At 62.8% G+C, this 112,958-nt stretch carries 102 protein-coding genes (1 of these 102 running past the window's edge); 56 read left to right on the top strand and 46 right to left on the bottom strand.

Annotation, left to right across the window (positions count from 1 at the left end; genetic code table 11):
* A protein-coding gene (locus AC5PZ0_RS16670; protein WP_027595611.1) for a KpsF/GutQ family sugar-phosphate isomerase crosses the window boundary here: on the bottom strand, nt 1-606 show its 5' portion. The gene continues 369 nt to the left of window position 1, outside the view; only the first 606 of its 975 coding nucleotides appear in the window; its start codon is at nt 604-606; its stop codon lies off the left edge, out of view.
* A 246-nt stretch (nt 607-852) separates the two neighbouring features.
* Between AC5PZ0_RS16670 and AC5PZ0_RS16665 the strand changes: the two genes are divergently transcribed.
* From AC5PZ0_RS16665 to hisC, 10 genes are all read left to right on the top strand, one after another.
* Nucleotides 853-1,662: an ATP-binding cassette domain-containing protein gene (locus AC5PZ0_RS16665; RefSeq protein WP_016501329.1), complete on the top strand. Its 810-nt coding sequence runs from the start codon at nt 853-855 to the stop codon at nt 1,660-1,662.
* The gene (gene mlaE / locus AC5PZ0_RS16660) at nt 1,662-2,459 is read left to right on the top strand and encodes a lipid asymmetry maintenance ABC transporter permease subunit MlaE (RefSeq protein WP_027595612.1); all 798 of its coding nucleotides are present in this window, start codon (nt 1,662-1,664) and stop codon (nt 2,457-2,459) included. The genes AC5PZ0_RS16665 and mlaE overlap by 1 nt, the downstream gene beginning before the upstream one ends.
* On the top strand, nt 2,459-2,944 hold the full coding sequence (gene mlaD, locus AC5PZ0_RS16655; protein ID WP_027595613.1) for an outer membrane lipid asymmetry maintenance protein MlaD: 486 nt from the start codon (nt 2,459-2,461) through the stop codon (nt 2,942-2,944). Before mlaE ends, mlaD begins: the two co-directional genes overlap by 1 nt.
* A 9-nt stretch (nt 2,945-2,953) precedes the next feature.
* Complete coding sequence (locus tag AC5PZ0_RS16650; protein WP_186675639.1) at nt 2,954-3,601, top strand: MlaC/ttg2D family ABC transporter substrate-binding protein; 648 nt, start codon at nt 2,954-2,956, stop codon at nt 3,599-3,601.
* Entirely contained in the window at nt 3,598-3,900 is a 303-nt protein-coding gene (locus AC5PZ0_RS16645) for an STAS domain-containing protein (RefSeq protein WP_027595615.1), read from the top strand. The genes AC5PZ0_RS16650 and AC5PZ0_RS16645 overlap by 4 nt, the downstream gene beginning before the upstream one ends.
* Nucleotides 3,901-4,019: 119 nt before the next feature.
* Nucleotides 4,020-4,259 (top strand): BolA family protein, encoded by a 240-nt coding sequence (locus AC5PZ0_RS16640; RefSeq protein ID WP_003255121.1) that lies wholly within the window; start codon nt 4,020-4,022, stop codon nt 4,257-4,259.
* A 23-nt stretch (nt 4,260-4,282) separates the two neighbouring features.
* Entirely contained in the window at nt 4,283-5,548 is a 1,266-nt protein-coding gene (gene murA / locus AC5PZ0_RS16635; protein WP_493855352.1) for a UDP-N-acetylglucosamine 1-carboxyvinyltransferase, read from the top strand.
* A 170-nt stretch (nt 5,549-5,718) separates the two neighbouring features.
* Nucleotides 5,719-6,354, top strand: coding sequence for an ATP phosphoribosyltransferase (gene hisG, locus AC5PZ0_RS16630; protein WP_033701084.1), 636 nt, complete (start codon nt 5,719-5,721; stop codon nt 6,352-6,354).
* Nucleotides 6,355-6,480: 126 nt separating this feature from the next.
* Nucleotides 6,481-7,806, top strand: coding sequence for a histidinol dehydrogenase (gene hisD / locus AC5PZ0_RS16625; protein WP_027595618.1), 1,326 nt, complete (start codon nt 6,481-6,483; stop codon nt 7,804-7,806).
* A gap of 2 nt (nt 7,807-7,808) precedes the next feature.
* On the top strand, nt 7,809-8,855 hold the full coding sequence (hisC, locus tag AC5PZ0_RS16620) for a histidinol-phosphate transaminase (RefSeq protein ID WP_027595619.1): 1,047 nt from the start codon (nt 7,809-7,811) through the stop codon (nt 8,853-8,855).
* A gap of 94 nt (nt 8,856-8,949) precedes the next feature.
* On the opposite strand, the gene AC5PZ0_RS16615 is transcribed toward hisC, so the two are convergent.
* Complete coding sequence (locus AC5PZ0_RS16615; protein WP_493855351.1) at nt 8,950-10,131, bottom strand: alkaline phosphatase family protein; 1,182 nt, start codon at nt 10,129-10,131, stop codon at nt 8,950-8,952.
* Nucleotides 10,132-10,269: 138 nt separating this feature from the next.
* On the opposite strand from AC5PZ0_RS16615, the gene AC5PZ0_RS16610 reads away from it, so the two are divergent.
* From AC5PZ0_RS16610 to AC5PZ0_RS16595, 4 genes are all read left to right on the top strand, one after another.
* On the top strand, nt 10,270-10,920 hold the full coding sequence (locus AC5PZ0_RS16610) for a FadR/GntR family transcriptional regulator (RefSeq protein ID WP_099453009.1): 651 nt from the start codon (nt 10,270-10,272) through the stop codon (nt 10,918-10,920).
* A 13-nt stretch (nt 10,921-10,933) separates the two neighbouring features.
* On the top strand, nt 10,934-12,214 hold the full coding sequence (locus tag AC5PZ0_RS16605) for a CynX/NimT family MFS transporter (protein WP_493855350.1): 1,281 nt from the start codon (nt 10,934-10,936) through the stop codon (nt 12,212-12,214).
* A gap of 178 nt (nt 12,215-12,392) precedes the next feature.
* A complete protein-coding gene (locus AC5PZ0_RS16600) occupies nt 12,393-12,869 on the top strand; it encodes a nuclear transport factor 2 family protein (RefSeq protein WP_027595623.1) in 477 nt (158 codons plus the stop codon).
* 17 nt (nt 12,870-12,886) lie between these two features.
* Complete coding sequence (locus AC5PZ0_RS16595; RefSeq protein ID WP_027595624.1) at nt 12,887-13,171, top strand: GIY-YIG nuclease family protein; 285 nt, start codon at nt 12,887-12,889, stop codon at nt 13,169-13,171.
* A 25-nt stretch (nt 13,172-13,196) separates the two neighbouring features.
* Here AC5PZ0_RS16595 and yejK read toward each other — a convergent pair whose 3' ends face one another.
* Nucleotides 13,197-14,204, bottom strand: coding sequence for a nucleoid-associated protein YejK (gene yejK / locus AC5PZ0_RS16590; RefSeq protein ID WP_027595625.1), 1,008 nt, complete (start codon nt 14,202-14,204; stop codon nt 13,197-13,199).
* Between the two features lie 395 nt (nt 14,205-14,599).
* Here yejK and AC5PZ0_RS16585 point away from each other — a divergent pair, with 395 nt between their 5' ends.
* On the top strand, nt 14,600-14,881 hold the full coding sequence (locus AC5PZ0_RS16585) for an HU family DNA-binding protein (RefSeq protein WP_003255106.1): 282 nt from the start codon (nt 14,600-14,602) through the stop codon (nt 14,879-14,881).
* Nucleotides 14,882-14,933: 52 nt separating this feature from the next.
* On the opposite strand, the gene rlmF is transcribed toward AC5PZ0_RS16585, so the two are convergent.
* From rlmF to AC5PZ0_RS16560, 5 genes are all read right to left on the bottom strand, one after another.
* Nucleotides 14,934-15,884 (bottom strand): 23S rRNA (adenine(1618)-N(6))-methyltransferase RlmF, encoded by a 951-nt coding sequence (gene rlmF / locus AC5PZ0_RS16580; protein WP_493855349.1) that lies wholly within the window; start codon nt 15,882-15,884, stop codon nt 14,934-14,936.
* A 174-nt stretch (nt 15,885-16,058) separates the two neighbouring features.
* Nucleotides 16,059-18,905 carry a valine--tRNA ligase gene (locus AC5PZ0_RS16575; protein WP_027595627.1) on the bottom strand — a complete coding sequence of 949 codons (2,847 nt, stop codon included), beginning with the start codon at nt 18,903-18,905 and terminating at the stop codon, nt 16,059-16,061.
* Nucleotides 18,906-19,089: 184 nt separating this feature from the next.
* Entirely contained in the window at nt 19,090-19,455 is a 366-nt protein-coding gene (locus AC5PZ0_RS16570) for a DNA polymerase III subunit chi (protein WP_265969910.1), read from the bottom strand.
* Nucleotides 19,456-19,460: 5 nt separating this feature from the next.
* Nucleotides 19,461-19,889, bottom strand: a complete 429-nt coding sequence (locus tag AC5PZ0_RS16565) for a DNA polymerase III subunit chi (protein ID WP_099428403.1) — start codon at nt 19,887-19,889, stop codon at nt 19,461-19,463.
* Nucleotides 19,890-19,939: 50 nt separating this feature from the next.
* A complete protein-coding gene (locus AC5PZ0_RS16560) occupies nt 19,940-21,433 on the bottom strand; it encodes a leucyl aminopeptidase (protein ID WP_493855348.1) in 1,494 nt (497 codons plus the stop codon).
* A 301-nt stretch (nt 21,434-21,734) separates the two neighbouring features.
* Here AC5PZ0_RS16560 and lptF point away from each other — a divergent pair, with 301 nt between their 5' ends.
* Together lptF and lptG are read left to right on the top strand one after the other, a co-directional pair.
* Nucleotides 21,735-22,850, top strand: coding sequence for an LPS export ABC transporter permease LptF (gene lptF / locus AC5PZ0_RS16555; protein ID WP_027595632.1), 1,116 nt, complete (start codon nt 21,735-21,737; stop codon nt 22,848-22,850).
* A complete protein-coding gene (lptG, locus tag AC5PZ0_RS16550; protein ID WP_027595633.1) occupies nt 22,843-23,904 on the top strand; it encodes an LPS export ABC transporter permease LptG in 1,062 nt (353 codons plus the stop codon). Before lptF ends, lptG begins: the two co-directional genes overlap by 8 nt.
* 222 nt (nt 23,905-24,126) lie before the next feature.
* Here lptG and AC5PZ0_RS16545 read toward each other — a convergent pair whose 3' ends face one another.
* From AC5PZ0_RS16545 to AC5PZ0_RS16490, 12 genes are all read right to left on the bottom strand, one after another.
* Nucleotides 24,127-24,615: an RDD family protein gene (locus tag AC5PZ0_RS16545; RefSeq protein ID WP_027595634.1), complete on the bottom strand. Its 489-nt coding sequence runs from the start codon at nt 24,613-24,615 to the stop codon at nt 24,127-24,129.
* Between the two features lie 96 nt (nt 24,616-24,711).
* Nucleotides 24,712-24,924 (bottom strand): cold-shock protein, encoded by a 213-nt coding sequence (locus tag AC5PZ0_RS16540; protein WP_265969914.1) that lies wholly within the window; start codon nt 24,922-24,924, stop codon nt 24,712-24,714.
* Nucleotides 24,925-25,280: 356 nt separating this feature from the next.
* Nucleotides 25,281-26,405: a glycine cleavage system aminomethyltransferase GcvT gene (gene gcvT / locus AC5PZ0_RS16535; RefSeq protein ID WP_493855386.1), complete on the bottom strand. Its 1,125-nt coding sequence runs from the start codon at nt 26,403-26,405 to the stop codon at nt 25,281-25,283.
* A 24-nt stretch (nt 26,406-26,429) separates the two neighbouring features.
* Nucleotides 26,430-27,806 carry an L-serine ammonia-lyase gene (locus AC5PZ0_RS16530; RefSeq protein ID WP_493855347.1) on the bottom strand — a complete coding sequence of 459 codons (1,377 nt, stop codon included), beginning with the start codon at nt 27,804-27,806 and terminating at the stop codon, nt 26,430-26,432.
* Between the two features lie 138 nt (nt 27,807-27,944).
* Complete coding sequence (gene gcvP / locus AC5PZ0_RS16525) at nt 27,945-30,800, bottom strand: aminomethyl-transferring glycine dehydrogenase (RefSeq protein WP_493855346.1); 2,856 nt, start codon at nt 30,798-30,800, stop codon at nt 27,945-27,947.
* An 11-nt stretch (nt 30,801-30,811) separates the two neighbouring features.
* Complete coding sequence (gene gcvH / locus AC5PZ0_RS16520; protein ID WP_016501301.1) at nt 30,812-31,195, bottom strand: glycine cleavage system protein GcvH; 384 nt, start codon at nt 31,193-31,195, stop codon at nt 30,812-30,814.
* A 294-nt stretch (nt 31,196-31,489) separates the two neighbouring features.
* A complete protein-coding gene (locus AC5PZ0_RS16515) occupies nt 31,490-32,683 on the bottom strand; it encodes a multidrug effflux MFS transporter (protein WP_186675671.1) in 1,194 nt (397 codons plus the stop codon).
* Nucleotides 32,684-32,731: 48 nt separating this feature from the next.
* Nucleotides 32,732-33,331, bottom strand: coding sequence for a thermostable hemolysin (locus tag AC5PZ0_RS16510; protein ID WP_099453024.1), 600 nt, complete (start codon nt 33,329-33,331; stop codon nt 32,732-32,734).
* Nucleotides 33,332-33,341: 10 nt separating this feature from the next.
* Nucleotides 33,342-34,823, bottom strand: coding sequence for an AMP-binding protein (locus AC5PZ0_RS16505; RefSeq protein ID WP_275749338.1), 1,482 nt, complete (start codon nt 34,821-34,823; stop codon nt 33,342-33,344).
* On the bottom strand, nt 34,820-35,752 hold the full coding sequence (locus tag AC5PZ0_RS16500; protein ID WP_265969922.1) for a TauD/TfdA family dioxygenase: 933 nt from the start codon (nt 35,750-35,752) through the stop codon (nt 34,820-34,822). The genes AC5PZ0_RS16505 and AC5PZ0_RS16500 overlap by 4 nt, the downstream gene beginning before the upstream one ends.
* Before the next feature lie 126 nt (nt 35,753-35,878).
* A complete protein-coding gene (locus AC5PZ0_RS16495) occupies nt 35,879-36,817 on the bottom strand; it encodes a LysR family transcriptional regulator (RefSeq protein WP_099453027.1) in 939 nt (312 codons plus the stop codon).
* Between the two features lie 25 nt (nt 36,818-36,842).
* Nucleotides 36,843-37,349, bottom strand: a complete 507-nt coding sequence (locus AC5PZ0_RS16490; RefSeq protein ID WP_099428413.1) for a MarR family winged helix-turn-helix transcriptional regulator — start codon at nt 37,347-37,349, stop codon at nt 36,843-36,845.
* A 122-nt stretch (nt 37,350-37,471) separates the two neighbouring features.
* Here AC5PZ0_RS16490 and AC5PZ0_RS16485 point away from each other — a divergent pair, with 122 nt between their 5' ends.
* Together AC5PZ0_RS16485 and AC5PZ0_RS16480 are read left to right on the top strand one after the other, a co-directional pair.
* Complete coding sequence (locus AC5PZ0_RS16485; RefSeq protein ID WP_493855345.1) at nt 37,472-38,284, top strand: alpha/beta fold hydrolase; 813 nt, start codon at nt 37,472-37,474, stop codon at nt 38,282-38,284.
* Entirely contained in the window at nt 38,277-39,446 is a 1,170-nt protein-coding gene (locus tag AC5PZ0_RS16480; RefSeq protein ID WP_274887933.1) for an MFS transporter, read from the top strand. The genes AC5PZ0_RS16485 and AC5PZ0_RS16480 overlap by 8 nt, the downstream gene beginning before the upstream one ends.
* Here the strand turns inward: AC5PZ0_RS16480 and gcsR are convergent.
* The 6 genes from gcsR to arcD (AC5PZ0_RS16450) form a co-directional block, all read right to left on the bottom strand.
* Entirely contained in the window at nt 39,441-40,949 is a 1,509-nt protein-coding gene (gcsR, locus tag AC5PZ0_RS16475) for a transcriptional regulator GcsR (protein ID WP_027595647.1), read from the bottom strand. The genes AC5PZ0_RS16480 and gcsR overlap by 6 nt on opposite strands.
* Nucleotides 40,950-41,098: 149 nt before the next feature.
* Complete coding sequence (locus AC5PZ0_RS16470) at nt 41,099-41,467, bottom strand: DUF5064 family protein (protein ID WP_265969929.1); 369 nt, start codon at nt 41,465-41,467, stop codon at nt 41,099-41,101.
* A 56-nt stretch (nt 41,468-41,523) separates the two neighbouring features.
* Nucleotides 41,524-42,453 carry a carbamate kinase gene (gene arcC, locus AC5PZ0_RS16465; protein ID WP_085272675.1) on the bottom strand — a complete coding sequence of 310 codons (930 nt, stop codon included), beginning with the start codon at nt 42,451-42,453 and terminating at the stop codon, nt 41,524-41,526.
* Between the two features lie 147 nt (nt 42,454-42,600).
* On the bottom strand, nt 42,601-43,611 hold the full coding sequence (locus AC5PZ0_RS16460) for an ornithine carbamoyltransferase (protein WP_099453034.1): 1,011 nt from the start codon (nt 43,609-43,611) through the stop codon (nt 42,601-42,603).
* Between the two features lie 69 nt (nt 43,612-43,680).
* Complete coding sequence (arcA, locus tag AC5PZ0_RS16455; protein ID WP_019471749.1) at nt 43,681-44,943, bottom strand: arginine deiminase; 1,263 nt, start codon at nt 44,941-44,943, stop codon at nt 43,681-43,683.
* A 32-nt stretch (nt 44,944-44,975) separates the two neighbouring features.
* Nucleotides 44,976-46,403, bottom strand: a complete 1,428-nt coding sequence (arcD, locus tag AC5PZ0_RS16450) for an arginine-ornithine antiporter (protein WP_027595652.1) — start codon at nt 46,401-46,403, stop codon at nt 44,976-44,978.
* A gap of 432 nt (nt 46,404-46,835) precedes the next feature.
* On the opposite strand from arcD (AC5PZ0_RS16450), the gene arcD (AC5PZ0_RS16445) reads away from it, so the two are divergent.
* Nucleotides 46,836-48,263 carry an arginine-ornithine antiporter gene (gene arcD, locus AC5PZ0_RS16445; protein WP_099428416.1) on the top strand — a complete coding sequence of 476 codons (1,428 nt, stop codon included), beginning with the start codon at nt 46,836-46,838 and terminating at the stop codon, nt 48,261-48,263.
* On the opposite strand, the gene AC5PZ0_RS16440 is transcribed toward arcD (AC5PZ0_RS16445), so the two are convergent.
* The 6 genes from AC5PZ0_RS16440 to gap all read right to left on the bottom strand — a co-directional run bounded on the left by AC5PZ0_RS16440 (nt 48,243) and on the right by gap (nt 55,135).
* A complete protein-coding gene (locus AC5PZ0_RS16440) occupies nt 48,243-48,656 on the bottom strand; it encodes a YbaN family protein (protein ID WP_027595654.1) in 414 nt (137 codons plus the stop codon). The two genes, arcD (AC5PZ0_RS16445) and AC5PZ0_RS16440, sit on opposite strands and share 21 nt — an antisense overlap.
* Nucleotides 48,657-48,710: 54 nt before the next feature.
* Nucleotides 48,711-49,304 (bottom strand): biliverdin-producing heme oxygenase, encoded by a 594-nt coding sequence (locus tag AC5PZ0_RS16435; RefSeq protein WP_493855344.1) that lies wholly within the window; start codon nt 49,302-49,304, stop codon nt 48,711-48,713.
* 293 nt (nt 49,305-49,597) lie between these two features.
* On the bottom strand, nt 49,598-52,186 hold the full coding sequence (locus AC5PZ0_RS16430; protein WP_493855343.1) for a TonB-dependent receptor: 2,589 nt from the start codon (nt 52,184-52,186) through the stop codon (nt 49,598-49,600).
* A gap of 150 nt (nt 52,187-52,336) precedes the next feature.
* Nucleotides 52,337-53,299, bottom strand: a complete 963-nt coding sequence (locus AC5PZ0_RS16425; protein ID WP_099453039.1) for a FecR family protein — start codon at nt 53,297-53,299, stop codon at nt 52,337-52,339.
* Nucleotides 53,300-53,390: 91 nt separating this feature from the next.
* On the bottom strand, nt 53,391-53,903 hold the full coding sequence (locus AC5PZ0_RS16420) for an RNA polymerase sigma factor (RefSeq protein ID WP_027595658.1): 513 nt from the start codon (nt 53,901-53,903) through the stop codon (nt 53,391-53,393).
* A gap of 230 nt (nt 53,904-54,133) precedes the next feature.
* Complete coding sequence (gap, locus tag AC5PZ0_RS16415; protein ID WP_027595659.1) at nt 54,134-55,135, bottom strand: type I glyceraldehyde-3-phosphate dehydrogenase; 1,002 nt, start codon at nt 55,133-55,135, stop codon at nt 54,134-54,136.
* Nucleotides 55,136-55,398: 263 nt separating this feature from the next.
* On the opposite strand from gap, the gene edd reads away from it, so the two are divergent.
* From edd to AC5PZ0_RS16365, 10 genes are all read left to right on the top strand, one after another.
* Nucleotides 55,399-57,225 carry a phosphogluconate dehydratase gene (gene edd, locus AC5PZ0_RS16410; protein WP_099428419.1) on the top strand — a complete coding sequence of 609 codons (1,827 nt, stop codon included), beginning with the start codon at nt 55,399-55,401 and terminating at the stop codon, nt 57,223-57,225.
* On the top strand, nt 57,222-58,181 hold the full coding sequence (locus AC5PZ0_RS16405) for a glucokinase (RefSeq protein WP_265970119.1): 960 nt from the start codon (nt 57,222-57,224) through the stop codon (nt 58,179-58,181). Before edd ends, AC5PZ0_RS16405 begins: the two co-directional genes overlap by 4 nt.
* A gap of 223 nt (nt 58,182-58,404) precedes the next feature.
* Nucleotides 58,405-59,130 carry a two-component system response regulator GltR gene (gltR, locus tag AC5PZ0_RS16400; RefSeq protein ID WP_258703671.1) on the top strand — a complete coding sequence of 242 codons (726 nt, stop codon included), beginning with the start codon at nt 58,405-58,407 and terminating at the stop codon, nt 59,128-59,130.
* Entirely contained in the window at nt 59,111-60,565 is a 1,455-nt protein-coding gene (locus AC5PZ0_RS16395) for an ATP-binding protein (RefSeq protein ID WP_027595663.1), read from the top strand. Before gltR ends, AC5PZ0_RS16395 begins: the two co-directional genes overlap by 20 nt.
* Nucleotides 60,566-60,710: 145 nt before the next feature.
* The gene (locus AC5PZ0_RS16390) at nt 60,711-61,997 is read left to right on the top strand and encodes an ABC transporter substrate-binding protein (RefSeq protein WP_493855342.1); all 1,287 of its coding nucleotides are present in this window, start codon (nt 60,711-60,713) and stop codon (nt 61,995-61,997) included.
* 135 nt (nt 61,998-62,132) lie between these two features.
* Entirely contained in the window at nt 62,133-63,041 is a 909-nt protein-coding gene (locus tag AC5PZ0_RS16385; protein ID WP_027595665.1) for a carbohydrate ABC transporter permease, read from the top strand.
* Entirely contained in the window at nt 63,034-63,879 is an 846-nt protein-coding gene (locus AC5PZ0_RS16380) for a carbohydrate ABC transporter permease (protein WP_099428424.1), read from the top strand. The genes AC5PZ0_RS16385 and AC5PZ0_RS16380 overlap by 8 nt, the downstream gene beginning before the upstream one ends.
* 3 nt (nt 63,880-63,882) lie before the next feature.
* On the top strand, nt 63,883-65,037 hold the full coding sequence (locus tag AC5PZ0_RS16375) for an ABC transporter ATP-binding protein (RefSeq protein ID WP_186675708.1): 1,155 nt from the start codon (nt 63,883-63,885) through the stop codon (nt 65,035-65,037).
* A 41-nt stretch (nt 65,038-65,078) separates the two neighbouring features.
* Complete coding sequence (locus AC5PZ0_RS16370) at nt 65,079-66,422, top strand: carbohydrate porin (RefSeq protein ID WP_275749379.1); 1,344 nt, start codon at nt 65,079-65,081, stop codon at nt 66,420-66,422.
* 117 nt (nt 66,423-66,539) lie between these two features.
* The gene (locus AC5PZ0_RS16365) at nt 66,540-67,394 is read left to right on the top strand and encodes a D-hexose-6-phosphate mutarotase (RefSeq protein WP_027595669.1); all 855 of its coding nucleotides are present in this window, start codon (nt 66,540-66,542) and stop codon (nt 67,392-67,394) included.
* On the opposite strand, the gene hexR is transcribed toward AC5PZ0_RS16365, so the two are convergent.
* Nucleotides 67,387-68,250, bottom strand: a complete 864-nt coding sequence (hexR, locus tag AC5PZ0_RS16360) for a DNA-binding transcriptional regulator HexR (protein WP_172960401.1) — start codon at nt 68,248-68,250, stop codon at nt 67,387-67,389. The genes AC5PZ0_RS16365 and hexR overlap by 8 nt on opposite strands.
* Nucleotides 68,251-68,461: 211 nt before the next feature.
* Between hexR and zwf the strand changes: the two genes are divergently transcribed.
* The 5 genes from zwf (at nt 68,462) to AC5PZ0_RS16335 (ending at nt 73,324) form a co-directional block, all read left to right on the top strand.
* Nucleotides 68,462-69,931, top strand: a complete 1,470-nt coding sequence (gene zwf / locus AC5PZ0_RS16355) for a glucose-6-phosphate dehydrogenase (protein WP_027595671.1) — start codon at nt 68,462-68,464, stop codon at nt 69,929-69,931.
* Nucleotides 69,918-70,631, top strand: a complete 714-nt coding sequence (pgl, locus tag AC5PZ0_RS16350) for a 6-phosphogluconolactonase (RefSeq protein ID WP_493855341.1) — start codon at nt 69,918-69,920, stop codon at nt 70,629-70,631. Before zwf ends, pgl begins: the two co-directional genes overlap by 14 nt.
* 17 nt (nt 70,632-70,648) lie before the next feature.
* Complete coding sequence (locus AC5PZ0_RS16345; RefSeq protein WP_027595673.1) at nt 70,649-71,329, top strand: bifunctional 4-hydroxy-2-oxoglutarate aldolase/2-dehydro-3-deoxy-phosphogluconate aldolase; 681 nt, start codon at nt 70,649-70,651, stop codon at nt 71,327-71,329.
* Between the two features lie 539 nt (nt 71,330-71,868).
* On the top strand, nt 71,869-72,564 hold the full coding sequence (locus tag AC5PZ0_RS16340) for a monalysin family beta-barrel pore-forming toxin (RefSeq protein ID WP_493855340.1): 696 nt from the start codon (nt 71,869-71,871) through the stop codon (nt 72,562-72,564).
* A gap of 22 nt (nt 72,565-72,586) precedes the next feature.
* The gene (locus AC5PZ0_RS16335; RefSeq protein WP_099428430.1) at nt 72,587-73,324 is read left to right on the top strand and encodes a monalysin family beta-barrel pore-forming toxin; all 738 of its coding nucleotides are present in this window, start codon (nt 72,587-72,589) and stop codon (nt 73,322-73,324) included.
* Nucleotides 73,325-73,382: 58 nt separating this feature from the next.
* Here the strand turns inward: AC5PZ0_RS16335 and leuA are convergent, their stop codons facing one another.
* From leuA to AC5PZ0_RS16315, 4 genes are all read right to left on the bottom strand, one after another.
* On the bottom strand, nt 73,383-75,056 hold the full coding sequence (gene leuA, locus AC5PZ0_RS16330; protein ID WP_085272692.1) for a 2-isopropylmalate synthase: 1,674 nt from the start codon (nt 75,054-75,056) through the stop codon (nt 73,383-73,385).
* 413 nt (nt 75,057-75,469) lie between these two features.
* Nucleotides 75,470-76,297 (bottom strand): peptidoglycan DD-metalloendopeptidase family protein, encoded by an 828-nt coding sequence (locus AC5PZ0_RS16325; RefSeq protein ID WP_493855339.1) that lies wholly within the window; start codon nt 76,295-76,297, stop codon nt 75,470-75,472.
* A gap of 3 nt (nt 76,298-76,300) precedes the next feature.
* Complete coding sequence (gene xseA, locus AC5PZ0_RS16320) at nt 76,301-77,680, bottom strand: exodeoxyribonuclease VII large subunit (RefSeq protein WP_099428432.1); 1,380 nt, start codon at nt 77,678-77,680, stop codon at nt 76,301-76,303.
* A gap of 376 nt (nt 77,681-78,056) precedes the next feature.
* Entirely contained in the window at nt 78,057-78,938 is an 882-nt protein-coding gene (locus AC5PZ0_RS16315) for a LysR family transcriptional regulator (RefSeq protein ID WP_274887944.1), read from the bottom strand.
* Between the two features lie 97 nt (nt 78,939-79,035).
* Here AC5PZ0_RS16315 and AC5PZ0_RS16310 point away from each other — a divergent pair, with 97 nt between their 5' ends.
* The 4 genes from AC5PZ0_RS16310 to guaA all read left to right on the top strand — a co-directional run bounded on the left by AC5PZ0_RS16310 (nt 79,036) and on the right by guaA (nt 83,607).
* A complete protein-coding gene (locus tag AC5PZ0_RS16310; protein WP_099428434.1) occupies nt 79,036-79,791 on the top strand; it encodes a sulfite exporter TauE/SafE family protein in 756 nt (251 codons plus the stop codon).
* A 46-nt stretch (nt 79,792-79,837) separates the two neighbouring features.
* Nucleotides 79,838-80,395 carry a hypothetical protein gene (locus AC5PZ0_RS16305; RefSeq protein WP_027595679.1) on the top strand — a complete coding sequence of 186 codons (558 nt, stop codon included), beginning with the start codon at nt 79,838-79,840 and terminating at the stop codon, nt 80,393-80,395.
* 86 nt (nt 80,396-80,481) lie between these two features.
* A complete protein-coding gene (guaB, locus tag AC5PZ0_RS16300) occupies nt 80,482-81,951 on the top strand; it encodes an IMP dehydrogenase (protein WP_027595680.1) in 1,470 nt (489 codons plus the stop codon).
* A 78-nt stretch (nt 81,952-82,029) separates the two neighbouring features.
* Nucleotides 82,030-83,607, top strand: coding sequence for a glutamine-hydrolyzing GMP synthase (guaA, locus tag AC5PZ0_RS16295; RefSeq protein WP_027595681.1), 1,578 nt, complete (start codon nt 82,030-82,032; stop codon nt 83,605-83,607).
* A gap of 275 nt (nt 83,608-83,882) precedes the next feature.
* Here guaA and AC5PZ0_RS16290 read toward each other — a convergent pair whose 3' ends face one another.
* Together AC5PZ0_RS16290 and AC5PZ0_RS16285 are read right to left on the bottom strand one after the other, a co-directional pair.
* A complete protein-coding gene (locus AC5PZ0_RS16290; RefSeq protein ID WP_493855338.1) occupies nt 83,883-84,350 on the bottom strand; it encodes a GNAT family N-acetyltransferase in 468 nt (155 codons plus the stop codon).
* 74 nt (nt 84,351-84,424) lie between these two features.
* Nucleotides 84,425-87,385 carry a dermonecrotic toxin domain-containing protein gene (locus AC5PZ0_RS16285; RefSeq protein ID WP_493855337.1) on the bottom strand — a complete coding sequence of 987 codons (2,961 nt, stop codon included), beginning with the start codon at nt 87,383-87,385 and terminating at the stop codon, nt 84,425-84,427.
* A gap of 197 nt (nt 87,386-87,582) precedes the next feature.
* Here AC5PZ0_RS16285 and AC5PZ0_RS16280 point away from each other — a divergent pair, with 197 nt between their 5' ends.
* Together AC5PZ0_RS16280 and tadA are read left to right on the top strand one after the other, a co-directional pair.
* Entirely contained in the window at nt 87,583-88,965 is a 1,383-nt protein-coding gene (locus AC5PZ0_RS16280; protein ID WP_027595684.1) for a multicopper oxidase family protein, read from the top strand.
* Nucleotides 88,965-89,450, top strand: coding sequence for a tRNA adenosine(34) deaminase TadA (gene tadA, locus AC5PZ0_RS16275; protein ID WP_493855336.1), 486 nt, complete (start codon nt 88,965-88,967; stop codon nt 89,448-89,450). The genes AC5PZ0_RS16280 and tadA overlap by 1 nt, the downstream gene beginning before the upstream one ends.
* A gap of 25 nt (nt 89,451-89,475) precedes the next feature.
* Here tadA and AC5PZ0_RS16270 read toward each other — a convergent pair whose 3' ends face one another.
* Nucleotides 89,476-90,009, bottom strand: coding sequence for a hypothetical protein (locus AC5PZ0_RS16270; protein WP_493855335.1), 534 nt, complete (start codon nt 90,007-90,009; stop codon nt 89,476-89,478).
* A gap of 235 nt (nt 90,010-90,244) precedes the next feature.
* Nucleotides 90,245-91,702: a membrane-bound lytic murein transglycosylase MltF gene (mltF, locus tag AC5PZ0_RS16265; RefSeq protein ID WP_027595687.1), complete on the bottom strand. Its 1,458-nt coding sequence runs from the start codon at nt 91,700-91,702 to the stop codon at nt 90,245-90,247.
* Between the two features lie 496 nt (nt 91,703-92,198).
* Between mltF and purL the strand changes: the two genes are divergently transcribed.
* Both purL and AC5PZ0_RS16255 read left to right on the top strand, forming a co-directional pair.
* Nucleotides 92,199-96,098: a phosphoribosylformylglycinamidine synthase gene (purL, locus tag AC5PZ0_RS16260; RefSeq protein WP_493855334.1), complete on the top strand. Its 3,900-nt coding sequence runs from the start codon at nt 92,199-92,201 to the stop codon at nt 96,096-96,098.
* A gap of 3 nt (nt 96,099-96,101) precedes the next feature.
* Nucleotides 96,102-96,413 carry a YqfO family protein gene (locus AC5PZ0_RS16255; RefSeq protein ID WP_027595689.1) on the top strand — a complete coding sequence of 104 codons (312 nt, stop codon included), beginning with the start codon at nt 96,102-96,104 and terminating at the stop codon, nt 96,411-96,413.
* A gap of 103 nt (nt 96,414-96,516) precedes the next feature.
* Here AC5PZ0_RS16255 and tatC read toward each other — a convergent pair whose 3' ends face one another.
* From tatC to tatA, 3 genes are read right to left on the bottom strand one after another with little or no spacing between them, the layout of a single operon-like run.
* Nucleotides 96,517-97,278 carry a twin-arginine translocase subunit TatC gene (gene tatC / locus AC5PZ0_RS16250; protein ID WP_027595690.1) on the bottom strand — a complete coding sequence of 254 codons (762 nt, stop codon included), beginning with the start codon at nt 97,276-97,278 and terminating at the stop codon, nt 96,517-96,519.
* Nucleotides 97,275-97,565, bottom strand: a complete 291-nt coding sequence (tatB, locus tag AC5PZ0_RS16245) for a Sec-independent protein translocase protein TatB (protein WP_186675777.1) — start codon at nt 97,563-97,565, stop codon at nt 97,275-97,277. Before tatB ends, tatC begins: the two co-directional genes overlap by 4 nt.
* Nucleotides 97,565-97,798, bottom strand: a complete 234-nt coding sequence (gene tatA, locus AC5PZ0_RS16240) for a twin-arginine translocase TatA/TatE family subunit (protein ID WP_099428441.1) — start codon at nt 97,796-97,798, stop codon at nt 97,565-97,567. Before tatA ends, tatB begins: the two co-directional genes overlap by 1 nt.
* A gap of 147 nt (nt 97,799-97,945) precedes the next feature.
* Between tatA and gspK the strand changes: the two genes are divergently transcribed.
* A complete protein-coding gene (gene gspK / locus AC5PZ0_RS16235) occupies nt 97,946-98,911 on the top strand; it encodes a type II secretion system minor pseudopilin GspK (protein WP_265969755.1) in 966 nt (321 codons plus the stop codon).
* Between the two features lie 35 nt (nt 98,912-98,946).
* On the opposite strand, the gene AC5PZ0_RS16230 is transcribed toward gspK, so the two are convergent.
* Together AC5PZ0_RS16230 and AC5PZ0_RS16225 are read right to left on the bottom strand one after the other, a co-directional pair.
* Entirely contained in the window at nt 98,947-99,672 is a 726-nt protein-coding gene (locus AC5PZ0_RS16230) for an RHS repeat-associated core domain-containing protein (RefSeq protein WP_493855333.1), read from the bottom strand.
* Nucleotides 99,673-100,022: 350 nt separating this feature from the next.
* Nucleotides 100,023-102,101 carry a PhoX family protein gene (locus tag AC5PZ0_RS16225; RefSeq protein ID WP_274884250.1) on the bottom strand — a complete coding sequence of 693 codons (2,079 nt, stop codon included), beginning with the start codon at nt 102,099-102,101 and terminating at the stop codon, nt 100,023-100,025.
* Between the two features lie 224 nt (nt 102,102-102,325).
* On the opposite strand from AC5PZ0_RS16225, the gene AC5PZ0_RS16220 reads away from it, so the two are divergent.
* The 12 genes from AC5PZ0_RS16220 (at nt 102,326) to gspN (ending at nt 112,913) form a co-directional block, all read left to right on the top strand.
* Nucleotides 102,326-103,966 carry a bifunctional UDP-sugar hydrolase/5'-nucleotidase gene (locus tag AC5PZ0_RS16220; protein WP_493855332.1) on the top strand — a complete coding sequence of 547 codons (1,641 nt, stop codon included), beginning with the start codon at nt 102,326-102,328 and terminating at the stop codon, nt 103,964-103,966.
* Nucleotides 103,963-104,388, top strand: a complete 426-nt coding sequence (locus tag AC5PZ0_RS16215) for a pilus assembly protein PilZ (RefSeq protein WP_186675786.1) — start codon at nt 103,963-103,965, stop codon at nt 104,386-104,388. The genes AC5PZ0_RS16220 and AC5PZ0_RS16215 overlap by 4 nt, the downstream gene beginning before the upstream one ends.
* A 3-nt stretch (nt 104,389-104,391) precedes the next feature.
* Nucleotides 104,392-106,167, top strand: coding sequence for a type II secretion system secretin GspD (gspD, locus tag AC5PZ0_RS16210; protein ID WP_172960341.1), 1,776 nt, complete (start codon nt 104,392-104,394; stop codon nt 106,165-106,167).
* On the top strand, nt 106,167-107,615 hold the full coding sequence (locus tag AC5PZ0_RS16205; RefSeq protein WP_493855385.1) for a GspE/PulE family protein: 1,449 nt from the start codon (nt 106,167-106,169) through the stop codon (nt 107,613-107,615). The genes gspD and AC5PZ0_RS16205 overlap by 1 nt, the downstream gene beginning before the upstream one ends.
* A gap of 3 nt (nt 107,616-107,618) precedes the next feature.
* A complete protein-coding gene (gene gspF, locus AC5PZ0_RS16200; protein ID WP_099428446.1) occupies nt 107,619-108,821 on the top strand; it encodes a type II secretion system inner membrane protein GspF in 1,203 nt (400 codons plus the stop codon).
* Nucleotides 108,822-108,838: 17 nt separating this feature from the next.
* On the top strand, nt 108,839-109,273 hold the full coding sequence (gene gspG, locus AC5PZ0_RS16195; RefSeq protein WP_027595700.1) for a type II secretion system major pseudopilin GspG: 435 nt from the start codon (nt 108,839-108,841) through the stop codon (nt 109,271-109,273).
* A 99-nt stretch (nt 109,274-109,372) separates the two neighbouring features.
* Nucleotides 109,373-109,840, top strand: a complete 468-nt coding sequence (gspH, locus tag AC5PZ0_RS16190) for a type II secretion system minor pseudopilin GspH (protein WP_493855331.1) — start codon at nt 109,373-109,375, stop codon at nt 109,838-109,840.
* Nucleotides 109,837-110,205, top strand: coding sequence for a type II secretion system protein GspI (locus AC5PZ0_RS16185; RefSeq protein ID WP_265969749.1), 369 nt, complete (start codon nt 109,837-109,839; stop codon nt 110,203-110,205). Before gspH ends, AC5PZ0_RS16185 begins: the two co-directional genes overlap by 4 nt.
* Entirely contained in the window at nt 110,202-110,792 is a 591-nt protein-coding gene (locus AC5PZ0_RS16180; protein WP_258703685.1) for a PulJ/GspJ family protein, read from the top strand. The genes AC5PZ0_RS16185 and AC5PZ0_RS16180 overlap by 4 nt, the downstream gene beginning before the upstream one ends.
* Nucleotides 110,789-111,874: a type II secretion system protein GspL gene (gspL, locus tag AC5PZ0_RS16175; RefSeq protein WP_493855330.1), complete on the top strand. Its 1,086-nt coding sequence runs from the start codon at nt 110,789-110,791 to the stop codon at nt 111,872-111,874. The genes AC5PZ0_RS16180 and gspL overlap by 4 nt, the downstream gene beginning before the upstream one ends.
* Nucleotides 111,871-112,257 carry a type II secretion system protein GspM gene (gene gspM / locus AC5PZ0_RS16170; protein ID WP_493855329.1) on the top strand — a complete coding sequence of 129 codons (387 nt, stop codon included), beginning with the start codon at nt 111,871-111,873 and terminating at the stop codon, nt 112,255-112,257. The genes gspL and gspM overlap by 4 nt, the downstream gene beginning before the upstream one ends.
* Nucleotides 112,254-112,913: a type II secretion system protein N gene (gene gspN, locus AC5PZ0_RS16165; protein WP_493855328.1), complete on the top strand. Its 660-nt coding sequence runs from the start codon at nt 112,254-112,256 to the stop codon at nt 112,911-112,913. Before gspM ends, gspN begins: the two co-directional genes overlap by 4 nt.
* Nucleotides 112,914-112,958 lie beyond the last annotated feature (45 nt).

Raw genomic sequence — 112,958 nt, 5'->3', positions numbered from 1 at the left:
CTCGACCTTGAGCAGCAGGCGGCGGCCGAGGGCGCCACCGGGGTGCGAAAAGGCGAAGTCTTCGGCAGTGAAACCACGGGCTTCGAGCAGGGCGATGGCCAGGGCGTCGCCCAACACCAGCGCTGCGGTGGTCGAAGAGGTGGGGGCCAGGTTCAGCGGGCAGGCCTCCTGGGTGACGCGGGCGTCGAGGTTGACCTCGGCGGCCTGGGCCAGGGGCGAATCGGCATTGCCGGTCAGGCTGATCAGTTGGATGCCGAGGCGCTTGATCAGCGGCAGCAAGGTGATGATTTCTGCAGTGCTGCCGGAATTGGACAGGGCCAGGATGACATCGTCCCGGGTGATCATGCCCATGTCGCCATGGCTGGCTTCGGCCGGGTGCACGAAGAACGCAGGCGTACCGGTGCTGGCCAGGGTGGCGGCGATCTTGTTGCCGATATGCCCCGACTTGCCCATGCCGACCACCACAACCCGGCCCTTGCTGGCCAGAATCAGCTCGCAGGCCTTGACGAAGTTGGCGTCGATACGCGGCGCCAGGCTTTCCACGGCCTCGACTTCGAGGCGCAAGGTGCGCAGGGCGGACTGGATCAGCTCACTGGATTGGCTCATGTCGTCAAACAATGCCTGATGAAAAGGCGGCGATTATAGCCGCAATGGAAGAAAGCCTCATCCTTTCGATTGCCCGGCAAATGCCATGGAAGTCTGTCGTTGTGCTGAACGACACGTTCCATGGCCTTGGGGCCGCCCTGTCAGCGGTGCTATAGTTCGCCGCTATTCGGCCTGTCAGGGGCACGTGTGCCTTCACGATGAGGGCAAGCGTCCACTAGGACGAGGCTGCACTAGCAAGGAGTCTAGATGAGTGTGGATAGCGCCTACGCGGTCGAGTTGAAGGGAGTGACCTTCAAGCGCGGTTCGCGCAGCATTTTCAGCAATGTCGACATACGCATCCCGCGCGGCAAGGTCACCGGCATCATGGGGCCATCGGGTTGCGGCAAGACCACATTGCTACGCCTGATGGGTGCGCAACTGCGTCCGTCCAGCGGCGAGGTATGGGTTGCCGGGCAGAACCTGCCGACGCTGTCGCGCAGCGACCTGTTCGACGCGCGCAAGCAGATGGGCGTGCTGTTCCAGAGTGGCGCGCTGTTCACTGACCTCGATGTATTCGAGAACGTGGCCTTCCCGCTGCGCGTGCACACCCAGCTGTCGGAAGAGATGATTCGCGACATCGTGTTGATGAAACTGCAGGCTGTCGGCCTGCGCGGTGCCATCGACCTGATGCCTGACGAACTGTCCGGTGGCATGAAGCGCCGGGTGGCGTTGGCGCGTGCGATCGCTCTGGACCCGCAGATCCTCATGTACGACGAACCGTTCGTCGGCCAGGACCCGATCGCCATGGGGGTACTGGTGCGCCTGATCCGCCTGCTCAACGATGCCTTGGGCATCACCAGCATCGTGGTTTCCCACGACCTGGCCGAAACCGCCAGCATTGCCGACTACATCTACGTGGTAGGGGATGGCCAGGTGCTGGGGCAGGGCACGCCCGACGAGCTGATGGGCTCGGACAACCCGCGTATTCGCCAGTTCATGAAAGGCGACCCGGATGGCCCGGTACCCTTCCACTTTCCCGCGCCTGATTACCGCGCCGACCTGCTGGGGGCGCGTTGATGCGCAGAAAATCCTTACTCGAACGTGTTCGCCTGTTCGGTCGCTCGGCGATCGACGTGCTGGCCGTGCTCGGGCGTTCCTGTCTGTTTCTGTTCCATGCGCTGATCGGGCGTGGCGGTATTGGCGGTGGCTTCCAGCTGCTGACCAAGCAGCTGTACTCGGTGGGCGTGCTGTCGCTGGCGATCATCGTCGTGTCCGGTGTGTTCATCGGCATGGTGCTGGCGCTGCAGGGGTACAGCATCCTGACCAAGTACGGCTCTGAACAGGCGGTCGGGCAGATGGTGGCCCTGACCCTGTTGCGTGAGCTCGGGCCGGTGGTGACCGCACTGTTGTTCGCCGGCCGCGCAGGTTCTGCGCTGACCGCCGAAATTGGCAACATGAAGTCCACCGAGCAGCTGTCGAGCCTGGAAATGATCGGCGTCGACCCGCTCAAGTACATCGTTGCGCCACGCCTGTGGGCCGGTTTCATCTCGCTGCCGCTGCTGGCGCTGATCTTCAGCGTGGTCGGCATCTGGGGTGGGTCGTGGGTCGCCGTGGATTGGCTGGGCGTTTACGAGGGCTCGTTCTGGGCCAACATGCAGAACAGCGTTTCCTTCACCGACGACGTGCTGAACGGCTTGATCAAGAGCCTGGTGTTCGCCTTCGTCACCACCTGGATCGCCGTATTCCAGGGGTACGACTGTGAGCCCACCTCAGAAGGGATCAGCCGTGCCACCACCAAGACCGTGGTCTATGCCTCGTTGGCTGTCCTGGGTCTGGACTTTATTCTGACCGCCTTGATGTTTGGAGATTTCTGATGCAAAACCGCACCCTGGAAATCGGTGTCGGCCTGTTCCTCCTGGCCGGGATCCTGGCGCTGCTGCTGCTGGCCCTGCGAGTCAGCGGGCTGTCGGCCAGCCCGAGCAGCGATACCTATAAAGTTTATGCGTACTTCGACAATATCGCCGGTTTGACGGTCAGAGCTAAAGTGACCATGGCCGGTGTGACGATCGGCAAGGTCACCGCCATCGATCTGGACCGTGATTCCTACACCGGTCGGGTGACGTTGCAGCTGGACAAGACCGTCGACAACCTGCCGACCGATTCCACTGCTTCGATCCTGACCGCCGGGTTGCTGGGCGAGAAGTACATCGGCATCAGCGTGGGCGGCGAAGACGACGTGCTCAAGGATGGCGCGACCATCCACGACACCCAGTCGGCACTGGTGCTGGAAGATCTGATTGGCAAGTTCCTGCTCAACTCCGTTGGCAAGGAACCGAAAGAAGCGCAACCGGCTAATTAAGGAGTTTCCATGATTTCGATCCTGCGACGTGGCCTGCTGGTCCTGCTGGCGGCCTTCCCTTTGCTGACCGTGGCGGCGCAGACGCCTCACGATGTGGTGCAAGGCACGACCAACGAATTGCTTGGCGACCTCAAGGCCAACAAGGATCAGTACAAGTCCAACCCCAACGCCTTCTACGATGCGCTCAACCGCATCCTCGGGCCGGTGGTGGACGCTGACGGCATTTCCCGCAGCATCATGACCGTGAAGTATTCGCGCAAGGCCACGCCTGAGCAGATGCAGCGCTTCCAGGAGAACTTCAAGCGCAGCCTGATGCAGTTCTATGGCAACGCCCTGCTGGAATACAACAACCAGGGCATCGTCGTTGACCCGGCCAAGGCTGATGACGGCAAGCGTGCCAGCGTCGGCATGAAGGTGACCGGCAACAACGGCGCCGTGTACCCGGTGCAGTACACCCTGGAGAACATTGCCGGCGAGTGGAAGGTGCGTAACGTCATCGTCAACGGCATCAACATCGGCAAACTGTTCCGCGACCAGTTCGCCGATGCCATGCAGCGCAACGGCAACAACCTGGACAAGACCATCGACGGTTGGGCCGGTGAAGTGGCCAAGGCCAAGGAAACCGCCGATAAGTCGCCCGAGAAGGCAGTGCAATGAGTGAGGCTGGCGTAAGCATGGCAGAGCCGGGCGTACTGCGTTTGACCGGCGTGCTGGACTATCGCAGCGGCCCGGCCTTGCGCAAGCAAGGCAAGGCATTGATCGACGCCTCGCGCGAGCCGCACATGGTGCTGGATTGCTCGGCCGTGGCGAAATCGTCCAGCGTCGGCCTGTCGCTGCTGCTGGCGTTTATCCGCGATGCCCAGGCGGCCGGCAAGGCCTTCGAAGTACGCGGTATGCCCGACGACATGCGGGAAATTGCCGGGGTCTATGACCTCGATGAAGTGCTGGCTACTTGATGGCAATGCACTGAAGGATGGCCCCTCGGTCAGCGCACGCCCTCAGTGGGCTTCGCAGGCGAGGGGCTTTTTTGTATGATGGCCGACCCGTGCGCATCGGGCGCCGATTGAGGTTGAGCATGCAGGCCGTAGAAGTTAAAAGCTTCCTTGAAGAAAAATTGCCGGGATCCCGGGTCGAAGTTGAAGGCGAAGGCTGCAACTTCCAATTGAACGTGATCAGCGACGAGTTGGCTGGCCTGAGCCCGGTCAAGCGTCAGCAGGCGATCTATGCTCACCTTAATCCCTGGATCGCCAATGGCAGCATCCATGCGGTAACCATGAAATTTTTCAGCAGCGCAGCCTGGGCTGAGCGCACCTGAGCCAACTTGGCGGCGAGACTCCAATGGACAAACTGATTATTACTGGCGGCGCTCGCCTTGACGGCGAGATCCGCATTTCGGGCGCGAAGAACGCGGCATTGCCGATTCTGGCGGCGACCCTGCTGGCTGACGGCCCGGTCACCGTGGCCAACCTGCCGCACCTGCACGACATCACCACCATGATCGAGCTGTTCGGGCGCATGGGCATCGAGCCTGTGATCGACGAGAAGCTGTCTGTGGAAATCGACCCATGCACCATCAAGACGCTGGTCGCGCCGTACGAGCTGGTCAAGACCATGCGCGCCTCGATCCTGGTGCTGGGCCCGATGGTTGCACGTTTCGGCGAGGCTGAAGTAGCCCTGCCTGGCGGTTGCGCCATCGGTTCGCGCCCTGTCGACCTGCACATCCGTGGCCTTGAAGCCATGGGTGCGAAGATCGAAGTCGAAGCTGGCTACATCAAGGCCAAGGCGCCTGAGGGTGGCCTGCGCGGTGCGCACTTCTTCTTCGACACCGTCAGCGTGACCGGTACCGAGAACATCATGATGGCCGCTGCCCTGGCCAAAGGCCGCAGCGTGCTGCAAAACGCTGCCCGTGAACCTGAAGTGGTCGACCTGGCCAACTTCATCAACGCCATGGGCGGCAATGTTCAGGGCGCTGGCACCGACACCATCACCATCGAAGGCGTCGAGCGTCTGCACTCGGCCACTTACCGCGTCATGCCCGACCGTATCGAAACCGGTACCTACCTGGTCGCCGCAGCCGTCACCGGCGGCCGCGTCAAGGTCAAGGACACCGACCCGACCATCCTTGAAGCGGTACTGGAAAAACTCAAGGAAGCGGGCGCAGACATCACCACCGGCGAAGACTGGATCGAGCTGGACATGCACGGCAAGCGGCCCAAGGCTGTCAACCTGCGTACCGCGCCGTACCCAGCGTTCCCGACCGACATGCAGGCGCAGTTCATCTCGCTCAACGCCATCGCCGAAGGCACTGGCGCGGTGATCGAGACGATCTTCGAAAACCGCTTCATGCACGTCTACGAAATGCACCGCATGGGCGCGCAGATCCAGGTCGAAGGCAACACCGCCATCGTCACCGGCGTCAAGACGCTGAAGGGCGCGCCAGTCATGGCCACCGACCTGCGTGCTTCCGCCAGCCTGGTACTGTCGGCGCTGGTGGCTGAAGGCGATACGCTGATCGATCGCATCTACCACATCGACCGTGGTTACGAGTGCATCGAGGAAAAACTGCAGATGCTGGGCGCCAAGATCCGCCGCGTACCGGGTTAATAGCCCGCAGGCGCACGATGTGGGAGCGGGCTTATCCCGCGAAGGAGGCACTGCGGTGTATGGCACCGGCGTTGCCGGTGTTCGCGGGGCTAGCCCGCTCCCACACACGAATTGAATAAGGTCGGGCCCAGGCCCGGCCGGCAGTAGCCGCTTAAGGACCGACGTTTCCCATGTTGACCATCGCGCTATCCAAAGGCCGAATTCTCGACGATACCCTGCCATTGCTGGCCGAGGCCGGTATCGTGCCGACCGAGAACCCGGACAAGAGCCGTAAACTGATCATCCCCACCACGCAGGACGACGTGCGCCTGCTGATCGTGCGTGCCACTGACGTGCCGACCTACGTCGAGCATGGCGCCGCCGACCTCGGTGTGGCTGGCAAGGACGTGCTGATGGAGTACGGCGGCCAGGGCCTGTACGAGCCGCTGGACCTGCAGATTGCCTGCTGCAAGCTGATGACCGCTGGCGTGGTCGGCGCACCTGAACCCAAGGGCCGTCTGCGCGTGGCCACCAAGTTCGTCAACGTCGCCAAGCGTTATTACGCCGAGCAGGGCCGTCAGGTCGACATCATCAAGCTGTATGGCTCGATGGAGCTGGCACCCCTGATCAACCTCGCCGACAAGATCATCGACGTGGTCGACACTGGCAACACCCTGCGCGCCAATGGCCTGGAACCCCAGGAAATGATCGCCACGATCAGCTCCCGCCTGGTGGTCAACAAAGCATCGATGAAGATGCAGCACGCCCGTATCCAGAGCCTGATCGACACCCTGCGCAAGGCCGTCGAATCGCGACACCGCGGCTGACTCCTGCGCGCGACCTCCGCTGTCGCGCCCGTCTATCCGCGTCATAGCCACTTTTCTCGGGTGCCCGCGCGGATGGACTGGTAGCCTAGGGCGCCTGAGCATTCGCTAATAATCGAGGCCCTCGCCATGACCGTGTCCACTGCAATTGCCCGTCTCAACGCCGCTGATCCGGATTTCGCCCGACATCTGGATCATCTGCTGAGCTGGGAAAGTGTGTCCGATGACGCGGTCAACCAGCGCGTGCTCGACATCATCAAGGCCGTTCGCGAACGCGGCGATGCGGCGCTGGTGGAATTCACCCAGCGCTTCGATGGTGTCGATGCTAAGTCCATCGATGACCTGATTCTTGGCCGTGAACGCCTTGAACTTGCCCTGACGCGCATTACCGACACCCAGCGTGCAGCCCTGGAAAAAGCCGCCGAGCGCGTGCGCATCTACCACGAGCGGCAAAAGCAGGATTCCTGGCAGTACACCGAAGCTGACGGCACCGTGCTGGGCCAGAAGGTCACGCCGTTGGACCGCGCTGGCCTGTACGTACCGGGTGGCAAGGCGTCGTACCCGTCCTCGGTACTGATGAACGCCATTCCGGCCAAGGTTGCAGGCGTGACCGAAGTGGTCATGGTGGTGCCGACCCCGCGTGGCGAGGTCAACGAACTGGTGCTGGCCGCTGCCTGCATCGCCGGTGTCGACCGTGTGTTCACCGTGGGTGGCGCACAGGCCGTCGCCGCGCTGGCCTATGGCACCGAGAGCGTGCCGCAGGTGGACAAGATCGTCGGCCCGGGCAACATCTATGTCGCCACCGCCAAGCGCCACGTGTTCGGCCAGGTCGGCATCGACATGATCGCCGGCCCGTCGGAAATTCTCGTGGTGTGTGACGGCCAGACCGACCCGGACTGGATCGCCATGGACCTGTTCTCCCAGGCCGAGCACGACGAAGACGCCCAGGCCATCCTGGTCAGCCCGGACGCTGAGTTCCTCGACCGCGTTGCCGCCAGCATCGACAAGCTGCTGCCGACCATGGAACGCGCCGAGATCATCGAGAAATCGGTCAATGGCCGCGGCGCGCTGATCCAGGTGCGTGACATGCAGCAGGCCATCGACGTGGCCAACCGCATCGCTCCTGAGCACTTGGAGCTGTCGGTCGCCGACCCGCAGGCCTGGTTGCCGCAGATTCGCCACGCCGGTGCGATCTTCATGGGCCGCCACACCAGTGAAGCACTGGGTGACTACTGCGCAGGCCCCAACCACGTGTTGCCTACCTCCGGCACCGCGCGTTTTTCGTCGCCACTGGGGGTGTATGACTTCCAGAAGCGTTCGTCGATCATCTTCTGCTCCGAGCAGGGCGCGTCCGAGCTGGGCCACACCGCGTCGGTCCTGGCCCGTGGCGAGTCGCTGACCGCCCACGCCCGCAGTGCTGAATACCGTATCCTGACCCAAGAGAAGGGGAACTGAGCATGAGTCGATTCTGGAGCCCCTTCGTCAAGGACCTGGTGCCTTACGTGCCGGGCGAGCAACCCAAGCTGGCCCGCCTGGTCAAGCTCAACACCAACGAGAACCCCTATGGCCCGTCGCCCAAGGCGCTGGAAGCCATGCGCGGCGAGCTGAACGACAACCTGCGCCTGTACCCGGACCCGAACGGTGACCGGCTCAAGCAGGCGGTGGCCGAGTATTACGGCGTCACCCCGGGGCAGGTGTTTGTCGGCAACGGTTCTGACGAGGTGCTGGCGCACATCTTCCACGGCCTGTTCCAGCACGATGCACCGCTGCTGTTCCCGGACATCAGCTACAGCTTCTATCCGGTGTACTGCGGCCTGTACGGCATTGCCTACGAGCAAGTGGCGCTGGACGAGCAGTTCCAGATCCGCGTCGAGGACTACAAAAAGCCGAATGCCGGGATCATCTTCCCCAACCCGAATGCGCCGACCGGCTGCCTGATGCCGCTGCAAGCGGTCGAGCAGCTGCTGCAGGGCAACCCGGATTCGGTGGTGGTGGTGGATGAGGCCTACATCGACTTTGGTGGCGAGACGGCCATCAGCCTGGTAGACCGCTACGACAACCTGCTGGTGACCCAGACGTTGTCCAAGTCCCGTTCGCTGGCTGGCCTGCGCGTTGGCTTGGCAGTGGGCCACCCGGACCTGATCGAAGCGCTGGAGCGGATCAAGAACAGCTTCAACTCCTACCCGCTGGACCGTGCGGCGATCGTCGGTGCAGCCGTGGCGTTCGAAGACCGTGCCTACTTCGAAGAAACCTGCCGCAAGGTGATCGACAGCCGTGAAGTGCTGGTCGAGCAACTGACGGCCAAGGGCTTCGAGGTGCTGCCGTCGGCGGCCAACTTCATCTTCGCCCGTCACCCGCAGCAGGATGCGGCCGAGTTGGCGGCTCGCTTGCGTGAGCAAGGCGTGATCGTGCGGCACTTCAAGCAGGCGCGGATTGCCCAGTTCCTGCGGATTACCATTGGTACGCCGGAAATGAACCAGGCGTTGCTTGATGCGCTGAACTGATCAAGGCGGGCTCACGTAGCCGCCTGCTTCGATCTGACCCCGCCTGGCACTGATTGCCAGGCGGGGTTTTTGCTTTCAGGGCTGAACCTGGCTCTCAATAGGCGATTTCCTCGATGCTGTACGGCATGCCGGCAGGCCTGTTGCGTACGGCTGCCGGGGTGCCATCGAGTAGCAGCACATAGTCGTTGACGTCATCCATACCGTCCGGGTCGGTCCACTGCTCGGCCCCAGCCGGTACTTGTGCAACCACATGCCCGTTCTTGAGGATGGTCAAGTAGCCCTTGGCGGTACTGTGCCAGCGCAGGCGGGCAGTGGCTTCATCGGCCCTTGCTTTGCGAGCGCCCGTGTTACCCAGCAGGGGTGTGCCGTCGAGCAGCCATTGCGGCTCGAGTGTCAGCCCCATGTGGCGCAGGACGGTGGGTGCCACTGAGGTCTGCGCAGGCAGACGGTACAGGTTGTTTGGCCCTGGGTTTTCTTTCGGAATGCTGGGCTGGGTCAGTTCTTTGTTCAGCGGTTTATTGCTGGCGATGAAGATGGTCTTTTCCTGTTCTGTGACGCCGCCATGGCCTTTGCCCCAATAGTCGCGGCCATGGTCCGTGCTGACAATCACCAGCCAGTCTTCACGCAGATGGCGGCGGCTGCGCAGATCGACCGCGTCCAGCAGTTCCCCCACTTGGTTGTCGGCCTTTCGCAGTGCCAGCTGGTAGCGGTTGTCGAAGCCACCGTTGTGGCCGGCTTCATCAGGTTCGCCCAGCTGGATGAAGGTGAAGTCGGCGGGCGTGGTGTCGAGTATCTGCAGCGCCCGCGCGATGACGTTATCGTCGGATAGGCCACTCTCGCGTACGTCGTTGCCGTGGGCGTCCTCGAGCAGGAACGCGGTGTTGATCGGCGACCAGTTCACCACACTGGACAGGTAGGCGGTGGGCAGCGCCTGGCGCAGCCGTTTGAACAGGCTAGGGAAGGCCGGGGAGACCCGCAGCGACTCGGCATTCGAGCCAACGCCATGCTTGTTGCTCCAGACCCCGGTGAGCAGGCTTACCCAGCCAGGGCCGCTGAGCGTTGGTTGTTCGCTGGCCTTGCCGGTGATGCCGCCGGTGTAGGCGCTGCCGTAATACAGGCGTTGCTGCAGATTGCTGGCGTCGCCCAATGCTTCGTAACGGTCGAGTTGCACGCCTTCGATACCGATGATCAGGGTTTTCGGTTGGCGCGCAGGCTGCGCCGGGTCGCAAGCTGCCAGCAGCGTCAGTGTCATCAGAAGCAGGGCTGATAATCGCATGAAGGGGCATCCGGGAACGGTACAGCGAGCGTTGCAATAAAGCGTGGTGCTCACAACTGGCAGAAATACCAGGTGGTTTGCTGTTCAGAGGGCTTTCCATTAGGCTGCAGCAATTCATCGGATGATTGGTTGAATGTAATGAGCGTAGAGCTGACCAAGCGTTCCCTTGTCGAACTTGCCGTGGAGCGCATGCGTGAGCGCATCCTCAACGGCGACTGGCAGGTAGGGCAGCGCCTGCCGACCGAGCCGGAGCTGGCCCAGGAATTGGGCATCAGCCGCAATACCGTGCGTGAGGCCATGCGCGTGCTGGCGTTCAGCGGCCTGGTGGAAATACGGCAGGGCGATGGCAGTTACCTGCGCACGGCCCAGGACCCGCTGATGGCGGTGCAGGCGATGTCCCGCTGCACCCCCGAGCAGGCGCGGGAGACCCGCCATATCCTCGAAGCCGAGGCCATCGGCCTGGCGGCGCTGCGCCGCACCGACGCCGACCTGCACGGGTTGCGTGAAGCCCTTGCGGGCAGCGCCGGGCATTTTCACGGTGACATCGATGCGTATGTGAGCTGCGACCTGGTGTTTCACCAGCGCTTGGTGGATGCCGCCCACAACCCGGCATTGAGTGAGTTGTACCGGTACTTTTCCGGTGTGGTGGCCGCTGCGCTGCAGCACAACATGACCACTGTTCCGCGCTGCCAGTCCACGTTCGATCTGCACGGGGAAATCCTCGACGCCATCGAGCAACGTGATTCGGAGCGGGCCAAGCGCCTGAGCCGGACCCTCATCGAATCCTGACCACGAGAAGCCCATGGCTGAATCAATCACCCGTAGCAACCCGCCCGGCGAGCGGGAACTCGACGAACTGCTGATCGACGCCGAAGCCGATGACGAGCAGGTGCAGCAACAGCCTGTGCTGCTGCGCCGGCCCTGGCTGTTGCTGCTGGGCCTGGTATTGGTGGCGCTGAACCTGCGGCCGGCCTTGTCGAGCATGGCGCCGGTGCTGGGCCTGGTGTCCGAAGGCCTGGGCTTGAGTGCCTCGCAGGCCGGTTTGCTGACCACCTTGCCGGTACTGTGCCTGGGCCTGTTCGCGCCACTGGCGCCGGTGCTGGCGCGGCGTTTTGGCAGTGAGCGGGTGATCCTCGGCATTCTCCTGACCTTGGCCTTGGGCATTGTAGTGCGCAGTGCCTTTGGGGTGGCCGGGGTGTTCCTGGGCAGCCTCATGGCCGGCGCCAGCATTGGCATTATCGGCGTGCTGTTGCCGGGCATCGTCAAGCGCGACTTCCCACAGCATGCCGGCACCTTGACCGGGGTCTACACCATGGCGCTGTGCCTGGGGGCGGCCATGGCGGCCGGCGCCACGGTGCCCCTGGCCCAGCACTACGAAGGCAACTGGGCGCTGGGGCTGGGCTTCTGGGCCGTGCCGGCACTGTTGGCCATGTTGGTCTGGCTGCCGCAGGCGCGCCAGGGGCACGGCCTGCACAAGGTTGCCTATCGAGTGCGTGGCCTGTGGCGTGACCCACTGGCCTGGCAGGTGACCTTGTACATGGGCCTGCAATCGTCGCTGGCCTATATCGTTTTCGGTTGGTTGCCTTCGATTCTGATGGGTCGTGGTCTGAGCCCAACCGAGGCGGGGCTGGTGCTGTCGGGCTCGGTGATCGTGCAATTGATCAGCTCGCTCAGTGCGCCCTGGCTGGCCACGCGCGGGAAGGACCAGCGCTTGGCCATCGTAATTGTCATGCTGGTGACCCTGGCCGGGCTGTTTGGCTGCCTGTATGCGCCTATTTCCGGGCTGTGGGGGTGGGCGGTGCTGCTGGGCCTGGGGCAGGGCGGGACGTTTGCCCTGGCATTGACGTTGATCGTGCTGCGCTCCAAAGACGCCCATGTGGCGGCGAACCTGTCGAGCATGGCGCAAGGGGTGGGTTACACACTGGCGTCGATGGGGCCGTTTGCGGTGGGGGTGGTGCATGACCTGACCGGTGGCTGGGCGGCACTGGGGTGGATCTTTGCCGTGCTAGGCCTGGGCGCCATTGTTTTCGGGCTTGGGGCTGGGCGGGCGTTGCATGTGCAGGTGACCAGCGAAAAAGTCTGAGACTGATTGTGCCAGTGCTGGCCCATTCGCGGGGCAAGCCCGCTCCCACAGGAGCCCGCAGTGCCTGAAAGCCCTGCCATCCTGTGGGAGCGGGCTTGTCCCGCGAATGGGCCGGCACTGGCGTAAGCGCATCGAGCAGATTATCGTGCACCTTTCGATCCCAGGATGGACCTGCCCCATGAGCGACGCCAACCGCGACCTGATCACCCGCTTCTACCAGGCCTTCCAGCGGCTGGATGCCGAGGCCATGGTGGCCTGTTACAGCGACGATATCGTCTTCAGCGACCCGGTCTTCGGTACCCTGCGCGGCAAGGATGCGGGCGACATGTGGCGGATGCTCACCACCCGCGCCAAGGACTTCACCCTGACCTTCGACAACGTCCGTGCGGACGAGCGCGGTGGCAGTGCGCACTGGGTCGCGACCTACCTGTTCAGCCAGACCGGCCGTACCGTGGTCAACGCTATCCAGGCACGTTTCGTCATTCGCGATGGCTTGATTTGCCAGCATGACGACAGCTTCGACCTCTGGCGCTGGTCGCGTCAGGCACTGGGTGCGCCTGGGGTGCTGCTCGGCTGGTCGCCGCTGATTCAGAACAAGGTGCGCCAGCAGGCGTTCAAAGGCCTGCGGGCGTTTCAGCACAGCCAAGGCAACTAACGGAAAGAGCAGGCGTCGTGAGTGAAGCAGTGCCGGATCAGGCAGTAAAACCTTGGTATGTTTACCTGGTGCGGGCGGCCAATGGGTCACTGTATTGCGGGATCAGTGATGACCCGCAGCGGCGCTTTCTGGCGCATCAGAAAGGGCAGGGGGCGCGATACTTCAAGACCAGCCCGGCGCAGGCGCTGGTGTATGTCGAGCAGTGGCCCGACAAAGGCGAAGCGCTGCGCCAGGAGCGGCTGGTGAAGCGGCTGCGTAAATCGGCCAAGGAGGCGCTGGTAGCCTCGTTCAGCAACGCCTAGGGCGCGCTACGCGCCCCAGGTGGTATCAGTCCTTGCGCCGCTTCAGCTGATCGATCAGCTGCGTCGGCAGCCCCTTGATGATCAAGGTCCCCGCCACCTCGTCATACTCCACCTTGTCGCCCAGCAGGTGCGCCTCGAAGCTGATCGACAGCCCCTCGGCACGGCCAGTGAAGCGGCGGAACTGGTTGAGGGTGCGTTTGTCTGCAGGGATCTCCGGCGACAGGCCGTAGTCTTTGTTGCGGATGTGGTCGTAAAACGCCTTCGGGCGGTCTTCGTCGATCAGGCTGGACAGTTCTTCAAGGGTCACCGGCTCGCCCAGCTTGGTTTGGGTGGTAGCGTAGTCGACCAGGGTCTGGGTCTTCTCGCGGGCCGACGCCTCGGGCAAGTCTTCGCTCTCGACGAAGTCGCTGAAGGCCTTGAGCAGGGTACGGGTTTCACCTGGGCCGTCGACGCCCTCCTGGCAGCCGATGAAGTCACGGAAGTAGTCGGAGACTTTCTTGCCGTTCTTGCCTTTGATGAACGAGATGTACTGCTTGGAATTCTGGTTGTTCTTCCACTCGGACAGGTTGATGCGCGCCGCCAGGTGCAGTTGGCCGAGGTCTAGGTGGCGCGATGGCGTCACATCGAGGTCCGCGTTCACCGCCACGCCTTCGCTGTGGTGCAGCAGGGCGATCGCCAGGTAATCGGTCATGCCTTGCTGGTAGTGGGCGAACAGGATGTGCCCGCCGGTGGACAGGTTGGACTCTTCCATCAGCTTTTGCAGGTGTTCGACGGCGATGCGGCTGAACGCGGCGAAGTCCTTTTCTGCTTCCAGGTACTGTTTCAACCAGCCACTGAGCGGGTAGGCACCCGATTCGCCGTGGAAGAAGCCCCACGCCTTGCCTTGCTTGGCGTTGTAGCTGTCGTTGAGGTCGGCCAGCAGGTTTTCGATGGCATCGGAGGCGCCCAGTTCGGTATCGCGTGCGTGCAGCACGGCGGGGCTGCCATCGGGCTTCTTGTCGATCAGGTGAACGATACAATGACGGATTGGCATGAAGTCCTCGGCGAGTCTGGGGGGCGGTGCACGGCCGCGCTGCAAAAGTCGTCCAGTTTACCCCAGAGACAAGGTGATGCAGTGGCCGGATGTTGGCAGAAATGCCGGTTGTTCGTTTTTTGTTCAGTTTTGTGCGTTTTAAGCTAAAACCCCCGAAAAACCTGCATTAAATCGAAGTGCGCAGCGGATATTTATCCATTCCTGTGGTAGCTTTGCGCGGTCTTGCGCCCCTCGCGTGGCGCATTGCTGGCAGCACGCTAGCGTCGTGTCGAACCAAACGCCGATTTACGTATCTACATACGCGATTGGCGCGGCCCTCCAGAATTCAGGGGCTGGCCCGATAACGTCGTAGCTCGCTGCTTAACTACTGAATTTGATAGGGAAGGAACATCACCATGGCATTGACCAAAGACCAACTGATTGCCGACATCGCCGAATCGATCGCCGCGCCAAAAGCCACCGCCAAAAACGCACTGGAGCAACTGGGCCAGATCGTTGCTGACCAACTGGAAAACGGCGCTGAAATCACCCTGCCAGGCATCGGCAAGCTGAAAGTCTCCGAGCGTCCTGCCCGTACCGGCCGCAACCCTTCGACTGGCGCTGCCATCGAAATCGCTGCCAAGAAAGTCGTCAAGTTCGTGCCAGCCAAAGTGCTGACCGACGCCATCAACAAGTAATTGTTGACGCTGTGACGAAACCGCGCCCGGGCTTGCCCGGGCGCGGTTTTTTTCAGCCTTGTGTTTTACGCCGTGCGTGCCAGGCCAGGCGCGCGTTGTCGTCCTGGAAGCTCCAGGCGACCATGCGGCTCTGCTTCTGCCCTTGGCCCATCTCGATGATGCGCACGGCCTTGGCGCCTGCTTTTTTCAGCGCAGCCTCGATGCCTGGCAGGTTGCTGGCCTTGGACACCAGGCTGGTGAACCACAGCACGCTTTCGGCGTACTGCGCGCTTTCCCCGACCAGTTGCGTCACGAAGCGGATCTCGCCGCCCTCACACCACAGTTCGTTGTTCTGGCCGCCGAAATTGAGCACGGGCAGTTTGCGCTTGGGGTCCTGCTTGCCCAGGTTTTTCCACTTGCGCTGGCTGCCGCGGGTGGCTTCCTCGCGTGAGGCATGGAAGGGCGGGTTGCACAGGGTCAGGTCGAAGCGCTCGTCCGCCTGCAGCAGGCCACTGAGAATGTGCGTGCGGTTGGCCTGCTGGCGCAGAGTGATGGCCTTGCTCAGGCCATTGGCCTGGACGATGGCCTTGGCCGACGCCAGTGCCACAGGGTCGATATCCGAGCCCAGGAAGCGCCAGCGGTAGTCGCTGTGGCCGATCAGCGGGTAGATGCAGTTGGCACCCACGCCGATGTCCAGCGCGCGCATTTGGGCGCCTTTGGGGATCTCGCCGGCATTGTCTTCGCCCAGCAGGTCGGCGAGCACATGGATGTAGTCGGCGCGACCGGGGATGGGCGGACACAGGTAGTCGGCGGGGATGTCCCAGTGCTGGATGCCGTACTGGGCCTTGAGCAAGGCGCGGTTGAACACCCGTACCGCCTCGGGGTTGGCGAAGTCGATGCTGGGTTTGCCGTGCGGGTTGGTGATGGTGAAGCGGGCCAGGTCAGGGTGGGCCTTGATCAGGCTGGGGAAGTCGTAGCGACCCTGGTGGCGGTTGCGCGGGTGCAGGGTGGGTTTCTGGTTCATGGTCAGGTCCGGTGCTGCAGGTGCTGGCCAGGGGGCCGCTGTGCGGCCCCTTCGCGGCACAAGGCCGCTCCCACAGGATAGTGAGGCTCCTTGAAGGCAGCGCAATTCCTGTGGGAGCGGCCTTGTGCCGCGAACGAGGGCGAAGCCCTCGCTGGTCAGGTCAGCATTGTCAGGTTACAGCGCTGCAATCCGCGCATGCTGCTCGGTGAAGTTGGCCAGGGCCTGTTCGGACTCGGCCAGCTTGGCGCGTTCCTTCTCGATCACCGCAGGCGGTGCCTTGTCGACGAAGGCAGCGTTGGACAGCTTGCCGCCCACGCGCTGGACTTCACCCTGCAGACGCTGGATCTCCTTGTTCAGGCGAGCCAGTTCGGCGTCCTTGTCGATCAGGCCGGCCATCGGCACCAGTACCTGCAGATCGCCCACCAGAGCGGTGGCCGACAGTGGCGCTTCGTCGGCATCGCCAAGCACGGTGAACGACTCGACCTTGGCCAGTTTCTTCAGCAGGGCTTCGTTTTCCTGCAGGCGGCGCTGGTCGTCGGCATTGGCGTTTTTCAGGAACAGAGGCAGCGGCTTGCCCGGGCCGATGTTCATTTCGGCGCGGATGTTGCGCAGGCCGACCATCAGCTCCTTGAGCCACTCGATGTCACCTTCGGCAGCGGCATCGATGCGGCTTTCATTGGCCACCGGCCACGGCTGCAGCATGATGGTCTTGCCCTGAATGCCAGCCAGCGGCGCGATGCGCTGCCAGATTTCTTCAGTGATGAACGGCATGAACGGGTGCGCCAGGCGCAGGGCCACTTCCAGCACGCGCACCAGGGTGCGACGGGTGCCACGGGCGCGCTCGACCGGGGCGTTCTCGTCCCACAGCACAGGCTTGGAGAGTTCCAGGTACCAGTCGCAATACTGGTTCCAGATGAACTCGTACAGGGCCTGGCTGGCCAGGTCGAAGCGGAACTGCTCCAGCTGGCGGGTCACTTCGGCTTCGGTACGCTGCAGTTGCGAGATGATCCAGCGGTCGGCCAGCGACAGCTCGTAGGCTTCGCCGTTCTGGCCGCAGTCCTCGCCCTTGTCCAGCACGTAGCGGGCGGCGTTCCAGATTTTGTTGCAGAAGTTGCGGTAGCCTTCGACGCGGCCCATGTCGAACTTGATGTCGCGGCCGGTCGAGGCCAGCGAGCAGAACGTGAAGCGCAGGGCGTCGGTGCCGTAGCTGGCGATGCCGTCCGGGAACTCGGCCTTGGTCTGCTTGGCGATCTTCTCGGCAAGCTTGGGCTGCATCATGCCGCTGGTGCGTTTTTCCAGCAGGGCGTCGAGGGTGATGCCGTCGACGATGTCCAGCGGGTCCAGGACGTTGCCCTTGGACTTGGACATCTTCTGGCCCTGGCCATCGCGCACCAGGCCGTGCACGTACACGGTCTTGAACGGAACCTGAGGGGTGCCGTCCTCGTTCTTGATCAGGTGCATGGTCAGCATGATCATGCGCGCAACCCAGAAGAAGATGATGTCGAAGCCGGTGACCAGCACATCGGTGGAGTGGAACTTCTTGAGGAACTCGGTCTGTTCTGGCCAGCCCAGCGTCGAGAAGGTCCACAGGCCCGAGCTGAACCAGGTGTCGAGTACGTCGTCGTCCTGGCGCAGGGCAACATCGGCGCCCAGGTTGTGCTTGGCGCGGACTTCAGCCTCGTCACGGCCGACATAGACCTGGCCGGCCTCGTCGTACCATGCCGGGATGCGGTGGCCCCACCACAGCTGGCGGCTGATGCACCAGTCCTGGATGTCGCGCATCCAGGAGAAATACATGTTCTCATACTGCTTGGGCACGAACTGGATGCGGCCATCTTCCACGGCGGCGATGGCAGGCTCTGCCAGCGGCTTGGTGGAGACGTACCACTGGTCGGTCAGCCACGGTTCGATGACAGTGCCCGAGCGGTCGCCTTTCGGCACTTTCAAGGCGTGGTCGTCGATGCTGACCAGCAGGCCCTGGGCGTCCAGGTCGGCGACGATCTGCTTACGCGCGACAAAGCGGTCGAGGGTGGCGTACTGGGCGGGCAGGGTGGTGTCGACCTGCTCGTTGACGCTGCCGTCGAGGTTGAAGGCCTGGGCATTGGCCAGGACCATCGCGTTCTTGTCGAAGATGTTCAGCAGCGGCAGGTTGTGGCGCTTGCCGACTTCGTAGTCGTTGAAGTCGTGTGCCGGGGTGATCTTCACGCAGCCGGTGCCGAATTCTGGGTCGCAGTAGTCGTCGGCGATGATCGGGATGCGGCGGCCGACCAGTGGCAGCTCGACGAACTTGCCGATCAGGGCCTGGTAGCGCTCGTCGTTCGGGTTGACCGCGACGGCAGCGTCACCCAGCAGGGTTTCCGGACGCGTGGTGGCAACCACCAGGTAATCCTTGCCTTCGGCGGTCTTGGCGCCGTCGGCCAGCGGGTAGCGCAGGTTCCACAGGTGGCCCTTCTCGTCGTGGTTTTCCACTTCGAGGTCAGAGATGGCCGTGTGCAGCTTGGTGTCCCAGTTGACCAGGCGCTTGCCGCGGTAGATCAGGCCATCTTCGTGCAGGCGCACGAAGGCTTCCTTGACGGCTTCGGACAGGCCGTCGTCCATGGTGAAGCGCTCACGGCTCCAGTCGACCGACGAGCCCAGGCGGCGGATCTGACGGCTGATGTTGCCGCCGGACTGGTCCTTCCACTCCCAGACTTTTTCCAGGAACTGTTCGCGACCCAGGTCATGACGGTTCTGGCCTTTGGCCTCGAGCTGGCGCTCGACCAGCATCTGCGTGGCGATACCGGCGTGGTCGGTGCCCGGCTGCCACAGGGTGTCGCGACCCTGCATGCGGCGGAAACGGATCAGGGCGTCCATGATCGCGTTGTTGAACCCATGGCCCATGTGCAGGCTGCCGGTGACGTTCGGCGGCGGGATCATGATGGTGTAGGACTCACCTGCACCTTGTGGAGCGAAATAGTTCTCGGACTCCCAGGTGTTGTACCAGGAAGTTTCGATGGCGTGCGGCTGGTAGGTCTTATCCATGCGCGGCGGGACCCTGTGCATTTATTCGGGAAAGCCGAAAAGTATAACGAAGGCACAGGGTTTAGGCGACAGGCCGGGGGCTGCTTTGCAGCCCTTTCGCGACACAAGGCCGCTCCTGCAGGCACCGCGATCCCTGTAGGAGCGGCCTTGTGCCGCGAATGGGCCGCAAAGCGGCCCCGGAATATCACTCAGAACGCTTGATCAAACGCTCAATACGCGCATCCAGCCGGCGCTTGATTTCGTTCTCGATATGCGGGGTAAAGTCATTGATCACGTCTTGCATGATCGCCTGCGCTGCGGCGCGCAGCTCGCTTTCCAGGTGCAGCAAGGTGTCCTGGCGGCGGGTTTGCGAGTCTTCCTCGGGGGCTGTGGCGATCGGCTCGACGGCCGACACGGGGTTGCCGGCGGGTTCGTCCAGCAACAGTGGAATCTGCTCCACCGTCTCGGTCAGCAGCGGCGGTTGCAGGTCGGCGTCGCCAAGTAACTGGCGGATCGACTCGAGGTCATCGAGCAGATGGGCGGAGTCGGGCAAAGGGGAGGGCTTGTCCATCGTCGTCAAAGTCGCTGTAAGCGGTGGTCTTGCAGAGCATAGCCCTGTTCGCGGTAGAAACGGAACCGCTCACGGGCCGATTGGCGGATGCCTGGCTCCTCGACGACGATCTCGGCCACCCGTTCGAACTGGCCGACGAACGCAGGCACGCCAGCGCCCAGGTTGATCAGCAGGTCGCTGTGTTGCCCGGCATCCTCGGCAATCCCTAAGGCTACCGTGGCATCCGCGTGCAATTCCGCGAGGTCGTGGGGCACGAACGCTTCGCCCTTGAAGTGCCAGAGGCGTTGGTCCAGTTCGCTGCGCTGTTCGGCATCCTGGCAATGCAGGTAGACCCGGTGGCCGAGGCGCCAGGCTTTTTCGCACAGCTTGCAGGCGAAATCGAGCCGCGCCGACAAGGCGTCGGTGGGCAGGATATAGAAATCGACTTTGCTCATGGTGGTCTCTGCCGGCCGGTGGCGCGCAAGGCGCCACCGGCCTCACGGCATCAGGCGCCAGCGCGGTCCAGCAGGTACTGGGTCAGCAGCGGGACCGGGCGGCCAGTGGCGCCCTTGTCCTTGCCGCCGCTGATCCAGGCCGTGCCGGCGATGTCCATGTGCGCCCAGTTGTAGGCCTTGGCGAAGCGCGACAGGAAGCAGCCTGCGGTGATGGTGCCGGCCTTCGGCCCACCGATGTTGCCCATGTCGGCGAACGGGCTGTCCAGTTGTTCCTGGTACTCGTCGAACAGCGGCAGCTGCCAGGCACGGTCGTCGGCGCGCTTGCCGGCATCCAGCAGTTGGCCGACCAGGTCGTCGTTGTTGCCCATCAGGCCCGAGGTGTGGCTACCCAGGGCAACGATGCAGGCGCCGGTCAGGGTGGCGATGTCGATCACCGCCTGGGGCTTGAAGCGTTCGGCGTAGGTCAGGGCGTCGCACAGCACCAGGCGGCCTTCGGCGTCGGTGTTGAGAATTTCGACGGTCTGGCCGCTCATGGTGGTGACGATGTCGCCCGGGCGGGTAGCGCCGCCGCTCGGCATGTTTTCAGCGCAGGCCAGCAGGCACACCAGGTTGATCGGCAGCTGCAGTTCGAGCACCGCACGCAGGGTGCCGAACACGCTGGCGGCGCCACACATGTCGTACTTCATCTCGTCCATGCCGGCGCCTGGCTTGAGGCTAATGCCACCGGTGTCGAAGGTGATGCCCTTGCCCACCAGCACGAACGGCTTGTCTGCTTTCTTGCCGCCTTGGTAATTGAGGACGATCAGGCGTGGCGGCTGGTCGCTGCCCTGGCCCACGGCGTAGAACGCGCCCATGCCCAGGTCCTTGATCTTCTTCTCGTCGAGCACTTCGACCTTGAGCCCTTTGTGCGCCTTGCCCAGCTCCTTGGCCTGTTCGGCGAGGAAGCTTGGGTGGCACAGGTTGGGCGGCAGGTTGCCCAGGTCGCGGGTGAAGGCCATGCCGGTGGCAATCGCCGTGGCGTGCTTGACGGCACGCTCGACCTCGGCCAGGCCGGCCTTGTCGGCCAGCAGGGTGACCTTTTTCAGGGCGCGCGGCTCGGCTTTCTGGCTTTTGAAACGGTCGAACACGTATTCGCCGTCTTGCAGGGTCTCGGCCAGCAGGCGGTACTTGCCGTAGTGGGCGTCGCGGTTGCTGACGGCGATATCATCCAGGGCGAGCACGGCGTCAGTGCCGTTGAGGCCTTTCAAGACGCCGGCGACGCTGGCCACCAGTTTGCGCCAGGCGCGGTCGCCCAGGGCTTCGTCCTTGCCGCTGCCAACCAGCAGCACGCGTTCGGCCTTCAGGCCTGGCAGGCTGTGCAGCAGCAGGGTCTGCCCCGGTTTACCGGCCAGGTCGCCACGTTTGAGCACGGCGCTGATGGCACCTTCGCAGGCGTGGTCGACGGCCTTGGCAACAGCGCCGAGCTTGCGGCCTTCACCTACCGGTACAACCAGCGTGGCGGTTTTTACGGATGCAGCAGCTACGCTTTTTACAACCAGTTCCATGTCAGGGTCCCCGAATGATCGATACAGTTGGCGCTTTGCATTCAAGCGCTCTGGGCGGGCCAGGCCGCGTGGTCGCGTACCCGTGGAAAAGCTGCCAGTTTGAGCCTGCGGCCAGCGTGCTGACAACCCTGTTTTGCGGCTTCATGCGCGGCCAAGTGACAGGGGCGGTCAATCACAGGATAATGCGCGCACTTTACATGGAGGTTCGCCTGTGGCGAACCGACATTGGTCTTGGCTGTACTAAGTCATTGTTTGGCGCCAATGTTTGGCAGTCCGCCCTGACAACCCAGGAGTGTCTGGTTTGATCGTCTTTCGTTATCTGTCCCGCGAGGTCCTGGTGACCTTGAGCGCCGTCAGCGCCGTGCTGCTGGTGATCATCATGAGTGGGCGTTTCATCAAGTACCTGGCCCAGGCGGCGCAGGGCGTGCTCGACCCGAGCGTGCTGTTCCTGATCATGGGCTTCCGTCTGCCGGGTTTCTTGCAACTGATCCTGCCTTTGGGGCTGTTCCTCGGCATTTTGCTGGCCTACGGCCGTTTGTACCTGGAAAGCGAAATGACCGTGCTGTCGGCCACGGGCATGAGCCAGCAGCGCCTGCTGGGCCTGACCATGGCGCCCGCCGCCCTGGTGGCCTTGCTGGTTGCCTGGCTGAGCCTGAGCCTGGCGCCCCTGGGCGTGGCCCAGGTGCAGCAGATCATCAGCCAGCAGGACGCTCTGACCGAGTTCGACACCCTGGTGCCTGGGCGTTTCCAGACCCTGCGTGATGGCTCGCGGGTGACCTACACCGAGCAGCTGTCGGACGACCGCATCAACCTTGGTGGCGTGTTCATCTCCGAAAAACGCTTCAACCAGGACAAGACCAAGGACCGCGCCCCGTCTGTACTGGTCGCCGAAAAAGGCCACCAGGAAGTGCAGGCCGATGGCAACCGCTACCTGGTGCTGGAAAACGGCTACCGCTACGACGGCAACCCTGGCCAGGCCGATTACCGTGCCATCAAGTACGACACCTATGGCGTACTGCTGCCCAAGCCTGAAGTCAGCGAGGAAGTGACCGAGCGCGAAGCTATTCCAACTTCGCAATTGTTCGGCCAGGAGGGCTTGCGCGAACGCGCCGAGCTGCAATGGCGGTTGTCGTTGCCGATCCTGGTCTTCGTCGTGACCCTGTTGGCAGTGCCGCTGTCGCGGGTCAACCCACGCCAGGGCCGCTTCCTCAAGTTGCTGCCGGCGATTCTTCTGTACATGGCCTACCTGACAATGCTGATTTCCGTACGCGGCGCCCTCGAGAAGGGCAAATTGCCGATCGCCCTGGGCATGTGGTGGGTGCACGGCCTGTTCCTGCTGATCGGGCTTGGGCTGATGTACTGGGAACCGCTGAGCCTCAAACGCGCTGCCCGTCGTGCGGAGGTGGCCCGTGGTTAAACTGGATCGCTACATCGGCATGAGCGTGCTCATGGCCATTTTGGCCGTGCTGGGGATCATCCTCGGCCTGGCCTCGCTGTTCGCCTTCATCGATGAGATGAGCGACCTGAGCGACACCTACACGGTGATGGATGCCGGCTGGTTCACGCTGCTGACCGCACCGCGCCGTTTGTATGACATGTTGCCTATGGCGGCATTGATTGGCTGCCTGATCGGCCTGGGCAGCCTGGCCAGCAGCAGCGAACTGACCATCATGCGCGCTGCCGGTGTTTCCATCGGCCGCATCGTCTGGGCGGTCATGAAGCCGATGCTGGTGCTGATGCTGGTGGGCGTGTTGATTGGCGAGTACGTGGCGCCGGTCACCGAAAACAAGGCCCAGGCCGACCGTTCCCTGGCCCAGGGTGGCGGTGAGGCGCAGAGCTCCAAGCGGGGTATGTGGCACCGTCAGGGCGAAGAGTTCGTGCACATCAACGCCGTGCAGCCCAATGGTTTGCTGCTGGGTGTGACCCGCTACCGTTTCGACAGTGAGCGCAAGATCGTCACCTCCAGCTTCGCCCGCCGGGCGCAGTACAACGACGACCACTGGCAGCTCAGCGATGTCAGCACCACGTATTTCCGTGGTGACCACACCGAAGTGGTGAAGACACCGGAAGAGCGCTGGGACGTTTCGGTTACGCCGCAACTGCTCAATACCGTGATCCTGGCGCCGGAATCGCTGTCCATCACCGGCTTGTGGGATTACATCCACTACCTGTCCGACCAAGGCTTGAACAATGCCCGCTACTGGCTGGCGTTCTGGACCAAGGTGTTGCAGCCGGCCGTGACCGCGGCACTGGTGCTGATGGCGATATCCTTCATCTTTGGCCCCCTGCGCTCGGTGACCCTCGGCCAGCGGGTATTCACCGGTGTGCTGGTGGGCTTCGTGTTCCGCATCGCCCAGGACCTGCTAGGCCCTTCGAGCCAGGTGTTCGGCTTCCCGCCGTTGCTGGCGGTCGTGATACCGGCCGGGATCTGCGCGCTGGCAGGGTTGTGGTTACTCCGCCGAGCGGGTTGAGGGTTTGATCGATGTGCAAAAGCCGACCTAAGGGTCGGCTTTTTTGAGGGTTCAATTCTGGCTTTAGGCGTGTGCTTGACCTTGGCCTGTAGGAGCAGCCTTGTGCTGCGAAGAGGCCGGTGACAGCGCAATCAAGCTTGGCTGCTGTCACGGGCCTCTTCGCAGCACAAGGCTGCTCTTACAGAGGCGGTGGCGGCATTGAAGAGTGTGCGTAACTGAGCGTCATTTCTTCTGCTTCGGCACCCGCACCAGCTGTGTCTCCGAATAGATGTCATGCCACCCGCGTTTGCGCTTGTCGATCAACGCCCAGAAAAACCCCAGCCCCAGGCACAGCCACGACGCGATCGAGACCACGAAGCGCAACAGTGCCTGCCACAGGCTGATGGCACTGCCATCGGCATTCTGCACCCGCACGCCCCACACCTGCATGCCCAGGGTCTGCCCGCCGTGGGTCCAGAACTTGGCAAAGAAACCAAACAGTGCGAACACCAGGATCGTCGACAACAACGGGTCGCCATCCAGCGCCCCGGCATCGGTCAGCTCACGCATGCGGGCCTCGCCGATAATTGCCATCTGGATCATCTTGTAAGCGCCCGCCGTCACGATCAGCAGGGCAGTGCACAGCAAAAAGTCATAGAACATCGCCGCCAGCCGGCGGCCTAGCCCAGCGGGCGGGAAGTCACCCTGAGGCAAGAGGGGAGGCTTGGACATTACGCTGCAGCTCCAGATGGCAAAGGCCCATTTTAGGGAACTGCGGGCAAAAAAAAGCCCCTGCGCGTCAACGCAGGGGCTCTTTTTTAGGGATTATCAGGCTTCTGGCTGGACTTCGTCAGCCTGCATGCCTTTTTGGCCTTGAACGGCTACGAAGGTAACCTTCTGGCCTTCTTTCAGGCTTTTGAAGCCGTTGCCTTGAATGGCACGGAAGTGTACGAACAGATCCGGACCGCTCTCTGGAGTGATGAAACCGTAACCTTTCTCGTCATTGAACCACTTGACGGTACCGTTCTGACGCGTTGCCATTTTCTTATTTCCTATAAATCTATTAATTGATAACAGTTACTTTCACATCGTTATTGAATGAAAGCTTACTGGGCTGGGTTGCTGGAAAGTAAGAGACGTCGAACGGGTTGTAGCAGATTGCGGCTACTGGCCCAGGTCACGAACTGTTGCGACCCATGCAAACACAGTGCAGTGACTCTACGCCAACTCCTGCGCGAAAAACAAGCCCTTGCTCGTCAGGAAAACAGGGCTTTTGCCGATAGCCGAACAATTTGTCGCAAACGGCATGGCGCCTGGGCTGGCGCCATGTTCGTTCGTTATTGAACAGGTTCGAAATCGAATAGGGCGAGCCTGTTCACCGACCTCATGTTCTGCATTCAGCCACGGTAGTAACGTTGCGGTACGAAAGGCATTTTGCTGACTTTCAAGGCAACCTTCTTGCCCCGTACCAATGCAAACAGTGGGGTGTCTAGCGCGCCATGTTCGATATCGACATAACCCATTGCAACCGGTGCGCCAAGTGTTGGGCCAAAGCCACCACTGCAGACTTTGCCCACTGGGTTATCGGATGCATCGACAATCTCTGCGCTTTCTCGTACCGGTGTACGTTCTTGCGGCAGCAAGCCGACACGCTTTTGTTTTACGCCGTGCTGCTGCTGGCCAAAGATGATGTCAGCACCGGGGAAGCCGCCAGCGCGTTCACCGTCGGCGCGGCGCACTTTCGAGATGGCCCACAGCAGGCTGGCCTGAATCGGCGTGGTCTGGGTGTTCATGTCGTGGCCATACAGGCACAGGCCGGCCTCCAGGCGCAGCGAGTCGCGCGCACCCAGGCCGATCGGTTGCACTTCGGGCTCGGCCAGCAGGCGGCGGGCCAGGGCGTCGGCGGCGTTGGCCGGCACCGAAATTTCGTAACCGTCTTCACCGGTGTAACCCGAGCGGCTGACGTAGCAGTCTTCGCCGAGCAGGGTGACCGGGCGGAACTGCATGAAGGTCATGCCAGCCACTTCCGGGGCCAGGCGTTGCAGCACCTTGACCGCCGCCGGGCCTTGCAGGGCGAGCAGCGCGCGGGCCTCGAACAGTGGCTGAATCTCGCAGCGGCTGCCGATGTGTTTTTGCAGGTGGGCCAGGTCCTGGTCTTTGCAGGCGGCGTTCACCACCAAGAACAGCACGTCATCGCCTAGGTTGGCGACCATCAGGTCGTCGAGAATGCCGCCTTGCTCGTTGGTGAACATGGCATAGCGCTGCATGCCCACTGGCAGGTCGATGATGTCCACGGGCACCAGGCTTTCCAGCGCCTTGGCAGCGTCGCTGCCGCGCAGGGTGATCTGGCCCATGTGCGAGACGTCGAACAGGCCTGCCTGCTCGCGGGTGTGCAGGTGCTCCTTGAGCACGCCCAGCGGGTACTGCACCGGCATGTCATAGCCGGCAAACGGCACCATGCGCGCGCCCAGTTCGAGGTGCAGGGCGTGCAGCGGGGTCTTGAGCAGTGTTTCGGACATCAGTGACTCCTTGGTGTTGTTATCGGGTCAACACTCGATGATGTTGACGGCCAGACCGCCGCGGGCGGTCTCCTTGTATTTGCTTTTCATGTCGGCGCCGGTCTGGCGCATGGTGCGGATGACCTTGTCGAGCGAGACGAAGTGCTGCCCGTCACCGCGCAAGGCCATGCGCACGGCGTTGATCGCCTTCACCGAGCCCATGGCGTTGCGCTCGATGCAGGGCACCTGAACCAGCCCACCAATCGGGTCGCAGGTCAGGCCCAGGTTGTGTTCCATGCCGATCTCGGCGGCGTTCTCGACCTGTTGCACGCTACCGCCCATGACTTCGCACAGGGCTCCGGCGGCCATCGAGCAGGCCACGCCCACTTCGCCCTGGCAGCCAACCTCGGCGCCGGAGATGGAGGCATTTTCTTTGTAGAGAATGCCGATGGCCGCCGCCGTGAGCAGAAAGCGCACCACGCCGTCTTCGCTGGCACCCGGTACAAAGCGCATGTAGTAGTGCAAGACCGCTGGGACGATGCCCGCGGCGCCATTGGTGGGTGCGGTGACCACGCGGCCGCCGTAGGCGTTCTCTTCGTTTACCGCCAGCGCGTAGAGGTTGACCCAGTCGAGCACCGACAGCGCATCGCGCAGGCTGGCTTCCGGGTGTTGGCTGAGCTGTCGGTACAACGCCGGTGCCCGGCGCTTGACCTTGAGCCCACCCGGCAAAATGCCTTCATGGCGGTAACCGGCCTCGACGCAATTCTGCATCACTTGCCAGATACGCAGCAGGCCGGCACGGGTCTCGGCCTCCGGGCGCCAGGCCGCCTCGTTGGCCAGCATCACCTGGCTGATCGACAGGTGTTGCGCGGTGCAGTGCCCGAGCAGCGCCTTGGCGGACTTGAATGGGTAGGGGAGCGGCGTGCTGTCCTCGACGATACGGTCGTGGCCAGCAGCGTCCTCGTCGACCACGAAACCGCCGCCTACCGAGTAGTACTCGCGGCTGCGGATCTGCAGGCCGGCGTGGTCGAAGGCGCGGAAGATCATGCCGTTGGGGTGGTAGGCCAGTGGCTTGCGGATCATTGCCAGGTGCTGCTTTTCGATGAACGCGATGTCGTGTTCGCCGAGCAGGCGCAGGTGGCCGCTGTCGCGGATGGCCTGCAGGCGGGCGGGGATGGCTTCGGTATCGACGGTATCGGGGTGCTCGCCTTCCAGGCCGAGTAACACCGCCTTGTCGCTGCCGTGGCCTTTACCCGTGGCGCCGAGCGAGCCATACAGCTCGGCCTTGACGCTGACTGTGCTGGCCAGCAGGCCGTCGCGGCGCAGGCCTTCGGCAAAACGTGCGGCGGCGCGCATCGGGCCGACCGTGTGGGAGCTGGAGGGGCCGATGCCGATCTTGAACAGGTCGAAGACGCTCAGTGACATGCTGCTTCCTCCAGGTAAGGCTTGAAGGCGACACTGGACCCTGTGGGAGCGGGTTTACCCGCGAATGCGTCAGTGAGTCCACAATTGCATTCGCGGGTGAACCCGCTCCCACAAGTCAGGCGGTGGGCCGATGAGCTATCAGGCGTCCTGGTAGCTCTCGATCGACGGGCAGGCGCAGACCAGGTTACGGTCGCCGAACACGTTGTCGACCCGGCCGACAGGTGGCCAGTACTTGCTTTCCACCAGGCTCGGCAGCGGGTACACCGCCTGTTCACGGCTGTAGCCGTGGGCCCATTCGCCAACCAGCTCCGCTGCGGTGTGCGGGGCGTTTTTCAGTGGGTTGTCGTCCTTGTCCAGGCTGCCGTTCTCGACGGCGCGAATTTCTTCGCGGATCTGGATCATTGCGTCGCAGAAGCGGTCCAGCTCTTCCTTGGACTCGCTTTCAGTCGGCTCGATCATCAGCGTGCCGGCCACCGGGAAAGACATGGTCGGGGCGTGGAAACCGAAGTCGATCAGGCGCTTGGCCACGTCGTCGACGCTGATACCGCTGGTGTCCTTCAGCGGGCGCAGGTCGAGGATGCACTCGTGGGCAACCAGGCCATTACCACCGGTGTACAGAACAGGATAGTGCTCTTCCAGGCGGCGGGCGATGTAATTGGCGTTGAGGATGGCCATTTGCGACGCGCGCTTGAGGCCGGCACCGCCCATCATGCGGATGTACATCCAGGTGATCGGCAGGATGCTGGCGCTGCCGAACGGTGCGGCGCACACCGCGCCCTGCGGGTTCTCCAGCTGCGCGTGGCCGGGCAGGAACGGCGCCAGGTGCGACTTGACGCCGATCGGGCCGACGCCCGGGCCGCCACCACCGTGCGGAATGCAGAAGGTCTTGTGCAGGTTCAGGTGCGAAACGTCGCCGCCGAACTTGCCAGGGGCACACAGGCCGACCATGGCGTTCATGTTGGCGCCGTCGATGTAAACCTGGCCGCCGTTGTCGTGGATGATCGCGCAGATTTCGCCGATCGCTTCTTCGAACACGCCGTGGGTCGACGGGTAGGTGATCATGATGGCGGCCAGGCGCTCGCGGTGTTCGATAGCCTTGGCGCGCAGGTCCTCGACATCGACGTTGCCACGGGCGTCACAGGCGGTGACCACCACACGCATGCCCGCCATGTTCGCGGTCGCAGGGTTGGTGCCATGGGCCGAAGACGGGATCAGGCAGATGTCGCGGTGGCCTTCGCCGCGGCTGCGGTGGTAGGCACGGATGGCCAGCAGGCCGGCGTACTCGCCCTGAGAACCGGCGTTGGGTTGCAGCGACACCGCGTCGTAACCGGTGGCGGCGCACAGCATGGCTTCCAGCTCGGTGGTCATCTGCAGGTAACCCTGGCTTTGTTCAGCCGGGGCGAACGGGTGCAGGTTGCCGAATTCGGCCCAGGTGACCGGGATCATTTCACTGGCAGCGTTGAGCTTCATGGTGCACGAACCCAGCGGGATCATGCTGCGGTCCAGCGCCAGGTCCTTGTCGGCCAGGCGACGCAGGTAACGCATCAGCTCGGTTTCGCTGTGGTAGCGGTTGAACACCGGGTGTTCGAGGATCGCCGACTGGCGCAGCAGGTTGGCCGGCAGCAGCGAGCCCGTGCTGGCCGCGAGGGCGGCGAAGTCCGGTTGCGGTTGGTCGCCGGCCAGCAGTTGCCAGAGCGCTTCGACATCCGCCTGGGCGGTGGTCTCGTCGAGCGACAGGCCGACGTGGCCAGCGTCGACCTGGCGCAGGTTGATGCGCTGGTCACGGGCTTTGGCATGCAGGCTGGCGGTGGCTTCGCCGGTGGCCAGGGTCAGGGTATCGAAGGCGCTGTCGCCGACGACCTGGACGCCCATGGCCTTGAGGCCGGCGGCGAGGATGGCGGTCAGTGCATGGGTGCGTTGGGCGATGCGCTTGAGGCCGGTCGGGCCGTGGTACACGGCGAACATGCTGGCGATGTTGGCCAGCAACACCTGGGCGGTGCAGATGTTGCTGGTGGCCTTCTCACGGCGGATGTGCTGTTCGCGGGTTTGCATGGCCAGGCGCAGGGCGGTCTTGCCGAAGCGGTCGATCGACACGCCGACCAGGCGGCCCGGCATGTCGCGCTTGAAGGCATCGCGGGTGGCGAAGTAAGCCGCGTGCGGGCCGCCAAAGCCCAGTGGCACGCCAAAGCGCTGGGCGCTGCCGATGGCCACGTCAGCGTCGAACTCGCCTGGCGGGGTCAGCAGGGTCAGGGCCAGCAAGTCGGCAGCCACGGCCACCAGGGCGTTGGCCGCGTGGAAGCGCTGAACCAGGTCGCGGTAGTCGAACACGTCACCGTTGCTGGCCGGGTACTGCAGCAATGCGCCGAAGAAGGCGCTGACATCGGTCAGTTCGCGTTCGTCGCCCACCACCACGTCGATGCCCAGCGGCTCGGCACGGGTGCGCAGCACGTCGAGGGTTTGCGGGTGGCAGTGGCTGGAAGCGAAGAAGGCATGGCTGGCCTTGTTCTTCGACAGGCGCTTGCAGAAGGTCATGGCTTCGGCGGCAGCGGTGGCTTCGTCGAGCAACGAGGCGTTGGCGATCGGCAGGCCGGTCAGGTCGCTGATCAGGGTCTGGAAGTTCAACAGCGCTTCCAGGCGCCCCTGGGAAATTTCCGGCTGGTAAGGGGTGTAGGCGGTGTACCAGGCCGGGTTTTCCAGCAGGTTGCGCAGGATCGGTGCCGGGGTGTGGGTGTTGTAGTAACCCTGGCCGATGTAGCTTTTGAACAGCTGGTTGTTGCCGGCGATGGCTTTCAGCGAGGCGAGTGCGTCGGCTTCGCTCTGGCCGTCTTCAGCACCGAGCACGCTGGTGCCCTTGATGCTGTCGGGGATGACCGCGGCGGTCATGGCGTCCAGGGAATCGAACCCCAGGGTGGCGAGCATGGCCTGTTCGTCAGCGGCGCGTGGGCCGATGTGGCGGGCGATGAATTCGTTGGCGGTGCCGAGGTTGATGGTCATGGTGCGGTTCCTCAGGCGTCGTCGTTGGCTTTGATCAGGCGGTCGTAGGCGTCCTGGTCGAGCAGGGCGGTCACTTCGCTCATGTCGGCCGGGTTGAAGCGGAAGAACCAGCCTTCACCCATCGGGTCTTCGTTGACCAGTTCCGGGCTGCTTTCGAGCTGGCCGTTGACCTCGACCACTTCGCCGGTCAGCGGCATGTACACGCCGCTGGCGGCCTTGACCGATTCGACGGTGGACGCTTCGCTGCCTTTCTCATACTGCTGCAACTCTGGCAGTTGCACGAAGACCACATCGCCGAGGGCGTTCTGGGCGTAGGCGGTGATGCCCACGGTGACGCTGCCGTCAGCTTCGACGCGCAGCCATTCGTGATCTTCAGTAAAACGCAACTCGCTCATGGGAAATCCTCGAAAGCAGGGCGGTAGGCGTGGTCAGCCACGCACTTGTTGGATTTCCTGTAGCAAAAATGTGGCCAATAAAATAAAACGCTTATAAATCAATGGTTTGATCGATTGTCGAAGTGCTCGTGAAAACGAGGCCGGAATGAAATCGATACAGAAGGTCCACGGCCCAAATCGCCAGTCGTGGCAAACCCTTATAGATACAGATCGGTGTGGGTGTGTATTGATTCCATTACGATGTATTGAAATCAATACACACACGTCATCTAAGCCTAGCGGTCGGCACCTGGCTCAGGCTGGCGACGCTTGGCGCTGTTGCAGGCGCACCGTCAGCATCCCCGACAGCGAGATCAGCCAGAGCACCAGGAACACGCCCGCGATCGCCAGGTTGGACGCCAACGGCAGCGCACTGACGATGCCCGACGCCAGCGACCCGAACACCAGCATCAGGCAGCCTTGCAGGCTTGCCGCTACGCCTGCGCGGTCGGGGAACAGGGACATGGAGCGGGCCATGGCGTTGGAAAAGATAAAGCCCTGGCCAAACGCGACAAGCATGATGCCACCCAGGATGCTGACCAGGTTCAGCCCGGCGGGCATGGCGGCGATACTCAACACGCCGAGCAGGAACAGCAGCATGCCCGTCCACATCAACGTGGCCGCCTGGACCCTGCGGATCAACGCGCGATTGACCAGCGTCCCGACCAGATAGCAACTGCCCACCGCCAGTGCCGTGGTGCCGAAGTACTGTGCGTCATGGCCCAGCCGTTCCTGGACGATATGCGGGCCAATCACGTTCCACAGCAGAAACGCCGAGAAACTTGCCCCCAGCACGATGACCGAAGAGCGAAAGCGCCCGTCAGCCAGGATGCATCGGTAGCCCACCAACGTTTGCATGGCACTGCGACGGGCAGTGGCGGGCAGCGATTCCTTGAGCCCAGCCAGGACGAACGCCATCACGATCACGGCGTAGACCGCATACAGGACGAAATTGTAGCGCCACCCCAGGTAGACCTCGATCATGCCGCCCACATAGGGTGCGATGACGGGCCCGAGGCCGAACGCCAGGCTCAGGTAGATGATCGCCACATAGAAGCGCGGACCCTTGACGATATCGACCAGCAAGGCACGGGCAACCACTTGGCAGGCACCGATCGCAAAACCTTGCAGTGCGCGGGCCACCAACAGCATTTCGATGGAGGTCGAGAAGGTGGCCAGCAGGCTACCGCTGAGGAACAGCGCCAGGCCCAGGATTACCGCCGGCCTGCGCCCGCGCGCATCGGTCATGATGCCGAAAAATAGCTGGCCGATGGCATAGAACAGCAAGGTGATGGTGATGGTGTTTTGCATGAGCGACGGGCTGGCGCCTAGCTCGTGCCCGATTGACGGCATGCTGGGCGCATACAGGTCGATGGCGATACCCCCGACGCTATTGATCAGGGGCGCAAGGAACACGATGAAATTCTCGTAACGCTTGTTTGCGTTCATGGTTACCTCCAGTGCTCCGGGCACGGCCATGCCCGGAGCCAGATGTGGTCAGGCGGATGCCTGGCAGGTGAAATGCGGCTGGCTCAGCGCCAGGGCGGGGGCATTGCCCCAGGTACTCGGTGCAGACAGGCGCGAAGCCACCACCCGTGGTCCGTGTTCGTAGTAGTTGCCCCAGTTGACGCCAGGGTCCTTGAGCCTGTTGCGGTCGGCACCGCCCAGGTCCTCAAGGGTGTCTACCAGGGGGATCAGCAGCTGGCGCACCTGCTCGGTCGCGGTCAGCACCACCAAGCCGAAATTTCGCAGGGCCAGTGTCTTGATCACGTTGTTGAGCAAGTACTTCCCGGCCCCACTGCCGCTATGGAACGAGGCGAATGCGCCCACTTCGGCAATGCGTGCCCGATCGATGTGGTAGCGCTCATCCAGGCTTTGATCCAGGTAGTACTCGCTGAACAGCTTGCCGGAATCGCCGTAGCTGATCCCCGCACAGGCATAACCTGGAGCCCCACCGTTGGCGCCGGTCAGGCAGACGAACAGATCGGGCTGGGGCTCTGGCGTCGCGCCATAGTGCTTGAGGTAGTGGGCACGTACCGCTTCCTGCAGGCATCGGTAGCCAGGTCGGCCTTTGTAGAAATTACGCACGATGTACATGGTGGCTTCCTCAGGCGTACATCTGGTCGATGAACCGCGCTTCGATCTCGGCCCTGCGTGGCCGCCCCGTGACGGTGTAGAACTGATCACGGAAGGTGGCGATGTCAGCGATGACGCGAATCTGCCTGACCCTGGCAAAGTCGGCGAGCCGGTGCTCCAGGCGCGCCATTTCCTGGCGGACCGAGTCAGCGCAGGCGCTGCTCAAGACGATGGCGCAGGGCTCGTCCTTGCCTTCGCCCATGACGATCATGTCGTCTACCAGGGCGCTCTCTTTGTAGACGTTCTCGACCCACTCAGGCGAGATGTTGCGTGCGGTAGACAGGATGATCACGTGCTTCTTGCGGCCGGTGATATACAGATAACCGTCGCGAAATTCGGCGATATCGCCGGTATGCAGATACCCATCGGACAGGTCGCAGGCAGTATCGTCGGCGTTGTAGTAACCGGCGCAGAGGGTCGGCGTGCGGACCAGCAATTCACCGTCGACCAGCTTGGGTTCGATACCATCGAGCAGTGTGCCTGCCGAGCCGATACGCCGTTGCGCCGGTGAGTTGAGCGAAATGATCGAAGAGTTCTCGCTCAGGCCATAGGCTTCGAACACCTGCACGCCGTGCGCTTCCAAGGCTTCCAAAACCGTTACCGGAATCTTCGCGCCGCCGGTGATGATGTGCGGGCGTTGTGGCCCGAACAGTTCCTCGACCGAGCAGTGCTCGAGCAGCAGGTTGGCCTCTTCCAGCAGCTTGGGCGGCAGGTACAGGAAGTTCGGCTGGTTGGGTGCTATCAGCTGCAGGTACTGCCGTGCGTTGCCGCTGGCTGCGCCGTATTCGGTCATGCCTTCGGGCATGAGGGTCAAGGTGCCGCCGGACAGAATCGGGATGAATACCCCCAGCACCTGCTCGATCAGCAAACTCATGGGGACGATCGAGAAGTAGTGCAGCGGCTGTTGTGGCAGGCGCTTCATCACGTTATCGACCAGCAACCCGACGGCCTCGTCGCGGATCATCACCCCTTTGGGTTTGGAGGTGGTGCCGGACGTGTGGATGATCGAAACAATGCCGTCCGGGATGAGCTCGTCTTCCTGGCGCCACTCATCACCAATGGTCTCGTGCATGAGTTGCGCGGGGATGAAGCACGCCTTGTCCGGCAAAATAGCGTGCAGGCGGCCGGCGGTTTGCTCATCGCTGACGAACACTGCCGCCGCCTTGCCCAGCAGGCTGCCGATCTGGTCGTCGGAGAACTCGATGGGCACCGGTAGCAACACACCGCCTACTTTCTGGATCGCCAACAAGGTGTACACCCACTCGTAGCAAGAGCGCATGGCGATGCCGAACACTTTGCGTTCGCAGCGGCCAACCCGCCCCTCGAGGGCACTGGCCAGTCGCATCACGTCACGGCGCAATTCGTGCAACGTGTAGGCGCGACCGTTCATTTCCTTGATCACTACGCGGTCGGGGGTGGCGGCCAGGTAGTCCTGCATTTTTTGGCTGATCATTGGCCGATACCTCCAATGCGGTAGCTTTGCGCGCCGAATATGCGCCGTGAGGGGTCATCCAGGCGTCGGCGACCGTGCATCACCCGGGTGTTGTCGATTACCACCAGGTCGCCCTTCTGCCAGAAGTGGCTATAGGTATTGCGGGCGGTGACTTCTTTGATTTCGTCCCAGATATCCAGGGCGATATCTTCACCATCGGCCCACGTGATAAGCGGCGGTTCATAATTGACGCTGGGGCCGAGCATTGAATTGCAAAACGCTTTCTTGCCGCTGAAGCAACTGGTTTCAACCGCGGAGATAACCAGTTCGGACGCAATCAGGTTCTGATCAATGCGACGGTAAGTTTGGCCACTGACACGTTGATTGACCTGGTGCAAATGCTCGTCGGTAATGTCATCGATGGGCAGTTGCAGTTCAATGCTCAGAAAACGTTTTACATTGTTCCAAGGGATGCGCCGGCTGTAACGAATCTCACGGTTCTCAAAACACTTTCGGGTTTTCGAAGACAAGTCGAACAGTACGCGTTGGCCGTCGCACAAGGTCGTCTCAGAGCCCACGGCTGCTGGCTCCAGGCAGTAGAACCACTGCAGGTCGGGGTTGAATGGCAAGTTACCGTTCTCACGGTGCAGCCCCATTTCATTCACACCGGCCTCGATTTCTGCCGTGTTGGACGTGGCGGCTTTGCGGGCCGGGTCGAATGTCACGCGGGCGGAATGCGCACTGACGAAGTCGTTGAAGTCCGGCAGCGTATCGGCAAAGTCGCGGTAGATAATTGCGCCACTGTGGGCGAGGTCTTCATACAGTGTTGCACTGTTGATTGAATCGCCTACCCGCAGGTCGCGGTCGACGGCATAGATACATTCGAAACCGTAGCACGGCGTCGGTTGTCGATAGAACGGAAACACCGTGGGTTGTACGTGCGCCAGCATGACTTATTCCTCCGTGAACTGTGGGTCAGGTAGAACACCGCTACCCGATGACCTCACAGTAAGTGAAAAGAACAAGCTGCTGGTTTTAAGAAATTTAAATGCGATGGGAAAATTTAATAAAGCGGGTCATCGTTCCGTCAACAGCGTTTGCGCCACCGCTTCGACCAGTGCGCGCAGGCTGGAAATATCCTTGCTGTCGCTGCGGTCGCGCGACCAGATCATGTCGAGGGTGAAACTGGGGAACCCCAGTGGCGGTTTGCACACCTTAAGCCCAGGCGCGATGCGCAGGTGCGGCAACAGGCGTGCGGGCAGTGCCACCGTGGCGGGCACGGCAGCCACGATATTCACGCAGGCCTGATAGCCGTTGGCGCGCACCAGCACGTTGCGTGATCGGCCAACCTTGTCCAGCCAGCTGTCGACCATGTTCTTTTCCGATATCCACGGTGTGGGGAACACATGGGGCGACGCACAGAACTCGTCCAGGCTCATGGCCTCTTCACTGGCGAGCATGCCTTGGCTGGTTACGCACACGAAATCATCGCTGAGCACGGGTTGCCACTGCAGCTCGGGGTGCATCTGGTGATAGCCGGGGCCAAAGCCGATGGCAATGTCGATGTCGCCTGAAATCAGCCGGTCCACCGGCAGGTCACGGCTCAAGCGTTCGAGGTGCAGCGAGGTATTGCCGTGGGTACGTGACAGTACCGCCAGCGCCTGCGGCAAGAAGGACAGTTCGAAATACTCGGGCGCGCAGATGCGCCAGATCTTGCGCTGTGCTTGTGGCGAGGCGCTGCTGTCGTCCTCGGCACAGCGGTTGACGGACTCGACCACCACGCGCAGGTACGGGGCAATCTTTTCCGCTTTGGTGGTGGGTTTCAGCACCCCTTGCGACGACGAGAACAAGGTGTCGTCGAAGCACCCGCGCAGGCGCTTCAGGCAATAACTGACGGTGGGCTGGCTGACATTCATCAATTCGGCAGTCCGCTTGGCGCTGCGCAGTTCGAGCAGGTTGATGAACACCACGATGTCCTGCAGATCCAATTGCTTCAGGTAATTGCTGTGAAGCATGAAAATTCCTCCTGAATTTTCCAGTTCATTGCCTGGGCGCACCCTCACCTGGCAGATGAGCGAGCATTTGCTTCAACAGCTGAGCGAAGTGTGCTCGCTGCTCGGCGCTCAGGGGGGCCAGTACCAGCTCCTGGATCTCAGTATGGGTAAGGACGGCCTTATCAATCAATGCCTTGCCCTGTGCTGTGAGGGCCACCTGGGAGCTGCGCTTGTCGTTATTGTCGGCAATGCGCTCGACCATGCCGGCGCTTTCCAGTCTCGCCAAGCGGTTGGTCATCGCGCCGGACGTTATCAGCAGCGAGCGATACAGCTCGGTTGGCGTCAGGCGGTAGGGCGCCCCCGCACGGCGCAAGGTTGCCAGGACGTCGAATTCGCCCTCCTTGAAACCATACTGCGCCAGGGCTTCTGCACGCATGCGCTCCAGGTGCTTGCTGATACGCGCCATTCGGCCAAAGATCTCCATGGAGGAAACATCCACGGAAGGCATCGCCTGCGCCCACTGCGCGACGACGAAATCGACATGATCGTTCATTGCTGCACTCATCGTTCAACCTGGAAATGTGTAACCAGTGCACCTTCTGAACCCCCGCACCTTTTAACAATCTTAACGTTAAGCTATCTTGGCGCGGTGAAGCTCAAGGATCAGGAGGCAGCATGGCTTTTTTCATACATGGACAGCATCGTCACTATTATCATGACACCGGCTCCGGTAGCCCTGTACTCCTGCTGCACGGGTTGGGCAACAGCGGCAGGGCGTGGATGCCGCAGCTCAGCGCGCTGCTTGGCCTCGGGCACCGTGTCATCGTACCCGACCTGCTAGGGCACGGTGCATCCAGTGATGCACCCGAAGGCATCACCGCCCATACCCAAGCCTTGGAGATGCTGGCGCTGCTGGACCACCTTGGGCTCGACAGCATCCAGCTGATCGGCTTGTCCCTGGGGGGCATGGTGGCCCTTGAGATGGCCTGCCATGCACCTCACGCTGTAGAGAAACTGATCGTTGCCGGCACCTTCGCCAGCATGAGCACAGCGCATCGCCGAGGGCTGCTCAGCGAGTGGGCGGCCGCCTTGGACAAGCAGGATGGTTGCCTCAAGCGCTTCAAATCGAGCTGGCCTGCATTGGTGGGTGCGGACTTCGCCGCCTCGCCCGATGGTCAGCGGCTTTACCAGGCGTGGCACGCCCAGGCGGCGCAGTTACGGGCGCACAACCAGGTCCGCTGGTGCGAGGGCATGAAGCAGTACGACCTGACTGGCGATTTGCAACGCATTCAGGCTGCCACACTGGTGCTCGCCGCAGAGTTTGACCCGATCAGCCCCAGCGCCGAGGCCGAAACCATCTGCAGCAACATCGGTCACGCTCGCCTGGCCACCCTCGCTGGCGAGGGGCACGTATTCAACGTACCGCTGGCACAGGCATTCAACCAGGTAACCGGTGCGTTTCTGCAGGAGCCCCTCCATCATGTCTGATACCCCCAACAAAGCCTGCGTCGGGTTGCTGGCGATATTGATCGGCTTGAACTTGCGGCCGGTCATGGCTGCCATCGGCCCGCTGCTGCAGTTGCTGCAGCACGACCTGGGGCTGAGCAATACCCAAGCCGGCCTGCTGACAACCTTGCCGGTGATGATGATGGGCGTGTTCGCGTTGTCCGGCCCCTGGCTGCTGCGTCTGGTCGGCGAGACCACGGGCGTGGCGACAGGCATCGTGCTGATTGCGCTGAGCTGCGCTGCACGCGCCTACGTCAGCACTGCCGAAGCGCTCATCGCCACGGCGGCACTGGGCGGTATCGGCATTGCGATCATTCAGGCGCTGATGCCAGCGTTCCTCAAAGGCAGCCATCCGCAAAGTGCCGGCATGCTGATGGGGTTGTTTACCACCGGCATCATGGCGGGCGCCGCGTTGGCCGCCGCCACGGCAGCACCTGGCGCGAGCCTGTTCGGCTGGCAACTGTCGTTGGGCTACGCTGCCGTCCCCGCATTGGTCGCCCTGATCGTCTGGCTGTTGCTAGCGCGTGGTACCCCTGGCGGACAGGTGGCGGCGACATTGCCCTACCGCAGCGCGCGGGCCTGGCTGCTGTTGCTGTTCTTCGGCATTGGCACAGGTGCCTACACCTTGGTGCTGGCCTGGTTGCCGCCGTTCTACATCGAGTTGGGGTGGACGGCGGCCGAGGCGGGTTACCTGCTGGGGGCACTGACCGTCACCGAAGTGCTCGCCGGGTTGCTCGTGTCATCCTTGATCCAGCGCTTTCCTGACCGCAGGCACCCCTTGGTGTTGGTCATTCTGTTGTTGATAGCAGGGTTGGCGTGCCTGATGGTCGCGCCGGTAGCGTTGGCGGCCGTGGCGACGGTATGCCTGGGCCTGGGCATTGGGGCGCTTTTCCCTCTCTCGTTGATCGTTGCCATGGACCACGCGGATTCACCGTCCAAGGCCGGTGCGCTGTTGGCGTTCGTGCAAGGTGGTGGGTACCTGATCGCCGCCAGCATGCCACTGCTCGCCGGTATCGTGCGTGACCAGCTCAGCTCATTGCACTGGGCTTGGGCGGTGATGATGATCGGTGCCTTCGTGCTGTTGGGGTTGAGCACCCTGTTGCGTCCGGTCAATAACCTTCGGGCTGTTCAACAGGCCTCATGACTTTCCGGGTATACCGTACTTGCGCAGCCGCTGCGCAATGGCGGTATGCGAAGTCTGCAGCCTGCCGGCCAATTGCCGTGTTGAGGGGTAACTTGCATACAAGCGCTGCAAGAGTTCCCGCTCGAAGTCGCCCACAGCCTGCTCCAGGCTCGCCACTTCGCCGTCCTGGCCGCGGGCCACCGAAGTGCCGGCGATGTCCAGGTCGCCAATGTCCACCAGGTTGCCTTCGCAGATGGCCGCAGCGCGGAAAATCACGTTCTGCAATTGCCGCACGTTGCCTGGCCATGGGTTGGCAAGCAGCGCCGAGTGGGTAGCTGGCGTAAGCCGGCAGGGTGGGCGCTGGATCTGCGTGCAGGCCTGCTGCATGAAGAAGTGCGCCAGCATCAGGATGTCCTGGCCACGGTCGCGCAGCGGTGGCACCTGCAGGTTAAGCACGTTGAGGCGGTAGAACAGGTCTTCACGGAAGGTGCCTTCGGCCACCATGCGCTCCAGGTCGCGGTGGGTGGCGCTGATGATGCGTACATCCACCTTCACCTCACGGTCGCCACCCACGCGACGGAAGCTGCCGTCGCTGAGAAAACGCAGCAGCTTGGCCTGCAGGTAGGGCGACATTTCGCCGATCTCGTCGAGAAACACCGTGCCTTGGTTGGCCAGTTCCATCAGCCCCGGTTTGCCACCGCGTTGCGCACCGGTAAAGGCGCCTGGGGCATAGCCGAACAGCTCGCTCTCGGCCAGGCTCTCGGGCAGCGCGGCGCAGTTCAGGGCAAGAAACGGCGCGGCATGGCGGCTGCTGATGGCATGGCAGGCGCGGGCCACGAGCTCTTTGCCAGTGCCGGTCTCGCCATGTACCAGCAAGGGTGCGTCGAGGGCCGCCACGCGCAGGGCACGGGCTTTGAGGGTACGGATAGCCGGTGACTCACCGAGCAAGGCATCGAAGCCTTCGGCGTGGTCATGGTGCAAGGCCGACAGGCGCTCGCCCATGCGCGTCGGCGGGTACAGGGTCAGCAGGCCGCCGGCGTTGGTGATGGGGGTGGCGTCGAGCAGCAGGCTCTGGCCATTGAGCTGCATCTCGCGCATTGGCAGGTGGAAGTTGTTGTCTTGCAGGGCCTGAAGCAGGCCGTTGTCGCCGAACAGTTCACCCACCGAGCGCCCGGCCGACTCGCGCCCGCACAGGGCAATCAACGCCGGGTTGGCCAGCAGCACCAGGCCTGCGCTGTCCACCGCCAGCACCGGGTCGCTCATGGCCGCGAGCAGGGCGTCGAGCTGCAGGTGGCGGCGTTGGCCCGGGAGGATGTCGACCACATCCACCGACTGCACGCCCTGCACTTCGAACAAGGCGTCGTGCAACTCTTCGAGCACGGCGGGGCTGAGGGTCGGGGCGTCGATGTAGACGTTCGGCGGGACCATCTCCACGGCGTCCAGATTGAGGTTGCGGGCACCGAGCAGGGCGAGGACTTCCTGGGTGATGCCGACGCGGTCGATGAAGCTGACGTGGATGCGCATGGGGGAGGCGGATGGTCATGGCCGGGGAGGCCAGTAGTATGCCTTGGGAGCAGTGTTAAACCCAATCGCCGGCAAGCCGGCTCCCACAAGTACCCCGCTGGACCCAAGGTAGTGGAGTACCTGTGGGAGCCGGCTTGCCGGCGATTGGGTCACTCCAGATGTTCAGGCTTGATCGCGTCGCCCGACTTCACGTCCAGCTTTTCGCGAATGTCCGCGAACATGTAATCGTAGAGTTTGTGCGGTGAACTGAGGTTCTCGAACTTCTTCGGCGGGGCCAGGTAAGACTGAGCCTTGCGGGTCAACAGCATGAGGAAGCTGGGCAGCACCTGGTCCTTGGGCAGGAAGAACTTCTCCTCCACCGTCTTGCCTTCGATGCTGCCATGCATGCGGAACTGAATGCCTCTGCCTTCCTTGGGGTCCGTCGCGGCCTCATATTCGATGTTCAGGTCATAGCTGTGGTCATTGGTGTTCAGCGCGCTGCGCTCGATGTGTACATGACCAGGGTGGTACTGGGCCATGGCAAGCTCCTTTGGAAGGTCGAAAATGGTGGGCGCCAGGCGCCCACCCACTGCATTCAACGGTAGCTGATCCCAGGCTTGGCGGTGGAAACCCGGGTGCCGGCGGTGCCTTTGACGATGTCTTCGATGTTCTCCAGCGAGCTGATCACCGCCACTTTGCCGGTGTTGCGGGCAAAGTCACTGGCCGCCTGCACCTTCGGCCCCATGGAGCCAGCGGCGAAGCCCAGGCGTTCGAGTTCGTCGGGGTGGGCCTGGGCAATGGCTTTTTGCGTAGGTTTGCCCCAGTCAATGTAGGCCGCATCGACGTCGGTGGCGATTATCAGAAGGTCGGCTTCCAATTGCTCGGCCAGCAGTGCCGAGCACAGGTCCTTGTCGATGACCGCTTCGATACCTTTGAGCTTGCGGTTTTCGTCGTACATGGTGGGGATGCCACCGCCACCGGCGCAGATCACGATGCTGCTTTTTTCCAGCAGCCACTTGATCGGGCGGATCTCGAAGATGCGCTTGGGTTTGGGGCTGGCCACCACACGGCGGTACTTGTCGCCGTCGGCCTTGACCACCCAGCCTTTTTCCTTGGCCAGGCGTTCGGCTTCTTCCTTGCTGTAGACCGGGCCGATGAATTTGGTCGGGTCTTTGAAGGCCGGGTCGTTGGCGTCCACTTCGACTTGGGTGAGCAGGGTGGCGAACGGCACCTCGAACGCCAGCAGGTTGCCCAGCTCTTGTTCGATCATGTAGCCGATCATGCCTTCGGTTTCGGCACCGAGCACGTCCAGCGGGTAGGCTTCGTCCGGCTTGTAGGACAGCGCCTGCAGCGACAGCAAGCCCACCTGTGGGCCGTTGCCGTGGGCGATAACCAGTTCGTTGCCGGGGTGAATCTTGGCGATCTGCTCGGTGGCGGTGCGGATATTGGCGCGCTGGTTGTCAGCGGTCATGGGCTCGCCGCGACGCAGCAGGGCGTTGCCGCCCAATGCAACAACGATACGCATGGGGAATGTCCTTTATCGGAAATGTTGACGGTCGACGTCGATCCTGTGGGAGCGGGCTTGCCCGCGAAGGCGTCAGCTCAGGCAACGCGTTGTTGCGGCTGGCCTATTCGCGGGCAAGCCCGCTCCCACAGAGATCAGGTGTGGCTTTTAAAGGTCAGCCAGGGTCGACACCAGGATCGCCTTGATGGTGTGCATGCGGTTTTCCGCCTGCTCGAAGGCAATGCAGGCCGGCGACTCGAACACGTCATCGGTCACTTCGATACCGTTGGCCAGGTCTGGGTACTGTTCGGCGATCTGCTTGCCCACCTTGGTGTCCGAGTTGTGGAAGGCCGGCAGGCAGTGCATGAACTTGGTCCGTGGGTTGCCGGTGGCCTTCATCAGCTCGGCATTCACCTGGTAAGGCTTGAGCTGCTTGATGCGCTCGCCCCAGGCTTCGATCGGCTCGCCCATCGATACCCAGACGTCGGTGTGCACGAAGTCCACGCCCTTGACCGCCGCTTTCGGGTCTTCGGTGAGGGTGATGCGTGCGCCGCTTTCTTCCGCGTATTTCTTGCAGCGTTCGACCAGGTCGTCGTGTGGCCACAGCGCCTTGGGCGCGGCGATGCGTACGTCCATGCCGAGCTTGGCGCCGATCAGCAGCAGCGAGTTGCCCATGTTGTTGCGGGCATCGCCCAGGTAGGCGTAGCTGATGTCGTGCAGCGGCTTGTCGCTGTGCTCACGCATGGTCAGTACGTCGGCGATCATCTGGGTTGGGTGGTATTCATCGGTGAGGCCGTTGAACACGGGCACGCCAGCGAACTTGGCCAGTTCCTCGACGATCTCTTGCTTGAAGCCGCGGTACTCGATGGCATCGTACATGCGCCCGAGCACGCGGGCGGTGTCCTTCATGCTTTCTTTGTGGCCGATTTGCGAGGAGTTGGGGTCGATGTAGGTGACGTTGGCGCCCTGGTCATAGGCGGCGACTTCGAAGGCGCAGCGGGTGCGGGTCGAGGTCTTCTCGAAGATCAGGGCGATGTTGTTGCCCTTCAGGTGCTGCTGCTCGGTACCGGTGTACTTGGCGCGCTTGAGGTCGCGGGACAGGTCCAGCAGGTAGCGCAGCTCGCGCGTGGTGTGATGTTCGAGGCTGAGCAGGTTGCGGTTGTGAATATTGAACGCCATGACAGTTTCTCCTTGAGTTTGGCAAACATCCCGGCCGCCGCTTCGTGGGCGCGGCCGGGCGTATGGTCGTTAGTAGTCGATTGGGTCGCGCACGATTGGGCAGGTCATGCAGTGGCCGCCGCCACGGCCCCGGCCCAGTTCGCCGGCGCTGATGGTGATGACCTCGATACCGGCCTTGCGCAGCAGGGTGTTGGTGTAGGTGTTGCGGTCGTAGCCGATGACCACACCCGGCTCGATGGCCACCACGTTGTTGCCGTCATCCCACTGTTCGCGCTCGGCGGCAAAGCTGTTGCCGCCGGTTTCGACCACGCGCAGCTTGTCTTTCTTACCCAGCAATTGCTCAGATACCACCTCGAGGAACGAGGCGTCCTGCGGCGCGATGTTCATGCCATAGGGCTTGCTGGAGTCCGGGGTGATGATGAAGGGTTTGATCTCCTTCACCACCTCGGGGAATACCGTTACCAGGTCGCGGTCGCAGAAGCTGAACACCGTGTCCAGGTGCATCGCTGCGCGGGACTTCGGCAGGCCAGCGACGATGACTTTTTCGGCAGCGCCTTTCTCGAACAGGTTCTGAGCCAGTTGGCCGATGGCATGGCGCGAGGTGCGCTCACCCATGCCGATCAGCACGATACCCTTGCCGACTGGCATCACGTCGCCGCCCTCGAGGGTGGCATTGCCGTGATCCTTGTCCGGGTCGCCATACCAGACCTGGAAGTCGGCACCGGTGAACTCCTTGTGGAACTTGTAAATGGCGGTGGTCAGCAGCGTTTCCTGGCGCCGCGCAGGCCAGTACATCGGGTTGAGCGTTACACCACCGTAGATCCAGCAGGTGGTGTCACGGGTGAATTGGGTGTTGGGCAGCGGCGGCAGAATGAAGCTGGAGTGACCCAGGTACTTGTTGTACATCTTGATCACTTCGGCGCCTTCGCTTACTGGAAGGTCCTGGCCGGCCACGCCGCCAATCAGGAACTCCGCCAGATGGCGTGGTTCCAGCCCTTCGAGCCAGCTACGCACCTCGTTGGTCAGGCCGACACCCACGGTGTCAGAGGTAATCTTGCGGTCCAGGATCCACTTTAGGGCTTCCGGTTGCTGCACGATGTCGGTCAGCAGGTTGTGCATTTCCAGCACATCGACGCCGCGCTCGCGCATCTTGGTGACGAAGTCGAAATGGTCGCGCTTGGCCTGGTCGACCCAGATCACATCGTCGAACAGCAGTTCATCGCAGTTGCTCGGGGTCAGGCGCTTGTGGGCCAGCCCAGGGGAGCAGACCATCACTTTGCGCAGTTTGCCGGCTTCGGAGTGGACACCGTACTTCTGTTTTTCAGCGGACATTGTTCATTCCTCCATGTGTGCGAAGACGTGGGTCAAAGGGTCAGGAAGCCGTCGTACAGGCCATAGGCAGCCACCAGGGCGCCGACGACCACGGCCGCGAAGATCAGTTTTTCCACGTTGGTAAAGATGGGTTGGCCAACCTCGCGCTTGGCCTTGGCGAACAGGATGGCCCCAGGGGCGTACAGCAGGGCCGAGAGCAGCAGGTACTTCACGCCGCCGGCGTACAGCAGCCAGATGGCGTACAGCAAGGCGACGGCGCCGATGAACAGGTCCTTCTTGCGTTCGGCCAGGGCTTGCTCGTAGGTTTCGCTGCGCAGTGCCAGCAGGAAGGCATACGCCGCCGACCACAGGTAAGGCACCAGGATCATCGAGGTGGCGAGGTAGATCAGCGACAGGTAGGTACTGCTGGAGAACAGCGTGATGACCAGGAAGATCTGCACCATGGCGTTGGTCAGCCACAGGGCGTTGGCCGGTACCTGGTTGGCGTTTTCGCGGCGCAGGAACTCCGGCATGGTGTGGTCTTTGGCGGCCGCGAACATGATCTCGGCGCACAGCAGCACCCACGACAGCAGCGCCCCCAGCAGCGAGATGATCAGGCCGACGCTGATCAGCACCGCCCCCCAGTGGCCGACCACATGTTCAAGCACGGCGGCCATCGACGGGTTCTGCAGCTTGGCCAGTTCTGGTTGGGTCATGATGCCCAGCGACAGCACGTTGACCAGCACCAGGAACAACAGCACGGTGACAAAGCCGATGACGGTGGCCTTGCCCACGTCAGCGCGTTTTTCCGCCCGTGACGAGAAGATGCTCGCGCCCTCGATGCCGATGAACACCCAGACGGTGACCAGCATCATGTTGCGCACCTGGTTCATCACGCTGCCCAGCTCCGGAGTGCCCAGGCCCCAGATATCGGCGGTGAACACATCGAGTTTGAAGGCGAACAGGCAGATGAGGGCGAACAGCACCAGCGGCACGATCTTGGCGACCGTGGTGACCAGGTTGATGAACGCCGCTTCCTTGATCCCCCGCAGCACCAGGAAGTGCACGGCCCACAGCAGGATCGACGCGCCAATGATCGCGGCGGGGGTGTTGCCCTCACCGAAGATCGGGAAGAAGTAACCGAGGGTGCTGAACAGCAGCACGAAGTAACCGACGTTGCCGAGCCAGGCACTGATCCAGTAACCCCAGGCCGACGAGAAGCCCATGTAGTCACCGAAACCGGCTTTGGCGTAGGCGTACACACCGCCGTCCAGGTCAGGTTTGCGGTTGGCCAGGGTCTGGAACACGAACGCCAGGGTCAGCATGCCGACCGCGGTGATCGCCCAGCCGATCAGCACTGCACCAACGCCCGCGCTGGCCGCCATGTTTTGTGGCAACGAGAAGATCCCGCCGCCAATCATTGAACCCACTACCAGTGCAACTAACGCACCGAGTTTTAGTTTTCCGGATGAATCAGACATTTAACAACTCCTGCCAGGAGAAAGTTGACGACAGAGTAAATCCGACGCCTGCGCCATTCGCTGACTTGGGTCAGTTCATGGGCACGTAAAGTAGGAAAAATCCTTCACGTGGCTCCTGGAGAGTGCCGACAGCTTTGCTGCAGGCCTTGCACGCTGGCACCTCCATGTCCTTCTAGAGCAAACGCTCTGTTCGGCCTGCGATGCTTGAAGCTAGCTGTTTTTGAGGCTTTCGCAAATTTTTCACAAGAATTTCGAGTTTTAACAGTTTCTTCCCTAGTTGCTGGGCAGCTGCTAGTTTTTACTGAGGTATTGCATAGACAAAGCAGTTATGACTGCTATAGCTTTTATGGCCTTATTTAATATAAATCATGCCTTTTATATGGCCGCCACGGCTGTTGCAAACGCATGACAGCGGTGAAAAAAGGGAGGCACATGAGCGAACCGGGACAGAAACTGCGCTTGGGCGCGTTGATCGCACTGGTGGTTGGCTCGATGATCGGTGGCGGGATTTTCTCGCTGCCGCAGAACATGGCGGCGCGTGCCGATGTGGGTGCTGTGCTGATCGGCTGGGGCATCACCGCGGTTGGCATGCTGGCCCTGGCATTCGTGTTCCAGACACTGGCCAACCGCAAGCCCGAACTGGACTCAGGTGTATATGCCTACGCCAAGGCCGGCTTTGGCGACTACATGGGCTTTTCTTCGGCCTGGGGTTACTGGATCAGCGCCTGGCTCGGCAACGTCGGCTATTTCGTGCTGCTGTTCAGTACGCTGGGGTTTTATTTTCCGGTGTTTGGCGAGGGCAACACGCCCATCGCCATCGGCTGCGCTTCGCTGCTGCTGTGGGCGGTGCACTTTCTGGTGTTGCGCGGGATCAAGGAGGCGGCGTTCATCAACCAGGTGACCACCGTGGCCAAGGTGGTGCCGTTGCTGATCTTCATCGTCATCGCGGCCTTCGCGTTCCGGGCCGATATCTTCACCCGTGATATCTGGGGCTTGAGCAACCCACAGTTCGGCAATGTGCTGGACCAGGTGCGCAACATGATGCTGGTGACCGTGTTCGTGTTCATCGGTATCGAAGGCGCCAGTGTGTATTCCGGGCGTGCGCAGCGCCGCTCGGACGTGGGCAAGGCCACGGTGATCGGTTTTCTGGGGGTGCTGGCGCTGCTGGTGCTGGTCAACGTGCTGTCGCTGGGGGTGATGACCCAACCGGAACTGGCCGGGTTGCAGAACCCGTCGTTGGCCTCGGTGCTGGAGCACATCGTCGGCCCGTGGGGCGCGTTGCTGATCAGTATCGGCCTGGCCATTTCGCTGCTCGGCGCGTTGCTTTCGTGGGCGTTGCTGTGTGCGGAAATCCTGTTTGCCACCGCGCGTGACAAGACCATGCCGCGCTTTTTGGCCAAGGAAAACGCCAACCATGTACCGGCCAACGCCCTGTGGCTGACCAACTGCATGATCCAGGGGTTTCTACTGATTACGCTGTTTTCGGCTGGGACCTACACCAGCCTGATCTACCTGGCGTCTTCGATGATCCTGGTGCCTTACCTGTGGTCAGCGGCGTATGCGGTGTTGTTGGCGGTACGTGCAGACACCTACGCCGGGCAAGCGGCGTTGCGGCGCAAAGACCTGCTGGTGGCGTCGGTTGCCTTGCTGTATGCGGTGTGGCTGCTGTATGCCGGTGGGCTCAAGTACCTGCTGCTGTCGGCACTGTTGTATGCCCCCGGGGTGATTCTGTTCGCCAGGGCCAAGCACGAGCAGGGGCAGACCCTGTTCACGACGTGGGAGAAGCTCATTTTTGCCGCGGTGCTGGCGGGCGCTGCGCTGGCCGCGTATGCCCTGTATTCAGGGTTGCTGAGCTTGTGACCCGGCAGGGCAGGCCTGTTCTGGGCGTGACCAGATCCACAGGTTGCCCAGGGTCATGCCGCCAATCGCCAGAAACACGGGCCAGTGATGGTCGAGGAAGGTCAGCATCAGCCCCGCGCACAGCAGCATGCTGAGGGTTGCACTGACCTTGGCCCGGCGCTGGATCACCTTGCCATTGCGCCAGTTGAACAGAATTGGCCCGAACAACCGGTGGTTCTCCAGCCAGGCAGAAAGGCGCGGTGAACTGCGGGTGGCGGCCCAGGCGGCCAGCAAGATGAACTCGGTGGTCGGCAGGCCAGGAATGACGATCGCGACCAGGCCTATCCCCAAGCTGACGTAAGCCAGGATTCCATACAGCAGGCGGGCGATTTTCGAGCGGGCAGGTCGGGTCATGGTCTCACTGCAAAAAACGGTTCGGCCACCGGTGGGGTGGCCGGGCATAGCGTGTCAGACCAGCGCGGCATCCGCGGCATAGGCGTGTTTGAGCAGCTCGGTGAAGCGCTCGAAGGCTGCGACTGCGCCGCGTTCGGCGGCGTCCTCTTCGTCGGCCGACAGCGCCAGGCCATCGAGGATACGGGTGAACTGTTTCCAGCCTTCGGCACGGCCGCCGGCCGGTTCGCCCAGGTGGCGAGCGCCAAAGCTGTCGGACAGCTCCAGGGCCACGGCCCGCTTGATCAGAAACGCAGCGCCCAGTTTGGAGCCTTCGGAGACGAAGATCCAGCCCATGGCTTCGCCCAGGCTCGGATTTTGTACCGCGCCGGGCACTGGGCCGGGCACTTCGGTGTCGAGGTCGGCGAGGTCCAGGCGGGCCTGCTCGGCGCGGCAGCGCTCGGCCAGATCGGGGACGATGGCGATCAGTTGCGGGTCGGTGTACAAGGCCTTGAGTTCGGACTGGAACAGGTACTGGGCGACCACGAAGCGGGCGAAGCTTTCACGGCTGTCGAAGGGCGCGTGGGACTTGACCAGGGCATCCAGCTCGGCGTGCGGGGCGTGGGTGATCTGGTTGAGGCGCTGGGAGCGCAGGGCTGGGCGTTCGGTCATGGGGGCAGTCCTTGGAAAAAGGGGGCGTCTAGAGACAAGACGAAATAGCGGGGGCGGGACAGTAAAAAAACTGGGGTTTTCGGGTGTAGGCCTTGAGAGTTGTAGCGCCTTTGGGATCGAGCGCCGCTCGCGCGGCGTTTCGCAGCACAAGGCTGCTCCTACACCTGTTTGCGTGCGCCCTTACCTCAGGAGTAATTGTCCCGAAAAAATGTAGGAGCAGCCTTGTGCTGCGAAGCGCCGCGCAAGCGGCGCTCGATCTCAAGCACTGCAACAATCAAGGCCTACCCAAGCGATCAGATATCCCACACCACATTGATGCCAAAGTTACGCCCCGGCATGGTCAGGCGGTCCATGTTGGCCGGCTGGGTCACAGCCGCTTCACCCTGGCCGTCGTAGCTGCGCACCGAATCCCACTGCCAGTACTTCTTGTCGGCAAGGTTGTACAGGCCGGCGTTGATGGTGACGTCGTCAGTCACCTTGTAGAAGCCGGTCAGGTCCAGTACGCCATAGCCCGGGGTGCGGAACTTGCTGCTCGAACCGTCGGGCGCGTAGAAGTGGGTGTCGTCCACGCGGGTCTTGCGCTTGACCAGCGTCCAGCTCAACAGGCCGCCGTAGTTCTGCTGCTCGTAACCCAGGCCGAACACGCCCTTCAGCGGGTTGACGGTGTTCAATGGCTGGCCGGTGTCATCGTTGCGGCCGTAGGTGTAGGCAATCGAGCCCTGGGTGTACAGGCCTTGCGGCGCACCGAAGTGATCCAGGTTCAGGCGGCCCTTGACCTCGGCGCCCTTGATGGTGGCGTGCTTGATGTTGTTGGCCTGGAAGGTTTGCTCCAGGTTGGCGCTTTGCACGGCGTCTTCGTCGATGAAGTCGCGGTACTTGTTGTAGTACACCGCCACATCGAAGTTGCCGGCGTCGAAGTTGCCGCGCAGGCCGGTTTCGTAGCTTTTGCTCTTCTCAGGCTCAAGCCCCGGGTTGCCCTCTACGCGATAGCCTTGTTCTAGGTTCTGGAAGCGGCCGTACATGGACTTGGCGGTCGGGGTGCGGAAGCCTTCGGCGTACTGGCCGTACCAGGTGTAGTTATCGTTGAAGGCGTAGGTCAGGCCGAATTTGGGCGAGACGCGGTGCCACTTCTTGTCCGAGTCGTCCTGGGAGGTAGGCGCCGTGCCGGTAGACTCCAGGCCACGCAGGAAGGCGTCGGTGAACTTGGGCTCCATGTGCGTGTAGTCGTAGCGGGCGCCGGGCAGGAAGGTCCAGTTGTTCCAGCGGATTTCGTCCTGGACGAACAGGCTGTAGGTGTTCACGGTCGGGTCCGGGAAGTCGCTGACCAGGGCCTGGCCGTCTGCCGGGCGGTCTGCACCGGCGGCGCTGCAACCTGAGCCAACCGCCAGGCAGGTGCCGGTGCCACTGCGTGAACCGGTGACCTTCTCGTGCTTGAGGGTGGTGCCATAGGTCAGCAAATGGTCGGTAGCACCGATGCTGAAGGCCTTGTCCAGCTGGGCATCGAACACCCACTGGCGGTCTTTGTAGGTGGTGTCGCGGGTGCGCAGAACCTGACGGCCAGGTGGTGCGTAGACTTCCTCGGTGTGCTGGTCGGTCTTGGCGATTTGGTAGTTCAGGCTCCACTTCATGTGGTCGGCAACCAGCGAGTCCAAGCCAAATTCATGATTGATGCCGAAGCGCTCGCGGGTAATGGTGTCGTTGCCGTTACGCGCCTTGTAGAAGCCCATCGCGGTGGTACCACCGATGAACGGCCCACCCACCGCACTGAGAATATTCTGGTCGCGGTCATCCTTGTAACGCTCGTAGGTGAACCCCAGGCGTGCGTCGTCGGCGTAGTTCCAGCCCAGTTTGGCCAGCACGTTGGTGGTGCGCGCGTCCTGCGGGTTGGCTTCGGTGCGGGCCAGGCCGTCACCGCTGTGGCCACCGTACGATTCGGTCTCGTGGCCGTTGCGCTGGCTCAGGTGCAGCAAGCCATCGACGTCGCCCTGGCGGCCGGCAACGGTGGCGGAGGTCAGCCAGCTTTCGTCGGCCGAGCTGTAACCGGTCTTCAAGCGGGCGCCGACGTCCTTGCCGGGTTTGATGATGTCGTCTGGGTCGAGGGTGAAGTAGCTCACCGCACCGCCGATGGCGTTGCTGCCGTACAGCACCGACGCCGGGCCGCGCAGGATCTCCACGCGCTTGACGATTTCGGGGTCGACATAGTTGCGCTGGGTCTGGGCGTAAGGGCCGTAGAAGAAGCTGTCGGGGATCGACACGCCGTCGATCTGGGTGAGGATCCGCTCACCGTCGATGCCGCGGATGTTGTAACCGTTCAAGCCGCTGCGTTGGCCGGTACCCGCCACCGAAACCCCCGGCTCGTAACGCACCAGGTCCTGAATGTTGTTGACGTTTTGCCGGTCCAGTTGCTCGCGGGTCTGCACGCTGACGGTGCTCGGCACCTGGCTGACGTCCTGGGCGCTGCGGGTGGCGCTGACGGTCACCTGCTGCAGGGCGATGACATTGCCCGTGGTCTGGCGTTCGAGCACCACATTGCCGTTACTGATCTTGCGATAGCCTAGGCCCGTGCCCTTGAGCAGGCGCTTGAGCGCAGCTTCCGGTGGCAGCGCGCCTTGCACCCCTGGCGAGGCCACGTTATCGGCCAACTCGGCACTGAAACCGACTTGCCAGCCGGTCACCTGGCTGAAGGCATTGATGGCCGAGACCAGCGGCTGCTGGCCGATGCTGAAGCGATAGTCGCCCATGCGCGGGCTGCTGGCCTGAGCAGGTTCGGCGGCCAGGGCCGGCAGGCTGCAGGCGCCGCAGGCGAGCAGGGCCAGGCTCAGCAGGGACAATTGCCCTGTACGGCGGGAAAGAGTGGACGGGCGAGTTGGACCTGTGGACATCGAAAGCGCTCCCAGACGCGCGAACTGTTATAGGTGATGACCGTTCTTGTTTTCAAACAAGAATCAGTTGCATTGGCTATAACGAGACGGGCGGGGCAGCGCGATCGCGTAAAAATAATTTATCGCGCAGGCAAGGGAGGCAGCGGTCACTCAGTTGAGGATGACCACCGCGGGGTATTCATGCAACCGGGCAGAGGTGATGTGGGCCAAGGCACGCAGGGTTTCCAACGGTTGGTCGAGGCGATAGTTGCCGGTCACCGCGACGTCTTCGAGGCCGGCGTTACGGTTGATGATCCAGCCGGGGTAGTAGCGCCTGACCTCGGCCAGCACCTGGCTCAACGGGCAGTTCTCGAACACCAGGCGGCCATCGACCCAGGCCAGGTCCTTTTGCATGTCTGCGCGCTGTCGCTGGCCAAAGCCCTGAGGGCCGACGCTGATGCTGTCGCCGGCACTGAGGCGGATGCGCTGGTCACTGGCGGCCTGCAGGTCAACGTCACCGCGCTGTACCCGCACCTGGGCTTCGCCGTCCAGGTAACGCACGGCAAAGTCGGTATCACGCACCTGGGCGCGCAAAGGGCCGGCCTGGACTTCGAGCGGCACTTGCCCGCCCTCAGGGACCTGGAAGTAGGCCTCGCCCTGGAGCAGACGGGCCACCTGACGCCCTTCGCGCAGGTCGCTGGCAAACGCCGAATTGGTGTTGAGCAGCACTTTTGCGCCGTCGTCCAGCTGCAGGCGCTGGCGCTCACCGACCACGGTCAGGTGGTCGGCCTGCAGGCGCATGGGCAGGTTGCCGAGGGTGAACAGGCCGACCAGCAGCACTGCCGCGGTGGCCAAGGGCTTCCAGTGGCTGCGCAGGCGCCCGCGCAACGACCGACGCTGGCCCTGATGCAGTTGCACGGCAGCCTGGTGCAGCGGCATGCCATTCCACAGCGCTTCTGCTTCAACGTAGGCTTCGGCGTTTTCCGGTGCGGCGCTGAGCCAGGCTTCGAAGGCCTGGGTGTCCTGTGCATCGGCGCATTGCAGGCGTACCAGCCAGTCCAGCGCCTCGTCCCTGGCACGGGCACGGGCATTGAGCCCGGCGGGTGTCGGGCGAGGGGCGGGGTGGTCGGTCACGGTGAATCCTTGAAAGGGTTATTCACGAATGATCAAGGCTAAGGCGGGGTGTGGCAAGCGCTTTGCGTTGCCTGGCGGGCCGGTGGTCGTTTCACTTGAGGCGGTCGGCGACGCCCATGCAGATCGCCATGATAAGTTTCAGTTCCTTCTGAACCGTGCTGGCCGAGACGTTCAATTGCTCGGCGATTTCCAGGTAGGTGGCGCCATGCAGGCGGCTGAGGATAAAGATGCGCTGCTGGCGCTCGCTGAGTTGGTTGAGGCTGACGCTGAGGTGCTCGAGCAACTGCTCGGCGTGGGCGGCGTCTTCGCTGCTGCTGGCAGGGGCGGCAATGCTGTGCAGCACCTCGTCGGGCACGTCGTCGACCAGCATGCGCGCCTGCACCCGGCGTGCGCGCAGGTGGTCGAGGGCCAGGTTGCGCGCAGTCTGGAACACGAAGGGTTCGATATGCTCGATGGGCCGCTCACTCAAGGCACGGGACACCCGCAGGTAGGTTTCCTGCAGCAGGTCCTCGGCCGTGCTGGGGTTGCCCACCATGCGTTGCAGGGTGCGCAGCAGGGTGAGGCGCTGGACGAGGAAGACGGAGTTGAACCGGGACTGACTCACGGGGGGACCTGGCCGACGAAAGGTTAATGATAATGCTTATCATCTGTACCAAAGGTCAAGTCTGGAAGTGTTTAGAAATGGTAAAGATTGTGGTTACCCCAACCTAGCGCATCCCCTTGTAGCAGCAGCCTTGTGCTGCGAAGAGGCCGGTAGACGCACCGAAAATGCTGGGCTGTACCGGCCTCTTCGCAGCACAAGGCTGCTTCTACAGGGAAACGTATGCCGCTGGGTTACTGGGCGCTGCACAACGCCAGGCAGTTATCCAGCATCCGGTTAGAGAAGCCCCATTCATTGTCATACCAGGCCAGCACCTTGAGCATCCGCCCATTGGCCCGGGTATGGTTGGCATCGAAGATCGACGATAACGGGTTGTGGTTGAAATCGCAGGAAACCAAAGGCAATGCGTTGTAGCCCAATACTCTGGAATGCCGGCTGGCCTCCAGGAACAGTTGGTTGACTTCGTCGGCACTGGCTTCGCGCTTGAGGTTGACGGTGAGGTCCACCAGCGACACGTTGATCACCGGTACCCGCACCGCCATGCCGGTCAGCTTGCCGGCCAGCTCCGGCAGCACCAGGCCCACGGCTTCGGCGGCGCCGGTCTTGCTCGGGATCATCGACTGGGTGGCCGAGCGTGCCCGGTAGGGGTCGCTGTGGTAGACGTCGGTGAGTACCTGGTCGTTGGTGTAGGCATGGATGGTGGTCATCAGGCCCTGCTCGATGCCGAACTCGCGGTGCAGCACCTGGGCGATGGGCGCCAGGCAGTTGGTGGTGCAGGAGGCATTGGAAATGATCTGGTGTGAAGCGCGCAGCACGTCGTGGTTGACCCCGTACACCACGGTGGCATCGGCACCTTTGGCTGGCGCCGAGACGATCACTTTGCCAGCCCCGGCGGCCAGGTGTGCGGCGGCCTTGGCGCGTTCGGTGAACAGCCCGGTGCATTCGAACACCACGTCGATCGCTTCGGCCTTCCAGGGCAGTTCGGCCGGGTTGCGGATGGCACTGACTGCGATGCGGTCGCCATTGACCGTCAGGCTTTCATGATCGGCTTCGACGCTGGCGTCGAAGGTGCCGTGCACGCTGTCGTACTTGAGCAGATGGGCGTTCATGGCGCTGTCGCCCAGGTCGTTGATGGCGACGACCTGCAGGTCCTGGCGGTAGCCTTGGGTATACAGTGCGCGGAGGACATTTCGCCCAATGCGGCCGAATCCATTGATGGCGATGCGAAGGGTCATGGCATTACCTCTGGCGGTTCGAGTGAGGCCTGTGGCACAAAGGGGCTTCACTGAAACGGTTTTGTTGTTGGAATTACAAGATTATTCACTATCAGATAGAAAACAAGCCTTTTTAGTGGCAGTATTTTGTTTAAACATACAACGAGTGGTCGGGCAGGCCACCCCAGCGAGACCTCCAGGCCCTTTCCTAGAGCCTAGGTCGCAATCGTTTGGAGGGGAAATGCCCGGTAAGCCGCCCCTACAGTTAGCCTGGAGTCCAGTACATGCACCCGCGCATCCTTGAGGTCACCCAACGGCTGGTCGAACGCAGCCGTGCCACCCGTGAACGCTACCTGCAGCTGATTCGCGGCGCGGCCAGTGACGGACCCATGCGTGCCAGCTTGCAGTGCGCCAACTTCGCCCACGGCGTCGCCGGTTGCGGCGCGCAGGACAAGCAGAGCCTGCGCCTGATGAACGCGGCCAACGTCGCCATCGTCTCCGCCTACAACGACATGCTCTCGGCCCACCAGCCGTACCAGCACTTCCCCGAACAGATCAAACAAGCCCTGCGCGACGTCGGCTCGGTTGGCCAGTTCGCCGGCGGGGTACCGGCCATGTGCGATGGCGTGACCCAGGGCGAGCCGGGCATGGAGCTGGCCATTGCCAGCCGTGAAGTGATCGCCATGTCCACCGCTGTTGCCCTGTCGCACAACATGTTCGATGCCGCGCTGATGCTCGGCATCTGCGACAAGATCGTCCCCGGCCTGATGATGGGTGCGCTGCGCTTCGGGCACTTGCCGACCATTTTCGTGCCAGGTGGCCCGATGCTGTCGGGCATCTCCAACAAGCAGAAGGCCGACGTGCGCCAGCGCTACGCCGAAGGCAAGGCCAGCCGCGAAGAACTGCTGGAATCGGAGATGAACTCGTACCACAGCCCAGGTACCTGTACCTTCTACGGCACCGCCAACACCAACCAGCTGGTGATGGAAGTGATGGGGCTGCACCTGCCGGGCGCCTCGTTCGTCAACCCTTACACGCCATTGCGTGACGCGCTCACCGCCGAGGCAGCGCAGCAGGTCACGCGTATGACCAAGGCCAGCGGCAGCTTCATGCCGCTGGGCGAGATCGTCGACGAGAAGGCGCTGGTCAACTCGATCGTCGCCTTGCACGCCACCGGCGGCTCCACCAACCACACCTTGCACATGCCGGCGATCGCCCAGGCGGCAGGCATCCAGTTGACCTGGCAAGACATGGCCGACCTGTCCGAAGTGGTGCCGACGCTGTCTCACGTCTACCCCAATGGCAAGGCCGACATCAACCACTTCCAGGCCGCCGGCGGTATGGCTTTCCTGATTCGCGAGCTGCTCGATGCCGGCTTGCTGCACGAAGACGTCAACACCGTGGCAGGCCATGGCTTGCGCCGTTATACCCAAGAGCCGTTCCTCGACAACGGCAAGCTGGTCTGGCGCGAAGGGCCGACGCAGAGCCTGGACGAAAGCATTCTGCGCCCAGTGGCGCGGCCGTTCTCAGCCGAAGGCGGCCTGCGGGTGATGGAAGGCAACCTGGGGCGTGGTGTGATGAAAGTCTCCGCCGTTGCCCCCGAACACCAGGTGGTGGAGGCCCCGGCGCGGATCTTCCACGACCAGCAGTCGCTGGCCGATGCCTTCAAGGCCGGTGAGCTTGAGTGCGACTTCGTCGCTGTGGTGCGCTTCCAGGGGCCGCGTTGCAACGGCATGCCCGAGCTGCACAAGCTGACGCCGTTCCTGGGTGTGCTGCAGGACCGCGGCTACAAAGTGGCGCTGGTGACCGATGGGCGCATGTCGGGCGCGTCGGGCAAGATCCCGGCCGCCATCCACGTGTGCCCCGAAGCTTACGATGGCGGCCCGCTGGCGCGCGTGCGCGAGGGTGATATCGTGCGGGTCGATGGCGTCGCCGGCACGCTGCAGGTGAAGGTATCGGCCGAAGAACTGGCCAGCCGTGACCTGCCACCCGCCCCCCAAGGCAATGACCTGGGTTGCGGGCGCGAGCTGTTCGGCTTCATGCGCATGGCGTTCAGCCCGGCCGAGCAGGGCGCCAGCGCCTTTACCTCGGCTTTGGAGAACCTCAAATGAAGGACTTGCTGGTTGGCGACATCGGTGGCACCAATGCCCGTTTTGCGTTGTGGCGTGACAACCAGCTGTACCAGGTGAAGGTATTCGCCACCGCGGACTACACAAGCCCTGAGCAGGCCATCGAGGCCTACCTGAAGGATCAGGGCATTGCCCGGGGTGGCCTGTCGGCGGTGTGCCTGGCGGTGGCCGGGCCGGTCGATGGCGATGAGTTTCGCTTCACCAACAACCATTGGCGCCTGAGCCGCCGTGCGTTCTGCAGCACGCTGCAGGTCGAGCGGCTGATGCTGATCAACGACTTCTCGGCCATGGCGCTGGGCATGACCCGCCTGCAAGCGGGCGAGTTTCACGAGGTGTGCCCTGGCCATGCCGACCCGCTGCGGCCTGCGCTGGTAATCGGGCCCGGTACCGGGCTGGGTGTCGGCAGCCTGCTGCGCCTTGGCGAGCAGCACTGGCAGGCGCTACCCGGTGAAGGTGGGCATGTCGACCTGCCGGTGGGCAATGCCCGCGAGGCCGCGATCCACCAACAGATTCACAGCCAGATTGGCCATGTCAGTGCCGAGACCGTGCTCAGTGGCGGAGGCCTTGTGCGCTTGTATCAAGCCCTGTGCGCGCTGGATGGCGACATACCGCGGCACAAGACCCCGGCGCAGATTACCGATGCCGCCCTGGGCGGTGAGCCGCGGGCGTTGGCGGTGGTCGAGCAGTTTTGCCGCTTCCTGGGCCGCGTGGCGGGCAACAATGTGCTGACCTTGGGCGCGCGCGGTGGGGTTTATATTGTCGGGGGGGTGATCCCTCGGTTTGCCGAGCTGTTCCTGCGCAGTGGGTTTGCCACGAGCTTTGCCGACAAGGGCTGCATGAGTGGGTATTTTGCCGGGGTGCCGGTGTGGTTGGTGACGGCGGAGTTTTCGGGGCTGCTGGGGGCCGGGGTGGCTTTACAGCAGGCGCTGGATCACTGATGGGGCCGCTTTGCGGCCCTTCGCAGCACAAGGCTGCTCCTACAGGATGGCGCTGGATCATTGATGGGGCGCTTTGCTGCCCTTGGTACAGGATGGCGCTGGATCATTGATGGCGTGGTTCCTGTAGGAGCAGCCTTGTGCTGCGAAGGGCTGCAAAGCAGCCCCAATGGCAATACCCGACAGCAGGCAAAAAGACCTGCACATAACAAGAGGACGGACCATCTTGAGCACTGCCGGAAAATCGATCCTGATGGTCGACGACGACCAGGAAATCCGCGAACTGCTGCAAACCTACCTGAGCCGCTCCGGCTTCCAGGTACACGCCGAGGCCGACGGGCGGGGCTTTCGTCAGGCCCTGGAAAGCACGCCCTGCGACCTGGTCATTCTCGATGTGATGCTGCCCGATGAAGATGGCTTCAGCCTGTGCCGCTGGGTGCGTCAACACCCGCGTCAAGCGCGGGTGCCGATCATCATGCTCACCGCCAGCTCTGACGAAGCCGACCGGGTCATCGGCCTGGAGCTGGGCGCCGACGACTACCTCGGCAAACCTTTCAGCCCGCGTGAACTGCAGGCGCGGATCAAGGCCTTATTGCGCCGTGCCGAGTTCGGCCAGGCGGCGCCGAGCAGCGCCGTGCTGGCCTTCGATGACTGGCGCCTGGACACGGTCAGCCACCGCCTGTTCCACCGCGATGGCGAAGAGGTGATCCTGTCGGGTGCCGATTTCGCCCTGCTGAAACTGTTTCTCGATCACCCCCAGCAAATCCTCGACCGCGACACCATCGGCAATGCCACCCGGGGGCGTGAACCGATGCCGCTGGACCGTATCGTCGACATGGCGGTCAGCCGCCTGCGCCAGCGTCTGCGCGACACCGAAAAACCACCACGGCTGATCCGCACCGTGCGTGGCAGTGGCTACCTGTTGGCTGCCCATGTCTGCTGCGCTTCCTGAGCGGCGCTGGCGCCTGCTGCCTCGCTCGCTGCTGGGGCGCATGCTGCTGCTTACCTTGCTGGTGGTGCTGCTGGCCCAAGGCTTGTCCAGCGTCATCTGGGTCGCTCAATTGCGTGCCAGCCAGCTGCAAGGCCTGCGCGCCAGTGCCAGCAGCCTGGCCCATTCGATGAGTGCCAGCGTCAGCTACTTCCGCTCGCTGCCCGTGGCCTACCGGCCGATGGTGCTCGACCAGTTGCGCAGCATGGGTGGCACGCGCTTTTTCGTGTCGCTCAACGACAAGCCGCTGGACATGCCGGTGCTGCCCGTCACCCCACGCAAGCAGGCGGTGATCGAGGTGTTCCAGCAGGTGCTGCACGAACGCTTGGGGCCGCAGATGGAAGTCAGCGTGGCGTTCGTCGCCCCCGATGACCTGCGCATTTTCAACAGTGGCCTGAAACTCGATGAGCTGCCACGTTCCTGGGCGCATTATTCGCTGACCCTAGAGCCGCTCAACCCACCCGTACTGGTGACACAGATCCGCCTGGGCGAGGGCGAGTGGCTGTACATCGCCTCGCTGCTGCCTGAGCCCTACACCGGCCTTGAGGCCGAGCGCCTGCCCCGCCAGCAGATCGGTTTCATCGTGCTCACCACCGCCTTGCTGTTGCTGTTCATCGGCCTGTTGGTGCACTGGCAAAGCTGGCCACTCAAGCGCCTGGCGCGCGCTGCGCGGGAGTTGTCGCTGGGCGCCGATGTGGCCCCCGTGGCCGAAGGCGGGGGCAGCGAGGTGGTTGAAGTCGGCCGGGCCTTCAACAGCATGCGCGAGCGTATCAGCCGCTACCTGACCGAACGCAGCCAGCTGTTCAGCGCTATTTCCCATGACCTGCGCACGCCCATCACGCGCTTGCGCCTGCGCGTCGAACTGCTGGAAGACGAGCGCCTGCAGGCCAAGTTCAGCCAGGACCTGGATGAGCTGGAGTTGTTGGTCAAAGGCGCGTTGCAGTGTGTGAAAGACACCGATATCCACGAGAACATCGAGCCGGTCGACCTTAACCAGGTGCTGGACATCCTGGCTGAACCTTACCTTGGCGATGGCCGCATCACGGTGGAGGGCCAAGCGCTGGCGCCCTACCCGGGCAAGCCGCTGGCGTTGCGCCGCTGCATCGGCAACCTGATCGACAACGCCATCAAGTACGGCGAGCGCGCGCGGTTGCGGGTCATCGACAGCGCCGAGGGCTTTGTCCTGCAGGTCGATGACCACGGGCCGGGGGTGCCGCAGCAGCAGATGGAGCAGGTGTTCGAGCCGCACTTCAGGCTGGCCGGGCAGCAGCAGGGGTACGGGTTGGGCTTGGGGATTGCGCGCAACATCGCCCATAGCCATGGCGGTGAAGTGAGCTTGCTCAACCTGCGCGAGGGTGGTTTGCGGGTCACGTTGTATCTGCCGCGAGGGCTGGAGTGAGCGTGTGTGCGGGTATCCCCGCGAATGTCACCAAACGATGACATTCGCGCATCGCTTCGTTACCTGGCGCGTCGGCCACGCCGCTTAGACTGCATGCAACGCAAGCGACCGACTTGCACGGCATAACAACAAGAAAGGTGCTTCGATGAATTCCACGCTCCGTCTCGCTGCCGCGATTTCCCTCGCTTCTCTGTTCCCGCTCAGCGCCCTCGCTGCCGATGCCAAAGGCAATGTCGAGGTCGTGCACTGGTGGACCTCCGGTGGTGAAAAGGCCGCTGTCGATGTGCTCAAGGCGCAAGTCGAGAAAGATGGTTTTACCTGGAAGGACGGTGCAGTTGCCGGCGGTGGCGGTGCCACGGCCATGACCGTGCTGAAAAGCCGCGCGGTGGCCGGCAACCCGCCAGGTGTCGCGCAGATCAAAGGCCCCGATATCCAGGACTGGGCCGCGACCGGCCTGCTCGACAGCGACGTGCTGAAGGACGTGGCCAAGGACGAAAAATGGGACAGCCTGCTCGACCAGAAAGTCGCTAATGTCGTCAAGTACGAGGGCGACTACGTCGCCGTGCCGGTCAACATCCACCGCACCAACTGGCTGTGGATCAACCCTGAGGTCTTCAAAAAGGCGGGCATCGAAAAAGCGCCCGCGACCCTCGACGAATTCTATGCCGCCGCCGACAAGCTCAAGGCGGCCGGCTTCATCCCGCTCGCCCACGGTGGCCAGCCGTGGCAGGACAGCACTGTCTTCGAAAGCGTGGCGCTCTCGGTGATGGGCGTGGAAGGCTACAAGAAGGCCATGGTCGACTTGGACAACGCCACACTGACCGGCCCGGACATGATCAAGGCGTTGACCGAGCTGAAGAAGATCGCCACCTACATGGACCCTGACGGCAAAGGCCAGGACTGGAACCTAGAGGCGAACAAGGTCATCAACGGCAAGGCCGGCATGCAGATCATGGGTGACTGGGCCAAGAGCGAGTGGACCTTGGCCAACAAGGTCGCGGGCAAAGACTACCAATGCGTGCCGTTCCCCGGCACGAGCAATGGCTTCCTGTACAACATCGACTCGCTGGTGGTGTTCAAGCAGAAGGACCCCGGCACGGCGGCCGGCCAGCAGGACATCGCCAGGAAGGTGCTGGGTACGGACTTCCAGAAGGTGTTCAGCACCAACAAAGGCTCGATCCCGGTGCGTAACGACATGCTCGCCGACATGGGCACGTACGGCTTCGACGCCTGCGCCCAGACCTCGGCCAAGGACTTCCTGGCTGACGCCAAGACCGGCGGCTTGCAGCCGAGCATGGCGCACAACATGGCCACCACGCTGGCCGTGCAGGGCGCCTTCTTCGATGTGGTGACCAACTACATCAACGACCCCAAGGCCGATCCGGCCGACGCGGCGAAGAAGCTGGCAGCGGCGATCAAGGCCGCCCAGTAATTCATCTGTAGGAGCAGCCTTGAGCTGCGAAGAGGCCAGTGCCAGCGCTGAAGATTGCAGTGACTTCGCCGGCCTTTTCGCAGCACAAGGCTGCTCCTACAGGGGTACGCGTCGTTATCCAAATGGGGATCAACCATGACCACAACCACCGCTCAACTGCGGGCCTCACCCCTGGACGCTCTCCAGCGCTGGCTACCCAAGCTGGTACTGGCACCGAGCATGTTCATCGTCCTGGTCGGCTTCTACGGCTACATCCTGTGGACCTTCGTGCTGTCGTTCACCACCTCGACGTTCTTGCCCACCTACAAGTGGGCGGGTTTGGCGCAGTACGCGCGGCTGTTCGACAACGACCGTTGGTGGGTGGCGAGCAAGAACCTGCTGCTGTTCGGCGGCCTGTTCATCGCCATCAGCCTGGCCATCGGCGTGTTGCTGGCGGTGCTGCTGGACCAGCGCATCCGCCGCGAAGGTTTCATCCGCACTATTTACCTGTACCCCATGGCCCTGTCGATGATCGTCACCGGCACCGCCTGGAAATGGCTGCTCAACCCCGGCATGGGCCTGGACAAACTGCTGCGCGACTGGGGCTGGGAAGGTTTTCGCCTGGACTGGCTAATCGACCCTGACCGGGTGGTGTACTGCCTGGTGATCGCCGCGGTATGGCAGGCCTCGGGCTTCATCATGGCGATGTTCCTGGCCGGCCTGCGTGGCGTCGATCAGTCGATCATCCGCGCCGCCCAGATGGACGGCGCCAGCCTGCCGCGCATCTACTGGACCGTGGTGCTGCCAAGCCTGCGCCCGGTGTTTTTCAGTGCGCTGATGATCCTCTCGCACATCGCCATCAAGAGCTTCGACCTGGTGGCGGCGATGACCGCCGGTGGCCCGGGGTACTCCTCCGACCTGCCGGCGATGTTCATGTATTCGTTCACCTTCAGCCGCGGCCAGATGGGCATGGGCTCGGCCAGCGCCATCCTCATGCTCGGGGCGATCCTGGCGATCCTCGTGCCTTACCTGTACTCGGAGCTGCGGAGCAAACGCCATGCATAGCCCTGCTGACAAACCGGCGCTGAGCCTCGGTCGCCTGGCCATCCACGCGGTACTGCTGCTTGCCGTGGTGCTGTACCTGGTACCGCTGGTGGTGATGCTGCTGACCAGCTTCAAAACCCCGGAAGACATCAGCACCGGCAACCTGCTGAGCTGGCCGACGGTGGTCAGCGGCATTGGCTGGGTCAAGGCCTGGGGTACCGTCAGTGGTTACTTCTGGAACTCGATCTTGATCACCGTACCGGCGGTGCTGATCTCCACGGCCATTGGCGCGCTGAATGGCTATGTGTTGTCGATGTGGCGCTTCCGCGGTTCGCAGCTGTTCTTCGGTTTGCTGTTGTTCGGCTGCTTCCTGCCGTTCCAGACCGTGCTGCTGCCAGCCTCGTTCACCCTCGGCAAGCTCGGCCTGGCCAGCACCACCGGTGGCCTGGTGCTGGTGCACGTGGTCTACGGCCTGGCCTTCACCACGCTGTTCTTCCGCAACTTCTACGTGAGCATCCCCGATGCGCTGGTCAAGGCCGCGCGCCTGGACGGTGCCGGGTTCTTCACCATTTTCCGCCGCATCATCCTGCCGATGTCGACACCGATCATCATGGTCTGCCTGATCTGGCAGTTCACCCAGATCTGGAACGACTTCCTGTTCGGCGTGGTGTTCTCCAGCGGCGACTCGCAACCGATCACCGTGGCCCTCAATAACCTGGTCAACACCAGCACCGGGGCCAAGGAATACAACGTCGACATGGCGGCGGCGATGATCGCCGGCCTGCCAACCCTGCTGGTCTACGTGGTGGCAGGCAAGTATTTCGTCCGCGGCCTCACCGCTGGCGCCGTCAAGGGGTAAGTCATGGCAACGCTAGAACTTCGCAATGTGAACAAGACCTACGGCAGCGGCCTGCCGGACACCCTCAAGGACATCCAGCTGTCGATCAAGGACGGCGAGTTCCTGATCCTGGTCGGCCCTTCGGGCTGTGGCAAGTCGACCTTGATGAACTGCATCGCCGGCCTCGAGCACATCAGCGGCGGCGCGATCCTCATCGATGACCAGGACGTCAGCGGCATGAGCCCCAAGGACCGGGACATCGCCATGGTGTTCCAGTCCTACGCGCTGTACCCGACCATGAGCGTGCGCGAGAACATCGAGTTTGGCCTGAAGATTCGCAAGATGCCCCAGGCTGCCATCGACGAAGAGGTGGCGCGGGTGGCCAAGCTGCTGCAGATCGAGCACCTGTTGGCGCGCAAGCCGGCGCAGTTGTCCGGTGGCCAGCAGCAGCGTGTGGCCATGGGCCGGGCGCTGGCGCGGCGGCCGAAGATCTACCTGTTTGACGAACCGCTTTCCAACCTCGACGCCAAGCTGCGGGTCGAGATGCGCACCGAAATGAAACTGATGCACCAGCGCCTGAAAACCACCACGGTGTATGTCACCCACGACCAGATCGAAGCCATGACCCTGGGCGACAAAGTGGCAGTGATGAAGGACGGCATCATCCAGCAGTTCGGCACCCCGCAGCAGATCTACAACGACCCGGCCAACCAGTTCGTCGCCAGCTTCATCGGCTCGCCGCCGATGAACTTCATCCCAGCTCGTCTGGCCCGGCAAGAGGGGCGCCTGCTGGCGCTGCTCGACAGCGGCCAAGCGCGCTGTGAGCTGCCCTTGGGCCTGGCCAGTGATGAATTGGACGGGCGCGAGATCATCCTCGGCATCCGCCCCGAGCAGATCGCCCTGGGCACGGGGGAGGGCAACGGCCTGCCCGGCATTCGCGCCGACGTGCAGGTGACCGAGCCCACCGGGCCTGACCTGCTGGTGTTCGTCACCCTCAACCAGACCAAGGTCTGCTGCCGCCTGGCCCCGGATGTGGCGTGCCGGGTTGGCGACAGCCTCAACCTGCAGTTCGACCCGGCGCGGGTGCTGCTGTTCGATGCCGCCAGCGGTGAGCGCCTGGACGTGAGCACCGCCAACGCTTCAGTGAAAGACAACGTGACTCACTTCAAGAGCCGTTGAATCGTCTACACCATCAATAAGAAAAAAGAGGACGCAAAGGGATGGAACAGCGCAATCGCATCAAGACCTTGGGCTCATTGGCCTTGCTTGCCGTGGTGGGCAGTAGTGGGGCGCAGGCCGCCGAGGCTTTCTCCAGCGAGTCAAAATGGATGACCGGCGACTGGGGCGGCACCCGCACCGAACTGCTGGATAAAGGCTACGACTTCACCCTCGACTACGTCGGCGAAGTGGCCGGTAACCTCAACGGCGGCTACAACGACGACAAGACGGCGCGCTACAGCGACCAGTTTGCCCTTGGCGCGCACTTGGACTTGCAGAAGATCCTGGGTTGGCACGATGCCGAATTCAAATTGGCGATCACCGAGCGCAGCGGCCGCAACCTGTCCAACGACCGCATCAGCGACCCGCGTGCTGGGCAGTTCAGCTCGGTGCAGGAAGTGTGGGGGCGCGGCCAGACCTGGCGGCTGACGCAGATGTGGGTCAAACAGAAGTACTTCGACGGGGCGCTGGACGTCAAGTTCGGCCGCTTCGGCGAAGGCGAGGACTTCAACAGCTTCCCCTGCGACTTCCAGAACCTGGCGTTCTGCGGCTCGCAGGTGGGCAACTGGGTGGGGGGCATCTGGTACAACTGGCCGGTCAGCCAGTGGGCGCTGCGGGTCAAGTACAACATCACCCCGGAATTCTTCGTCCAGGTCGGCGCCTTCGAGCAAAACCCCTCGAACCTTGAAACCGGCAATGGCTTCAAACTCAGCGGCAGTGGCACCAAGGGTGCGATCCTGCCGGTGGAGGCGGTGTGGTCGCCCAAGGTCAATGGCCTACCGGGTGAATACCGCCTGGGTTACTACTACAGCACGGCCAAGGCCGACGACGTGTACGACGACGTCAATGGCAACCCCCAAGCCCTGACGGGCGCCGCTTTCAAGTCGCACTCGAGCAAGCACGGTTGGTGGGTGGTGGCGCAGCAGCAGGTCACGGCCCACGGCGGTGACGTCAACCGTGGCCTCAGCCTGTTCGCCAACTTTACCGTGCACGACAAGGCCACCAACGTGGTCGACAACTACCAGCAGGTCGGCTTGGTGTACAAGGGCGCCTTCGATGCTCGGCCCAAGGATGACATCGGCTTTGGCGTGGCGCGGATCCACGTCAACGACGACGTGAAGAAGCGCGCCGAGCTGCTCAATGGCCAGAGCGGCATCAACGACTACGACAACCCAGGCTTCGTGCCGCTGCAGCGCACCGAGTACAACGCCGAGCTCTATTACGGCTTCCACGTCACCAACTGGCTGACCGTGCGCCCGAACCTTCAGTACATCAAGAGCCCCGGTGGGGTGGATGAGGTGGATAACGCGCTGGTCGCGGGCTTGAAGATTCAGTCGTCATTCTGAGGGCATTTGTTGTAAATTTACGCCAATCCATTTTCGGCTCCCGGCATCCACTGACTTGCAGTGGTTGTCGGGGATAGGCCGAGACAGCGCTATCTCAAACAACAAGAGCTCTGAACCATGCCCGAACATCCGCTACATCGCTTCTTTTCCTCGCAACGGCCCCGGCCGACGTTCGAGTGGGAGCGTTACCAGCAGCGCGATGTGCTGATCATCGACCACCCCCGTTGCCAGGCGGTATTCAGCCGGCAGGGCGCGCAGTTGCTGCACTTTCAACCGGCCGGCGAACGGCCTTGGCTGTGGTGCGCCGAACAGTGGCCGCAAGTGGGGGCCATTCGTGGCGGTGTGCCGGTGTGTTGGCCCTGGTATGGCCGCCACCCCAGCGAAGACTTGTGGCCGGCCCATGGCTGGGCGCGCCTGCTCGACTGGAAGCTGGTGGACAGCCGCGAGGATGAAGAGGGTGTGACGCTGAAGTGGCGCCTGGACCTGTGCGACTGGCAAGTCGACCTGCATGCGCGGCTGGGCAGCCGTATGGAGCTGAGCCTGAGCACCGAGCACCAGGACAGCGAGCCCTGCCAGCTGAGCCATGCGCTGCTGGCGTACTGGCGTATCAGTGACGTGTCCGAGATAGCGCTGTCTGGGCTCGAGGACATCGAAGGTTACGACCGCCTGAACCGCCAGGCCTGCCGCGAAGATGGCGCGCTGAAGCTCAAGGGCGGCTGCCAGAAAGTGTACCCGGGTACCCCGCGGGTGCAGCTACAGGACCCGGCCTGGCAGCGGGAGCTGTGCATCGATACCGGTGACAGCGACGATACCGTGGTCTGGCACCCGGGCAATCGCCCGCTGATGGGCGTGAGCGGTCGCGAGTGCCTGGGCTTTGTCTGTGTCGAAGCCGCCAGTGGCAGTGGCGAGGGCCTCAGCCTGGCCCCGGGGCAGCGTGCCCACTTGCGTTTGCAGGCGCACCGGCTCAGTTGAGCTCGTCGTCCTCGATCGGGTAGCGGCTGGCGTTGAGGCTTTCCTTGATCTTGCGCAGGTGCGGCTGGAAGTCCACGCCGCGGCGCAGGGTCATGCCGGTGGCCAGCACGTCGAGCACGGTCAGCTGGATGATCCGCGAGGTCATCGGCATGTAGATGTCGGTGTCTTCTGGCAACGGAATGTGCAGGCTCAGGCTGCAGGCTTGGGCCAGCGGCGAGCCGGCAGCGGTCAGGCCCAGTACCGAGGCGCCGTTTTCGCGGGCCACGCGTGCCACCTCGACCAGCTCACGGGTGCGGCCGGTGTAGGAGATGATCACGAACAGGTCGCCGGTGTGGGCCACCGAGGCCAACATGCGTTGCATCAGCACGTCGGCGTGGGCCGACACCGCCAGGTTGAAGCGGAAGAACTTGTGCTGGGCGTCCAGCGCCACGGGGGCCGAGGCACCCAGGCCGAAGAAGTGGATCTGCCGGGCCTGGATCATCATGTCCACGGCGCGGCTGACCTGCTGCGGGTCGAGTTGCTGGCAGGCACTGTCGAGCGAGGCGATGGCGCTGCCGAAAATCTTCTGGGTGTAGGCGGCAGGGTCATCGTCGGCCTCGACCGCGCGGCTGACATAGGCAGCGCCACTGGCCAGGCTCTGCGCCAGTTGCAGCTTGAGCTCGGGGTAGCCGCTGACGCCGAACGAACGGCAGAAGCGGTTGACGGTCGGTTCGCTGACCTTGGCCGCCTGGGCCAGCGCAGCAATGCTGAACCGGGTGGCTTGTTGTGGGTTGAGCAGGATGACTTCGGCGACTTTGCGTTCGGCCTTGTTCAGCTCGTCGAGGCGTCCCTGGATCTGTTCCAGGAGGTTTCGCACGCGGTCCATGGGTGTGTCCTTGGGTCGGGAAGACAGCCGGCTGACGGAGCAGCAGGCCTTTTGCACGGTCGTCTATCGTACTGTCGGTGCGTGTGGCGCACCACTTGTCTGTAATACTCGTCGGTAATGTTGTTAGTTTTACTACATTACCCCTTGAAAACCGTATGTGAAAGCGGTATTCCTAGACCAACTTTAGGAAAGAACCAACATCATGGCTGCGATCAGTGTCGAACCTTGCACCTTTGCCCTGTTTGGCGCCCTGGGCGACCTGGCATTGCGCAAGCTGTTTCCTGCGCTCTACCAGCTCGACCGCGCCGACCTGCTGCACCCGGACACGCGTCTGTTGGCGCTGGCCCGCGAGAGCGGCAGTGCGCAGGAACACCTGAACACCATCGAAGCGCATTTGCGCCGGCATGTCCCCGACGCCGACCTCGAGCCCGCGACACTGGGCCGCTTCCTCGGCCGGCTGAGCTACCAGCACCTGGATTTTCTGCAGCCCGAGGGCTACCAGGCGCTGGCTGAGCAATTGCCAGGCGAGCTGCCCTTGATTGCCTATTTCGCCACGGCGGCAGCCGTTTATGGCGCCATCTGCGAGAACCTCGACAGAGCCGGCCTGGCCTCCCGTACCCGGGTGGTGCTGGAAAAGCCGATCGGCCACGACCTGGAGTCGTCGCGCCGGGTCAACGATGCCGTGGCACGGTTCTTCCCCGAGAACCGGGTGTACCGCATCGACCACTACCTGGGCAAGGAGACGGTGCAGAACCTGATCGCGCTGCGCTTTGCCAACAGCCTGTTCGAAACCCAGTGGAACCAGAATTCGATCTCCCATGTGGAGATCACCGTGGCCGAAAAGGTCGGCATCGAAGGCCGCTGGGGCTATTTCGACAAGGCCGGCCAGCTGCGTGACATGATCCAGAACCACCTGCTGCAGCTGTTGTGCCTGATCGCCATGGACCCGCCCAGCGAACTTTCAGCCGACAGCATTCGCGACGAGAAGGTCAAGGTGCTCAAGGCCCTGGCACCGATCACCGGCGAAGGGCTGAGCACCCGTGTGGTGCGTGGCCAATACATTGCCGGTTACAGCGACGGCAAACCGGTGCCCGGTTACCTGGAAGAAGACAACGCCAACGCGCAGAGCGACACCGAGACGTTCGTTGCCCTGCGCGCCGACATCCGCAACTGGCGCTGGTCGGGCGTGCCGTTCTACCTGCGCACCGGCAAGCGCATGCCGCAGAAGCTGTCGCAGATCGTCATCCACTTCAAGGAAACACCGCACTACATCTTCGCCCCGGAACAACGTTTGCAGGTGGGTAACAAGCTGATCATCCGCCTGCAACCGGACGAAGGTATTTCTTTAAGGGTGATGACCAAGGAGCAAGGCCTGGACAAGGGCATGCAACTGCGCAGCGGCCCGTTGCAGCTGAATTTTTCCGATGCCTGGCGCAGCGCGCGGATTCCGGATGCCTACGAACGCCTGTTGCTCGAGGTGATGCGCGGCAACCAGAACCTGTTCGTGCGCAAGGATGAAATCGAATATGCCTGGAAATGGTGCGACCAGTTGATCGCCGGCTGGCAAAGCGCAGGTGATGCGCCCAAGCCTTACGCGGCGGGCTCCTGGGGGCCGATGAGCTCGATTGCACTGATCACACGAGATGGGAGGGCGTGGTATGGCGATATCTGAACTGCAACTGCCGGCGGCGGTGAAGGCGCACGAACTGGCGGATGCCAAGACCTTGGCCGCAACGCTGGCCCGGGATGTGGCCGAGCGCCTGCGGGCGGCAATTGCCGCCAAAGGCCAGGCCTGCGTGGTGTTGTCCGGTGGGCGCAGCCCGGTGCCGTTTCTCGAGCGCTTGGCCGCCGAGGCGCTGGACTGGTCGAAGGTCACCGTGAGCCTGGCGGATGAACGGTGGGTGCCGGTGGAACATGCTGACAGCAATGCCGGCCTGCTGGCCCGCCACCTGCTCAAGGGCGCGGCCGCCAAAGCACGCTTCATGGGCCTGTATCAGCAGGCCGAAAATCTTGAACGCGCCGCCGCCAACGCCGACCAGGCGCTGGCAGACCTGCCCGCCATCGATGTGTTGGTGCTGGGCATGGGTGACGATGGCCATACCGCCTCGCTGTTCCCGAAAAGCCCCAACCTGGACGAAGGCCTGGCCCCAAACAGCTCCCGTCGCTGCCTGCCGATGCTGGCGCCCAGCGTGCCACACCAGCGCCTGTCGATGACCCGCGCCTTGCTGGCCAGTGCCGCGTTTACCGCGCTGTCCGTGCAAGGCCAGGGCAAACTCGCTACCCTGCGCGCCGCGCTGGCTGGCCAAGACCTTACCGAAATGCCGATACGCGCCTTTCTTCACGACCCCCTGGACATCTACTGGTGCCCATGAGCCAAGGATCCACTGTCATGACCACCCTTGAACGCCCACAGACTCTGCTCTCGATGGCCGACAAAGCCGCCCGGATCGACGCGATCTGCGACAAGGCGCGCATCCTGCCGGTGATCACCATCGCCCGTGAGGAAGACATCCTGCCGCTGGCCGACGCCTTGGCTGCGGGCGGCATTCGTACCCTTGAGGTGACCCTGCGTTCCCAGCACGGCCTGAAGGCCATTCAGGTGCTGCGCGAGCAGCGCCCAGAGCTGTGCATTGGTGCCGGTACTGTGCTCGATCGCAGCATGTTCGCGGCAGTCGAAGCGGCTGGCGCACAGTTCGTGGTCACCCCGGGCATCACCCAGGACATCCTCGAAGCCGGTGTGCAAAGCGATATCCCGCTGCTGCCGGGTATCAGTACGCCGTCCGAAATAATGATGGGCTACGCCTTGGGCTATCGCCGGTTCAAGTTGTTCCCGGCGGAAATCAGCGGTGGCGTGGCGGCGATCAAGGCGTTTGGCGGCCCGTTTGGCGACATTCGCTTCTGCCCGACTGGCGGGGTCAACCCGGCCAATGTGCGCAACTACATGGCGCTGCCCAATGTGATGTGCGTGGGTGGCACCTGGATGCTCGACAGCAGCTGGATCAAGAACGGCGACTGGGCACGGATCGAGGCGTGCAGTGCCGAGGCGATGGCGTTGTTGGACGCTAACTGAATTTGTTGTGTGCTTTACGGCTTATGGGGCGCTTGGTCGGCGCCCTTTTTTTTACCTTGATCCGGTTGTTAATCCCTTCTAGCTGTCCAGTGTGCATGGGCAAGCGCACCCTGCTCAGGATGCCGCGCTTGATGAGCTTACGTGGAAGTTTGTCATGCCGCAGGCGGTTGGCCTCATCCACTCGAACCCAGTTAATCATCATCTATCAAGCCGCCGTTCTTGTTTCTGTCTTTCCCGGGATTCCGTGAAGAACCTTTTTAAGTGTTAAGAAGCATCTTGGCTGAAGATGCTGTGACAGCGACTTAGTGGTCTACACCTATTTCCCTGCGAGAAATCAATCGCAGCCACACTTTTCCAGTATTCAGTGAAGAACTCTTTAATGCCTGCTGTTGTGCAGTGCATTGATGCTTTCAATCTTAATGCAGTCAGCCCTCTGCTCATGGAGCTTATTTAAACGGGGTGAGAATTCTTTCCCGATTACTTATGCCATAAAGTGATGGCTATGATGATGCGCCAATTTTGATCGCGGAGCGTCAGTAATGAGTGATTACGCATCAGTAAGATTTAAAGGGTCGTATGAGATAGAGCGAGGTCTTTACTCCTTGAGTGTAGGCGAGTCTGGAGTTTTTGTAGGCGGTGATACGGTTCTAGGCGCTATAGACGTTCACGGAAAGTCACTGGAGTGCTTCACTCGGCCGGTTTATGCGTATCTGGCGCATTGTGAGATGGTGCAAGGCACCGCCTCGGGGGGGAGTGTTCATCGCCAACCCTATCAGTGCGGTTTCAGTAGCTGGTTTTATTCCGAAGTGGTGGGGAGCTTCAAAGTCAGTCCGGGCATCGATCGAGTCAATGCCCTGTCGGGCATTGTGTGTGGTGTATCTCCGCGCAAACTGTGGGCGAAGCCAAGTACTTGTTTCAAGGACATTCCTCTGAGCGGAGCGGGGCACTTCTCTATCTATCAAATGCACATGGTGTATGCCCATTGTGCAGTGGGTAAGTCATTACAAAAAATTCAGGGCAGTCACACGCTATCTGAGGCATTTCATAGCGTTGATAGCCAACGGATCATGCTGTCGTCCCTTGGCTTCGACCGGCTCTTGGCAGTCAAGCTTGAGGATAGCGTCGAGCATGAGCCGTGGAGTGCAGTAAAGCAGAAGCTACTGCAGGAATCAGCTTTCGATATGACGTCGTTCGCTGATGTCGGGCAGATTGAGAAATTCAATCGTTACATTTGAATAAGCGTGCTGGAGATGTTGCATGAGCTTTATTGATAAAGAAATGATCAGGCAGATTGATAATTTTCCGCACAAGCGTGGGCTTTACGACATTGAGAAACATTTGTATGGAGGTGATGGAAAAGTCAATGCTGGCTGCTGGATTTTTGGCGATACGGTCTATGGGGATATGTATCTCGGGAATCAGAACTGGGGCACCTACAGTACGCCGATCTTGGCCTATCTTGAGTACCTGGGGATGGCGCGGGTACCCAGTAGCGTTACTCATGTAGAGGAAGTTTCCATTGTGGAGGGGTACAGTTACGCATTCACCTCTTCCATGGAAACTGAAGTCAACCTAGGTGCTGGTTTTTTGGGCAGTGTGGTGGGGGGGAAGTTAACGTCTAGTACGACTGAGGAAATCAGCAAGTCAACTGGCCGCTCCCGAAAAATTGAAATTGAAGGGCCTGGAATTTATAACTTTTATCAGATGCATTTGGTATATGCCCATTGTGTCACGGGGGGCGGGGGTTTTGCAGATTTCTTCAAGTATGCAAAGACAAAACAAATAGGCGGTGAGGCATTCAGGGAAGACCTTTGTATTCTGACCTCGATGGCAACCAGTTCCATTATCACTGTGGCCAGCGCGAACTCGGTGAAGCCATTAGGGTGGAGTGAGATACAAGAAGCCGCCTTGATGAAGGGGCACAACTTCCCTGGAAATAGTGGCCGATGGATATTTAACTACGGCGCGTACCATACACCTGGCAGCCGATACTGAGTGAGGCTGGTGCTGTAAAAGAAACCGCACGCTGGGTGCGGTTTCTTCACAAAGCGCATCAGGCCGCTTTGGCTTCCTGCTGGCTCAGCGAGCGGTTAAGCGCGCTGAACAACGCCTTGAAGCTGGCTGTGGTGATGTTTTCATCGATGCCCACACCATGAACCGGGCGGCCACCGGCCACGCGCAGCTCGATGTACGCTGCTGCCTTGGCATTGGTGCCAGCGCCAATGGCGTGCTCGTTGTAGTCCATGATTTCTACGGCGATCGGCAGGCCGGCCACCAAGGCTTCCAGGGCGCCATTGCCCTTGCCGCGCCAGTGCAGGGTGGTTTCGCCTTCGCCGGCGACTTCCACTTCCACGGCGCTGTGGCCGTTTTCTTCCTGCAGGCGGTGGCTGACCAGCGCATACGGGGCGTTGGCCTGGAGGTATTCCTTCTGCAGCAGGCTGTAGATCTGCTTGGCGGTCATTTCCAGGCCGAGGCGGTCGGTTTCACCCTGTACCACTTGGCTGAATTCGATCTGCATGCGGCGCGGCAGGCTGATGCCGTATTCCTGCTCGAGCAGGTAGGTGATGCCGCCTTTGCCCGACTGGCTGTTGACGCGGATGACCGCCTCGTAGCTGCGGCCGATGTCGGCTGGGTCGATCGGCAGGTAGGGCACTTCCCACAGCTCGCCTTCCTGTTGCTTGGCGAAGCCCTTGCGAATGGCGTCCTGGTGCGAGCCGGAGAACGCGGTGTGGACCAGGTCGCCCACGTACGGGTGACGTGGGTGCACCGGCAGTTGGTTGCACTCTTCGACGACTTTGCGCACGCCGTCGATGTCGGAGAAGTCCAGTTGCGGGTCGATGCCCTGGGTGTAGAGGTTCAGTGCCAAGGTCACCAGGTCGACGTTGCCGGTACGCTCGCCGTTGCCGAACAGGCAGCCTTCGGCGCGGTCGGCGCCGGCCATCAGGCCCAATTCGGTGGCGGCGATGCCGGTGCCGCGGTCGTTGTGGCAGTGCAGGCTGATGATCACGCTGTCACGGCGGCTGATATTGCGGCAGAACCACTCGATCTGGTCGGCATAGATGTTCGGCGTGGCAACTTCGACGGTGGCCGGCAGGTTGAGGATCAGCTTGTGCTCAGGGGTCGGGTTCCACACCTCGATGACCGCGTCGCAGACTTCCTTGGCGAACTCCAGTTCGGTGGCGCTGAAGGTTTCAGGCGAGTACTGGAAGGTCCACTGGGTTTCCGGCTGCTGGGCGGCGTACTTGACGAACAGTTTGGCCGCGTTCACCGCGATGTCTTTCACGCCTTGCTTGTCCTGGTTGAAGACAATGCGGCGGAACGACGGGCTGGTGGCGTTGTACAGGTGGACGATGGCCTTCTTGGCACCGCGCAGCGATTCGAACGTACGGGCGATGAGGTCCTCACGGGCCTGGGTCAGCACCTGGATGGTGGTGTCGTCCGGGATGTGGCCGTCTTCGATCAGGGTACGTACGAAGTCGAAATCGGTTTGCGAAGCGGACGGGAACGAGGCTTCGATTTCCTTCACGCCAACCTGCACCAGGGTCTTCCAGAAACGCAGCTTCTTCTCCGAATCCATCGGCTCGATCAGCGACTGGTTGCCATCACGCAGGTCGGAGCTGCACCAGATCGGCGCTGCAGTGATGGTTTTCGACGGCCAGGTACGGTCAGGCAGGTCGATGGTCGGGAACGCGCGGTATTTCTTCGAAGGGTCTTTGAGCATGGTCATGGAAGCAATCCTTTTGTATGCGGCCGAGATCGGGCCTGCCGAGCAATAACGAGATGAAAAGGCGAGGCGACGCGATTCACCCTGGTAGTCGGGCACTGACCAGGCAGAGGCTGCGATGTTGTCGGAGCAGAATGAGGGTGCTGAAGGTTTTCATGCCTCAACCCTAACCAGTGGGGTGAGGGATGGCAAGTGTTCGTAAAAAATTGAGAGGAATGCTCAAAAAAAGCTGAGTGGCGAGATTTTATCGCTGAAAATTAATTCAGGTCTTTGAATTGTTGCGCGGTATATTTCGATGGCGCAACAGAGGGGAAGTGATGTCGACTGTGACGGCCTCTTCGCGGGTAAACCCGCTCCCACAGGGTTTCGCGATCCCTGTAGGAGCGGGTTTACCCGCGAAGCAGGCGCTGCCGATCTCAGGGCTGGAATGCGCCGATGAAGATAGCGGGATCGACCCGAGCATCATTCAGGCTGACATTCCAGTGCATGTGCGGCCCGGTCGCCCGCCCGGTCGACCCCACGCGCCCGACCACATCGCCTCGGCGCAGCTGTTGGCCAACCTGCACATCGATCTTCGACATGTGGCAGAACATGCTGATAAAGCCCTGGCCATGGTCGACGAACACGGTACGGCCATTGAAGAAGTAATCCCCCACCAGGATTACCTTGCCGTTGGCCGGGGTCTTGATCGGCGTGCCGGCCGGTACGGCGAAGTCCAGCCCGGCATGCGGGTTGCGCTCCTCACCATTGAAGAAGCGACGCACGCCGAACTTGCTCGACAGCGGACCGCTGACGGGTTTGTCGAGGACCAGGTTGCTTGGCAGTACCGGGCTGAAGCTGCGGTAGGCCTTGATCTGCTCGGCCAGCTCGCGGTCGATGCGCTTGAGGTCGGCCGGGTTTGGGTTGACCTGGCGCGTGTTCTTCAGGGTGATGCGCTGCTCGGGGTAGTTCTTGCTGCCGACCGTGAAGGGCAGGTTGCGGCCACCTTGGCTCAACACCGCGGTGCCGGGCTTCTGGGTCAGCGGAATGCCGACGATCGCCAGCCAGCTGTCCTGCTCCTTGACCACCAGCACCGGCTTGCCGTCAAAGCGCGCGCTCGGCGCTGCGCTGCCGGGGCCTAGATCGACCACCGCCACGCCGCCGGGCACCGGTTTGTTCAAGGTACGGGTGATATAGCTGGCCTGGGCGCCGCTGGCCAGCAACAGCAGGGAAAGGGCGAGCAGGGGCGCGAGCAAGCGGGGCATGAGTCAGTCCAGTAGTGAGAGGGTGACGGGCGTCAGGTGGTTGTCTTCGACGCGCACCTGCAGTTCGCCTTCATTGAGGCGGGCGGTCAGGCGCTGGCCGTTGTGGGTTTGCTCGGCGCTGCGGATGGCCTGGCCACGCTCATCGAGCAGGATGCTGTAGCCGCGGGCGAGGGTGGCCAGCGGGCTGACCACTTGCAGCGTCTGCAGTTGTGCCTGGAAGCGCTGGCGACGGTCCTTGAGCACCTCGCGCATGGCCCGGGGCAGGCGTTCGGCGAGGCTGTCCAGGCGCTGGTTGAGCAGCTTCAGGGTGCGACCTGGGTGTTGCGCGGCCAGGCGCGTGTCGAGGCGCCCCAGGCGCTCGCGGCGCTGGTTGAGGTTGTTCAGGAAGGCGCGACGCAGGCGCATGTCCAGGTCGTCCAGGCGCTGGGCTTGCTGGCGCAGGCGCTCACCCGGATGGCGCAGGCGTCGGGCCAGCGATTCCACGCGCAGGCGGTCGTGGCTCAGGCGGTTTTGCATGCGCAGCAGCAGGCGCCGTTGCAGGCCGTCGAGGCGTTGCTGCAGGCCGCTGTTGTCGGGGGCCAGCAGTTCGGCGGCGGCCGATGGCGTGGGGGCGCGTACGTCGGCGACGAAATCGCAGATCGACACGTCGGTCTCATGGCCGACGGCGCTGACGATGGGCGTGACACAGGCGGCCACGGCACGTGCCACGGCTTCCTCGTTGAAGCTCCACAGGTCTTCCAGTGAGCCGCCGCCACGGGCCAGGATCAGCGCATCAAAACCGAGGCTATCGGCCAGTTGTACGGCGCGCACGATCTGGGCGATGGACTCGCGGCCCTGTACCGCCGTCGGGATCAGGTTCAGTTCGACCTGCGGGGCGCGGCGGCCGAATACGCTGATGATGTCGCGGATCACCGCGCCGGTGGGCGAGGTGATGATGCCGATGCGCTGCGGGTGGGCCGGTAGCGGCTTTTTGCGCTCGGCGCTGAACAGGCCCTCGGCGCCGAGTTTTTCTTTCAAGGCCTCGAACGCCAAGCGCAGGGCGCCGTCCCCGGCCGGTTCGACGGTGTCGAGAATCAGCTGATAGTCGCCACGCCCCTCGAACAGCGAGACCTTGCCCCGCACCCGCACCGCGAGGCCATCACGCAGGGCCTGGCGGACCCGCGTGGCGTTCTGGCGGAACAGCGCGCAGCGCACCTGGGCGCCGCTGTCCTTGAGGGTGAAGTACATGTGGCCGGAGGCCGGGCGGGCGAGGTTGGAAATCTCGCCTTCCACCCAGACGCTGCGGAATACGTCCTCCAGCAGCACCCGGGCGCGGCCGTTGAGCTGGCTGACGGTGAGGACCTCGCGGTCCAGGCCGAGTCGTTCGAAAGGGTCTCTGATCATGGCGGGCATCATAAAGGACATCGGGGGGTGGCGGGAATTGGGTTGGGGCGTGCGGGTGTAGGGCGGTGGATTTTTAGCGCCTGGGAGATCCAGCGCCGCCCGCGCGGCGCTTCGCGGGGCAAGTCGGACCGCCGCACCGCCGCTCCCACATCTGTTTCGGGCCAATTATTCCTGACAAATTCGCGCGCGGCCCCTTGGCGGCCGCCTCAATTTCGAGTTGGACAAACAAGGCGGTCGCGCGCCCATGCCACAGGTCTGACTGGCCCGAAACAGATGTGGGAGCGGGCTTGCCCCGCGAAGCGCCGCGCGGGCGGCGCTCGATCTCCCAGGCGCTAAAAATCCCCCGTCATGCACCAAGGCCCCCATCACACCCCCATCACACCCCCTGCATCGCCGCCAAAAACTGGCGCACCATCAGCCCTGCATCCCGCCGACACGCCAGTGCCACCGTACTCTCACACACCTCACCCAGCGCCACGAACCTGACCGATGCCGGCGCAATATCGCGCATGCATGCGGGCAACAGCGCCACCCCGAACCCCGCCTGAATCAGCTGCAACTGCGTGGTCTTGCGTGAAACCACCTGGGCCGCCTGCGGAAAGAACCCTGCATTCATGCACAGCGAGGCCGACAAATAGCTCAACCCGCCGCGGTCCCGGTGAGGAATCGAAATGAAGCGCTCGCCACGTAGCTGCTCCAGTTGCACGACCGGCGCTTCAGCCAAGGGGTGCCCAGCGGCGACAGCCAGCAACAAAGGCTCGCTGAACAGCTCATGCAGCACCACGCCTTCATGCTGGCGCAGCACCGGCAGCCGCAACAGGCCGATATCCAGCCGCCCAGCGGCGATATCCTCCAATTGCGCCTCCGAGGACTGCTGCGCAATCTCCAATGCAATCCCGGGGTTGCCTTGCAAGTACGTGCCCAAGCGAGCCAGCAGTGGCCCGGTCAGCGGCACGGTGCTGGAGTGGTTCAGGCGCAGGCTGCCTTGCAAGCCGTCGCCCATGTCGCGGGTGATGCGCTCGGCCTGTGCCAGGTCAGCCAGCAAGCGGCGGGCACGCTGCAAAAACGCGTCCCCGGCAAGCGTCAAGCGTGGCAGGCGTGCAGTGCGTTCGAACAACGGCGTGCCCAGGTGCTGCTCCAGTTCCTTGATCTGCCGGCTCAGCGCCGACTGGGCGATGTACAACCGCTCGGCGGCGGCGCTGAAACTGCCGCTCTCGGCAATTTCCACGAAGTAACGCAACTGGCGGATCGACGTCATGTCATGCCTTTTCGAGATGGGTAATGGCGCAAAGGCATATTAGTCGGCATGGCTCATGCCTGGCTAACCTTTGCGTGACTTCTCAGGAATACACGCCATGCTCACCCAATTGTCCTTTTCCGGCCTCGATTGGCTGCCCATCCTGCTCGGTGTCGGCCTGGCCTACATCGTTTTCGGCATTGCCGGTTTCGGCACTGCGCTGGTCGCGGCGCCGGTGCTGATCCACTTCATGCCGCTGTCACGGATCATCCCGCTGTTGGTGCTGCTGGACTTCGTGGCGGCCTTCGGCAACTTGCTGCCTTCGCGCCGGGATGTGGTACGCGGCGAGCTGCTGCGTCTGCTGCCCTTCATGGCGATAGGGTGCACCCTGGGGGTGGTGTTTCTGTTGCGGCTCAAGTCCGATCTGCTGCTGTTGCTGATGGGTTTGTTCGTCAGTGCCTATGCGTTCTATAACCTGGCGGTGAAGGTGCGCCCGGCGACCTTGTCCGGCTTCTGGGCGGTGCCCATGGGCACGGTAGGGGGCTTGTTCGGTGCGTTGTTCGGCAGCGGTGGTTTTCTTTATGCGCTATACCTCAGTGCTCGTCTGGAGGCGAAAGAGCAGGTGCGGGCTACCCAGAGTGCGTTGATCAGTTGCAGCACGGTGGTGCGCCTGTCGCTGTTCCTGATCGCCGGGGTCTACGCCGACAGCAGCCTGCTGTTGCTCGCTGCCTGCCTGTTGCCGGTGATGTTCGTCGGCTTGTGGGTAGGGCGCCGGCTGACCCTGAAACTGTCCCGCGAGGCCTTTGTGCGCCTGGTCACGTGGCTGGTGCTGGCCAGTGGCTTGGCCATGATCGGTCGCTACCTGAGCCTGTGAGCGGTAGAATTGCGGCATTACCGCAGTTCGCAGGTTTGCTTCCTTAATGAACACCCAGAGCATCATCGTCCCCAAGCTTTCCACCGTTCCGGCCAACGAGGCCCGCGCCCGGGCGATCGTACGCTGGCTGGTGCGCGAGAAGATCGTCGAAGAGCAACTCACCACCTGTGGCCGCACCGGAAACCGCATGGGCCATGCCTTGGCCGAAGGTGCGCGCAAGGTAGCCCTGCACCCCGAGAAACTGCCCTTCGGTGAGCAGGCCAGCGGCCTCGAGATCATGCTCAAGCGCTGCATCTATACCCCGACCGACGGTTTTCTCGAAGAAGCTGGCTGCCCGGAGTGCCGCCGTGAAGTCGGCGAGCCGCTGTTCGAGAGCCTCGAAGAGTGGATGCCAGGGGTCAGTGACAACTTCACCTGCCCGCTGTGTGGCTTCGAAGACGACATCAATGGCTTTCTTTATCTGCAGCCATGTGCCTTTTCCAACCTGGGGTTCATCTTCAACAACTGGGGCGAGGCCGGGTTCACCCAGGCCTTTCTCGACAGCTTCGCCGACTGGCTCGACCAGCCAGTGGCGGTCGTGCAGGTAAAACTGCCAGAACGCTGACCGAAGGCCCTTATTTTGCATTGAGCGGCGCGCCGTGGATGAGTATAATGGCGCGCTTCCATTTTTCCCGCCCGGGAGCCCCCGCGATGCTGCGTATCAGCCAAGAAGCCCTGACTTTCGACGATATCCTCCTTGTACCTGGCTATTCCGAGGTACTGCCCAATGAAGTCAGTCTCAAGACCCGTTTGACTCGTGGCATCGAGCTGAACATCCCTCTGGTTTCCGCCGCCATGGATACCGTGACCGAAGCGCGTCTGGCCATTGCCATGGCTCAGGAAGGCGGCATCGGCATCATCCACAAGAACATGACCATCGAACAGCAGGCCGGCGAAGTGCGCAAGGTCAAGAAGTTCGAGGCTGGCGTGGTCAAGGACCCGATCACCATCGAAGCAGACGCCACCGTGCGCGACCTGTTCGACCTGACCCGCCTGAACAACATTTCGGGTGTTCCGGTGCTGGAGAACGGTGACCTGGTCGGTATCGTCACCTCCCGTGACGTGCGCTTCGAAACCCGTCTGGATGCCAAGGTCCGCGATGTGATGACGCCCAAAGAGCGTCTGGTCACCGTGCGCGAAGGCGCCAACAAGAACGAAGTCCGCGAGCTGCTGCACAAGCACCGCCTGGAAAAAGTCCTGATCGTCGACGACAAGTTCAGCCTCAAGGGCATGATGACCGTCAAAGACATCGAAAAAGCCAAGGCCTACCCGTTGGCCAGCAAGGACGACCAAGGTCGCCTGCGCGTCGGCGCTGCCGTCGGTACCGGCAAGGACACCGGCGAGCGCGTTGCTGCCCTGGTTGCTGCTGGCGTTGACGTGGTGGTGGTGGACACCGCCCACGGTCACTCCAAAGGCGTGATCGACCGCGTACGCTGGGTCAAGGAAACCTACCCGCAAGTGCAGGTGATCGGCGGCAACATCGCCACCGGCGCTGCGGCCAAGGCCCTGGCTGAAGCTGGCGCTGACGCCGTCAAAGTCGGTATCGGCCCAGGCTCGATCTGCACCACCCGCATCGTCGCCGGTGTCGGCGTGCCGCAAATCAGCGCCATCGCCAACGTCGCCGCTGCGCTGGAAGGCACGGGCGTCCCGCTGATCGCCGACGGTGGCATCCGCTTCTCCGGTGACCTGTCCAAGGCCATCGTTGCCGGTGCTTCCTGCGTGATGATGGGTTCGATGTTCGCCGGTACCGAAGAGGCCCCGGGTGAAGTCGAGCTGTTCCAGGGCCGCTCCTACAAGGCCTACCGCGGCATGGGTTCGCTGGGTGCCATGGCACAGGCGCAGGGCTCGTCCGACCGTTACTTCCAGGACTCCTCGGCCGGCGCCGAGAAGCTGGTACCGGAAGGCATCGAAGGCCGCGTACCGTACAAGGGTGCCTTGGCAGCCATCATCCACCAGCTGATGGGCGGCCTGCGTTCGTCCATGGGCTACACCGGCAGCGCAACCATCGAAGAGATGCGCACCAAGCCGGAATTCGTGCGCATCACCGGTGCCGGCATGGCCGAGTCCCACGTGCATGACGTGCAGATCACCAAAGAAGCCCCTAACTACCGCGTAGGCTGAGGCTTCCAGCACTATCAGCATGCGGGGCTGTCACGACAGCCCCGCGTCGTTTCCGATTTCCACTGACGAGATTGAGTCATGGCCCTCGACATTCACGCTCACCGCATCCTGATCCTCGATTTCGGTTCCCAGTACACCCAGCTGATCGCCCGCCGCGTGCGCGAGATCGGTGTCTACTGCGAACTGCATCCGTTCGACATGGACGATGAAGCGATCCGCGAATTCAACCCGCGCGGCATCATCCTCGCCGGCGGCCCCGAGTCGGTACACGAAGCCAACAGCCCGCGCGCGCCGCAGGCCGTATTCGACCTGAACGTACCGCTGCTGGGCATCTGCTACGGCATGCAGACCATGGCCGAGCAACTGGGCGGCAAGGTGACCGGTTCCGACCTGCGCGAATTCGGCTACGCCCGCGTTGATGTAGTCGGCAAGAGCCGCCTGCTCGACGGCATCGAAGACCACGTAGACGCCGACGGCGTGCTGGGCCTGGACGTGTGGATGAGCCACGGTGACAAGGTCACCCAGATGCCTGGCGACTTCCACGTGCTGGCCAGCACCCCGAGCTGCCCGATTGCCGGCATGTTCGACGACGCGCGCGGCTACTACGGCGTGCAGTTCCACCCGGAAGTGACCCACACCAAGCAGGGCGGTCGCATCCTCTCGCGCTTCGTCCAGGACATCTGCGGCTGCGAAGCCCTGTGGACCCCGTCCAACATCGTCGAAGACGCCATCGCCCAAGTGCGTGAGCAAGTTGGTTCGGCTAACGTCCTGCTCGGCTTGTCCGGTGGCGTGGACTCCTCCGTGGTTGCCGCGCTGCTGCACCGCGCCATTGGTGACCAGCTGACCTGCGTGTTCGTCGACAACGGCCTGCTGCGCCTGCACGAAGGCGACCAGGTGATGGCCATGTTCAAAGAGAACATGGGCGTCAAGGTGATCCGTGCCGACGCCGAGGCACAATTCCTGGGCAACCTGGAAGGCGAAGCGGACCCTGAGAAGAAGCGCAAGATCATCGGTCGCACCTTCATCGACATCTTCGATGCTGAAGCCAGCAAGCTGGACAACATCCAGTTCCTGGCCCAGGGCACCATCTACCCAGACGTGATCGAGTCGGCTGGCGCCAAGAGCGGCAAGGCCCACGTGATCAAGTCGCACCACAACGTCGGTGGCCTGCCAGAGGAAATGAACCTCAAGCTGGTCGAGCCGCTGCGCGAGCTGTTCAAGGACGAAGTCCGCAAGATCGGCCTGGAGCTGGGCCTGCCGTACGACATGGTCTACCGCCACCCGTTCCCAGGCCCGGGCCTGGGCGTGCGTATCCTTGGTGAAGTGAAGAAGGAATACGCCGACATCCTGCGTCGCGCTGACCATATCTTCATCGAAGAACTGCGCAAAGCCGACTGGTACCACAAGACCAGCCAGGCCTTCGTGGTGTTCCAGCCGGTCAAGTCGGTTGGCGTCGTTGGCGACGGCCGTCGTTACGCTTGGGTCGTGGCCCTGCGTGCCGTCGAGACCGTGGACTTCATGACCGCGCGTTGGGCACACCTGCCGTACGAGCTGCTGGAGACCGTCAGCGGCCGTATCATCAACGAAATCGAAGGCATCTCGCGCGTCACTTACGACGTGTCGAGCAAGCCGCCGGCCACTATCGAGTGGGAATGATTTCGCGCCTGGCCACGGCCGGCGTCCGATAGCAGGAAGCTACCAAAAGCCCGCATGATTGCGTAATGATGTTCACTTAAGAATGCCGGGGCCGCTCTGCGGCCCTTCGCGGCACAAGGCCGCTCCCACACCGACCGCGTTATGCCCCTATTTACAGGGCATGCGCGAACATTGTGGGAGCGGCCTTGTGCCGCGAAGGGCCGCAAAGCGGCCCCAATACAGGCGATGGATCACTTAAGTGAACAGCATTACGCATGATTGCGGGCTTTTGCGTTTTACCGAGCGCGTGTATCGACCCTGAGCTGCAAGATCTCATCTCCCGCTTCGTCCTGCTCGCCTGTCGACGTCCAGCCTAGGTGCCGATAGAACCCATACGAGCGCACGTCAGGGTCGCTGGAGCACGCCAGGAACAGCCGCTCGAACCCCAGCGCCCGCAGGTGGTCGACGACCTTCTGCAGCAAGCGCTTGCCGATCCCTTGGCCCTCAAAGGCAGGCAGCAGGGCAAGCACGGTCACCTCGCCACTGTCCTTGTCGGCGAAGCAGTAGCCCACTATCTGGTTGCCCTTGCAGGCCACGAAGCCTGGGCCGCTTCCATCGCGAATGCCGCTGCTCCAGGAATCGACGGTGATGCCTAGCGCGCGCAGGTCTTCTTCTGTGAACGCGTTTTCCCGGGTCAATGCCCGCAGGGTCATACACGCTGCGGCATCTTCAGGTACTGCAGGGCGAAAGGTTATGGCTGTCATACGTTTGGCCTCACGTTGAAAGCGCCATTGTGCTTATACGACGGTCTGCGAGTCTGTGAGCAAACGTAAGCAGCTCAAGGTGTGATGTGCCGCATACCACGCTGCCTCAGCCAAGTATGTAGATCGGAAAGGTGCGCCAGGCGGCGTTGATGGACGGTTGGCCAGTCTGGCCGTTCTATGTAGTAGAAGCGCCCATCCCGCCTGATCAAGGTGCGTCGCAGGCGCATGTCACGGCTGCGGTTAACCAGGTACTGCTCGCCGTTGGCCTCTTCGAAGGTGTAGTCACCTGGCCTGACCAGCATGCTTTCCAGGTCTGGTGACGGTGAGCGCGCAGGGGTTACCGCCGCTTGCAGCCGCAGGTCGCTTTGCAAGTGCCACAGCTTGCCTTTGCTGTCAGCGGAATCCGTGCCGGGGTCGGCCGTGTAGGTATCGACTCCACCGGCAGGGGTGTCTTCGACCCGCAAGCCAATCGCACCTTCGGTTTCAGCCAGGCCGGTAACGCCATGGAAGTTGTTGGCGTGAGTGTTACCGACTAACGCAACCCACCTTCCCGGGCCACGCGTAGCTTGGTCAGCGTCGATGATCAGGTGGGAGTAGAAATTCATCATCTGCTGACGCGCCACATCGGACACCGGCTCTGCCCATGCCTGACGATAGCTGGCCATGCAGTCGATGGACTGGATGCGCACGCCATTTTTGTGTGCTTCAAGCAGTATCCGGCGGAAGGTGTAGCGGCCGGCAGGGTCGGTGTGGTGCCCGAAGTCCTGGGCCGTGACATACCGCTCCAGCGCCCTCGGCATCACGCCGCTACGGTTGAAAGTGTCGAGGTCCGCTTGCTGGAAATCGGTGGTGAAATGCTCCATGTACAGCGTCTTCACTTTCAGCTTGCGCAACTGGCCCATGTTTTCGATCAACAACCGCTTGCTACCAAGGCTGCTATGCGCCTCGCCGATCACCAGGCCGTTGCTGTTTTCATAGATACGTTGCAGTACCTGCTTAGGCGTAGTTCCAGCAGGTAACTCAGGTATTGGCGGGCGAGCTGGCACGTCTACCGTGGTCATGAACTGGTTGGCATCGGTCGCCAGTTGCTCACGCAGGGCGCGAAAGCGCTCGATGGCGGCGTATCGTTCAGGGTCGTGAATGTTTTCCCGTGCGCCCGTGATCTCTTCGTCCGCCACGTCTTCAAGTGCAGGGCGCAAGCTGGGGGGTACTTCATAAGGGGTTTCGGCAAGGGCAGGCACGTTCGCCGCCGCTGATGGCCTGCCCCAGATCTTCAGCCGTGAGAGCATGCCGCCTTTGAGGCTGCCACGCTCGATGGGGTACCACTGGCCATCGGCATCAAGGCGGATCGGTTGGTGCTTGTAGAAAGAAAACGGGTTTTCCGGGTCGACGATGGTCCAGGTTTTCAGCTCCGGCACAAAGCGCACCTGGTAAGGTTGCTCCTCGACCAGCGCATAAAACTGCCCGTCCTGTGTGTAAATGCCTGCGAAGGTGCCCGAGCCAGGCTCGCCGCTAAGCAGCACATTGGTCTCGAAAGGCTGCAACAGCGCCCAGCGTTCCACTGGCTGGAAGGGCGCTGGTACCCAGGTTTTCACGGCGTCCACTACGCTTGAAGGCTCTTCGTCGCCGGGTTCGGTTTCGCCAGCAGTTGCGGGTTCTTCTGGCGCTGTGGGGCTTTGGCCTGCACCCGTTTCCGCGCCTGCTTCAGCGGCTTCGCCGAGTTCGGCGAGTGGTTTGCTCGGTGCGCTGAGCAAAAACGTTGCGTTGAACAGCGTCTCGATGGCAGCAAAGATTGCCCCTGTAACGCCTGCCTTGCGTTCGCGGGTGGTATGCCCGGTAATTGCCTGGTCGATGTTCAAGCCCGTTTCAGCGATGCCGGCGCCGACCAGCGCCAATGCCACGGGCCAGTCCACTGCCGCCAGGGGGCCAAACACTTTCAGGCCTGCACTCAGGTAGCCGATCCACAGTTGTTTGCGCAAGTCGGCGTTGGAGCGCAGGGAGAAGTGCGCATCATCGATCATCCGCTGTCGGGCTTTGTCGCGCAGCCAGTCGAAGGCGTCCTTATGGATCTGCTGATCGAGGGTGTTGATGCCGGAATAATCATCCCTGCCCCAGCCTTGGTACAGCAGATCGACCAGGTGATTGAGGCCGACCTTGCTGTCGCCCTCATCGCGGTCATCGAGGGAGAAGTGCGCCAGGAAGCGTGCCCGGTTATCGGCATGGTTGCAGTTGATGAGTACCCACCAGAACAACGCCTGGTCATCCGCAAAGTAATGCAGGCCATCGACCTCCCCAGGTAGGTAGATAAGCTGGCTGCCATCTTTGAGCTGAACACGCAGGATATCTGTGGCCACATGCCCGCCGATATCGAACGTGCACACGTGCACGCCAGCGCCAGGTACTACCTGTTGTTGCAGCGCTTCCAGTGACGGCGGCCAGGGTGTGTCACCCGCCAGCGCCAGCACGACATCGCGGCAGTGGCTGGCCAGCGCTGACGCGGGGGCATGTGCGCAGGCTTCCAGTACTTTGCTGAGGAAATTGGCCTTGGCCAACGTTCGGAAGTGGCCCGCCTGTTTCGACCAGAAAGATGTCAGCCGAGCTTTGAAGTCAACGGCAAAATCGATGCTCCAGAAGTAATCCAGAACGTCCTTGGCCTTGAGCCGGATTTCATTACGCTCGTCGTAGGCATCCCCGCCAGGCCCTTCGGTGTAAAAGCCAACGAGGTAACTCAGCAGGTCGGCGTTGTCCTGGTCGTTGGCATCGAAGCGGTGCATGACCAGTTGGGGCAAGGTCAGCGATTCGTACGGCGGGTCCAGGTGCTGCCAGCCGTTGAAAGTTTTGTGGCTGCTGACGGCGGTGTGAAAGCGGTGCAGGTAAACGTTGTCGGGGTCCAGTGTTGTCAGGCCGTGGCGTTCAAGGACCTGTTGGGCAACTTCGCGGGCCATCTCGCGCATGTCGGGGCAGGCTTCGGTGAGCTTGCGTGCGAGCGTAAGCAGGCTTTGCTGTTCGTTGGAAGTAGGGATGTTGGAGGGCATCACGTTTGTCCTGGCTGGAAGGATAAACGTCAGTCTCGAAGGGGCACGGGCCATGAAGGCGGTGCATATTGCTTGCCTGAACGGCCAGTAAAGGTGGCTTTCACTTAATCTTTCCCATTTGCAGGTGTATCGTATTCGCCCTTCATCGCCAGCCCTGCTGGCAGCTTGATTGCGCCGAACATGAGGTACCCGCACCGATGTCCTTCACCCGTCGACAAATGCTCAAGGGCCTCACCGGCCTGGTTGTGGTAGGCCTGGGCGCCGGAGGCGCAGCGCGGTACTGGCTAGGCAAGGTCGAGGACGAGAATGCCGGGCACGACTACGAGCTGATCGCCGCGCCCCTGGACGTGGAACTGGTGCCGGGCTTCAAGACCGAGGCCTGGGCCTTTGGCCCTTCGGCGCCAGGTACCGAGCTGCGGGTACGCCAGGGCACCTGGCTGCGGGTGCGGTTCATCAACCACTTGCCGGTCGAAACCACCATTCACTGGCATGGCATCCGCTTGCCGCTGGAAATGGACGGCGTGCCGTACGTGTCGCAGCTGCCGGTCAAGCCGGGCGAATACTTCGACTACAAGTTCCGCGTGCCGGATGCGGGCAGCTACTGGTATCACCCACATGTCAGCAGCTCGGAAGAGCTCGGCCGCGGGCTGGTCGGCCCTCTGATCGTCGAGGAGCGCGAGCCTACCGGGTTCCTGCACGAGCGCACGCTGAGCCTGAAAAACTGGCACGTGGACGAGCAGGGCGCCTGGCTACCGTTCAGCATCCCGCGTGAGGCCGCGCGTAACGGCACGGCCGGGCGGCTGATCACCATCAACGGCCAGCCCGACGCGGTCACCGAGCTGCCGGCCGGCCAGGTGGTGCGGGTGCGCCTGCTGAACCTGGACAACACCTGGACCTACCGCCTGAACCTCAAGGGCAACTGCGAGGCGAAGATCTACGCCCTCGACGGCAACCCGGTGACCCCGCGGCCATTGGAGGATGAGTACTGGCTTGGCCCTGGCATGCGCATCTGCCTGGCCATCCGGATTCCCGAAGCGGGTGAGGAAATTTCCCTGCGCGACGGTTTCGTGCGCCTGGGTACCCTGCGTTCGGTGCCGAGCAACGACGCGCCGAGTGACTGGCCGCCAGCGCTGCCGGCCAACCCGATCGCCGAGCCGGACCTGGAGAATGCTGAAAAGCTCAACTTCAATTTCGAGTGGGCGGCCAAAGTTTCTGTCACCCCTGACCCGAACAAACCATCGAGCCTGTGGCAGATCAACGGCCAGGCCTGGGACATCACCGACAAGACATGCGCCGACCGGCCCATCGCCACGCTGCAGAAGGGCAAGAGCTACATCTTCGAGCTGAAGAACATGACCCAGTACCAGCACCCGATCCACCTGCATGGCATGAGTTTCAAGGTGATTGCCTCCAACCGGCACGACATCAAGGAGCCGTGGTTCACCGATACCTACCTGCTGGGCAAGAACGAGCGGGCCCAGGTGGCACTTGTGGCCGATAACCCGGGCACCTGGATGTTCCACTGCCACGTCATCGACCACATGGAAACCGGCCTGATGGCCGCGATAGCGGTGGTCTGATGCGCCCACACATCATCGATCGCAGCCGCGATCAGGAATTCATGCGCATGGCTCTGGCCCTGGCGGCTGAGGGCGCGGCCATGGGCGAGGTGCCGGTGGGGGCGGTGCTGGTGCAGCATGGCCAGGTAATCGGCCAGGGTTTCAACCGGCCCATTATCGACAGCGACCCGAGTGCGCATGCCGAAATGGTCGCCATTCGGGCTGCGGCGAAGTCGGCGAGCAACTATCGGCTGCCGGGCAGCACGCTGTATGTGACCCTGGAGCCTTGCAGCATGTGCGCGGGGTTGATCGTGCATTCGCGGGTGGCGCGGGTGGTATACGGGGCGCTGGAGCCCAAGGCGGGGATCGTGCAGAGCCAGGGGCAATTCTTTGGCCAGGGCTTCCTCAACCATCGGGTGATGGTCGAGGGCGGGGTGCTGGCGGAGGAGTGTGGGCAAATCCTCAGTGACTTTTTCAGGGCGCGAAGGGTAAAGAGGGGGGGGTAGCAGGTGGCTAACGATACATAGGTTGTTATAGGTTGTTGGTATCTACACAAGTAAGCTTTCCAGCGATGTTTCCGCTCCTGTAGGCGTTCTTCTGCATTTTTAATCCACTGACGATCAGTTCCCCGTTTTCAATATTTCTAAGTTCTGAGATAGGGATCTTGCTTGTATTAACTGCATCGTCAGTTACCTCGAGTATGAAGCGCCAGTCATTTTCTGGGCAATAGCTGTAGTCAGATTCTTTTACAGGTCTGTCGCTCCCCAATTTGATGGTGTTCCCCTTTGATGCATTGCTTACCTTAAAAAAATAAACCTGATCACTGCCGCAGTTGTGACTGCCCCTGTAGGCAGCTTTTCTTCGATATTCTATGTTCAAAGATGTGCAGGCGCTGTCGGTTGCGTTCTTGTATAGATGAAGTTTTCCTACGGCCACGTTTGGGTGGCTGGCGTGTGATTCCGCCCTTTTTACTTCTGCTGCCTTGTAATCATCTTTGAGGGGTGATTGTGCCTGTGCGAACGCAGTCAGGCTGAGCAGCCCAAGAATAATAAGGGGCTTGGTCATGCTTGTCTCCAACGCCGTGGTTGTGGAGATGCATCTATAGAAGGGAGGCTGCTAGGCGGCAACTGGCATATTTACCAGTTGCGTAATCGTTAGGTTTTTGCTGTCACATCAGGCGATGTATAACGCTCCAAGAGACTTGAAACGTAAATCGCTTCGGGTGTGGTGCTGTGAACTCACGGATGAAGCCGGGAAGGGACTGAATGCCGATCATTCCTGCGAACAGCCCCGTACAGATTTACATCGGCGGCGACTGCTCTGCCGGTTTGTCCTTATTTACCCCAGGCACATGCAAATTGCCCTCGGCCATCTGGCCTTCGAGCTGCGGCTGGGTCACCCAGGTCAGGATGTCGTAGTAACGGCGGATGTTGGCCACGAAGTGCACCGGCTCGCCGCCGCGGGCATAACCGTACTTGGTCTTGCTGTACCACTGCTTCTGCGCCAGGCGCGGTAGCATTTTCTTCACGTCCAGCCACTTGTTCGGGTTGAGCTTCTCGCGCTTGGCCAGGGTACGGGCGTCTTCCAGGTGCCCGCTGCCAACGTTGTAGGCAGCCAGGGCGAACCAGGTACGGTCGGGTTCCTGGATGCTGTCGTCAAGTTGCTCTTTGATCAGCATGAAATACTTGGCACCACCCTGGATGCTCTGTTTCGGGTCCAGGCGATTGGACACGCCCATGGCCTGCGCCGTGCGCTGGGTGAGCATCATCAGGCCGCGCACGCCCGTCTTGGAGGTGACTTCCGGCTGCCACATCGATTCCTGGTAGCCGATGGCCGCCAGCAGGCGCCAGTCCACCTGTTCGACCTTGGCGTAGCTCTTGAAGTGCTTCTCGTACTTGGGCAGCCGCTGCTGCAAATGCTGGGCGAAGGTATAGGCGCCGACGTAGCCGAGTACGTCGACATGGCCGTAATAGCGGTCTTTCAGGCGCTGCAGGGTGCCGTTCTTCTGGGCCTTGTCGAGAAACTCGTTGACCTCGTTGAGCAGGCTGTTGTCCTCGCCGGCCGCCACCGCCCAGCGCTGGTCGCGGGTGTCGCCCAGGTCGAAGGCGACCCGAACGTTGGGGAAGTACACCTGGTTCATCGCCAGTTCGTTGGAGTCGACCAGGGTCAGGTCGATCTGGCCTTCATCGACCATGCGCAGCAGGTCGACCACCTCGACGGCGTCGGATTCTTCGTATTCCAGGCCCGGATACTGCTTTTTCAGCTCAGCCAGCTGGTCGGCATGGCTGCTGCCCTTGAGCACCATGATCTTCTTGCCGACCAAGCCCTTGGCTTCGGTCGGGCGCGAGCGGCCGTTGCGGTAGATGACTTGAGGGGTGACTTCCAGGTACGGGTGGGAGAATTTCGCCTGGGTCTTGCGCCGTTCGCTGCTTACCAAGCCGGCGGCTGCCAGCACCGGGCCGGAGGGCTTGCCCAGCTCGTCGAACAGTTGATCGAGGTTATCGGCGGTCTCGATCTCCAGCTTTACGCCGAGATCATCGGCGAAATGCTTGACTAGTTCGTATTCGAAGCCGGTTTCGCCGTTACGGTCCTGGAAATACGTCGCCGGGCTGTTGCGGGTGATTACGCGCAGCACGCCATCCTCCTTCACGCGCTCGAGGGTGCTGGGTTTTTCAACACAGGCACCGAGCATCAGAAAGAGTCCGGTTGCGATGAGCCATCTGGCGCAGCGCTGGCGCAAAGCAGTGTGGGCGAACATAGCTTGCAGTATACGCAAAGGACAGGCGGCGCCATATCTCGACAACAGATAGCTTGTCTGGTAGCGGGTTCTGTGTTCAGGGTGTTTGCCGTTAGGGGTGTGCCGCCTGGCAGATCGAGCGCCGCCCGCGCGGCGCATCGCGAGCAACGCTCGCTCCTACGTTTGTTTTCGGCCAATAACGCCTGTGACAGGCGCGCGCGACCGCCTTGTTTGTTCGGCGCGATATCGAGTCATGCGCCAAGGGGCGCGCGCGCGTTTGCCTCAGGAATAATTGGTCCGAAACAAACGTAGGAGCGAGCGTTGCTCGCGATGCGCCGCGCGGGCGGCGCTCGATCTGCCAGGCGACACATCTCCAAAGCCGATCACCTCGAATTTCTGACCCGCAAGTCCGGTTCCACCGCCCGACAGGCGCGGCGTAGAGCAGGTGCCGAAAGCCGCGGAATTAGGCTAGAATGCACGGCCTCTAAGCACACCCCTTCCTGAGGCTGTCCCGACGATGTTGATCCTGCGCGGCGCTCCTGCCCTTTCTGCCTTTCGCCACGGTAAATTACTCGAGCAACTGAGCCAGAAAGTCCCCGCTGTTACTGGTTTGTATGCCGAATTCGCCCACTTCGCCGATGTCGACGGCGAGCTGACCGCCGACCAGCAGCAGGTGCTGGGCCGTCTGCTCAAGTACGGCCCGAGCGTGCCGGTACAGGAGCCGACCGGCCGCCTGTTCCTGGTCGTGCCGCGCCTGGGCACCATCTCGCCCTGGGCCAGCAAGGCCAGCGACATCGCCCACAACTGCGGCCTGCAGTCGATCCAGCGCCTTGAGCGCGGCATCGCCTACTACGTCGCCGGCAACCTGAGCGAAGCCGATGCACAGGCCGTCGCCGCCGAACTGCACGACCGCATGACCCAGCGCGTGCTGGCCCAGCTGGAGCAGGCATCCGACCTGTTCAGCCACGCCCAGCCCAAGCCGATGACCTCGGTCGACATCCTCGCCGGTGGCCGCGACGCCCTGGCCAAGGCCAACGTCGACCTGGGCCTGGCCCTGGCTGAAGACGAGATCGACTACCTGGTCGCCGCTTTCCAGAACCTTGCGCGCAACCCGAACGACATCGAACTGATGATGTTCGCCCAGGCCAACTCCGAGCACTGCCGTCACAAGATCTTCAACGCCAGTTGGGACATCGACGGCCAGGCTCAGGAAAAGAGCCTGTTCGGCATGATCAAGAACACCTACCAGATGCACAGCGAAGGCGTGCTGTCTGCTTACAAGGACAACGCCTCGGTGATCGTCGGCAACGTTGCCGGCCGTTTCTTCCCGAACCCTGAAACCCGCCAGTACGGCGCGGTGCAGGAGCCGGTGCACATCCTGATGAAAGTCGAGACGCACAACCACCCGACCGCCATCGCGCCGTTCTCCGGTGCTTCCACCGGCTCCGGCGGCGAAATTCGCGACGAAGGCGCCACCGGCCGTGGCGCCAAGCCTAAGGCTGGCCTGACCGGCTTTACCGTGTCCAACCTGCGCATCCCGGGCTTCGAACAGCCATGGGAGCAGGCGTACGGCAAGCCTGAGCGCATCGTCGACGCCCTCGACATCATGGTCGAAGGCCCACTGGGTGGCGCAGCGTTCAACAATGAATTCGGTCGCCCGGCCCTGACCGGCTACTTCCGTACCTTCGAGCAAGCCATCAACACCCCGCACGGCGAAGAAGTGCGCGGCTACCACAAGCCGATCATGCTCGCCGGCGGCATGGGCAACATCCGAGAAGACCACGTGCAGAAGGGCGAGATCACCGTCGGCGCCAAGCTGATCGTGCTCGGCGGCCCGGCCATGCTGATCGGCCTGGGTGGCGGTGCGGCTTCGTCGGTCGCCACCGGTGCCAGCTCTGCCGACCTGGACTTCGCTTCGGTACAGCGCGAAAACCCGGAAATGGAGCGCCGTTGCCAAGAGGTCATCGACCGCTGCTGGCAGCTGGGCGACAAGAACCCGATCGCCTTCATTCACGACGTTGGCGCCGGCGGTATCTCCAACGCCTTCCCTGAGCTGGTCAACGACGGTGGCCGCGGTGGCCGCTTCGAACTGCGCAATGTGCCCAACGATGAGCCGGGCATGGCCCCGCACGAAATCTGGAGCAACGAATCGCAGGAACGTTACGTGCTGGCCGTCAGCGCTGTCGACTTCGACCGCTTCCAGGCCATCTGTGAACGTGAGCGCTGCCCGTTCGCCGTTGTGGGTGAGGCGACTGAAGAACCGCACCTGACCGTGACCGACAGCCACTTCGACAACACCCCGGTGGACATGCCGCTGGACGTGCTGCTGGGCAAGCCGCCGCGCATGCACCGTTCGGTCACCCGTGAAGCCGAACTTGGCGATGAATTCGACCCAAGCACCCTGTCGCTGGCCGATTCAGTCGAGCGCGTGCTGCACCACCCTGCGGTGGCCAGCAAGAGCTTCTTGATCACCATCGGCGACCGCACCATCACCGGCCTGGTGGCCCGTGACCAAATGGTCGGCCCATGGCAGGTGCCGGTGGCCGACTGCGCCGTTACCGCCACCAGCTTCGACGTCTACACCGGTGAAGCCATGGCCATGGGTGAGCGCACCCCGCTGGCCCTGCTCGACGCCCCGGCGTCTGGCCGCATGGCCATCGGCGAAACCCTGACCAACCTCGCCGCCTCGCGGATCGAGAAGCTGTCCGACATCAAACTGTCGGCCAACTGGATGTCCGCCGCCGGCCACCCGGGTGAAGACGCCCGCCTGTACGACACCGTCAAGGCTGTCGGCATGGAGCTGTGCCCTGAGCTGGGTATCACCATTCCGGTCGGCAAAGACTCGATGTCGATGAAGACCAAGTGGAGCGAAGAGGGCGTCGAGAAGAGCGTGACCTCGCCGATGTCGCTGATCATCACCGGCTTCGCCCCGGTCACCGACATCCGCAAGACCCTGACCCCGCAACTGCGCATGGACAAGGGCGAAACCGACCTGATCCTGATCGACCTGGGCCGCGGCAAGAACCGCATGGGCGCCTCAATCCTGGCGCAGACCCACGGCAAGTTGGCCAATGCCGCACCGGACGTCGACGATGCCGAAGACCTCAAGGCCTTCTTCGCCGTGATCCAGGGCCTCAACGCCGACGGCCACCTGCTGGCCTACCACGACCGTTCCGATGGTGGCCTGATGACCACCGTGCTGGAAATGGCCTTCGCCGGCCACTGCGGCTTCGACCTGGAGCTGGACACCCTGACCAGCAAAGCGGAAAAAGTCGCCGCCATCCTCTTCAACGAAGAGCTGGGTGCGGTCATCCAGGTTCGCCAGGATGCCACCCCAGACGTACTGGCCCAGTTCAGCGCCGCTGGCTTGGGTGAAGACTGCGTCGCGGTGATCGGCCGGCCGACCAACAACAGCGAAGTGGTCGTGCGCCTGAACAGTGAAGAACTGTTCATGGGCGACCGTCGCCTGCTGCAACGCCAGTGGGCCGAGACCAGCTACCAGGTTCAGCGCCTGCGTGACAACGCCGAATGCGCCGACCAGGAATTCGACGCGCTGCTCGAAGAAGACAACCCGGGCCTGTCGGTCAAGCTGGGCTACGACGTCAACGACGACATCGCTGCCCCGTACATCAAGAAAGGCGTGCGCCCGCAAGTGGCGATCCTGCGTGAGCAGGGCGTCAACGGCCAGGTCGAGATGGCTGCCGCCTTCGACCGCGCCGGCTTCGCCGCCATTGACGTGCACATGAGCGACATCCTGGCTGGTCGTGTCGACTTCGAAGCCTTCAAAGGCCTGGTTGCTTGCGGCGGCTTCTCGTACGGTGACGTGCTGGGTGCCGGTGAGGGCTGGGCCAAGTCGGCGCTGTTCAACGCCCGTGCCCGCGATGCCTTCCAGGCCTTCTTCGAGCGCACCGACAGCTTCGCCCTTGGCGTGTGCAACGGTTGCCAGATGATGTCCAACCTGCACGAGCTGATCCCGGGCACCGAGTTCTGGCCGCACTTCGTGCGTAACCGTTCCGAGCAGTTCGAAGCCCGTGTGGCCATGGTCGAGGTGCAGAAGTCCAACTCGATCTTCCTGCAGGGCATGGCCGGTTCGCGCATGCCGATCGCCATCGCCCACGGCGAAGGCCATGCCGAGTTCGCCAACGAAGCGGCACTGCTGGAAGCCGACGTGTCCGGTTGCGTGGCCCTGCGCTACGTCGACAACCACGGCAAGGTCACCGAAACCTACCCGGCCAACCCGAACGGCTCGCCGCGTGGTATCACCGGCCTCACCAGCCGTGACGGCCGCGTGACCATCATGATGCCGCACCCGGAGCGTATGTTCCGCGCTGTGCAGAACTCCTGGCGCCCGGATGAGTGGCAGGAAGATGCTGCGCTGATGCGTATGTTCCGCAACGCGCGCGTCTGGGTGAACTAAGGCGTGTACAAGCTCGCCTTCTTCGTCCCGGCCAGCCATGTCGAGGTGGTCAAGGCTGCCGTATTCGCCGCCGGTGGCGGGCGAATCGGTGACTATGACCACTGCGCCTGGCAAACCCTGGGCCAAGGCCAGTTTCGCCCGTTGGACGGCAGCCAGCCGTTTCTCGGGCAAACCGGCCAGGTCGAGGTGGTCGAGGAATGGAAGGTAGAGCTGGTGGTGGCTGACGACCTGATCGCTCAGGTCGTTGCCGCGCTCAAGCAGAGCCACCCGTACGAGACGCCAGCCTATGAAGTCTGGCCACTGGCCGACTTCTAGAGCGCATCAAGGCTTTTCGCGGGCAAGCCCGCTTGTACAGGGATATCACCGGTACTGAAGCTTGTGATATCCCTGTGGGAGCGGGCTTGCCCGCGAAGAGGCCCTATAATCCCGCCACAACTTCATTGCCAGGCTCAGGCCGTTTCAACCCGCTACACGCCAACAACCCCACCTCGAACAGCACCCACATCGGCACCGCCAGCATCGTCTGCGAAAACACGTCCGGCGGCGTCAGAATCATCCCCACCACAAAGCACCCGACGATCACGTAGGGCCGGCTACGGCGCAGTGTCGCCACATCCGCCAACCCCACCCAGACCACGATGAACGTCGCCACCGGGATCTCGAACGCCAGCCCGAATGCCAGGAACAGCGCCATGATGAAGTCCAGGTACTGGCTGATGTCGGTCATCATCGCCACCCCATCGGGCGTGACGCTGGCGAAAAAGCCGAACATCATCGGGAACACCAGAAAGAACGCGAACGCCATGCCGGCATAGAACAGCAGAATGCTCGACACCAGCAGCGGCAGGGCAATGCGCCGTTCCCGGCGGTACAGCCCCGGCGCCAGAAACCCCCAGGCCTGGTGCAACAACAGCGGCATGGCGACGAACAGCGCGCACATCGCGGTCAGCTTGAAGGGTGTCAGAAACGGTGAAGTGACACTGGTCGCGATCATGCTGGCGCCCTCTGGCAGGAAGCGGCGCAGTGGCTCCGAGATCAGTGTGTAGAGCGTCTGGGCGAAGGGGAACAGGCCGGCGAACACCAGCGCGACCAGCCCCAGGCAACGCACCAGGCGCTTGCGCAGTTCGCGCAGGTGCTCGGTCAGCGGCATGCCTGCCGCAGGGTCCATGGCAAGGCTCATGAGGCATTCTCCCTGGGTGCAGCGACGGTTGCCGGGTCATTGGCCGGTGGTGCGGCAAGGCTGATGCCCTGGCGCATTTCCTGTTCCAGGCGCTGCAGGGGCGCGCTGTCGAAGTTGGGCAACTCGATCTCGCGCTCCATCTGTGCGCGCAGGCCCTGCATGGCCCTGCGCGCCTGGCCGAGGCCGCGCCCAAGCGTGCGTGCCGCAACGGGCAGCCGCTCGGGGCCCAGCACCAGCAGTGCGACGATGCCGACCAGCAGCAATTCGCTGAAGCCTACCTCGAACATCAGGCCTGACGGTCCGCTTGCGGCTGGGGCGTTGCCTGGCCGGTCAACGGCGCCTGTTGCTGCACCTGGGCGGTGCCGGGCGGGGTGACGTCGTTGTCACCGCCCATGGACTTGCGAAACCCCTGGATCGCCTCGCCAACATCGCTGCCCAGGCCCTTGAGGCGCTTGGTGCCAAACAGCAGGAATACGATCATCAGTACGATCACCAGTTGCCAGATTCCAATGCCACCCATTGCGACTACTCCTGTAAGGCCATGAAAAGGAAGGGTAATCCTGCCTCGTGCAGATGACGTGAACATGACGGAACGCACCCTTGCCATCTACCTGCAACAACCGGCGTGTTGACTGGCGCTTTTACTGGCCATGAGAGGCGGGTGCAGATGGGTGGTAAACGACAGCACGGCGCGGCCCTGCTGATGGTGATGCTGGTGTTGGCGATGCTCGCCGCCGGTATGGCCTGGCTGGTGGAAGATGGCCGGCGCCAGGTTGATGAAGTGCGCTTGTTGCACCAGCGGGTGCAGGTCAGGGCCATGGAACAGGCCGGCCTGGCCTATGCCGAGCAGGCGCTGCGCGACCCGGCCTGGCGGCTGAGCCCGTTGTTCTGGCAGGCCTTGCGCGGGCAACCGCTGAACTACGATTTTGGCGCAGGCCAGGCGCAACTGCGGGTGCGCGACCAGCACACGTGCTTCAACGTCAACGCATTGCTCGGTGCCGACGGTGAGCGGGCCGAGCGCCAGTTGCGCCGCCTGCTGGGCGACGACATGGCGGCAGAACGCCTGGTCGATGCCCTGGCCGATTGGCTGGACAATGACAGCGATACTCGCCTGCAAGGGGCTGAAAGTGCCCAATACCTGCGCCAGCAACCCGCGCGCCTGGCGGCCAACCAACCGATGCTCGACACCAGCGAGCTGAACTTGCTGCTGGAGCCAGATGCCACGCGCCAGGGCCGCTACCCAATGCTGTGCGCTTTGCCGCAAACCACTGGCTGGCGTTTGAACGCCAATGCCTTGGGCCTGGAGCATCTGCCCATGCTCGAAGCGTTATACGAGGGGCGCTACCCACGCGCGCTGCTCAGCCGCATCATCAGTGGCCGGCCGGCGTCGGGGTATGTGGATGCCGCTGCGCTGCGCAAGGCGTTGGGGGCGGTGGATGACGAGACGTTCGAACGGTTGAGCGAAGGGTTGCTGCTGAACAGTGGGCATTTTCTGTTGCAACTGTCGTTCGAAGAAGAGGGGCGGGTGATGCGCAGCGCGTTTCAGGTGGAGGCGCTGGGGGTGGTGCAGTGGCATGCACGGGTGCCGGCGCAGCAGGTGCGGGTGCGTAGTCGGGAGCCGATGATTTGGTAAGCGGAACATCCTTGAAAAGATGGTTTAAAATCTTATCACTCACCTCTGGCAATCCTCATTGCTCCCAAGGGGTCAGGCGTGCTGGCTAAGTCAATTGTCACCACAGAGCGTGGGCCCGCCCATATAGCAGAAATTTGACTTCCCGCAAAAGCATGGAGGCCGATACCAGCGAGCACTGTTATGCTCGCAACAGTTACTGGGGGCCACTTGGCGATAACGTTAATGCCCCAATGATAAGTGGCGTGCACATCTATAATTTTGCGGTCAACAGTCTCTGTCATATGTCTAAAACCAGAGATGCGGTTTGCTAAGGCGTCATATAAGTTCGGGTGCACCATATTTATTACCGTTTTAGAGATTGGAGGCGTGGGGCCGGCACCATCGATATCGTCTAGTAAAGGCCTTACAGTTGGTGATGCTCCAGGCGCGGGGTAAATATTTTGCAGAAACCAGTTCCCTGCACGACGTATCAAGTGCCAGATTCGTCCGTTGGGATCCAGCCTATTGACAGGGTCATTTTGGCAGTATGCATAGCTATTAACGCCGCCTTTACCGAAAGGTGATAACGAGTCAGATTGGCCGAACCGCATCACCCTTGGATTGAACCAACGATGACCATGGCCCAGTGGGTAACATCCCGACATTGCATTAAATCGTTGCCCGGTAAAGCCTAGTGGTGTGTTGAAACTGTCTGGGGCAGGAAAACCGTAAACAGTGAAGCGCTGTTGATGAGGCCCGTCGGTGGTCCCCAGCACAGTCATGAGTTGATCAACCCTGTAAAGCGAGGTGCTAGCGCCTGGCGTGCACTGTGCCACGACGCCTGCCTCACTGGCAAAGTAGCGCGTTGTGCAGGGGCCTGTCTCGGTCGAGAGTGCGCCGTTCTGATAAAACAGTTTATGAGTACGTGACAGAGGGCCGTGAGAAAGCATGATGAACCTGCCATGAAGTATGGGATGTCCGAAGATTCGGGCATTTCCCTCTCTCGGTCTACTGACAGAATTACCAGGTGTTGGGTCCAGACGCTTTTTGGCCTGCGCAGGTAACTCGAAACGGAATAAGCATCCACCGAGTTACCTGCCTGGCTCAACTGAGTCTACGGAAAGCCTTTCGATCAGACCGTCCCGATCTCCCCGCCATCATCACGCTGAATCACCACCGTCGAAGCCCGCGGCCTTACCGTAGCCCCAGCCGGGGTCGCATCGGTCGCCTTGTCGGTATACGGCCAATTCTCCGGGTGCTGGATGTTGACGAACATCGACTTGTTGTCCGGGCTGAAGGCAATGCCCGTCACCTCGCAACCGTTCGGCCCGACAAAGAAGCGCCGCAAGTCCACCTGGTTCTGCGCGTTGACCGGCACCTGCTTGCCCGTGGCATCTACCAGGTCAGTGGGGATTACCGCCAGCAGCTGGTCATTGGTGTAGTCGGTCAGCGTGGTTTCACCGTTGTCGGTCTCGAACCACAACACGCCACGGCTATCGAAGCTCATGCCGTCAGGGCTGGCGAACTGGTTCAGTTCGGTCAGGCCAGAGCGGTTGATGTCGGCGGTCCCGGCGGCATTGGCGCCAAACACGAAGATGTCCCAGGTGAAGCTCAACTGGTCGTCGCTGTCGTGCCAGCGAATGATGTGGCCGTGGCGGTTCGGGCCACGCGGGTTGGCCGCGTCGACTTTCTCTGGCGTACGCGCGCTGTTGTTGGTCAGGGTCAGGTAGACATCGCCATTGAGCGGGTTGACCGTGGTCCATTCTGGGCGGTCCATCGGGGTCGCGCCCACGGCATCGCCAGCACCCCGGGTGTTGAGGATGATGCCCGGCAGGTCACCGTACAGCGCGCCAAGGGTGCTGCCGGCGGTGGTGGGGGTGGCGACGTCGAGCAACAGCCACACGCCGGTGCCGTCGGCATTGAAGCGGGCCACATAGAGCTTGCCTTGGTCCATGTACTTGGCACCGGTGGCCAGGCGGTCGGCCGGGCTGGCGTCAGCGGCGTCCCACACGGCTGTGGAGACGAACTTGTACAGGTACTCGTTGTTCGAGTCGTCGCCCATGTACCAGACCAGCGGCTTGCCGGCCACCGGCAGGCCTGGGCAGCACCCTTCGTGGCGGAAGCGGCCCAGCGCGGTGCGCTTGGTGGCCAGGGTGGCGTTGTTGTACGGGTCGATCTCGACGATGTAGCCATAGGTGCTGGCTTCGTTGCGGTAGTCGTCGGTGGCGCTGGCGCCTTTGACCGTTACGTCGAAACGGGCGAATTCGTCATTCACCTCGGTGCTGTCACCGGCGGCGCTTTCCCATTTGTACTGGCCGCTGGAGGTGCCTACGCCGATACGGCGCTGGTCTTCAGGGCGTGTGCCTTTGTTGACGAAGATGCCCGGCCAGTTCTCTTCGCAGGTCAGGTAGGTGCCCCACGGGGTGTAGCCGTTGCCGCAGTTGTTGTTGGTGCCGCGGCAGTGGGTGCCGCCCGTGGAGTACTTGGTCTTGACGTGGTCGGTGCCGCGCAGCGGGCCGGTGATCTCCATGCGCGAGGCGGTGGTGAAGCGGCGGTTCAGCGGGTCGTTGTCGACCACCTGCCAGCGCCCGCTGACTTTCTGCAGGCGTACCACGCCGGCGCCGTGGGCGTTGATCTCTTTGCGGATTTCTTCGGCCGGGCGCTTGCCGTTGACGTCAGTGGTCGGGCCGGCCGGGTGCAGGGCTGCCGCGTCGATGTATTCGAAGTTGATGGCCAGCAAGCCGTCTTCGGAGCTGCCATTGATCGGGAAGAAGTGCATGCCGTCATGGTGCATGCCCATGGCATTGGCCTGGTCGGTGGAGGTGTTGCTGCCATCGGACTTCCACGGGTTGCCATTGCTGTTCAGCGGTGTGCCCCACGGCGCCAGCACATAGGCGCTGTAGCCTGCCGCGACGACACAGGCATCGGTGCGCGAGCCTGGGATGGACTGGAAGCCCAGTGCCAGTTTCGGGACTTCCGGTTCGGTTACCGGTGGCTCGGTCACCGGTGGTTCGGTGACAGGATCATCGTGATCGGAACCGCCATCACCGTCGAAGCAGCCTGTCAGGCCGGTCCCGGCGATCATGGCGATGGCGGCGCCCAGGCTGCCGCGCATGATGCTGCGGCGGCTCAGGTAGGCGTCCATGACGCTGGCCATCGGCAGATTGCCGCTGTGGTTCCGGTCCAGGTTGTCGCCGGTATCTCGACTCATCAGGGTGTCCTTATGTTGGCTGAGTTAGAGGAAACCGCGACTTTAGAGCGCAAGTATGATGATTCCTTGGCAGAAATATGAACGCGCGCTTAAAACTACTCGTTCTTACGTTTGGCCCTGACAGATCAATTCGGAATTGCTGTCTGATTTCTGCCATCAAACTGTCATGCGAACGCCGCAACATCCGGAGCCCAACGTGAACTTGGTTAAGGATGGCGGGCTCGATGGTAAGCAGTGTGAACAGGCGCGAAGTGATCAGCTGGATGGGCGTCGGTGCCTTGGCACCCTTGCTCGGCGCCTGTTCCGCCTTGCCAGGCCAACGTGGTGGCAATGCCAACCTGGATTTGCTGTATGTCGCCGACACCCTCGATGCCCGCCAGCCTGGCTTGGCCGTTGTCCCGGCAACGCGCCTGGGGCCGGTCAGCCACCTGGGGCGTGCGCCGTGGATGACCGGTGCCAGTGCCAGCATCGCCTTCCCGCACTTGGCCCCCTTGCTGGATGCCAGCCAGGCCGCGCACGCCAACCTCGGTGGTTACGCCGTGCTGGCCGCATTGCTGGAGCAGTTGCGTGGCGAGGCCGGGGCGGGCAACAGCCTGACCCTGGAAAACGGCCAAGGCTGGAACGGCAGCGGCCTGGCCTACCTGACCCAGGGTGAAAGCGGCGTGCAGGGCAGCCAATTGCTGGGCAGCGACGCACGCGTCAGCAGTGACGAGCGTGTGCTCTGGCCGCAGCGCAGCACGGCGCTTTACCGGCAGGCTGCTGCCATTACGCTGGGCGCGGGGCTGGCCGACGAACAACGTGAAACCCTGGGGCTTGAAGCACTGCACCTGTTCGAGCGGGGCGGTGCGCGGATTGCCGTGGTCGGCGTGACCGACCCTTACGCCCAAGACCAGAAAGCCTCCCTCAAACAGTGGTACCAGTCTTTGCTGCCGGTATTCGAGCAGGCCCGGCGCGAAGCCGACCTGGTCGTGGCCATGGCCGATGTCGGCACCGGGCCGGGGCTGTGGCTGGCTGAACGGCTGCCGGCAATCGACGTGTTGCTCTGTGCGCGTGGCCAGGACCTGTGGCCGACGCCCGTGCAGGCCACCCAGGCCAACGGCCGCCGCGTACCGGTGCTGTTTGCCGGGTGCCGGGGCAGCGGGGCGTTTCGCCTGCGTTGCCAACAGGTGGCCGGGCAATGGCAGTTCGAGGGGCGTTTCTTCCCAGCGTTCGAACAGCAGCTTTCCCCGGCTGCGCAGGTGCGCGCCCGGCAATTTCAGGCACAGCTGAACCAACAGCGCGCCGGCCACGCGGCGTGGCTCGACCAACCACTGGCCAAGGCACCCCAGGCCTTGTGGCGGCGTGACACCCGCGGCGGCAGCTGGGACCGCCTGCTGCACCAGGCCCTGGCCGATGACAACAATTTGCCTGTGCTGCTGCCGGGCCTGCGTTATGACTGCCCATTGGCCGCAGGTGCAGCGATCACCCGCGAGCACCTGATCAGCCTGACCGGCGGCTACCCGGCCCCGGTGGTCGAGGCCCCGGCCCGGCAGGTGGAGCAAGTGCTGGAAAATGCCGCCGAACAGCTGTTCGGCGACCCGCTGCTGCTGGACAACAGCCAAGACCTGCCGCGCTGGCAGGGCCAGGCCTGGGGTGTCAGCTACAGCCCGCAAGGCAAGCGCATCACCGGCCTGGAACCGGTCCAGGGGCTGTGCCGCACCTTTGGCCTGCAGTTCGCGTCGCAGGCCGGCGAGCCACTTTGGCAGCGGGTAGAAGCCTGGCTGACGAGGCAAGGCGCCGACTGGCAACTGGCGCCGCTGCAGGTGCCCGAGGTGCGCTATGTGCAGGGGCACCCGGGCTGGCATCCACGGCAGTTGGCTTCGTGAGCCTTGGCGCGCGGCTGCTCACCGGTGGCTGCCTGACGTTGGCCGGTTGGCTGGCGGCGCAGTGCGTGCTGCAACTGGGCCGCCAGCCACAACCGGCCAGCCCCGCCCAGGCGGCTGCAGCCCAGTTGCCTGGGTTGATGGTCGGCCATTGGCAGGCGCCGGTCGATGACGGCGCGATCGTCATTACCCGTTTGCCACTGCACTACCTGGGTGGCCTCAAGGCCCAGCCGTTGTCGGCCAGCGTGGTGGTGCTGCGCTACGGCCAGCAGGTGCGCACGTTGGCCCGCGGCCAGCGCCTGGCGCCAGGGATCGTGCTACAGGACATCGACACCGATGGCCTGATTTTCAACAACCAGGGGCGGCGCGAACGCCTGCCCTGGCCGCCACGCCCCGCCGTGACCGGCTTCAAGCGGCAAGGATGAACGATGCCTGTTAAATACTGCGTGGCGGCTGCGCTGAGCCTGGCCCTGGCCGTGGCCTTACCCCAGGCCAGTGCCGAGGAGCCGGTGTTCGATGACAACGGCACGCCGATGTACGAAGTGAACTTCGTCGACACCGAACTGGGCGAGTTCATCGACAGCGTGTCGCGCATCACCGGCACCACGTTCATCGTCGACCCCCGGGTAAAGGGCAAGGTCACCGTGCGCACCGTCGACCTGCACGACGCCGATGCCATCTATGACATCTTCCTGGCGCAGCTGCGCGCCCAGGGTTACGCCACCGTCGACCTGCCCAATGGCAGCGTGAAGATCGTCCCCGACCAGGCGGCGCGCCTGGAACCGGTGCCGGTGGAGCCTGCCGGGCAGCAGGGCGCGGGCAGCGACAGCGTGGCCACGCGGGTATTCGATCTACGCAACGCGGCCACCGAGCAAGTGGTTGGCATCCTCAAACCCCTGGTCGACCCACGGGTAGGGGTGATCACCCCGTACCCGGCCGCGCACCAGTTGGTGGTTACCGACTGGCGCAGCAACCTCGAACGCATCGCCAGCCTGCTGCGCCAGCTCGACCGCCCCAGCGAAGCAGTGGGCAGCGCCAGCACCCAAGTCATGTACCTGCGCCACGCCAATGCCAGTGAAGTGGTGAAGGTATTGCGCGGGCTCAGCCAGGAAGGCATGGCACCGGCGCAAAGCACAGGCGAAGGGGAGAGCAAAGAGCCGCCGGTGACGGCTGCCGCCAGTAGCTCGGGCATCCGCCTGGAGTACGAAGAGGGCACCAATGCCGTGGTCATGGTCGGCCCCGACAGCGAACTGGCCGCCTACCGCGCCATCGTCGAGCAACTGGACATCCGCCGCGCCCAGGTGGTGGTCGAGGCGATCATCGCCGAGGTCTCCGACAGCAGTGCGCAAGAGCTGGGCGTGCAGTGGTTGTTCGCTGACGAGAAGTTCGGTGCCGGTATCGTCAACTTCGGCAGCAATGGGGTGAACATCGCCAACATTGCGGGGGCTGCGGCCAGCGAAGACAGTGAGGCACTGGGCAAACTGCTGTCGGCCACCACGGGTGCCACGGCGGGCATCGGCCATTTTGGGGGCGGTTTCAACTTTGCCATGCTGGTCAATGCGCTCAAGGGCAAGAGCGGTTTCAACCTGCTCTCCACCCCGACCCTGCTTACCCTGGACAATGCCGAGGCGTCGATCCTGGTCGGCCAGGAAGTGCCCTTCGTCACCGGCTCCGTGACACAGAACAACGCCAACCCTTACCAAACCATCGAGCGCAAGGAAGTCGGGGTCAAGCTGCGGATCAAGCCGCAGATCAACGTCGACAACAGCGTGCGCCTGGACATCGTCCAGGAGGTCTCGTCGATTGCCGATTCCAGCGCCGCCAGCGATGTGATCACCAACAAGCGCGAGATCAAGACCAAGGTCATGGTCGAAGACAACGGCCTGGTGATTCTGGGGGGGCTGATCAGCGACGAGTTGAGCACCAGCAACCAGCGGGTGCCGCTGCTCGGGGACATTCCTTACCTGGGCCGCCTGTTCCGCTCCGACGCCAGCAAGAACACCAAGCAGAACTTGATGGTCTTCATCCGCCCGCGCATCCTGCGCGACGGGCCGAGCCTGGCCGGGCTCAGCGAGAACAAGTACCGCACCTTGCAGCAGACCACCCCGCTTCAGCTGCCAAACCTTGCGGGCGCAGAAGGTGGTACGCCACTGCTGCAGGTGTTCCCCGCCAGCCGAGCGCGCCTGGAAGGGGGTGACTGGTGATGCTGCCCTATCGCCTGGCACGCCAGACCGGCCTGGCCATGACCCCGACCGACAGCGGCTGGCAATTGTGGCTGCGCCGCGACGCCGACAGTGACCAGTTGCAGGAGCTGCTGCGTGCGCATGGTCAGCCCAGCGCGCTGGCCTACCTGGAGCCTGCGGCATTCGACGAGCAATTGGGCCAGTTTTATCAGGGCGGCGATGCGGCCACCGAAGCGCTGATCGAAGGCATTGGCGACCAGGTAGACCTCGACAGCCTGATGAGCGAGATGCCGCGCATCGAAGACTTGCTCGAAAGCGATGACGAGGCGCCGGTCATCCGCCTGATCAATGGCCTGTTCGGCCAGGCCTTGCGCCTGCGTGCCTCGGACATTCATATCGAGACCTTCGAGCAGAGCCTGGTGGTGCGCCTGCGGGTCGACGGCCACCTGCGCGAGGTGCTGCGCCCGCCGCGTGCGCTGTCGGCGATGCTGGTGTCGCGGATCAAAGTCATGGCGCGGCTGGACATCGCCGAGAAACGCCAGCCCCAGGACGGCCGCATCACCTTACGTGCGGCGGGGCGTGAGGTCGATGTGCGGGTGTCGACCTTGCCCGGCATCCACGGCGAGCGCGTGGTGATGCGTGTGCTCGACAAGCAGGCCAGCCTGCTGGCGCTGGACAACCTGGGCATGCCGGCAGCGGTGCTCGATGGCCTGCGCAGTTGCCTGGCGCGGCCCAATGGCATCGTGCTGTCCACTGGCCCGACCGGCTCGGGCAAGACCACCACGCTGTACGCCAGCCTCAACAGCCTCAACGATGGCAGCCGCAACATCCTCACCGTCGAAGACCCGGTGGAGTACGCCATCGCCGGTATCGGCCAGACCGCGATCAACCCCCGCGCCGGGCTGACATTCGCCACGGGCCTGCGGGCCATCCTGCGCCAGGACCCGGATGTGATCATGCTGGGTGAGATCCGCGACCAGGAAACCGCGCAGATAGCCGTGCAGGCCAGCCTCACCGGCCACTTGGTGCTGTCGACCCTGCACACCAACAGTGCGGTGGGCGCGGTGACCCGCTTGCGTGACATGGGCATCGAACCGTTCCTGATTGCCTCGTGCCTGCGCGGTGTGTTGGCCCAGCGCCTGGTGCGGCGGCTGTGCCAGTGCGCGGTGGCGCAGCCGCTGCAAGCGGCCGAGCGTGACCTGTGGCCTGAACTGTGTGCATTGGGCAGCAGTTACCACGCAGTGGGGTGTGAGCTGTGCCAGGGCAGCGGTTATGTCGGGCGCCTGGGCCTGTACGAATTCATCGAACTGGACGCCGGCCTGATCGCGCTGCTGTACGACGGCGCCAGTGAGCAAGCCATGCAGGACTACTTGGCCGATCGTCGACGCAGCCTGGTGGCCATGGCCAGTGATTGCCTGGCGCGGGGCGAAACCAGCCTGGCCGAAGTGCTGCGCGCGGTGCAGGGCTGAGCCATGCCGACTTATCGTTATCAAGCCGTCGACCTGGCCGGCAAAGCCCACAAGGCCAGCCTGCAGGCCGACAGCGAGCGCCATGCACGGCAACTGTTGCGTGAGCAGGGCCTGTTCGCCCGCCAGTTGCACCGTCATGAGGCAGGTACCCGGCAACCCCGCCGCCAGCGCTTGAGCCGTGCACAGTTGTGCGAATTGACCCGCCAGTTGGCGACGTTGACTGGCGCGGGCATACCCTTGGTCGATGCCTTGGCCACACTCGAACGGCAATTACGCCAGCCGGCCTTGCACAGCGTGCTGGTGGCCTTGCGCGGCTCGCTCGCCGAGGGCCTGGGGCTGGCGCGTAGCCTGGCCCGCCAGGGGGCGCCGTTCAGTGGCCTGTACTGTGCGCTGGTCGAGGCCGGTGAGCGCTCCGGGCGGCTGGCCCAGGTGCTCACGCGCCTGGCCGATCACCTGGAGCAGGTGCAACGGCAACAGCACAAAGCGCGTACTGCCTTGATCTACCCCTGTGTGCTGATGGGCGTGTCGCTGGCGGTGGTGGTCGGCCTGATGACTTTCGTAGTGCCCAAGCTCACCGAACAGTTTGCCCACGCCGGGCAGAGCCTGCCGTTGATTACCGCCGTGCTGATCGGCCTGAGCCAAGGGCTGGTGCACGCCGGGCCGTGGCTGCTGGGGTTGGCGCTGGCAGGGGCGCTGCTCGCCAACTGGCTGCTGCGCAAGCCGCATTGGTGCCTGCGCCGAGACGCATGGCTGTTGCGCCTGCCACGTATCGGCAGCCTGCTGCAGGTGCTGGAAAGCGCACGCCTGGCGCGCAGCCTGGCGATTCTCAGCGGCAGTGGCGTAGCCCTGCTCGAAGCGTTGCAGGTGGCCACCGAGACGGTCGCCAACCGGCGCATTCGCCAGGCCATGGAACAGGTGCGCCAGCAGGTGCAAGGCGGCACCAGCCTGCACCGTGCGCTGGATGCCTGCCAACAGTTTCCGCCGTTGCTGGTGAACATGGTCGGCAGCGGCGAGGCCAGCGGCACGTTGGCTGACATGCTCGAACGCGTCGCCGACGACCAGGAACGCGGCTTCGCCCGCCAAGTGGACACCGCCATGGCGCTTTTCGAACCCCTGATGATCCTGGTGATGGGCGCCGTGGTGCTGTTCATCGTGCTGGCGGTGCTGCTGCCGATCATGCAACTCAACCAGGGCCTGCAACTGTGAACACAAGGAGTACTTCCATGCAGCATCGTCGTAACCGTCAGCGTGGTTTCACCCTCATGGAGATCATGGTGGTGATCTTCATCATCGGCCTGCTGATCGCCGTGGTCGCTCCCAGCGTGCTGGGCAACCAAGACAAAGCCATGCGGCAGAAGGTGATGGCCGACCTTGCCACCCTCGAACAGGCACTGGACATGTATCGGCTGGATAACCTGCGGTTCCCGAGCAATGAACAAGGCCTGGCTGCGCTGGTGAAAAAACCGGCCCAGGAGCCGCTGCCGCGTTCGTGGCGCAGCGATGGTTATGTGCGCCGCTTGCCGGAAGATCCGTGGGGTACTCCTTACCAGTACCGCATGCCGGGTGAGCATGGCCGGGTGGATGTCTATTCGCTGGGCGCCGATGGTGTGCCGGGCGGCGAAGGCCAGGATGCCGACCTGGGTAACTGGGCGCTGTAAAGCATGTTAGATAAGCCTGATGTGGCCCTTCGCGGGCAAGCCCGCTCCTACAGGATACATACAGGCCTGAAGACCTGTGCCGAACCTGTGGGAGCGGGCTTGCCCGCGAAGGGCCGCATAGCGGTCCGATTAGCCCATCAACAAGGCTTCAGCCTCATCGAACTGCTGGTGGTACTGGCCATCGCTGGCCTGATGACGGGGCTCGCCGTGGCGTCGCTCGACAGCGGCAAGGCCAGCGTCGATCAGGCCTTGCAGCGGCTGGCTGCACAAGTTCACGTGCAGGCCGCCGAGGCACGGCATGCCGGCCAGTTACGCGGGCTGCGCTGGACCGGCCAGCGCCCGGAGTTCGTGCGGCGTGAACGCGATGGCTGGGTCGTCGAACCGGTCAGCCTGGGCGAGTGGCCCAAGGGCTTGCAGCCCGACTGGCCAGCCAGCCCGCAGCCGCGCCTTCTGTTCACCCCGCAAGGTTGGGCGCAGCCGGGTTCGGTGCGCTGGCGCTGGGCCGAGGGCAGCCAGCAATGGGCCTGGAGCCGAGACGGCCGCCTGCAGACGGCGGCGCTGCCATGAAGCGCCAACAGCGTGGTTTTACCCTGCTGGAAGTGACCGTGGCCCTGGCGATTGCCGCCGTATTGGCGGTCATCACCAGCCAGGTCCTGCGCCAGCGCCTGGCGGTGCAGGACAACTTGCAACAGCACCGCCTTGGCCTGCTCTGCGCCCGCGAACTGCAAGCCCGTTTCACCGTCGAGCAGTACTGGCCGGCCCACAATCAGGTGGATGGGCAGCTGAGCCAAGGCGGCCAGGTGTGCCATTGGCAGCTGAAACTGCGCCGCACCGGCGTGCGTGACCTGCGCAGGGGTGAACTGCTGCTGTTCGGCGACCGCGACCAGCGGCTGCCGCTTGGCCAATACAGTGTGTTTCTGGAGCGCCCATGAAGCGGCAGCAGGCAGGCCTGACCCTGATCGAACTGATGGTGGCCCTGGCCCTCACCGCGCTGCTCGGCGTCATGCTGGCAGCGTTGGTCAATGGCTGGCTGAAGGTGCGTGAGCGGTTGCAGGTGAGCAGCCAGGAGGCGTCGGTGCTGGACTTCTGCCTGGCCCTGGAACGGCGCTTCGACAGCCCGGTCCTGCGCCGGGTGTATGACCAGCGATTGCCCTTGCCCAGCCGTTGGTTCGACTGGCAAGCGGCGAGCGGCCAACTGCTGTGGGTGGCGGCGACAGGCCTTCCCGAAGCCGAAGGCGGGTCGCGTCTGCAGCGCCAGCGTCTGCGCTTCGAGGCGCGTGAGCAACGCCTGCTGCTGGAAACCTCGGCGGACCTGTATGCCGCCTCGGCGCCGCGCTGGGTGCTGCGTGAACAGCTAGGGCGGGTGAGCGCGATGAACATCCTTTACCACCAGGGTGGCCGCTGGCTGCCCTGGCCTTCCGATCAACCCGCGCACCCCGGCCGTGGCGTGCGCCTGGAATTGCAACGTGATGGAGCACCGTATGCCTGCACCTTCGTCCTTCCCTGGGGGCGCTCATGAACCTTGACTGGCGTCGACGCTCACCGGCTCGACCTTGGCTGTTGGTGCGTCCTGGCAACCCTTGGGACTGGTTACTGGTCGAGGGCGGTGTCGCGCTACGCCAGGGGCAGGGCGAACCGCCGGCGAACCTGCAGGCACGGGTGGCGTTGATCGTGCCGGCCGAGCACTGTAGCCATTTCCAGTTGCCCGCACCGCCAGGGCTCAAGCGTGAAGAATGGCCATTGCTGCTTGAAGACCGCTTGCTGCAAAGCGCGGATGAGGTGGTGTGCGGGTATTTGGGGCGCGAGGCCGGGCAAGTTCGGTTACTGGCGGTGGCGCGCGAGCGCCTGGACGATTGGCGCGGGCAATGCGCCGAGTGGGGGCTGATGGCCGAGCGTTGCTGGGCCGAATTCCAGTTGCTGCCGGCACCCGAGGCGGGGGCCGCCTGGTGGTGGCGCAAGCAAGACGGGGTCAGCCTGCTCAAGGGGCTGAGCGAAGACGCTGGCGAGCATTGGTTGGCCTGGCCTGAAGCCATGGGCGAGGTGCTGGTCGAACCCTGGCCGCAATTACGCAGGCTACCTCTGGAAGGCCAGTGGCCTACAGCATTGGCAGCGCTGGACAGCTTGCCTGGCCTGTTCGAGCAGCGGCGGCGTCGCACGTTGGCGGGGCCGACGCGGCAGCAGTGCCAGCTCATGGCTGCCTGCCTGCTGTTGGCGTGCACCTGGGGCGGCGTGTGGGCGGCCCAGCAATGGCGCCAGGCCCAGCTCTGGAAAGCCCAGGTGGTTGCTGTGACGGGTGAGCAGGCGGGCCCCAGGCAGGCTGCTCAGGCGCTCAAGCGCCTGCGTGAGGCCGGCTTGCAGCAGCAAGTGCGCCTGCGTCAGCTCGACGATTTACAAGGGCGCTTGCACGCCTGGCTGAGTGAGCATCCCGGCTGGCGCCTGCAAGCGGTGCACTTTGATGGCCAGCGCTGGCATGTGCGGCTGGAGGGTGAGGGCGCCACACCGCCTTGGCGCGAGATGGCCAGTGCGGTGGGCGCTCAGGTGCAGGTCAGTGGCGGCGAGTCGTCGCCAACCGTGGTGTTCGACTTGGAGGTGGCGGCATGAGCACGGCGTGGATGCAGCGTCACCGTTTGCCGCTGGCCGTGTGCCTCATCGCGCTGCTGTCGAGCGTGCTGCTGCTACGTGAAGGCGTGGCGCAATTGCGCGCGCTGAGCCAATGGCAGGCGCTGGCGCAAATGGCAGTAGGTTTGCAGGGCGGTACGACGCTGAACCTGGAGCGTCTGCGCCAGTCGGCTCAGGCGCGGCAGATCGAATTACTGGAGGTGGTCACGCAGGGCGAGGCCTGGCACCTGCGCGGTCAGGTGGGCGATGAGCAGGCCTTGCTGGGTTGGGTACGTGCGCTGCAGGCCGAAGGCGCACAGCCCTTGCAGTGGGGGCTGGAGCAAGACACCCAGGGTATGCGCTTCGACCTGGTACTTCGGCCATGAGCCGGGGCGCAGTGGCGTGGTTGCTGCTGGTGTTCAGTGTGACCTTACTGGTGCAGTTGCCCGCCAGCGGGCTGGTGCGTGGCTTCGGGGTACCGGCCGCGGGTGTGAGCGGCAGCCTGTGGCAGGGGCAGGCGCAGCAGATCGGCCCGTTCGGGCCGTTGCAATGGGCCTTACAGCCTTGGCGTTTGCAAGGGCAGGGTGCGCTGGGGTTTCAGGGACAGGCGTGGCACGTGCAGGTCCACGGTTGGCCCTGGCGCTGGGAGGGGGAAGTGCGCCCGGCCGCGGCACAGGTGACGGTACCGGCGGCGTATCGCCTGGCCGGGCAGTGGCAGGGTTCGCTGCGTGTACAGGGTGCGTGGCGGCAATGCCTGGCCAGCGAAGGGCGCCTCACGGTTACGGACTTGGCGCTGAGTGAGCCCTGGTCGCTGGGGTTGGGGCAGGGCCGGGTCGAGGTGCAGTGCCGCGGGGGTTGGCACCTGTTGGGGCAGTTGCTGCAGCCAGGGCAGCATCAGCTCGACGTGGATGCCGATGTGCGGGGGCGACAGGCCCAGATCGCCATCGCGCTGCAACCCGATGCTGCCCTGACCCCGCTGCTGCGCGGCGCGCAGTGGCTGGGGCCGGAGGCAACGACAGGGCAGCGGCGCGTCCGTTGGTAACCACCCGAATCTGCGGCCAAGCGCCCCCCCCTGTAGGAGCAGCCT

This window comes from Pseudomonas sp. 5.2 (genome assembly GCF_059025405.1).
The sequence above is the reverse complement of the archived record's forward strand: the minus strand, read 5'-3'. Positions and strand labels throughout refer to the sequence as shown.

What these genes read in the sequence shown, in the direction of transcription:
- AC5PZ0_RS16405 (WP_265970119.1), top strand. Translation starts at nt 57,222, where the DNA reads ATGAAGGACTTGCTGGTTGGCGACATCGGTGGCACCAATGCCCGTTTT.
- AC5PZ0_RS16610 (WP_099453009.1), top strand. Translation starts at nt 10,270, where the DNA reads ATGAGCGTAGAGCTGACCAAGCGTTCCCTTGTCGAACTTGCCGTGGAG.
- gspD (WP_172960341.1), top strand. Translation starts at nt 104,392, where the DNA reads ATGCCTGTTAAATACTGCGTGGCGGCTGCGCTGAGCCTGGCCCTGGCC.
- AC5PZ0_RS16585 (WP_003255106.1), top strand. Translation starts at nt 14,600, where the DNA reads ATGGCATTGACCAAAGACCAACTGATTGCCGACATCGCCGAATCGATC.
- edd (WP_099428419.1), top strand. Translation starts at nt 55,399, where the DNA reads ATGCACCCGCGCATCCTTGAGGTCACCCAACGGCTGGTCGAACGCAGC.
- arcC (WP_085272675.1), bottom strand. Translation starts at nt 42,453, where the DNA reads ATGCGTATCGTTGTTGCATTGGGCGGCAACGCCCTGCTGCGTCGCGGC.
- AC5PZ0_RS16325 (WP_493855339.1), bottom strand. Translation starts at nt 76,297, where the DNA reads ATGCCCCGCTTGCTCGCGCCCCTGCTCGCCCTTTCCCTGCTGTTGCTG.
- gcvP (WP_493855346.1), bottom strand. Translation starts at nt 30,800, where the DNA reads ATGACCATCAACCTCGGCACCGCCAACGAATTCATCGCCCGCCACATC.
- tatC (WP_027595690.1), bottom strand. Translation starts at nt 97,278, where the DNA reads ATGAGCCTTGCCATGGACCCTGCGGCAGGCATGCCGCTGACCGAGCAC.
- AC5PZ0_RS16345 (WP_027595673.1), top strand. Translation starts at nt 70,649, where the DNA reads ATGACCACCCTTGAACGCCCACAGACTCTGCTCTCGATGGCCGACAAA.
- pgl (WP_493855341.1), top strand. Translation starts at nt 69,918, where the DNA reads ATGGCGATATCTGAACTGCAACTGCCGGCGGCGGTGAAGGCGCACGAA.
- rlmF (WP_493855349.1), bottom strand. Translation starts at nt 15,884, where the DNA reads ATGAACCAGAAACCCACCCTGCACCCGCGCAACCGCCACCAGGGTCGC.
- AC5PZ0_RS16645 (WP_027595615.1), top strand. Translation starts at nt 3,598, where the DNA reads ATGAGTGAGGCTGGCGTAAGCATGGCAGAGCCGGGCGTACTGCGTTTG.
- AC5PZ0_RS16365 (WP_027595669.1), top strand. Translation starts at nt 66,540, where the DNA reads ATGCCCGAACATCCGCTACATCGCTTCTTTTCCTCGCAACGGCCCCGG.
- AC5PZ0_RS16220 (WP_493855332.1), top strand. Translation starts at nt 102,326, where the DNA reads ATGGTAAGCAGTGTGAACAGGCGCGAAGTGATCAGCTGGATGGGCGTC.
- gspK (WP_265969755.1), top strand. Translation starts at nt 97,946, where the DNA reads ATGGGTGGTAAACGACAGCACGGCGCGGCCCTGCTGATGGTGATGCTG.
- AC5PZ0_RS16290 (WP_493855338.1), bottom strand. Translation starts at nt 84,350, where the DNA reads ATGACAGCCATAACCTTTCGCCCTGCAGTACCTGAAGATGCCGCAGCG.
- arcD (WP_099428416.1), top strand. Translation starts at nt 46,836, where the DNA reads ATGAGCGAACCGGGACAGAAACTGCGCTTGGGCGCGTTGATCGCACTG.
- AC5PZ0_RS16470 (WP_265969929.1), bottom strand. Translation starts at nt 41,467, where the DNA reads ATGGCCCAGTACCACCCTGGTCATGTACACATCGAGCGCAGCGCGCTG.
- leuA (WP_085272692.1), bottom strand. Translation starts at nt 75,056, where the DNA reads ATGACCATGCTCAAAGACCCTTCGAAGAAATACCGCGCGTTCCCGACC.
- AC5PZ0_RS16570 (WP_265969910.1), bottom strand. Translation starts at nt 19,455, where the DNA reads ATGGACAAGCCCTCCCCTTTGCCCGACTCCGCCCATCTGCTCGATGAC.
- murA (WP_493855352.1), top strand. Translation starts at nt 4,283, where the DNA reads ATGGACAAACTGATTATTACTGGCGGCGCTCGCCTTGACGGCGAGATC.
- gspG (WP_027595700.1), top strand. Translation starts at nt 108,839, where the DNA reads ATGCAGCATCGTCGTAACCGTCAGCGTGGTTTCACCCTCATGGAGATC.
- AC5PZ0_RS16600 (WP_027595623.1), top strand. Translation starts at nt 12,393, where the DNA reads ATGAGCGACGCCAACCGCGACCTGATCACCCGCTTCTACCAGGCCTTC.
- AC5PZ0_RS16505 (WP_275749338.1), bottom strand. Translation starts at nt 34,823, where the DNA reads ATGATCAGCCAAAAAATGCAGGACTACCTGGCCGCCACCCCCGACCGC.
- AC5PZ0_RS16270 (WP_493855335.1), bottom strand. Translation starts at nt 90,009, where the DNA reads ATGACCAAGCCCCTTATTATTCTTGGGCTGCTCAGCCTGACTGCGTTC.
- AC5PZ0_RS16225 (WP_274884250.1), bottom strand. Translation starts at nt 102,101, where the DNA reads ATGAGTCGAGATACCGGCGACAACCTGGACCGGAACCACAGCGGCAAT.
- hisD (WP_027595618.1), top strand. Translation starts at nt 6,481, where the DNA reads ATGACCGTGTCCACTGCAATTGCCCGTCTCAACGCCGCTGATCCGGAT.
- AC5PZ0_RS16480 (WP_274887933.1), top strand. Translation starts at nt 38,277, where the DNA reads ATGTCTGATACCCCCAACAAAGCCTGCGTCGGGTTGCTGGCGATATTG.
- gspN (WP_493855328.1), top strand. Translation starts at nt 112,254, where the DNA reads ATGAGCCGGGGCGCAGTGGCGTGGTTGCTGCTGGTGTTCAGTGTGACC.
- arcA (WP_019471749.1), bottom strand. Translation starts at nt 44,943, where the DNA reads ATGTCCGCTGAAAAACAGAAGTACGGTGTCCACTCCGAAGCCGGCAAA.
- hisG (WP_033701084.1), top strand. Translation starts at nt 5,719, where the DNA reads ATGTTGACCATCGCGCTATCCAAAGGCCGAATTCTCGACGATACCCTG.
- AC5PZ0_RS16370 (WP_275749379.1), top strand. Translation starts at nt 65,079, where the DNA reads ATGGAACAGCGCAATCGCATCAAGACCTTGGGCTCATTGGCCTTGCTT.
- AC5PZ0_RS16440 (WP_027595654.1), bottom strand. Translation starts at nt 48,656, where the DNA reads ATGACCCGACCTGCCCGCTCGAAAATCGCCCGCCTGCTGTATGGAATC.
- AC5PZ0_RS16485 (WP_493855345.1), top strand. Translation starts at nt 37,472, where the DNA reads ATGGCTTTTTTCATACATGGACAGCATCGTCACTATTATCATGACACC.
- gcsR (WP_027595647.1), bottom strand. Translation starts at nt 40,949, where the DNA reads ATGCGCATCCACGTCAGCTTCATCGACCGCGTCGGCATCACCCAGGAA.
- AC5PZ0_RS16385 (WP_027595665.1), top strand. Translation starts at nt 62,133, where the DNA reads ATGACCACAACCACCGCTCAACTGCGGGCCTCACCCCTGGACGCTCTC.
- AC5PZ0_RS16560 (WP_493855348.1), bottom strand. Translation starts at nt 21,433, where the DNA reads ATGGAACTGGTTGTAAAAAGCGTAGCTGCTGCATCCGTAAAAACCGCC.
- gspL (WP_493855330.1), top strand. Translation starts at nt 110,789, where the DNA reads ATGAACCTTGACTGGCGTCGACGCTCACCGGCTCGACCTTGGCTGTTG.
- AC5PZ0_RS16340 (WP_493855340.1), top strand. Translation starts at nt 71,869, where the DNA reads ATGAGTGATTACGCATCAGTAAGATTTAAAGGGTCGTATGAGATAGAG.
- AC5PZ0_RS16540 (WP_265969914.1), bottom strand. Translation starts at nt 24,924, where the DNA reads ATGGCAACGCGTCAGAACGGTACCGTCAAGTGGTTCAATGACGAGAAA.
- AC5PZ0_RS16495 (WP_099453027.1), bottom strand. Translation starts at nt 36,817, where the DNA reads ATGCTTCACAGCAATTACCTGAAGCAATTGGATCTGCAGGACATCGTG.
- arcD (WP_027595652.1), bottom strand. Translation starts at nt 46,403, where the DNA reads ATGTCTGATTCATCCGGAAAACTAAAACTCGGTGCGTTAGTTGCACTG.
- AC5PZ0_RS16430 (WP_493855343.1), bottom strand. Translation starts at nt 52,186, where the DNA reads ATGTCCACAGGTCCAACTCGCCCGTCCACTCTTTCCCGCCGTACAGGG.
- AC5PZ0_RS16315 (WP_274887944.1), bottom strand. Translation starts at nt 78,938, where the DNA reads ATGACGTCGATCCGCCAGTTGCGTTACTTCGTGGAAATTGCCGAGAGC.
- AC5PZ0_RS16230 (WP_493855333.1), bottom strand. Translation starts at nt 99,672, where the DNA reads ATGACTGTGCTGGGGACCACCGACGGGCCTCATCAACAGCGCTTCACT.
- AC5PZ0_RS16605 (WP_493855350.1), top strand. Translation starts at nt 10,934, where the DNA reads ATGGCTGAATCAATCACCCGTAGCAACCCGCCCGGCGAGCGGGAACTC.
- gcvH (WP_016501301.1), bottom strand. Translation starts at nt 31,195, where the DNA reads ATGAGCGAGTTGCGTTTTACTGAAGATCACGAATGGCTGCGCGTCGAA.
- AC5PZ0_RS16615 (WP_493855351.1), bottom strand. Translation starts at nt 10,131, where the DNA reads ATGCGATTATCAGCCCTGCTTCTGATGACACTGACGCTGCTGGCAGCT.
- guaA (WP_027595681.1), top strand. Translation starts at nt 82,030, where the DNA reads ATGGCCCTCGACATTCACGCTCACCGCATCCTGATCCTCGATTTCGGT.
- gspM (WP_493855329.1), top strand. Translation starts at nt 111,871, where the DNA reads ATGAGCACGGCGTGGATGCAGCGTCACCGTTTGCCGCTGGCCGTGTGC.
- AC5PZ0_RS16530 (WP_493855347.1), bottom strand. Translation starts at nt 27,806, where the DNA reads ATGTCACTGAGCGTCTTCGACCTGTTCAAGATCGGCATCGGCCCCTCC.
- AC5PZ0_RS16205 (WP_493855385.1), top strand. Translation starts at nt 106,167, where the DNA reads ATGCTGCCCTATCGCCTGGCACGCCAGACCGGCCTGGCCATGACCCCG.
- AC5PZ0_RS16380 (WP_099428424.1), top strand. Translation starts at nt 63,034, where the DNA reads ATGCATAGCCCTGCTGACAAACCGGCGCTGAGCCTCGGTCGCCTGGCC.
- AC5PZ0_RS16185 (WP_265969749.1), top strand. Translation starts at nt 109,837, where the DNA reads ATGAAGCGCCAACAGCGTGGTTTTACCCTGCTGGAAGTGACCGTGGCC.
- AC5PZ0_RS16575 (WP_027595627.1), bottom strand. Translation starts at nt 18,905, where the DNA reads ATGGATAAGACCTACCAGCCGCACGCCATCGAAACTTCCTGGTACAAC.
- tadA (WP_493855336.1), top strand. Translation starts at nt 88,965, where the DNA reads ATGCGCCCACACATCATCGATCGCAGCCGCGATCAGGAATTCATGCGC.
- AC5PZ0_RS16510 (WP_099453024.1), bottom strand. Translation starts at nt 33,331, where the DNA reads ATGTACATCGTGCGTAATTTCTACAAAGGCCGACCTGGCTACCGATGC.
- tatB (WP_186675777.1), bottom strand. Translation starts at nt 97,565, where the DNA reads ATGTTCGAGGTAGGCTTCAGCGAATTGCTGCTGGTCGGCATCGTCGCA.
- AC5PZ0_RS16285 (WP_493855337.1), bottom strand. Translation starts at nt 87,385, where the DNA reads ATGCCCTCCAACATCCCTACTTCCAACGAACAGCAAAGCCTGCTTACG.
- mltF (WP_027595687.1), bottom strand. Translation starts at nt 91,702, where the DNA reads ATGTTCGCCCACACTGCTTTGCGCCAGCGCTGCGCCAGATGGCTCATC.
- AC5PZ0_RS16490 (WP_099428413.1), bottom strand. Translation starts at nt 37,349, where the DNA reads ATGAACGATCATGTCGATTTCGTCGTCGCGCAGTGGGCGCAGGCGATG.
- AC5PZ0_RS16180 (WP_258703685.1), top strand. Translation starts at nt 110,202, where the DNA reads ATGAAGCGGCAGCAGGCAGGCCTGACCCTGATCGAACTGATGGTGGCC.
- AC5PZ0_RS16460 (WP_099453034.1), bottom strand. Translation starts at nt 43,611, where the DNA reads ATGGCGTTCAATATTCACAACCGCAACCTGCTCAGCCTCGAACATCAC.
- AC5PZ0_RS16515 (WP_186675671.1), bottom strand. Translation starts at nt 32,683, where the DNA reads ATGAACGCAAACAAGCGTTACGAGAATTTCATCGTGTTCCTTGCGCCC.
- zwf (WP_027595671.1), top strand. Translation starts at nt 68,462, where the DNA reads ATGGCTGCGATCAGTGTCGAACCTTGCACCTTTGCCCTGTTTGGCGCC.
- guaB (WP_027595680.1), top strand. Translation starts at nt 80,482, where the DNA reads ATGCTGCGTATCAGCCAAGAAGCCCTGACTTTCGACGATATCCTCCTT.
- yejK (WP_027595625.1), bottom strand. Translation starts at nt 14,204, where the DNA reads ATGCCAATCCGTCATTGTATCGTTCACCTGATCGACAAGAAGCCCGAT.
- purL (WP_493855334.1), top strand. Translation starts at nt 92,199, where the DNA reads ATGTTGATCCTGCGCGGCGCTCCTGCCCTTTCTGCCTTTCGCCACGGT.
- AC5PZ0_RS16640 (WP_003255121.1), top strand. Translation starts at nt 4,020, where the DNA reads ATGCAGGCCGTAGAAGTTAAAAGCTTCCTTGAAGAAAAATTGCCGGGA.
- AC5PZ0_RS16545 (WP_027595634.1), bottom strand. Translation starts at nt 24,615, where the DNA reads ATGTCCAAGCCTCCCCTCTTGCCTCAGGGTGACTTCCCGCCCGCTGGG.
- AC5PZ0_RS16280 (WP_027595684.1), top strand. Translation starts at nt 87,583, where the DNA reads ATGTCCTTCACCCGTCGACAAATGCTCAAGGGCCTCACCGGCCTGGTT.
- mlaD (WP_027595613.1), top strand. Translation starts at nt 2,459, where the DNA reads ATGCAAAACCGCACCCTGGAAATCGGTGTCGGCCTGTTCCTCCTGGCC.
- AC5PZ0_RS16650 (WP_186675639.1), top strand. Translation starts at nt 2,954, where the DNA reads ATGATTTCGATCCTGCGACGTGGCCTGCTGGTCCTGCTGGCGGCCTTC.
- tatA (WP_099428441.1), bottom strand. Translation starts at nt 97,798, where the DNA reads ATGGGTGGCATTGGAATCTGGCAACTGGTGATCGTACTGATGATCGTA.
- AC5PZ0_RS16335 (WP_099428430.1), top strand. Translation starts at nt 72,587, where the DNA reads ATGAGCTTTATTGATAAAGAAATGATCAGGCAGATTGATAATTTTCCG.
- xseA (WP_099428432.1), bottom strand. Translation starts at nt 77,680, where the DNA reads ATGATCAGAGACCCTTTCGAACGACTCGGCCTGGACCGCGAGGTCCTC.
- gspF (WP_099428446.1), top strand. Translation starts at nt 107,619, where the DNA reads ATGCCGACTTATCGTTATCAAGCCGTCGACCTGGCCGGCAAAGCCCAC.
- mlaE (WP_027595612.1), top strand. Translation starts at nt 1,662, where the DNA reads ATGCGCAGAAAATCCTTACTCGAACGTGTTCGCCTGTTCGGTCGCTCG.
- AC5PZ0_RS16310 (WP_099428434.1), top strand. Translation starts at nt 79,036, where the DNA reads ATGCTCACCCAATTGTCCTTTTCCGGCCTCGATTGGCTGCCCATCCTG.
- AC5PZ0_RS16390 (WP_493855342.1), top strand. Translation starts at nt 60,711, where the DNA reads ATGAATTCCACGCTCCGTCTCGCTGCCGCGATTTCCCTCGCTTCTCTG.
- AC5PZ0_RS16395 (WP_027595663.1), top strand. Translation starts at nt 59,111, where the DNA reads ATGTCTGCTGCGCTTCCTGAGCGGCGCTGGCGCCTGCTGCCTCGCTCG.
- hisC (WP_027595619.1), top strand. Translation starts at nt 7,809, where the DNA reads ATGAGTCGATTCTGGAGCCCCTTCGTCAAGGACCTGGTGCCTTACGTG.
- AC5PZ0_RS16305 (WP_027595679.1), top strand. Translation starts at nt 79,838, where the DNA reads ATGAACACCCAGAGCATCATCGTCCCCAAGCTTTCCACCGTTCCGGCC.
- AC5PZ0_RS16565 (WP_099428403.1), bottom strand. Translation starts at nt 19,889, where the DNA reads ATGAGCAAAGTCGATTTCTATATCCTGCCCACCGACGCCTTGTCGGCG.
- AC5PZ0_RS16375 (WP_186675708.1), top strand. Translation starts at nt 63,883, where the DNA reads ATGGCAACGCTAGAACTTCGCAATGTGAACAAGACCTACGGCAGCGGC.
- AC5PZ0_RS16435 (WP_493855344.1), bottom strand. Translation starts at nt 49,304, where the DNA reads ATGACCGAACGCCCAGCCCTGCGCTCCCAGCGCCTCAACCAGATCACC.
- gap (WP_027595659.1), bottom strand. Translation starts at nt 55,135, where the DNA reads ATGACCCTTCGCATCGCCATCAATGGATTCGGCCGCATTGGGCGAAAT.
- AC5PZ0_RS16665 (WP_016501329.1), top strand. Translation starts at nt 853, where the DNA reads ATGAGTGTGGATAGCGCCTACGCGGTCGAGTTGAAGGGAGTGACCTTC.
- AC5PZ0_RS16500 (WP_265969922.1), bottom strand. Translation starts at nt 35,752, where the DNA reads ATGCTGGCGCACGTACAACCCACGGTGTTTCCGTTCTATCGACAACCG.